106 protein-coding genes, 2 tRNA genes, 2 pseudogenes and 1 other annotated feature (2 of these 111 cut by a window edge) are annotated in these 115,343 nt (G+C 55.8%); of the genes and pseudogenes, 45 read left to right on the forward strand and 65 right to left on the reverse strand.

Annotation, left to right across the window (positions count from 1 at the left end; all coding sequences use genetic code 11):
* The 14 genes and pseudogenes from NB069_RS12510 to pspA form a co-directional block, all read right to left on the reverse strand.
* Positions 1–729, reverse strand: partial view of an ABC transporter ATP-binding protein gene (locus tag NB069_RS12510; RefSeq protein ID WP_250583991.1) — the 5' portion only. 354 nt of this gene lie to the left of the window's left edge; the window shows 729 of its 1,083 coding nt (coding positions 1–729); its start codon is at positions 727–729; the stop codon falls past the left edge of the window.
* Positions 730–731: 2 nt separating this feature from the next.
* Positions 732–1,409, reverse strand: a complete 678-nt coding sequence (pgmB, locus tag NB069_RS12515; protein ID WP_250583993.1) for a beta-phosphoglucomutase — start codon at positions 1,407–1,409, stop codon at positions 732–734.
* A complete protein-coding gene (locus tag NB069_RS12520; RefSeq protein WP_250583995.1) occupies positions 1,399–3,678 on the reverse strand; it encodes a glycoside hydrolase family 65 protein in 2,280 nt (759 codons plus the stop codon). Before NB069_RS12520 ends, pgmB begins: the two co-directional genes overlap by 11 nt.
* Entirely contained in the window at positions 3,672–4,730 is a 1,059-nt protein-coding gene (locus tag NB069_RS12525; RefSeq protein ID WP_250589512.1) for a Gfo/Idh/MocA family protein, read from the reverse strand. Before NB069_RS12525 ends, NB069_RS12520 begins: the two co-directional genes overlap by 7 nt.
* 11 nt (positions 4,731–4,741) lie before the next feature.
* Positions 4,742–5,530, reverse strand: coding sequence for a sugar phosphate isomerase/epimerase family protein (locus NB069_RS12530; protein WP_250583997.1), 789 nt, complete (start codon positions 5,528–5,530; stop codon positions 4,742–4,744).
* A 17-nt stretch (positions 5,531–5,547) separates the two neighbouring features.
* Positions 5,548–6,600 carry a zinc-dependent alcohol dehydrogenase gene (locus NB069_RS12535; RefSeq protein ID WP_250583999.1) on the reverse strand — a complete coding sequence of 351 codons (1,053 nt, stop codon included), beginning with the start codon at positions 6,598–6,600 and terminating at the stop codon, positions 5,548–5,550.
* 28 nt (positions 6,601–6,628) lie between these two features.
* Positions 6,629–7,471 (reverse strand): carbohydrate ABC transporter permease, encoded by an 843-nt coding sequence (locus NB069_RS12540; RefSeq protein ID WP_250584001.1) that lies wholly within the window; start codon positions 7,469–7,471, stop codon positions 6,629–6,631.
* Positions 7,458–8,339, reverse strand: coding sequence for a carbohydrate ABC transporter permease (locus NB069_RS12545; protein WP_250584003.1), 882 nt, complete (start codon positions 8,337–8,339; stop codon positions 7,458–7,460). The genes NB069_RS12540 and NB069_RS12545 overlap by 14 nt, the downstream gene beginning before the upstream one ends.
* 19 nt (positions 8,340–8,358) lie before the next feature.
* Positions 8,359–9,651 (reverse strand): annotated as a pseudogene (locus tag NB069_RS12550) (ABC transporter substrate-binding protein).
* Positions 9,652–9,666: 15 nt separating this feature from the next.
* On the reverse strand, positions 9,667–11,364 hold the full coding sequence (locus NB069_RS12555) for a sugar phosphorylase (RefSeq protein ID WP_284677016.1): 1,698 nt from the start codon (positions 11,362–11,364) through the stop codon (positions 9,667–9,669).
* A gap of 188 nt (positions 11,365–11,552) precedes the next feature.
* Positions 11,553–11,774, reverse strand: coding sequence for a phage shock protein PspD (gene pspD, locus NB069_RS12560; protein ID WP_250584005.1), 222 nt, complete (start codon positions 11,772–11,774; stop codon positions 11,553–11,555).
* Positions 11,775–11,788: 14 nt separating this feature from the next.
* Entirely contained in the window at positions 11,789–12,145 is a 357-nt protein-coding gene (gene pspC, locus NB069_RS12565) for an envelope stress response membrane protein PspC (RefSeq protein WP_250584007.1), read from the reverse strand.
* Positions 12,145–12,369, reverse strand: coding sequence for an envelope stress response membrane protein PspB (gene pspB, locus NB069_RS12570; RefSeq protein WP_250584009.1), 225 nt, complete (start codon positions 12,367–12,369; stop codon positions 12,145–12,147). Before pspB ends, pspC begins: the two co-directional genes overlap by 1 nt.
* Positions 12,370–12,420: 51 nt before the next feature.
* Complete coding sequence (pspA, locus tag NB069_RS12575; protein ID WP_250584011.1) at positions 12,421–13,089, reverse strand: phage shock protein PspA; 669 nt, start codon at positions 13,087–13,089, stop codon at positions 12,421–12,423.
* Positions 13,090–13,255: 166 nt separating this feature from the next.
* Between pspA and pspF the strand changes: the two genes are divergently transcribed.
* From pspF to pdeR, 10 genes are all read left to right on the forward strand, one after another.
* Positions 13,256–14,233 (forward strand): phage shock protein operon transcriptional activator, encoded by a 978-nt coding sequence (pspF, locus tag NB069_RS12580; RefSeq protein WP_250584013.1) that lies wholly within the window; start codon positions 13,256–13,258, stop codon positions 14,231–14,233.
* 88 nt (positions 14,234–14,321) lie between these two features.
* A complete protein-coding gene (sapA, locus tag NB069_RS12585) occupies positions 14,322–15,962 on the forward strand; it encodes an ABC transporter substrate-binding protein SapA (protein ID WP_250584015.1) in 1,641 nt (546 codons plus the stop codon).
* Positions 15,959–16,924 carry a putrescine export ABC transporter permease SapB gene (gene sapB, locus NB069_RS12590; RefSeq protein WP_250584017.1) on the forward strand — a complete coding sequence of 322 codons (966 nt, stop codon included), beginning with the start codon at positions 15,959–15,961 and terminating at the stop codon, positions 16,922–16,924. Before sapA ends, sapB begins: the two co-directional genes overlap by 4 nt.
* Positions 16,911–17,801: a putrescine export ABC transporter permease SapC gene (gene sapC, locus NB069_RS12595; RefSeq protein WP_250584019.1), complete on the forward strand. Its 891-nt coding sequence runs from the start codon at positions 16,911–16,913 to the stop codon at positions 17,799–17,801. Before sapB ends, sapC begins: the two co-directional genes overlap by 14 nt.
* Positions 17,801–18,793: a putrescine export ABC transporter ATP-binding protein SapD gene (gene sapD, locus NB069_RS12600; protein ID WP_250584021.1), complete on the forward strand. Its 993-nt coding sequence runs from the start codon at positions 17,801–17,803 to the stop codon at positions 18,791–18,793. The genes sapC and sapD overlap by 1 nt, the downstream gene beginning before the upstream one ends.
* A 1-nt stretch (position 18,794) precedes the next feature.
* Complete coding sequence (gene sapF / locus NB069_RS12605) at positions 18,795–19,601, forward strand: putrescine export ABC transporter ATP-binding protein SapF (RefSeq protein WP_138369197.1); 807 nt, start codon at positions 18,795–18,797, stop codon at positions 19,599–19,601.
* 124 nt (positions 19,602–19,725) lie between these two features.
* On the forward strand, positions 19,726–20,514 hold the full coding sequence (fabI, locus tag NB069_RS12610) for an enoyl-ACP reductase FabI (protein ID WP_039031868.1): 789 nt from the start codon (positions 19,726–19,728) through the stop codon (positions 20,512–20,514).
* Between the two features lie 160 nt (positions 20,515–20,674).
* The gene (locus NB069_RS12615) at positions 20,675–21,667 is read left to right on the forward strand and encodes a CMD domain-containing protein (protein WP_250584023.1); all 993 of its coding nucleotides are present in this window, start codon (positions 20,675–20,677) and stop codon (positions 21,665–21,667) included.
* An 89-nt stretch (positions 21,668–21,756) separates the two neighbouring features.
* Entirely contained in the window at positions 21,757–23,691 is a 1,935-nt protein-coding gene (locus NB069_RS12620; RefSeq protein ID WP_250584025.1) for an exoribonuclease II, read from the forward strand.
* Positions 23,692–24,013: 322 nt separating this feature from the next.
* Positions 24,014–26,005, forward strand: a complete 1,992-nt coding sequence (gene pdeR / locus NB069_RS12625) for a cyclic di-GMP phosphodiesterase (RefSeq protein ID WP_250584027.1) — start codon at positions 24,014–24,016, stop codon at positions 26,003–26,005.
* Here the strand turns inward: pdeR and NB069_RS12630 are convergent.
* Positions 26,002–26,871 (reverse strand): crotonase/enoyl-CoA hydratase family protein, encoded by an 870-nt coding sequence (locus NB069_RS12630; protein ID WP_250584029.1) that lies wholly within the window; start codon positions 26,869–26,871, stop codon positions 26,002–26,004. The genes pdeR and NB069_RS12630 overlap by 4 nt on opposite strands.
* Before the next feature lie 192 nt (positions 26,872–27,063).
* Between NB069_RS12630 and yciZ the strand changes: the two genes are divergently transcribed.
* The 3 genes from yciZ to osmB all read left to right on the forward strand — a co-directional run bounded on the left by yciZ (position 27,064) and on the right by osmB (position 28,550).
* Positions 27,064–27,246, forward strand: a complete 183-nt coding sequence (gene yciZ, locus NB069_RS12635) for a protein YciZ/DeoL (RefSeq protein ID WP_250584030.1) — start codon at positions 27,064–27,066, stop codon at positions 27,244–27,246.
* Between the two features lie 67 nt (positions 27,247–27,313).
* Positions 27,314–28,069 (forward strand): DNA-binding transcriptional regulator YciT, encoded by a 756-nt coding sequence (yciT, locus tag NB069_RS12640; RefSeq protein ID WP_250584032.1) that lies wholly within the window; start codon positions 27,314–27,316, stop codon positions 28,067–28,069.
* Positions 28,070–28,331: 262 nt separating this feature from the next.
* Complete coding sequence (osmB, locus tag NB069_RS12645; RefSeq protein ID WP_250584034.1) at positions 28,332–28,550, forward strand: osmotically-inducible lipoprotein OsmB; 219 nt, start codon at positions 28,332–28,334, stop codon at positions 28,548–28,550.
* A gap of 112 nt (positions 28,551–28,662) precedes the next feature.
* Here the strand turns inward: osmB and yciH are convergent, their stop codons facing one another.
* The 5 genes from yciH to pgpB form a co-directional block, all read right to left on the reverse strand.
* Positions 28,663–28,989, reverse strand: coding sequence for a stress response translation initiation inhibitor YciH (gene yciH / locus NB069_RS12650; protein ID WP_039031861.1), 327 nt, complete (start codon positions 28,987–28,989; stop codon positions 28,663–28,665).
* Positions 28,989–29,726: an orotidine-5'-phosphate decarboxylase gene (pyrF, locus tag NB069_RS12655; protein ID WP_250584036.1), complete on the reverse strand. Its 738-nt coding sequence runs from the start codon at positions 29,724–29,726 to the stop codon at positions 28,989–28,991. The genes yciH and pyrF overlap by 1 nt, the downstream gene beginning before the upstream one ends.
* A 182-nt stretch (positions 29,727–29,908) precedes the next feature.
* Positions 29,909–31,078 (reverse strand): lipopolysaccharide assembly protein LapB, encoded by a 1,170-nt coding sequence (gene lapB, locus NB069_RS12660; protein WP_250584038.1) that lies wholly within the window; start codon positions 31,076–31,078, stop codon positions 29,909–29,911.
* Between the two features lie 6 nt (positions 31,079–31,084).
* The gene (locus NB069_RS12665) at positions 31,085–31,393 is read right to left on the reverse strand and encodes a LapA family protein (protein WP_250584040.1); all 309 of its coding nucleotides are present in this window, start codon (positions 31,391–31,393) and stop codon (positions 31,085–31,087) included.
* A gap of 151 nt (positions 31,394–31,544) precedes the next feature.
* Positions 31,545–32,309, reverse strand: a complete 765-nt coding sequence (gene pgpB / locus NB069_RS12670) for a phosphatidylglycerophosphatase B (RefSeq protein WP_250584042.1) — start codon at positions 32,307–32,309, stop codon at positions 31,545–31,547.
* A 197-nt stretch (positions 32,310–32,506) separates the two neighbouring features.
* Between pgpB and ribA the strand changes: the two genes are divergently transcribed.
* On the forward strand, positions 32,507–33,097 hold the full coding sequence (ribA, locus tag NB069_RS12675; RefSeq protein WP_250584044.1) for a GTP cyclohydrolase II: 591 nt from the start codon (positions 32,507–32,509) through the stop codon (positions 33,095–33,097).
* 44 nt (positions 33,098–33,141) lie between these two features.
* Here ribA and acnA read toward each other — a convergent pair whose 3' ends face one another.
* The 5 genes from acnA to topA all read right to left on the reverse strand — a co-directional run bounded on the left by acnA (position 33,142) and on the right by topA (position 40,602).
* Positions 33,142–35,817 (reverse strand): aconitate hydratase AcnA, encoded by a 2,676-nt coding sequence (gene acnA / locus NB069_RS12680; protein ID WP_250584046.1) that lies wholly within the window; start codon positions 35,815–35,817, stop codon positions 33,142–33,144.
* 154 nt (positions 35,818–35,971) lie between these two features.
* Positions 35,972–36,073: a small membrane protein YmiC gene (gene ymiC / locus NB069_RS12685; protein WP_250584048.1), complete on the reverse strand. Its 102-nt coding sequence runs from the start codon at positions 36,071–36,073 to the stop codon at positions 35,972–35,974.
* A 297-nt stretch (positions 36,074–36,370) separates the two neighbouring features.
* Positions 36,371–36,511, reverse strand: coding sequence for a YmiA family putative membrane protein (locus tag NB069_RS12690; protein ID WP_250584050.1), 141 nt, complete (start codon positions 36,509–36,511; stop codon positions 36,371–36,373).
* Between the two features lie 335 nt (positions 36,512–36,846).
* The gene (gene cysB, locus NB069_RS12695) at positions 36,847–37,821 is read right to left on the reverse strand and encodes an HTH-type transcriptional regulator CysB (protein WP_032611190.1); all 975 of its coding nucleotides are present in this window, start codon (positions 37,819–37,821) and stop codon (positions 36,847–36,849) included.
* A 186-nt stretch (positions 37,822–38,007) separates the two neighbouring features.
* On the reverse strand, positions 38,008–40,602 hold the full coding sequence (topA, locus tag NB069_RS12700; RefSeq protein ID WP_250584053.1) for a type I DNA topoisomerase: 2,595 nt from the start codon (positions 40,600–40,602) through the stop codon (positions 38,008–38,010).
* A 396-nt stretch (positions 40,603–40,998) separates the two neighbouring features.
* Here topA and NB069_RS12705 point away from each other — a divergent pair, with 396 nt between their 5' ends.
* Positions 40,999–41,250, forward strand: a complete 252-nt coding sequence (locus tag NB069_RS12705; protein WP_039031853.1) for a YciN family protein — start codon at positions 40,999–41,001, stop codon at positions 41,248–41,250.
* Positions 41,251–41,285: 35 nt separating this feature from the next.
* On the opposite strand, the gene sohB is transcribed toward NB069_RS12705, so the two are convergent.
* Complete coding sequence (sohB, locus tag NB069_RS12710) at positions 41,286–42,332, reverse strand: protease SohB (protein WP_250584055.1); 1,047 nt, start codon at positions 42,330–42,332, stop codon at positions 41,286–41,288.
* Positions 42,333–42,581: 249 nt separating this feature from the next.
* Here sohB and NB069_RS12715 point away from each other — a divergent pair, with 249 nt between their 5' ends.
* Positions 42,582–43,343 (forward strand): YciK family oxidoreductase, encoded by a 762-nt coding sequence (locus NB069_RS12715; protein WP_250584056.1) that lies wholly within the window; start codon positions 42,582–42,584, stop codon positions 43,341–43,343.
* On the forward strand, positions 43,340–43,930 hold the full coding sequence (gene cobO, locus NB069_RS12720) for a cob(I)yrinic acid a,c-diamide adenosyltransferase (RefSeq protein WP_250584058.1): 591 nt from the start codon (positions 43,340–43,342) through the stop codon (positions 43,928–43,930). The genes NB069_RS12715 and cobO overlap by 4 nt, the downstream gene beginning before the upstream one ends.
* Positions 43,931–43,962: 32 nt before the next feature.
* Here cobO and rluB read toward each other — a convergent pair whose 3' ends face one another.
* From rluB to rnm, 5 genes are all read right to left on the reverse strand, one after another.
* Positions 43,963–44,838: a 23S rRNA pseudouridine(2605) synthase RluB gene (gene rluB, locus NB069_RS12725; RefSeq protein ID WP_039030662.1), complete on the reverse strand. Its 876-nt coding sequence runs from the start codon at positions 44,836–44,838 to the stop codon at positions 43,963–43,965.
* Positions 44,839–45,094: 256 nt separating this feature from the next.
* On the reverse strand, positions 45,095–45,586 hold the full coding sequence (locus tag NB069_RS12730) for an Hcp family type VI secretion system effector (RefSeq protein WP_250584060.1): 492 nt from the start codon (positions 45,584–45,586) through the stop codon (positions 45,095–45,097).
* A 242-nt stretch (positions 45,587–45,828) separates the two neighbouring features.
* Positions 45,829–46,353 carry a DUF2778 domain-containing protein gene (locus NB069_RS12735; protein ID WP_250584062.1) on the reverse strand — a complete coding sequence of 175 codons (525 nt, stop codon included), beginning with the start codon at positions 46,351–46,353 and terminating at the stop codon, positions 45,829–45,831.
* 193 nt (positions 46,354–46,546) lie between these two features.
* Positions 46,547–47,167, reverse strand: coding sequence for an L-threonylcarbamoyladenylate synthase (locus NB069_RS12740; RefSeq protein WP_250584063.1), 621 nt, complete (start codon positions 47,165–47,167; stop codon positions 46,547–46,549).
* Positions 47,164–48,060, reverse strand: coding sequence for an RNase RNM (rnm, locus tag NB069_RS12745; RefSeq protein WP_434543586.1), 897 nt, complete (start codon positions 48,058–48,060; stop codon positions 47,164–47,166). Before rnm ends, NB069_RS12740 begins: the two co-directional genes overlap by 4 nt.
* Before the next feature lie 144 nt (positions 48,061–48,204).
* Positions 48,205–48,299, forward strand: a sequence feature (Trp leader region).
* A 24-nt stretch (positions 48,300–48,323) separates the two neighbouring features.
* On the opposite strand from rnm, the gene NB069_RS12750 reads away from it, so the two are divergent.
* From NB069_RS12750 to NB069_RS12785, 8 genes are all read left to right on the forward strand, one after another.
* Positions 48,324–49,886 carry an anthranilate synthase component 1 gene (locus NB069_RS12750; RefSeq protein ID WP_250584068.1) on the forward strand — a complete coding sequence of 521 codons (1,563 nt, stop codon included), beginning with the start codon at positions 48,324–48,326 and terminating at the stop codon, positions 49,884–49,886.
* The gene (trpD, locus tag NB069_RS12755) at positions 49,886–51,481 is read left to right on the forward strand and encodes a bifunctional anthranilate synthase glutamate amidotransferase component TrpG/anthranilate phosphoribosyltransferase TrpD (protein ID WP_250584070.1); all 1,596 of its coding nucleotides are present in this window, start codon (positions 49,886–49,888) and stop codon (positions 51,479–51,481) included. The genes NB069_RS12750 and trpD overlap by 1 nt, the downstream gene beginning before the upstream one ends.
* Positions 51,482–51,484: 3 nt before the next feature.
* Positions 51,485–52,843, forward strand: coding sequence for a bifunctional indole-3-glycerol-phosphate synthase TrpC/phosphoribosylanthranilate isomerase TrpF (trpCF, locus tag NB069_RS12760; protein ID WP_250584072.1), 1,359 nt, complete (start codon positions 51,485–51,487; stop codon positions 52,841–52,843).
* A gap of 10 nt (positions 52,844–52,853) precedes the next feature.
* Positions 52,854–54,047: a tryptophan synthase subunit beta gene (gene trpB / locus NB069_RS12765; RefSeq protein ID WP_250584074.1), complete on the forward strand. Its 1,194-nt coding sequence runs from the start codon at positions 52,854–52,856 to the stop codon at positions 54,045–54,047.
* The gene (gene trpA, locus NB069_RS12770) at positions 54,047–54,856 is read left to right on the forward strand and encodes a tryptophan synthase subunit alpha (RefSeq protein WP_250584075.1); all 810 of its coding nucleotides are present in this window, start codon (positions 54,047–54,049) and stop codon (positions 54,854–54,856) included. The genes trpB and trpA overlap by 1 nt, the downstream gene beginning before the upstream one ends.
* A 156-nt stretch (positions 54,857–55,012) precedes the next feature.
* Positions 55,013–56,224, forward strand: coding sequence for a selenium metabolism membrane protein YedE/FdhT (gene yedE, locus NB069_RS12775; protein WP_250584078.1), 1,212 nt, complete (start codon positions 55,013–55,015; stop codon positions 56,222–56,224).
* Positions 56,221–56,454 (forward strand): sulfurtransferase-like selenium metabolism protein YedF, encoded by a 234-nt coding sequence (gene yedF / locus NB069_RS12780; protein WP_250584080.1) that lies wholly within the window; start codon positions 56,221–56,223, stop codon positions 56,452–56,454. The genes yedE and yedF overlap by 4 nt, the downstream gene beginning before the upstream one ends.
* 101 nt (positions 56,455–56,555) lie before the next feature.
* The gene (locus NB069_RS12785) at positions 56,556–56,828 is read left to right on the forward strand and encodes a DUF883 family protein (RefSeq protein ID WP_250584082.1); all 273 of its coding nucleotides are present in this window, start codon (positions 56,556–56,558) and stop codon (positions 56,826–56,828) included.
* A 27-nt stretch (positions 56,829–56,855) separates the two neighbouring features.
* Here NB069_RS12785 and ompW read toward each other — a convergent pair whose 3' ends face one another.
* The gene (gene ompW, locus NB069_RS12790; RefSeq protein WP_250584084.1) at positions 56,856–57,488 is read right to left on the reverse strand and encodes an outer membrane protein OmpW; all 633 of its coding nucleotides are present in this window, start codon (positions 57,486–57,488) and stop codon (positions 56,856–56,858) included.
* Positions 57,489–57,707: 219 nt separating this feature from the next.
* On the opposite strand from ompW, the pseudogene NB069_RS12795 reads away from it, so the two are divergent.
* From NB069_RS12795 to yciA, 4 genes and pseudogenes are all read left to right on the forward strand, one after another.
* A pseudogene (locus tag NB069_RS12795) lies at positions 57,708–57,800 on the forward strand (YkgJ family cysteine cluster protein); the annotation flags it as partial.
* 25 nt (positions 57,801–57,825) lie between these two features.
* On the forward strand, positions 57,826–58,569 hold the full coding sequence (locus tag NB069_RS12800) for a YciC family protein (RefSeq protein WP_250584086.1): 744 nt from the start codon (positions 57,826–57,828) through the stop codon (positions 58,567–58,569).
* A 55-nt stretch (positions 58,570–58,624) separates the two neighbouring features.
* Complete coding sequence (locus NB069_RS12805; protein WP_250584088.1) at positions 58,625–59,164, forward strand: septation protein A; 540 nt, start codon at positions 58,625–58,627, stop codon at positions 59,162–59,164.
* Between the two features lie 55 nt (positions 59,165–59,219).
* Complete coding sequence (yciA, locus tag NB069_RS12810) at positions 59,220–59,615, forward strand: acyl-CoA thioester hydrolase YciA (protein WP_250584090.1); 396 nt, start codon at positions 59,220–59,222, stop codon at positions 59,613–59,615.
* 30 nt (positions 59,616–59,645) lie between these two features.
* Here yciA and tonB read toward each other — a convergent pair whose 3' ends face one another.
* Positions 59,646–60,383 (reverse strand): TonB system transport protein TonB, encoded by a 738-nt coding sequence (gene tonB / locus NB069_RS12815; RefSeq protein WP_250589514.1) that lies wholly within the window; start codon positions 60,381–60,383, stop codon positions 59,646–59,648.
* Between the two features lie 221 nt (positions 60,384–60,604).
* Here tonB and NB069_RS12820 point away from each other — a divergent pair, with 221 nt between their 5' ends.
* On the forward strand, positions 60,605–60,901 hold the full coding sequence (locus tag NB069_RS12820) for a YciI family protein (protein ID WP_032611245.1): 297 nt from the start codon (positions 60,605–60,607) through the stop codon (positions 60,899–60,901).
* Between the two features lie 36 nt (positions 60,902–60,937).
* Here NB069_RS12820 and leuE read toward each other — a convergent pair whose 3' ends face one another.
* Positions 60,938–61,573 carry a leucine efflux protein LeuE gene (gene leuE, locus NB069_RS12825; RefSeq protein ID WP_250584093.1) on the reverse strand — a complete coding sequence of 212 codons (636 nt, stop codon included), beginning with the start codon at positions 61,571–61,573 and terminating at the stop codon, positions 60,938–60,940.
* 70 nt (positions 61,574–61,643) lie between these two features.
* Positions 61,644–61,817, reverse strand: a complete 174-nt coding sequence (locus NB069_RS12830; RefSeq protein WP_098946243.1) for a YciY family protein — start codon at positions 61,815–61,817, stop codon at positions 61,644–61,646.
* 142 nt (positions 61,818–61,959) lie between these two features.
* Here NB069_RS12830 and cls point away from each other — a divergent pair, with 142 nt between their 5' ends.
* Together cls and NB069_RS12840 are read left to right on the forward strand one after the other, a co-directional pair.
* Positions 61,960–63,420, forward strand: coding sequence for a cardiolipin synthase (cls, locus tag NB069_RS12835; RefSeq protein WP_250584094.1), 1,461 nt, complete (start codon positions 61,960–61,962; stop codon positions 63,418–63,420).
* Between the two features lie 33 nt (positions 63,421–63,453).
* Positions 63,454–63,783, forward strand: coding sequence for an HI1450 family dsDNA-mimic protein (locus tag NB069_RS12840; RefSeq protein WP_032611249.1), 330 nt, complete (start codon positions 63,454–63,456; stop codon positions 63,781–63,783).
* A 43-nt stretch (positions 63,784–63,826) separates the two neighbouring features.
* Here NB069_RS12840 and oppF read toward each other — a convergent pair whose 3' ends face one another.
* The 6 genes from oppF to NB069_RS12870 form a co-directional block, all read right to left on the reverse strand.
* Positions 63,827–64,831 (reverse strand): murein tripeptide/oligopeptide ABC transporter ATP-binding protein OppF, encoded by a 1,005-nt coding sequence (gene oppF / locus NB069_RS12845; RefSeq protein WP_250584096.1) that lies wholly within the window; start codon positions 64,829–64,831, stop codon positions 63,827–63,829.
* Positions 64,828–65,841, reverse strand: coding sequence for an ABC transporter ATP-binding protein (locus NB069_RS12850; protein ID WP_250584099.1), 1,014 nt, complete (start codon positions 65,839–65,841; stop codon positions 64,828–64,830). Before NB069_RS12850 ends, oppF begins: the two co-directional genes overlap by 4 nt.
* Positions 65,842–65,852: 11 nt before the next feature.
* Positions 65,853–66,761: an oligopeptide ABC transporter permease OppC gene (gene oppC, locus NB069_RS12855; RefSeq protein WP_039030680.1), complete on the reverse strand. Its 909-nt coding sequence runs from the start codon at positions 66,759–66,761 to the stop codon at positions 65,853–65,855.
* A 14-nt stretch (positions 66,762–66,775) separates the two neighbouring features.
* The gene (oppB, locus tag NB069_RS12860; protein ID WP_039030681.1) at positions 66,776–67,696 is read right to left on the reverse strand and encodes an oligopeptide ABC transporter permease OppB; all 921 of its coding nucleotides are present in this window, start codon (positions 67,694–67,696) and stop codon (positions 66,776–66,778) included.
* A gap of 85 nt (positions 67,697–67,781) precedes the next feature.
* Positions 67,782–69,413: an oligopeptide ABC transporter substrate-binding protein OppA gene (oppA, locus tag NB069_RS12865; protein ID WP_250584101.1), complete on the reverse strand. Its 1,632-nt coding sequence runs from the start codon at positions 69,411–69,413 to the stop codon at positions 67,782–67,784.
* Positions 69,414–70,187: 774 nt separating this feature from the next.
* Entirely contained in the window at positions 70,188–70,835 is a 648-nt protein-coding gene (locus tag NB069_RS12870; RefSeq protein WP_250584102.1) for a YchE family NAAT transporter, read from the reverse strand.
* A gap of 476 nt (positions 70,836–71,311) precedes the next feature.
* Here NB069_RS12870 and adhE point away from each other — a divergent pair, with 476 nt between their 5' ends.
* Complete coding sequence (gene adhE / locus NB069_RS12875; RefSeq protein ID WP_250584104.1) at positions 71,312–73,987, forward strand: bifunctional acetaldehyde-CoA/alcohol dehydrogenase; 2,676 nt, start codon at positions 71,312–71,314, stop codon at positions 73,985–73,987.
* Between the two features lie 67 nt (positions 73,988–74,054).
* Here the strand turns inward: adhE and tdk are convergent, their stop codons facing one another.
* Positions 74,055–74,669 (reverse strand): thymidine kinase, encoded by a 615-nt coding sequence (gene tdk / locus NB069_RS12880; RefSeq protein WP_250584106.1) that lies wholly within the window; start codon positions 74,667–74,669, stop codon positions 74,055–74,057.
* A 549-nt stretch (positions 74,670–75,218) separates the two neighbouring features.
* Between tdk and hns the strand changes: the two genes are divergently transcribed.
* Positions 75,219–75,632, forward strand: a complete 414-nt coding sequence (gene hns, locus NB069_RS12885; RefSeq protein ID WP_250584108.1) for a histone-like nucleoid-structuring protein H-NS — start codon at positions 75,219–75,221, stop codon at positions 75,630–75,632.
* 204 nt (positions 75,633–75,836) lie between these two features.
* On the opposite strand, the gene galU is transcribed toward hns, so the two are convergent.
* From galU to rssA, 3 genes are all read right to left on the reverse strand, one after another.
* Entirely contained in the window at positions 75,837–76,745 is a 909-nt protein-coding gene (gene galU, locus NB069_RS12890; RefSeq protein WP_250584110.1) for a UTP--glucose-1-phosphate uridylyltransferase GalU, read from the reverse strand.
* 201 nt (positions 76,746–76,946) lie between these two features.
* A complete protein-coding gene (rssB, locus tag NB069_RS12895) occupies positions 76,947–77,960 on the reverse strand; it encodes a two-component system response regulator RssB (RefSeq protein WP_250584112.1) in 1,014 nt (337 codons plus the stop codon).
* A gap of 92 nt (positions 77,961–78,052) precedes the next feature.
* On the reverse strand, positions 78,053–78,952 hold the full coding sequence (gene rssA / locus NB069_RS12900; RefSeq protein WP_250584114.1) for a patatin-like phospholipase RssA: 900 nt from the start codon (positions 78,950–78,952) through the stop codon (positions 78,053–78,055).
* A gap of 114 nt (positions 78,953–79,066) precedes the next feature.
* Between rssA and NB069_RS12905 the strand changes: the two genes are divergently transcribed.
* The 4 genes from NB069_RS12905 to NB069_RS12920 all read left to right on the forward strand — a co-directional run bounded on the left by NB069_RS12905 (position 79,067) and on the right by NB069_RS12920 (position 80,775).
* Positions 79,067–79,525, forward strand: coding sequence for a YchJ family protein (locus tag NB069_RS12905; RefSeq protein ID WP_250584116.1), 459 nt, complete (start codon positions 79,067–79,069; stop codon positions 79,523–79,525).
* A 46-nt stretch (positions 79,526–79,571) separates the two neighbouring features.
* Complete coding sequence (gene purU, locus NB069_RS12910; RefSeq protein WP_032611289.1) at positions 79,572–80,414, forward strand: formyltetrahydrofolate deformylase; 843 nt, start codon at positions 79,572–79,574, stop codon at positions 80,412–80,414.
* A gap of 156 nt (positions 80,415–80,570) precedes the next feature.
* Positions 80,571–80,655, forward strand: a tRNA-Tyr gene (locus NB069_RS12915).
* A gap of 35 nt (positions 80,656–80,690) precedes the next feature.
* Positions 80,691–80,775: transfer RNA gene (locus NB069_RS12920), tRNA-Tyr, on the forward strand.
* 167 nt (positions 80,776–80,942) lie between these two features.
* Here NB069_RS12920 and NB069_RS12925 read toward each other — a convergent pair.
* Positions 80,943–81,386, reverse strand: coding sequence for an Lrp/AsnC family transcriptional regulator (locus NB069_RS12925; RefSeq protein ID WP_250584119.1), 444 nt, complete (start codon positions 81,384–81,386; stop codon positions 80,943–80,945).
* 107 nt (positions 81,387–81,493) lie between these two features.
* Here NB069_RS12925 and NB069_RS12930 point away from each other — a divergent pair, with 107 nt between their 5' ends.
* On the forward strand, positions 81,494–82,390 hold the full coding sequence (locus NB069_RS12930) for a DMT family transporter (RefSeq protein ID WP_250584121.1): 897 nt from the start codon (positions 81,494–81,496) through the stop codon (positions 82,388–82,390).
* Here the strand turns inward: NB069_RS12930 and narI are convergent.
* From narI to NB069_RS12955, 5 genes are all read right to left on the reverse strand, one after another.
* The gene (narI, locus tag NB069_RS12935; RefSeq protein ID WP_250584123.1) at positions 82,387–83,064 is read right to left on the reverse strand and encodes a respiratory nitrate reductase subunit gamma; all 678 of its coding nucleotides are present in this window, start codon (positions 83,062–83,064) and stop codon (positions 82,387–82,389) included. The two genes, NB069_RS12930 and narI, sit on opposite strands and share 4 nt — an antisense overlap.
* Positions 83,064–83,774, reverse strand: a complete 711-nt coding sequence (gene narJ, locus NB069_RS12940; protein WP_250584125.1) for a nitrate reductase molybdenum cofactor assembly chaperone — start codon at positions 83,772–83,774, stop codon at positions 83,064–83,066. Before narJ ends, narI begins: the two co-directional genes overlap by 1 nt.
* Positions 83,771–85,306 (reverse strand): nitrate reductase subunit beta, encoded by a 1,536-nt coding sequence (gene narH, locus NB069_RS12945; protein WP_250584127.1) that lies wholly within the window; start codon positions 85,304–85,306, stop codon positions 83,771–83,773. The genes narJ and narH overlap by 4 nt, the downstream gene beginning before the upstream one ends.
* Positions 85,303–89,046, reverse strand: a complete 3,744-nt coding sequence (locus NB069_RS12950; protein ID WP_250584129.1) for a nitrate reductase subunit alpha — start codon at positions 89,044–89,046, stop codon at positions 85,303–85,305. Before NB069_RS12950 ends, narH begins: the two co-directional genes overlap by 4 nt.
* Positions 89,047–89,428: 382 nt before the next feature.
* On the reverse strand, positions 89,429–90,823 hold the full coding sequence (locus tag NB069_RS12955; protein WP_250584131.1) for a NarK family nitrate/nitrite MFS transporter: 1,395 nt from the start codon (positions 90,821–90,823) through the stop codon (positions 89,429–89,431).
* A 309-nt stretch (positions 90,824–91,132) separates the two neighbouring features.
* Here NB069_RS12955 and narX point away from each other — a divergent pair, with 309 nt between their 5' ends.
* Together narX and narL are read left to right on the forward strand one after the other, a co-directional pair.
* Entirely contained in the window at positions 91,133–92,929 is a 1,797-nt protein-coding gene (narX, locus tag NB069_RS12960; RefSeq protein ID WP_250584133.1) for a nitrate/nitrite two-component system sensor histidine kinase NarX, read from the forward strand.
* Positions 92,922–93,572 carry a two-component system response regulator NarL gene (narL, locus tag NB069_RS12965; protein ID WP_039030700.1) on the forward strand — a complete coding sequence of 217 codons (651 nt, stop codon included), beginning with the start codon at positions 92,922–92,924 and terminating at the stop codon, positions 93,570–93,572. The genes narX and narL overlap by 8 nt, the downstream gene beginning before the upstream one ends.
* Before the next feature lie 2 nt (positions 93,573–93,574).
* Here narL and NB069_RS12970 read toward each other — a convergent pair whose 3' ends face one another.
* From NB069_RS12970 to nasR, 7 genes are all read right to left on the reverse strand, one after another.
* On the reverse strand, positions 93,575–94,960 hold the full coding sequence (locus NB069_RS12970) for a YchO/YchP family invasin (protein WP_250584135.1): 1,386 nt from the start codon (positions 94,958–94,960) through the stop codon (positions 93,575–93,577).
* 185 nt (positions 94,961–95,145) lie between these two features.
* On the reverse strand, positions 95,146–97,656 hold the full coding sequence (locus tag NB069_RS12975) for a nitrate reductase (RefSeq protein WP_250584137.1): 2,511 nt from the start codon (positions 97,654–97,656) through the stop codon (positions 95,146–95,148).
* The gene (gene nirB / locus NB069_RS12980) at positions 97,653–101,633 is read right to left on the reverse strand and encodes a nitrite reductase large subunit NirB (RefSeq protein WP_250584139.1); all 3,981 of its coding nucleotides are present in this window, start codon (positions 101,631–101,633) and stop codon (positions 97,653–97,655) included. Before nirB ends, NB069_RS12975 begins: the two co-directional genes overlap by 4 nt.
* Positions 101,634–101,644: 11 nt before the next feature.
* Positions 101,645–102,433, reverse strand: a complete 789-nt coding sequence (locus NB069_RS12985; protein WP_250584141.1) for an ABC transporter ATP-binding protein — start codon at positions 102,431–102,433, stop codon at positions 101,645–101,647.
* Between the two features lie 10 nt (positions 102,434–102,443).
* Complete coding sequence (gene ntrB / locus NB069_RS12990) at positions 102,444–103,322, reverse strand: nitrate ABC transporter permease (RefSeq protein ID WP_250584143.1); 879 nt, start codon at positions 103,320–103,322, stop codon at positions 102,444–102,446.
* A gap of 1 nt (position 103,323) precedes the next feature.
* Positions 103,324–104,571, reverse strand: a complete 1,248-nt coding sequence (locus NB069_RS12995) for a CmpA/NrtA family ABC transporter substrate-binding protein (protein ID WP_250584145.1) — start codon at positions 104,569–104,571, stop codon at positions 103,324–103,326.
* 228 nt (positions 104,572–104,799) lie between these two features.
* A complete protein-coding gene (gene nasR, locus NB069_RS13000; RefSeq protein WP_250584147.1) occupies positions 104,800–105,966 on the reverse strand; it encodes a nitrate regulatory protein NasR in 1,167 nt (388 codons plus the stop codon).
* A 73-nt stretch (positions 105,967–106,039) separates the two neighbouring features.
* On the opposite strand from nasR, the gene ychN reads away from it, so the two are divergent.
* From ychN to NB069_RS13015, 3 genes are all read left to right on the forward strand, one after another.
* Complete coding sequence (gene ychN / locus NB069_RS13005) at positions 106,040–106,393, forward strand: DsrE/F sulfur relay family protein YchN (protein ID WP_250584149.1); 354 nt, start codon at positions 106,040–106,042, stop codon at positions 106,391–106,393.
* A gap of 107 nt (positions 106,394–106,500) precedes the next feature.
* Positions 106,501–108,285, forward strand: a complete 1,785-nt coding sequence (locus NB069_RS13010; RefSeq protein WP_250584151.1) for a methyl-accepting chemotaxis protein — start codon at positions 106,501–106,503, stop codon at positions 108,283–108,285.
* A 212-nt stretch (positions 108,286–108,497) separates the two neighbouring features.
* Entirely contained in the window at positions 108,498–108,740 is a 243-nt protein-coding gene (locus tag NB069_RS13015; RefSeq protein ID WP_039030709.1) for a DUF1883 domain-containing protein, read from the forward strand.
* A gap of 31 nt (positions 108,741–108,771) precedes the next feature.
* On the opposite strand, the gene NB069_RS13020 is transcribed toward NB069_RS13015, so the two are convergent.
* Complete coding sequence (locus NB069_RS13020) at positions 108,772–109,467, reverse strand: gamma-glutamylcyclotransferase (protein WP_250584153.1); 696 nt, start codon at positions 109,465–109,467, stop codon at positions 108,772–108,774.
* Positions 109,468–109,659: 192 nt separating this feature from the next.
* Positions 109,660–109,890, reverse strand: a complete 231-nt coding sequence (gene chaB, locus NB069_RS13025) for a putative cation transport regulator ChaB (protein WP_250584155.1) — start codon at positions 109,888–109,890, stop codon at positions 109,660–109,662.
* Positions 109,891–110,158: 268 nt separating this feature from the next.
* Here chaB and chaA point away from each other — a divergent pair, with 268 nt between their 5' ends.
* Entirely contained in the window at positions 110,159–111,259 is a 1,101-nt protein-coding gene (gene chaA, locus NB069_RS13030; RefSeq protein WP_250584157.1) for a sodium-potassium/proton antiporter ChaA, read from the forward strand.
* A gap of 140 nt (positions 111,260–111,399) precedes the next feature.
* Here chaA and kdsA read toward each other — a convergent pair whose 3' ends face one another.
* The 5 genes in view from kdsA to prfA are tightly spaced (at most 36 nt apart) and all read right to left on the reverse strand, a layout consistent with a single transcriptional unit that may run on beyond the window.
* Positions 111,400–112,254, reverse strand: coding sequence for a 3-deoxy-8-phosphooctulonate synthase (kdsA, locus tag NB069_RS13035; RefSeq protein WP_250584159.1), 855 nt, complete (start codon positions 112,252–112,254; stop codon positions 111,400–111,402).
* A gap of 36 nt (positions 112,255–112,290) precedes the next feature.
* Entirely contained in the window at positions 112,291–113,100 is an 810-nt protein-coding gene (gene sirB1, locus NB069_RS13040; protein WP_250584161.1) for an invasion regulator SirB1, read from the reverse strand.
* A gap of 3 nt (positions 113,101–113,103) precedes the next feature.
* Positions 113,104–113,496: an invasion regulator SirB2 gene (gene sirB2, locus NB069_RS13045; RefSeq protein ID WP_250584163.1), complete on the reverse strand. Its 393-nt coding sequence runs from the start codon at positions 113,494–113,496 to the stop codon at positions 113,104–113,106.
* Complete coding sequence (gene prmC / locus NB069_RS13050) at positions 113,489–114,322, reverse strand: peptide chain release factor N(5)-glutamine methyltransferase (RefSeq protein ID WP_250584165.1); 834 nt, start codon at positions 114,320–114,322, stop codon at positions 113,489–113,491. Before prmC ends, sirB2 begins: the two co-directional genes overlap by 8 nt.
* Positions 114,322–115,343, reverse strand: partial view of a peptide chain release factor 1 gene (prfA, locus tag NB069_RS13055; RefSeq protein WP_250584167.1) — the 3' portion only. 61 nt of this gene lie beyond the right edge of the window; 1,022 of the gene's 1,083 nt are visible here — the last part of the coding sequence; its start codon lies beyond the right edge, outside the window — the gene reads right to left on this strand; it ends in the stop codon at positions 114,322–114,324. The genes prmC and prfA overlap by 1 nt, the downstream gene beginning before the upstream one ends.

Raw genomic sequence — 115,343 nt, forward strand, 5'->3', positions numbered from 1 at the left:
AATGAAATTCATCGCCGGAGAACCAATGAAGCCCGCCACAAACATATTTGCCGGCTCGTTATACACCTGTTTTGGCGCCCCTACCTGCTGGATGATGCCGTCTTTTAGGATCACAATCCGGGTCGCCATGGTCATGGCTTCTGTCTGATCGTGGGTGACGTAGATCATCGTGGTGTTAAGCTTCTGGTGCAGCTTGCTGATTTCAGCGCGCATCTGCACCCGAAGCTTGGCATCAAGATTCGAGAGCGGTTCATCCATCAGGAATACCCCAGCTTCACGTACAATCGCCCTGCCTAATGCTACGCGCTGACGCTGGCCGCCGGATAAGGCGCCCGGTTTGCGCTTGAGATAGTCACGCAGGCCCAGAATTTGCGCCGCCCAGTTAACCCGATCTTCGATGATCGCTGGGGCAATTTTTTGCATCTTCAGGCCAAACGCCATATTGTCGTAGACCGTCATATGCGGATAGAGCGCATAGTTCTGGAATACCATGGCGATATCCCGTGATTTGGCCGGGACATCATTCATGCAGACACCGTCAATCACCAGTTCACCGGCACTGATCTCTTCCAGCCCGGCGATCATGCGCAGGGTCGTCGATTTTCCGCATCCGGAGGGACCGACGAAGACAATGAACTCTTTGTCCTCTATCTCGAGGTTGAAATCCTTCACCACGTGGACATGGTTATCATAGATTTTCTGAATATGTTTCAGAGACAGTTGCGCCATTGTTAGTTCCTTATCAATACCGTCCGGGAAGACCAGAAATCGGTCAGACATTTCCAGGTGAGTTCCCGCGTTGAACGAAGTTGTAGCCCCGCATGGTCAAGCCCGGGCCCTATGCCTACCGACAACATCCCCGCAGCGTTGATTGCCTCGACGCCAGCCGCGGCATCTTCAATACCGATCGCCTCCTGAGGACGAACGTTCAGCCCCGCGCAGGCCGCCAGGAAGATCTCCGGGTCCGGTTTGGAACAGGCAATGCGGGAAGCATCGGCGCAAAAATCAAATGCCTGTCGTATTCCCAGCGCGTGCAGGATCCCCGGGGCATTTAGGGAGACGGAGGCCAGCCCAATCCTGACGTTTGCCGCGCGGATCTCGGTCAACAACTCGCGGATACCCGGCAGCAGGGATTCCTGGTTCAGTGAGGCAAGCGACCGGACATAGAGATCGTTTTTTCGACTCGCCAGCGCCAGGCGCTGTTCGTGATTAAACATTTCCTCTTTTCCACCGTGGCGTAGGATCCGCACCAGAGAGTCCATGCGGCTTATCCCCTTGAGCTCTTCGTTGAAGATCTCGTCGATGGTGATGCCTGCCTCCTGCGCCACAGCATGCCAGGCCAGAAAATGAAGATGTGCGGTATCAGTGATCACGCCATCAAGATCGAAAACAACAGCCTTAAGCCTCATGCTGACCCTCCGTGGTAGCGGTCCCAAAACTGGGCGTGATAAAATTCTTACAGGACCATACCTGCCGTCCCGACGCGATAAGGGTTTTCCCCCACAGGGTCAACGTGACGGGTGCCGTTGTGTCAATCGTTAAGAGATCGTTCTCTAAGGTGACGCGCAGGGTTGCGTTTCGCCAGCGCAGCGGGAAAGTAAGCCTGCGCCAGTGGGCAGGCAGTTTTGGCGCAAGGTGCAATTCACCTTCCACCATCTGCAGGCCGGCAAAACCCTGAATAACCCCGGACCAGATTGCCCCTGTCGCGGCAGCATGGATACCTTCATCACTGCTATGCGGATCGTCACCCAGGTCAATAGCGATGCCGTCGCGCCAGAAGGCGTAAGCCCGCTCCGTATCGCCACAACGTGCAAAAACGATCCCGTGAATGGCTTTGCTCAGGGAAGAGTCGTGGATAGTACGCGGCTCGTAGAACGCCAGATTGGCGACGCACTGCTCCATCGTAAACCGTTCCGGTAACAGATAGTTGAGCATCACCACATCTGCCTGCTTCAGGATCTGCATCTCGTTCACTTCTGCGCGTGAGTAGTCCAGCAGAATGGTCTGTTTACCCGCTTTTGCTTTATAGCGACTCAGGTCGATCGCCGGTTTCTCCATGAAGGTGTCATCCTGAGGCAGCACCCCCTCAGCATTTGCCTCCGGCAACCATAAGCGCGTCAGGAATGTGGTGGCGTTTTCCATAAAACGCTCATCCTTATGCCCGAACTGCGCCATGAACTGGTGCGCGCTCGCGACATTGTACCAGGCCAGATAGTTGGTATAGGCGTTGTTATTGACGTGCTCCGTATATTCATCCGGGCCAATCACGTCATGGATTTCCAGGCGCCCGTTAACGTCCGTGGCGCGCGCCATCCAGAAGGATGCCGTTTCTATCAGCAGCGTCAGACCTTCGTTGCGCATAAAGGCATCGTCGTGTGTCGCCTGCCAGTAAGCCACAACGGCCCAGGCGATATCCGCCACGATGTGGTGCTCAGCCAGGGCGGAGGCCACCTTCTGACGCGTACCGGTACGGATGTTGATCGCCGCGAATTCTGGCGTCTCTTCCTGGCCGCTTGCCGCACTTTCCCATGGGAACAGCGCCCCCGTCCAGCCGTTACGACGGGCCTTTTCCCGCGCCCCAGGCAGGTTTAACCAGCGATAGCGCAGCAGATTACGGGCCGTCTGCGGCCGGGTGAAAAGATGGAAAGGCAGCAGGAATATTTCGGTATCCCAGAAGACGTGCCCTTTATATCCTTCCCCGGTGAGCCCTTTGGCCGCGATACTGCTTCGCTCGTCATGGGCAGGTGTCATGGCGGTCAGATGCCAGACGGCATAGTCCAGCGCTATCTGATCTTTATCTTCCGCCGAAGCGACCTCCACCCGACTGTCGCGCCAGACCTTCTCCCAGGCGCAGGCAGTACGCGCAAGTAATGCGGCGTATCCCTGCTCTGCACAGGTTTGAAGTTCGGCCAGGGCATTGTGGGCGTAGGTTTCCGTAGTCATCCCTCGGTCGCGTCGATGACTCACCCACACGAGTTTTTCCAGCGTGACCCTTTCCCCCTGCGAGGCAGTCAGCGTATGGTGAACGGAGAGGCGACGATTTTTGGCGGTAAAGCAACTTTCGCTATCCGTGGAGAGACGACAACAGGCAGAGATCACCACCTCCGCGGCACGATCCTGGGTTTCATACACGCCCTGCAGGTAGTGCCGATCAAAAACCCTGACCGAAACTTCGTCCAGATGCTGCCTGCCGCTATTAGTCTGGGTCGCATCGATACCGGTTTTTAAAACAATCTGTGACGATGCATCCAGCGGTGTAATCGAAAGCTGCATCGCCACCAACGGCAACGCGTCCAGCGACACAAAACGACGGCTTTCCAGACGATAGCGCTTCCCTTCGGCGGAGCGCCATACCACGCGGCGACACAGCTCGCCGTTGGAAAAAGCCAGTTCACGATGCCAGCTCAGGATCTCCCCTGACAGCAGGGATAAATTTTCGCCATCCAGCTCAACATCAATACCGGTAATATCCGGAAGATTGACCAGCTCGCTGGCCTCGTTACGCCCAGCGCGATGATAAAGGCCCGCAAGATACATGCCCCGGGTTTGTTGGGTATAATCCTCTTCATGCGCGGCGCGAATGCCAATATAGCCATTACCGCAGGCCATGATGGAGCCGTATTTATTCAGGCTGTGTGGGCAAAATGCCGGATCGGTTAATACAGACAGGTTCAGCATAACGTCACGCTTACCCCTTTTTCCGCTGATTCATAGAGCGCGGCCACTAATTGTTGGATCACCAGTCCCTGCTCAGCATCGGCGATCATCACCGGCTCCCCCATCACATGGCGAACAAAGGACTCCATGCTGCGTAAATGCCGCTGGTCGTCAGCCTCTTCTCGCTGCGTAAGGGTGGATAAAATACCGGCTTCGTCATTGTAGATATGCGCCGGAAACAGCGTGGCACCTGCTTTTTCTCCGCAGAACGAAACGTTCATAATGGACTGCTCGCGTATATTGAGCGCAAACGAGGTGTCCAGGCGCAGTATGCCGCCATTGCAAAATTCGATCGTGCCGAACAGGGCATCTTCGACGGTATATTGCTCAGGATCCCACTCACCGAACTGGCCGCAATTTTTACGGGTTCCCAATTTTTGAAAGCTGTATGCCGTCACCCGTTTTACAGCCGGGAAGCCCAGGACATACATCGCGGCATCAAGCATATGGATGCCGATATCGATGAGCGGCCCTCCGCCCTGCAGCGATTTGTTGGTAAATACGCCCCATCCAGGCACCCCGCAGCGGCGCAACGCCTGCGCCGTGGTGAAGTAGATTTCACCGAATGTTCCGTTCAGCACGGCTTCACGCAGCAGTTGCGTATCGAGCGCGAAACGGTGGTGAAAATCATATGCCAGCACTTTTCCCGCCTTGCGAGCCGCGACGCGCATCATATCGGCCTGTTGCGGCGTCATGGCGGGCGGTTTTTCACACATGACATGGCAGCCGGCCTCCAGCGCCGCCGTGACATGTTCAAAATGAAAGCGGTTAGGTGAACAAACACTCACCACATCGGGTCTGACCGCCTGCAGCATCTCGTGCGCGTCCTGCCACGCCGAGGGGATCGCATGTCGTTGTGCAAACGCCTGAGCGTGTTCGAGGCGGCTGTCCATCACAGCCACCATTTGAACATCACTTCGCGTAGCGTAATACGAGGCATGCACTTTGTCCGCCACCTGCCCGGCACCGATGATGGCGACACGCAGCGGCGAAGGTGTTGAGGCACTCATCACGCTCGTCATCCTTAGCATTCACGCAAATAAGTGAGTGAATCCCGATAAGCCTGCGCAGGATCGTCGGCACGAACGCGGCATTCATAGACCACATATCCCTGATAATTGTCAGCGCGAAGCTGATCGAACAGGATAGAAAAATCCAGGCTACCGCTACCCGGCTGATAGCGATGGTTATCCGCGATATGCACATGCCCGAGCAGATCGCGATTCCGGTGCAGCGCATCCGTTATCGAATCTTCTTCAATGTTCATATGATAGAAATCGCCGATGATCTGCACATGCCTGAGAGCGTTCTCTTCGATATAACGACGCGCATCTGCTAGGGTATTGATCATATGGTCCTGATAGCGGTTCAGCGGCTCCAGATAAACGGTAGTCCCGGTGCGCGCGGCCACCTCATCCAGCCAGCGCAGCGAGGCGCTCACCGCTTTGCGGTCGCCGTTGAGGCTGCGTGGTGAGGTCATTGGCGGCAGGCGGAAGGTAAACATCCCCCAGGCGGCAGGCACGATAATGCCCTTTCCACCCACTTCAGCGAGCGCGACGAGAATACGTTCAATCTGCTTCAGCCCGTTCAGGCGACGCTCTTCAATAAAGTCACCAATCCAGCCATCGTACCCGCCGCATGCGGTGGTAACGGGTAAGCCGGTGGCTTTAATAGCGGTTTTTACCTCATCGAGATTGTCTACCAGCAGTTTGCCGTCAATCTCATAACCATCAAACCCCATACTCTTGATGTACTGGAATTTTTCAAGAATATCGGTCGGAAAAAAGGCTTGATTTTGCGTTGCGATTTTCATTGGTTGCTCTCCTTAGCTCAGAAAGTGACGCCCATTTTGATGCTCAGCTCCGGGTGGCGATCGACATATTGCATATAGCTTTCGGCACTGGTTAAGAACGTTACCACCGGGTCGATCAGATCCTCGCAGTTGAGGTAGCCATTCATCAGCAGTTCCCAGCAGGTCTCTTCGATACGCTTGCGGTTCCAGCGTGGATAATCCGGATTGGGTTCGCTGCAGGCGCGGGAGAAGACAATCTTCGCGTTGTTGAAGTGTGCTTCCCGTCCGAGATTGAAACCTTCAGCAAAGGGTTTAGCGAAGGCGACATAGGAGATGGTTCCGCCGTAGGCCAGCCCACGCAGCGCAGACTGCAGCGCATCGGCAAAACCGCTGGTTTCGATAATCACGTCGGCACCCTGTTTACCGGTTAATTTTTTGATCTCCATGCCAACATCGTTATCCATCGGGTTCAGGCAATAATCCGCTCCGTGACGTCGAGCGATATCACAGCGGTGCGAGATAGGATCGACCCCAATGACTACCGAAGCCCCGGCTTTTTTCGCCAGTTGGACGGCAATCTGACCGATCGCGCCCAGACCTACCACCACCACGTAATCCCCTACGCGTACGTTGGCATCCCGAACACCACTCATGGCGAACTGCGCCGGGTCATAGCAGACGGCGTTTTTCCACGAGGCGCCCTCAGGCATTTTGCGCAGTTTGTAGTTATTGACGGCATTGACGATCACCGTCTCCTGTAGCGGCCCGTAGCAGCAGACGCTGTCGCCGATTCGGTAGTCCGTGACATCAGCGCCGCATTCGACAATTTCGCCCACGATCATATTGCCCAACTGGAACTTACCGAATTCGATTCCGCGCGCCGTCCCTTCCTCACGCGGGGTAAACATCTGCCACTCCGCGTTAAACTCTTCATCGATAAAGGGGCTCGCCGCGCGAAAATCCACCACTTCGGTGCCGTGTTTCGGCGCACCATACCGGACGCGAATTTTTACTTCGTTTACGGCAACCGGACGATCTTCGTACTCCACCAGCGCCGCCACGCGAGGCGCTGTTGCAACTAACTTCTTCATGACAAACTCCTTGTTAAAATCGGCCGCCTTAGCCCTTAACGCCACCGGCGGTCAAACCACTTTTAATAAAACGTTCAGACAACGCATACATGATCACCACTGGCAGTGCTGTCACCAGCGATGCCGCCATCATGCGACCCCAGATATAATCCGGCGTACTGAAGAGCGTGTTCAGCCCCACCGGCAAGGTGAAGTTGCTGGCGCTGGAGAGGAAAATGGAGGCAAACAGGTAATCGTTCCACGCCACCATGAAGCAGTAGACAAAGACCGAGACCAGGCCGGAAATGGCCAGCGGCACGGTGATATGGAAGATGATTTGCAAGCGGTTGAGGCCGTCCATCATCGCGGCTTCTTCTATCTCATCCGGGATGGTGTCGAAATAGCTGCGCAGCATGAATACCGCGGTTGGCAACGTCTGGGTCACCATCGTGATGATGAGCGCCAGTTCAGTGTCATAAATGCCTAATGCTGTGATAATTTTGAACAGTGGCACAACCAACAAAATTCCCGAGAACATGTAGACGGTATAAAAGCTCGCGTTGATGGTTTCCCGGCCTTTGAAACGCAGTTTGGACAGGGCATACGCGCCAAGCGTGCCGAGGAAAACGGCGATAATCGACGAGGTGAACGACACCACCATGCTGTTACGGAAGTAATCCACAAACGGGAAGATCAGCGGATTAAAGATGTCGACGTAATGCTGCAGCGTCCATGCCTGCGGCAGAATGGTTGGGTGCAGCGATATCGCCTCCTTCGCACTCTTGAATGACGTCATCAGCATCACGAAGAACGGGAACAGCGTGATAATTAAAAACACCGCCAGTCCCAGATAAAAACCAATACGGCCCAGTACGCGTTTATTTGTTGCCATTGAGGTTTACCCTTTTTCTGGTCAGCAGAATGACGGCAAAGATGATCACGAACAGCACCACAGAAATAGCGGCGGCTTTCCCCAGGTCGTTGAATGCAAAAGCGGTTTTGTAGAGATAAACGCCCAGAATATCGACCTTAGTAGTCAGCAGATACACATCCGCAAACATGTAGAACATCCAGATGGTTCGCAGGGTGATAACCGTTGCCAGCACCGGCATAATCGCGGGCAGCGTGACGATGCGAAACCGCTGCCAGGCGTTGGCCCCGTCCATTTCCGCCGCTTCGTACAACGACTTATCAATGGTCTGCAAAATCGCCAGGAACGAGATAAACGCGTATGGGAAGTAGCGCCAGATGGCGAACAGCACTACCAGGACAAAACTACTTCCAGGATTGTCGAACCATAGCGGGGCCTGGTCATAAAGATGCAGCAGATCCACGCCCAGATAGTTCACAATGCCGTAGCCGTTGTTGAACATGTATTTCCAGGCAAACACCAGCGAGATCGACGGCGTCACGTAGGAGAGGATCACCAGTGAACGCGCCGTTTTTCGCAGGCGAAACTCCCGGTTAAAGAAGATGGCAACGGCCAGCCCTAATCCGGTACTGCCCATTACCACCAGCGCCGTATACCAGAAGGTCATCCATAAGGAGTGCCAGAAGGCCGGGTCACTCAGGATCCGGATGTAGTTATCCAGCCCGACAAACACGGCGCTCACCCGTGGGTTTAATGGCAAGCGTAAGAAACTGATTTCGATGTTGGAAATCATCGGCCAGGCCACCAGGCCCCCCAGCAATATCAGGCTGGGGGCCAACAGCAGCATGGCGAAAGGCATATCTGAACGACCAGAAAACAACGTCTTCATAATTCCCTTCCGCGCGCGCCTATCGGTTTGAAATCAGGTCAGTCAGTCGTTTCTGGCTGTTGCTTAACGTTGCCCCAGGGTCTTGCTGACCCACCGTCACGTTATGCACCATAGAACTGATAATGCCCGAACCCGTTATATCTCCCATGCGGGTGAAGTTTTTGTCGCCCACGGAGCCAAAGACCTGGATATTCGGGAACTGCGAGATCAGCTCATAAGGCAACTGACCAAAGGCTTTAATCACCTCGTTGTTTTTCCAGGTTTCTGTGCCAACCACCCTCTTATTTACCGGCAGCGCTGCGCCAGGTGACATCATGACCCAGTCCGATGCGTTCTGAGCCTGCTCCATCCAGATAACAAATTTCTCTGCCGCTTTGGTCTCCTCTTCGGCCTGGCCAGTGGTGATGGTCAGCGACGTCACCATGCCGTAGACGGCAGAAGATTTTTCAGTTGGCACGACAAATCCCAGGTTGGCAGGGTTTCCGTCTTTATAGACCGCAGGAAGGATATAGGTGGAGTAAACGGCCATCGGTGCAGAGCCGTTCATAAAGGCATCTTTGATCTCCATAACATCGTTCGAACCCGGCATGGTCGTGGCCGCCAGCCGTTTATAGAATGTCAGCGCGTTGGCCATTTCCGGCGTATCGATTTCAACATTACCCTAGGCATCAAACACGTTTGCACCGCCCGAAAGGGCAAACTGTGAGAACGCTTGCTCCGTCATTACGCTTTCCGCGGTGGGCAGAGCGATGCCGTAATGTTTTTTGGCCGGATCGTTAAGCGTCTGGCTGGCTTTCAGCAGTTGCTCCCAGTTTTGCGGCTCCTTAATGCCCGCAGCCGCAAGGACATCTTTGTGATACCAGACGCCGGACAGCCAGGCGCTGATGGGCACCCCCGTCCATGCTGCGCCGTCTTCGGTACGAACGACGCGCAGAATGCCGTCGTAGAAGGTGTTTTCGCCCACGGCTTTAATGGCTTCGCCAATCGCCACGCGATCCAGCAACTGCTCCTTGTCCATGACCTTGGCGTAATCATGGCTGACTTCAATCACTTCCGGCAGCGCGCCGGTGCGGGCCAGTGTAATCACCTTGGTGTTGTAAGCGTCCTCCTCTACCGGGACCTGCTTCACCCTGATGGTGGGATTTTCTTTTTCGAATTTCTCAATCAGTTTCGTGATAACCGCCTGACGCTCCTGTTCCACCGACGAGTGCATGAACTCGATGGTGACTGCAGTTTTCTTGTCATCCTTGCAGCCTGACAACAGGGCGCACGAAACCAGTGCTGATACCAGCACAATCCTGGGCATTTTCATTTTTAAGGTCCTTTTTTAGTTTTCTTTAATCCACATGACCTGCCATGGATTAAGGGTCAGAGTTGTACCATTAATATCATTTCCGGTGATCAACTCCTTACCGGTTTGAATGGCTGACTTAATGTTTTGATATTGGCTACTAAAGTTAAATAAAGCAGTAACCCGCTCGCCATTCTCCGCAATGCGAATAATTTTAAGCACCTGCTCACCTGACATTTCAAAAATTGCCTCGCTGTTGGGGTGGAATGCTTTCTCAGCCCGACGCACCGCGATTAGCTCACTTAACGCATGATAAATTTTGTGTCGCAACGTTTTATTGTCAGCAAGTTCCTGCTCTATTTCCTCAGAAAAATACTTCTTACGGTTAATCGCGCGGTTATATCCAAGACGTGTAACCCCGTCATAATCATTACGCGAACCAAGAATACTCTGAATATATATCGCCGGCACGCCCGGGAAGCTTAACAATACGGCATGCGCCAGAATAAACCTGACCACGCGCTCATTCTCGTCACATGCCTTCGTGCTTAATGCATCGAGATAGGTCACGTTTATTTCATACGGGCTGCACGTGCCATCAGGATTATTTTTCCAGTTTACCAGGGCGCCTTCGTTCTGTAGCTTCTCTACCGGGGAGATGATTTCCGTCTCAGGTAAAATGCCGCGCAAAGGATTGAGGCCAATGCCGTCATGCGAAGCCAGAAAATTGAACCAGGTGGTTTTCCGCGAAGGCAGCTTCAGCGACGCTGCCCACTGACAGAGAGCCTGAACATTTTGACAATGAATTGCATTCAGCACGAGCGGAGGCAACGAGAACTGATAAACCATCTGCGCTTCATTTTCGCCATCGCCAAAGTAGGAAATATTATCTTTATGCGGAACATTCGTCTCGGTGATGAGCACTGTCCCCGGCGCTACTGCATCAGTAATGGCGCGGAAAAGCTGAATAAGCTGGTGGGTTTGCTCAAGGTGAATACAGCTTGTCCCGGGGATTTTCCACATAAACCCGACGGCATCCAGGCGAACGTAACTTGCCCCTTCAACAAGGTAATGAAGCAGTACGTCCACCATCGCGATCAACACCTCAGGAGAGGCGAAATTGAGATCGATTTGGTCCTCACTGAAGGTGGTCCACAGATGCCGTGTGCTGCCATCTTTAAGAGTGAAAGGCGTCAGCAGCGGCAATGCCCTGGGTCGCGTCACTGCCGATAAATCAGTGTCAGGCTCAACGGAAATAAAAAAGTCTTCATAGCCAGCGACCTGGTTAATATAATTTTCAAACCATTGACTCCGGGCGGACATATGGTTGCAGACAAAATCAAACATTAAATTAGTTGCCTGCTTTAATTCAGAAATGTCTTGCCACGCCCCGGTTTCAGGCGCGACTTCATGATAATCAATAACCGAAAATCCGTCATCAGAAGACCACGGATAAAAAGGTAAAAGATGAACATGAGAGAAAGTCCGTGAAAGCCACTCGTTATAAAAGCGCGTGAAAACGGGCAGCGCTTTCTCCCCTGTGGCAGAAAACTGATCGGCATAGGTAATCAGGACAACGTCTTTTTCATCCCAGACTGCTTTACGTTTTTCAGTTATAACAGAGCCAGCCCTGTCCATTTTCTCGAAAAGCATCTTAAAATGCGCTTCAGAAAACGATTCCCCGTAAACCAACTTGATTAAATTCTTAATTTTTGCGTTCACATTATTTTCCATGGTAGCGGTCCCACGAAGTGGCAATCTACTCCCATGAAAAATGTCTGTCAACGGACCCGGATGCATAACAGGCGGTTTGCAAACCAGCTCAACGCATTAATGTGAACTGTCGCAAATAAAGGAGGAAAAAAATCTGGAGGGGTTACAAGTCCTCTCCGGATAAAGGAAAGGACTCATTCATGGGAATATCAGGATAAGTAACGGCGGGATACGCGGTTGGCCAGCTTCTTCAGCATCGGCTCCAGCGCCATCGCAAGCAGCATGCGGACAGGCTTACGGGCGACCGATTTAATCGCCCAGCCCGCGACGCCCGCCGGGCCGTAACGCAGTGCGGTCAAGAGTACCAGCTTCCCTGCGATTTTAATGCCCGGCTTAACGCGCTGCCCGGCCTGTTGCCAGCGTTGGTTCATATCAGGTCTCTCAGTTAAAGCTGACGAAAACGGCTTCGCAGCGTAAAGGTATCCGAGGTGACGTACCGCTCCATCTCGCGCAGGCGCTTTTCACCTGCCGACAGTTCGGCGTCCACCGCATCCAGTAATTCACTGCTGGTGGGGGCATTTTCATCGTTCAACGCGCTGTCCGGCATCGGGTCCAGCACGAAGGATAAAATGATATAGGCCACCAGGGTAATAAAGGCCAGGCCGAAGAAAATGGACAGCACCGTCACCACACGAACCAGTTTCACCGGCACGTCGAGATAATGCGCCAGCCCGGCACAGACGCCGCGGACCATCCCCTGCTGGGGAATACGCCACAACTTTTTGTTCAGGTTCAGAGCCATTAGCGATCCCTCCAGTTCGGATGTTCCGCATCCAGAATCGCTTCCAGCGCCTGAATACGGTCGCGCATTTTATTAGCGTCCTGAGTTAATTGCGCCAGGCGCTGGTGTTCGCTTTGCGACAGCTCTCCCCGGGAAGAACGGTTACTGTAGTGCAGCCATAACCAGATCGGCAGAACAAACAGCACGAAAATGGTCAACGGAATGGCAAGAAAAAGCGCGCTCATGTCTACTCCTTGTCTTATGAGTGGCGGCGCCAGCAGGCGCCGCAGTCGTTATTATTGATTGTCTTGTTTCACTCTGGCCTTCAGCGCGGCCAGCTGCTCGCTGATTTCGTCATCCGCTTTCAGATCGGCAAACTGCTGATCCAGCGTTTTCTGTTTGCCGAAGCTGTGGCTTTCCGCTTCGGCTTCCATCTGATCGATACGGCGTTCAAATGACTCGAAGCGGGCCATGGCTTCGTCAATCTTGCCGCTGTCGAGCTGACGGCGCACGTCGCGTGACGAGTTAGCGGCCTGATGGCGCAACGTCAGGGCCTGCTGACGGGCGCGGGTTTCGCTCAGCTTGTTCTCCAGCTCAGCAATCTCTTTTTTCATGCGGGTGAGCGTTTCATCCACCAGGGTCACTTCCTGCTCCAGGGTGGCAACGATGTCGGTCAGCTTCTGTTTTTCAATCAGCGCAGAGCGGGCCAGATCGTCTTTATCTTTACGCAGCGCCAGCTCCGCTTTTTCCTGCCATTCAGCCTGCTGTGCAGTCGCCTGTTCAATACGGCGGGTGAGCTGTTTCTTTTCGGCCAGCGCACGGGCAGAGGTGGAGCGCACTTCCACCAGCGTATCTTCCATCTCCTGGATCATCAGACGAACCAGCTTCTGCGGATCTTCTGCCTTTTCCAGCAGCGAGTTGATGTTGGCGTTCACGATGTCGGCAAAACGAGAAAAAATACCCATAATTGAATCCTCATATTTATGTTATCGGGCTAAGCCCTGCTGTTTAGCTAATACAATTCCCGTGCCAGTTTTTTATCTTATTGATTTTACGCAAGGTGATTGCTTTTTCACCCATTCAGGCCTACTCTCGCCTGGTGAATTACACCAATAAGGGGTTAATTTCATCATGGCTGAATTTAAAGATACGTTACTGGGGGAAGCCAACAGCTTTCTCGAAGTGCTGGAGCAGGTATCCAGGCTGGCGCCGCTCAATAAGCCAGTGCTGATAATTGGCGAGCGCGGTACGGGTAAAGAGCTGATTGCCAACCGCCTGCATTATCTGTCCGGGCGCTGGGATGGGCCGTTTATCTCCCTGAACTGCGCCGCACTTAACGAAAACCTGCTCGATACCGAACTGTTTGGCCATGAAGCGGGAGCCTTTACCGGAGCCCAGCGTCGCCATCCCGGTCGTTTTGAACGCGCCGATGGGGGGACGCTGTTCCTGGATGAGCTGGCCACCGCGCCGATGCTGGTACAGGAAAAACTGCTGCGCGTTATTGAATATGGTGAACTCGAGCGCGTGGGCGGCAGCCAGCCGTTACAGGTCAACGTGCGTCTGGTGTGCGCGACCAACGCCAACCTGCCTGAGATGGTCGAGCAGGACAGATTCCGTGCCGACCTGCTGGACAGGCTGGCGTTTGACGTCGTCAACCTGCCGCCGCTGCGGGAGCGGCGCAGCGACATCATGCTGCTGGCAGGGCAGTTTGCCATTCAGATGTGCCGCGAACTGGGGCTGCCGCTGTTTCCCGGCTTCAGCCAGCACGCCCGCGAAACGCTGCTGGACTACCGCTGGCCGGGCAACATCCGTGAGCTGAAAAACGTGGTCGAACGCTCCGTCTACCGCCACGGCAGCAGCGAAACGGAGCTGGATGAGATTATTATCGATCCCTTTCATCGCCCCGCGCAGCCCGCCGTCAGTACAGCCGGTACGACCGGCGCGCCTGCCCTGCCGCTCGATTTGCGCCAGTTTCAGCATGAGCAGGAAAAGCAGTTGCTGGAAAAGAGCCTGCACGAAGCGAAATTTAATCAGAAACGGGCGGCTGAACTGCTGGGTCTGACCTACCATCAGCTAAGGGCATTGCTCAAAAAGCATCAGATGCGCTGACATATTCAGCACTTATCCGCAGACATTTTTACGAAGCAGGTGTAAGTGCGATACACTTTGCAGATCGTCACTAAAAACCTTAAAAATTATGCGTCTGGTTTTCTCGTCCCTGATTGCGCTCGGTCTGCTCAGTAGCCAGGCTTTTGCCGCGCCTGAGCTGCCGGAGCGTGCGGATATTCGCGACAGCGGCTTCGTCTACTGCGTAAGTGGGCAGGTCAACACCTTCAACCCGCAAAAAGCGAGCAGCGGCCTGATCGTCGACACCCTCGCCGCCCAGCTCTATGACCGCCTGCTGGATGTGGATCCCTATACCTATCGTCTGGTGCCGGAGCTGGCGGAGAGCTGGGAAGTGCTGGACAGCGGTGCTACGTACCGTTTCCGCCTGCGCGATGACGTCAGCTTTCAGACCACGCCGTGGTTTAAGCCCACCCGCAAACTCAATGCGGATGATGTGGTTTTCACCTTCCAGCGCATTTTTAACCGCAACCACCCGTGGCACTACGTTAATGGCGGCAACTTCCCCTACTTCGACAGCCTGCAGTTTGCCGACACGGTGAAGAACGTACGCAAACTGGATAACCGCACGGTGGAGTTCACCCTTGCACGCCCGGATGCCTCCTTCCTGTGGCATCTGGCGACGCACTACGCCTCGGTGATGTCCTCCGAGTATGCTACCCAGCTGACCCTGCAGGATAAAATGGAGCTGATGGACCGCCAGCCGGTAGGCACCGGACCGTTCCAGGTGGAGGAGTACCGGGCCGGGCAGTACGTGCGTCTTGCGCGCCATGAGAAATTCTGGCGCGGCACGCCGCTGATGCCGCAGGTGGTGGTGGATTTAGGCTCCGGCGGAACCGGACGCCTGTCGAAACTGCTCACCGGCGAGTGTGACGTTCTGGCATGGCCTGCCGCCAGCCAGCTGACCATCCTGCGCGACGATCCGCGCCTGCGTCTGACGCTGCGCCCGGGCATGAATATCGCTTACCTGGCCTTTAACACCAACAAGCCGCCGCTGAACAATCCGGCAGTCCGCCATGCCCTGGCGCTGGCAATCAATAACCAGCGTCTGATGCAGTCCATTTATTACGGTACCGCAGAAACTGCCGCCTCAATCTTGCCGCGCGCCTCGTGGGCCTACGATAGCGAGGCTAAAATTACCGAATACAACCCGGATAAATCCCGCGAACAGCTTAAGGCGCTGGGGGCAGAAAACCTCACCCTGCAGCTGTGGGTGCCCACCAGCTCCCAGGCCTGGAACCCCAGCCCGCTGAAAACCGCCGAGCTGCTGCAGGCTGACCTGGCACAGGTAGGCGTCAACGTGGTGATTATCCCGGTAGAAGGCCGTTTTCAGGAGGCGCGCCTGATGGACATGAACCATGATTTAACCCTCACAGGCTGGGCGACAGACAGTAACGACCCGGACAGCTTCTTCCGTCCGCTGCTGAGCTGCGCGGCAATTGATTCCCAGACCAACTATGCCCACTGGTGCAACCGCGAGTTTGACGACATCCTGCGTAAAGCGCTCTCGACCCAGCAGCTGGCGGCGCGTATTGACGCCTACGATCAAGCGCAGATTATTCTCGCCAAAGAGCTGCCGGTGTTACCGCTGGCCTCCTCCCTGCGTCTTCAGGCATACCGGTACGATATTAAAGGCCTGGTGCTCAGCCCGTTTGGTAACGCGTCGTTCGCTGGCGTTTCCCGCGTGAATCAAGAAGAGGTGAAAAAACCGTGATTATTTTTACCTTACGACGGCTTCTGTTGCTGCTGATCACCCTCCTCTTCCTGACCTTTGTTGGTTTCAGTCTGAGCTACTTCACCCCTCATGCCCCACTGCAGGGTGCCTCGCTGTGGAATGCATGGTGGTTCTGGTTTGAAGGGGTGCTGCACTGGGACTTTGGCGTCTCCAGCATTAACGGTCAGCCCATCGCCGAGCAGCTAAAAGAGGTGTTCCCCGCCACCATGGAGCTGTGCATTCTGGCCTTCGGCTTTGCGCTGGTTGTAGGTATCCCGCTGGGGATGCTCGCCGGGATCACCCGTAACAAGTGGCAGGACAAGGTGATCAGCGCGTTCGCCCTGCTCGGGTTTTCGGTTCCCGTCTTCTGGCTGGCGCTGCTGCTGACCCTCTTTTTCTCGCTGACGCTGGGCTGGCTGCCGGTGTCAGGACGTTTTGACCTTTTATACGCGGTGAAAACCGTTACCGGATTCGCCATTATTGACGCCTGGCTCTCAGATTCGGTCTGGCGGCATGAGATGATCATCAGCGCCGTGCGCCACATGGTGCTGCCGGTGCTGGCGCTGGCCGTGGCGCCGACCACGGAGGTGATCCGTCTGATGCGCATCAGCACCAGCGAAGTCTTTGATCAAAACTACGTCAAGGCTGCCGCCACGCGCGGATTGTCGCGGCTGACCATTTTACGTCGCCACGTGCTGCATAATGCCCTGCCGCCGGTGATCCCGCGTCTTGGTCTGCAGTTCTCGACCATGCTGACCCTGGCGATGATCACCGAGATGGTCTTCAGCTGGCCCGGTCTCGGTCGCTGGCTGATTAACGCCATTCGCCAGCAGGACTATGCCGCGATCTCCGCCGGCGTAATGGTGATTGGCGCACTGGTGATCATCGTTAACGTGATATCCGATATTCTGGGCGCTATGGCTAACCCGCTGAAACATAAGGAATGGTATGCCTTACGATAGCGTATACAGTGAAAAGCGCACGCCCGGTGCGTTGCGCACCGTGTGGCGTAACTTCTATGGCGACACCGCGGCGATGATCGGCCTGTACGGCTGCGGCGGCCTTGCGCTGCTGTGCCTTCTGGGCTCCTGGTTTGCGCCCTACGGCATCGACCAGCAGTTCCTTGGCTATCAGCTGCTGCCGCCGTCCTGGTCGCGCTACGGCGAAGTCTCCTTCTTCCTCGGCACCGACGATCTCGGGCGCGATGTATTGAGCCGTCTGTTAAGCGGTGCAGCACCGACCGTGGGCGGGGCTTTTGTGGTCACGCTGGCCGCCACGCTGTGTGGGCTGGTGTTAGGCATTGTTGCCGGCGCCACGCACGGCCTGCGATCGGCGGTGACAAACCATATTCTTGATACGCTGCTGTCGATCCCGTCGCTGCTGCTGGCGATTATCGTGGTGGCCTTTGCTGGCCCGCACCTGACCCACGCCATGTTTGCGGTGTGGCTGGCGCTGCTGCCGCGCATGGTGCGTTCGGTCTACAGCCTGGTGCATGATGAGCTGGAAAAAGAGTATGTTGTGGCCGCCCGCCTCGATGGCGCCACTACTTTGAATATTCTGTGGTTCGCGGTACTGCCCAATATCGCCTCCGGGATGGTGACGGAAATTACCCGCGCCCTGTCGATGGCAATCCTCGATATTGCCGCGCTCGGTTTTCTCGATCTCGGCGCGCAACTGCCCTCTCCGGAATGGGGCGCGATGCTGGGCGACGCGCTGGAACTGATCTACGTGGCCCCCTGGACGGTAATGCTGCCGGGCGCCGCAATTATGATTAGCGTATTACTGGTGAACCTGCTTGGCGACGGGATCCGCCGTGCCATTGTGGCGGGGGTGGAATAATGCCATTACTGGATATTCGCAATCTGACGATTGAAATTAAAACCGGCGAAGGCTGGGTCAAAGCGGTCGATCGCGTCAGCATCACCCTGAGCGAAGGCGAGATCCGCGGGCTGGTGGGTGAATCGGGCTCTGGCAAAAGCCTGATTGCGAAAGCGATCTGCGGCGTGGCCAAAGACAACTGGCGCGTTACTGCCGACCGCATGCGTTTCGATGACATCGACCTGCTACGCCTTTCCGTTCGCGAGCGGCGTAAGCTGGTGGGCCACAACGTGTCGATGATTTTTCAGGAGCCGCAATCCTGTCTCGATCCGTCGGAACGGGTCGGCAAACAGCTGATGCAGAACATCCCTGGCTGGACCTATAAAGGCCGCTGGTGGCAGCGGTTTGGCTGGCGTAAACGCCGGGCCATCGAGCTGTTGCACCGGGTGGGGATCAAGGATCACAAAGACGCCATGCGCAGCTTCCCGTATGAGCTGACCGACGGTGAGTGTCAGAAAGTAATGATCGCCATTGCCCTGGCCAACCAGCCGCGCCTGCTGATTGCTGACGAACCAACCAACGCCATGGAGCCCACCACGCAGGCGCAAATTTTCCGCCTGCTCACCCGGCTTAATCAGAACAATAACACCACCATTTTGCTGATCAGCCATGACCTGCAGATGCTGAGTAAATGGGCGGATAAGATTGACGTGATGTACTGCGGACAGACCGTAGAGACCGCAGGCAGCGAAGACCTGATCACCACGCCGCATCACCCTTATACCCAGGCGCTGATCCGTGCCATTCCTGATTTTGGCAGCCCGATGCCGCACAAGAGCCGGCTGAATACCCTGCCGGGGGCGATTCCGCTGCTGGAACATCTGCCCATTGGCTGTCGTCTGGGGCCTCGCTGTCCCTATGCCCAGCGTAAATGCATCGAAACCCCACGCCTGACCGGGGCGAGGAACCATCTGTATGCCTGCCATTTCCCGCTGAACATGGAGAGAGAGTGACATGGTCGAAACCCTGCTGGAAGTGCGCAATCTGAGTAAGACCTTTCGCTATCGCACCGGCTTATTCCACCGCCAGACCGTCGAGGCCGTAAAGCCGCTGAGCTTTACCCTGCGCGAAAAGCAGACCCTGGCGATCATCGGTGAGAACGGCTCCGGAAAATCGACGCTGGCAAAAATGCTGGCCGGGATGATCGAGCCCTCCGATGGCGAGGTCCTGATTGACGACCATTTGCTCAAGTTTGGCGACTACTCGTTCCGCAGCCAACGGATCAGAATGATTTTTCAGGATCCGTCGACGTCGCTAAATCCGCGCCAGCGTATCTCACAGATCCTCGATTTTCCGCTCCGCCTGAATACCGACCTTGAGCCGGAGGCGCGGCGTAAGCAGATTATTGAAACCCTGCGAATGGTTGGGCTGCTGCCGGATCACGTGAGCTATTATCCGCATATGCTGGCACCAGGGCAGAAGCAGCGTCTGGGCCTTGCCCGGGCACTGATCCTGCGCCCAAAAGTGATCATCGCCGACGAAGCGCTGGCCTCGCTGGATATGTCGATGCGTTCACAGTTAATCAATCTGATGCTGGAGTTGCAGGAAAAACAGGGTATCTCATATATCTACGTGACCCAGCATCTGGGGATGATGAAGCACATCAGCGATCAGGTGCTGGTGATGCATGAAGGCTCAGTGGTGGAGCGCGGCAGTACCGCGTCGGTGCTGGCCGCACCGCTTCACGATCTGACCAAACGTTTGATTGCCGGCCATTTTGGCGAAGCCTTGACCGCTGATGCCTGGCGAAAAGATCGCTGACCTGCCCCGTATGGAGTGGTCGGATTAACACTGCACGCGACACATGCTATTATCGCCGCGTTTTAACGACGGTTGTCCCATCAGATGACAACCGCCACAACAATGAATATAAGGATTAAGAGCTATGGGTTTTCTTTCCGGTAAGCGTATTCTGGTCACTGGCGTTGCCAGCAAACTGTCCATCGCATACGGCATCGCACAGGCTATGCATCGCGAAGGCGCTGAGCTGGCATTCACCTACCAGAACGACAAGCTGAAAGGCCGCGTAGAAGAGTTTGCCGCGCAGCTGGGTTCCAGCATTGTTCTGGAATGCGACGTTGCTCAAGATGAAAGCATCGATGGCATGTTCGCTGAGCTGGCAAAAACCTGGCCGAAATTTGACGGTTTCGTTCACTCCATCGGCTTTGCACCGGGCGACCAGCTGGACGGTGACTACGTGAATGCCGTCACCCGTGAAGGCTTCAAAATCGCACACGACATCAGCTCCTACAGCTTTGTCGCGATGGCAAAATCCTGCCGCTCCATGCTGAACCCAGGCGCTGCCCTGCTGACCCTGTCCTACCTGGGTGCTGAGCGCGCAATCCCTAACTACAACGTAATGGGTCTGGCTAAAGCGTCTCTGGAAGCAAACGTACGCTACATGGCGAACGCAATGGGTCCTGAAGGCGTGCGCGTGAACGGTATCTCTGCGGGTCCAATCCGTACTCTGGCGGCTTCCGGCATCAAAGATTTCCGTAAAATGCTGGCACACTGCGAAGCGGTAACCCCAATTCGTCGCACCGTGACCATCGAAGACGTGGGTAACTCCGCGGCATTCCTGTGCTCTGACCTCTCTGCTGGCATCTCCGGTGAAGTGGTTCACGTTGACGGCGGTTTCAACATCGCTGCAATGAACGAGCTGGAAATTAAATAAGTTCGTTACCTTCCCGCTCCGGCGGGAAGGTTTGCCGCCCCGCCCACCCCGCTTTTCCCGCGTTATTCCGTTCCGCTATTTGTTATCACCTAACAATATTTTTCCGCTTATCCTCCTTACGCCAGGATATTGATCGCTATTTTGAGATCAAGGAACGCACATGGAACAACGCCGTATTTCTGGCAAAGGCCACTGGTATCATGAGACCCAGTCCAGTAGCAGCCCGACGGAAGTCCTGCCTTTGGTTCCCGAAGCCGCACAGGTCGCGGATCGTTTTTTGCTGAACCTCACTTTACCCGCAACGTTGCTGGCAGCCTGTGAGCGCTGGTTAACCCCGGCACGGGCGCTGTGCGACCTCTTTTTCCCGCGTTCTGTGGCAGTTACCCGGCTGCGCACGTTAAGCGCGTATGACCGTTTCAGCACCGCCCTGACGGTGGCGCAGGTCTGCGGCGTGCAGCGTCTGTGTAACCACTACGCTGCCCTCCTCGCCCCGCTCCCCGGCCCTGACTCCTCCCGTGAAAGCAATCGCCGCCTCGCCCAGATCACCCAGTATGCCCGCCAGCTTGCCTGCTCGCCGGACGTGATCGACAGCAAAGCGCAGCAGGGTCTGGATGACGTGGGCCTGACGGTATATGACATTGTGACCATTAACCAGATTATTGGTTTTGTCGGCTTTCAGGCGCGAGTCGTGGCGGTCTTCCAGGCTCTGCTCGGCCACCCTGTCCGCTGGCTGCCGGGACACCCTATTCAGCCCCACGCCCTGCCCGATGATAACGATTTGAACTCCTGGCAACCCGCTGTACCGGGCGTCGAGCGATGTCAGGCCAGCCCACAACAGCTGGCATCGCTTGAACGCTGGCAGAACGAGCCGCTACTGCAGCACCTTACGCCAGTGCTGTGCCATGAACCGGCAATCCTCGATCAAACCGGTGAAATTCTCATCAGTGGTATTCATGCTGAATATAAAGACGATGAGGTGATAATGCGGGCCGCAGAGCAGCTGGCGCGTTCACCGGATCGGTTCAGCGCCGCGCAATTTACCCCGCTGACAAATGACGGGCAGCAGCAGGTTCAGGCCATCAACCTGCTTACCTGGAGCGCTTTTTGCGGCTGGCTGAACCGTCTGAAAATCGCCGTTGGCAGAGGCGAATAACCACACTAATGACCCAAAGAGCGCTTGCTGTAACAGTGAGATTCGCGTAAAACTGTCAGCCGCTCATATGGCTACGAAAATAGATCACTATGCTCCAGGACAACCCGCTGCTAGCGCAGCTTAAACAGCAACTGCATTCCCAGACGCCGCGTGCAGAAGGGGTCGTAAAAGCCACGGAAAAAGGCTTTGGCTTCCTTGAAGTCGATGCGCAGAAAAGTTACTTCATTCCGCCTCCGCAGATGAAGAAGGTGATGCACGGCGATCGTATTACGGCCGTGATCCATAGCGAAAAGGATCGTGAATCCGCCGAGCCTGAAGAATTAATTGAACCCTTCCTGACCCGTTTTGTGGGTAAGGTGTTGAGAAAAGACGATCGTCTGTCCATCGTTCCGGACCATCCCCTGCTGAAAGACGCTATCCCTTGCCGCGCTGAGCGTGGCGTGACCCATGATTTCAAAGAGGGTGACTGGGCCGTGGCAGAAATGCGCCGTCATCCTCTGAAGGGCGATCGCGGTTTCTATGCTGAACTGACCCAGTTTATTACCTTCGGCGACGACCATTTCGTGCCATGGTGGGTCACTCTTGCACGCCATAACCTGGAAAAAGAGGCGCCTGAAGGTGCCGCGACGGATATGCTGGACGAAGGTCTTGAGCGTCGCGATCTGACCGCCCTGAATTTTGTCACTATCGACAGCGCCAGCACCGAAGATATGGACGATGCGCTGTATGTCGAAGAGCAGGCTGACGGCAAACTGCTGTTAACGGTGGCGATTGCCGATCCTACTGCCTGGATCGCCGAAGGTACCCCGCTGGATAAAGCGGCCAAAATCCGTGCCTTTACCAACTATCTGCCGGGCTTCAACATCCCGATGCTGCCGCGCGAGCTGTCTGATAATTTATGCTCGCTGCGCGCTAACGAAGTGCGTCCGGTTCTGGCCTGCCGCATGACCATCGCCGCCGACGGCACGATTGAAGAAAATATTGAATTCTTTGCCGCGCTTATCGAGTCGAAAGCCAAGCTGGTCTACGACGAGGTGTCGGACTGGCTGGAAAATAGCGGCACCTGGCAGCCAGAAAATGAGGCCATCGCCGACCAGATCCGTCTGCTGCATCGCGTATGCCTGAGCCGCAGTGAATGGCGTCAGACCCATGCACTGGTATTTAAGGATCGCCCTGACTATCGCTTTATTCTCGGTGAGAAAGGCGAAGTGCTGAATATCGTTGCCGAGCCACGTCGCATTGCTAACCGTATCGTTGAAGAGTCAATGATTGCGGCCAACATCTGTGCGGCCCGCGTCCTGCGCGACAAGCTTGGATTTGGCATCTATAACGTGCACACCGGTTTCGATCCTGCCAACAGCGAAGCTCTGGCGGCCCTGCTGAAAACCCACGACGTGCATGTGGATCCGCAGGAAGTCCTGACCCTGAACGGTTTCTGCAAGCTGCGCCGGGAACTGGATGCGCAGCCGTCTGGTTTCCTCGACAGCCGCATTCGCCGTTTCCAGTCTTTCGCTGAGATCAGCACGGAACCTGGCCCGCACTTTGGTCTGGGTCTGGAAGCCTACGCCACCTGGACGTCACCGATCCGTAAGTACGGCGACATGGTCAACCACCGTCTGCTAAAAGCGATCGTCAAAGGCGAAACCATTGCCCGCCCGCAGGACGACGCCACGGTGCAGATGGCCGAGCGCCGTCGCCTGAACCGCATGGCAGAACGTGATGTCGGCGACTGGCTGTATGCCCGCTTCCTGAAAGACAAAGCCGGGACAGACACCCGTTTTGCAGCTGAGATCATCGATATCAGCCGTGGCGGCATGCGCGTGCGTCTGGTGGATAATGGCGCCGTGGCCTTCATTCCAGCACCGTTCCTTCACGCCGTGCGTGACGAGCTGGTCTGCAGCCAGGAAAACGGCACCGTGCAGATCAAAGGCGAAGTGGCGTATAAAGTGACCGAAGTTATCGACGTGACTATCGCTGAAGTACGTATGGAAACGCGCAGCGTCATCGCCCGCCCTGCTGTCTGATTGTTGTCTGCTTAAAGGTCGGTTCATCTCTCGTGGGTGAACCGACTTTTTATTTTTGAACTCACCTCAAATTCATCATTTTTCCTTACCTGTTTCCCCCACAAATTTCTAAAAGCGATCACACTTATTAACGTCAGCGTGCTTGACGTCGTAGGCTGTGACCGGAATATTCATTCGTCAGTATCCTTTTTCGCTATTCTCGTTCTAATATAAGAATACTGGGAAAAAACAATAAGTTTAGCTCGGGATTACCGCCAGGTAATCGCGATAAAACCGACTGAAAATGCACGATGTGTGCAATTAAGTGCGCCTGGGAGAGAGCATGATTGACGATCTGGAGCAAAATTTGCTGTTTCGTTACATGGGCACCCACAGTCCCTGGTGGCGACTGACGGCGGACAGTAATGCGCTCCATCTTGCGGCCAGCGAAAGCGCTGATACCACTCAGGTTGTGGCGCTGACTGACGATCAGGCCGACAGCATTCGCCAGATGACGGTCATCACCTCCAGCATCACTATGACGCTCTCCCTGTACGGTACTGATGTGCCGGTGCATCTTGTGGGCCGTAAAATCACCAAAAAAGAGTGGGCCGGCACCGCCTCCGCGTGGAATGACACGCCCTCCGTCGCCCGGGATCTGGCCCAGGGATTATCTTTTGCCGAACAGGTTGTGTCTGAGGCCAACTCGGTCATCGTTATTCTCGATCGGCACGGCAACATTCAACGCTTTAACCGTCTGAGCGAAGAATATACCGGCATGAAAGAGCACGAAGTCATCGGCCAGAACGTCTTTAAACTGTTTATGAGCCGCAGCGAGGCCGCCGCCTCCCGGCGCAATATCAGCGGTTTTTTTCGTGACGGCAGTTCCTATGAGGTAGAGCGCTGGATCAAAACCCGCAAAGGGCAGCGTTTATTTCTGTTTCGTAATAAATTTGTGCACAGCGGCAGCGGGAAAAATGAAATTTTCCTTATCTGTTCAGGTACGGATATCACTGAAGAGCGCCGCGCACAGGAACGCCTCCGGGTGCTCGCTAACACCGACACCATTACCGGTCTGCCTAACCGTAACGCCATTCACGACATGATCAGCGAAGCCATCGACACGCGTGGCGATGGCCAGGTGGGCGTGGTTTACCTCGATCTCGATAATTTCAAAAAAGTGAATGACGCCTACGGGCATATGTTTGGCGACCAGCTTCTGCAGGCAGTAGCGCTGGCGATCCTCAGCTGCCTGGAGGATGGTCAGGTGCTGGCGCGTCTCGGCGGCGATGAGTTTATCGTGCTGGCAACCGGTACGTCACAGGGTGCGCTCGAAGCCATGGCCTCGCGGATCCTCACCCGGCTGCGTCAGCCGTTCCGGATTGGCTTAATTGAGGTCTATACCGGCTGTTCGCTGGGTATTTCACTGGCTCCTCAGCACGGCACCGATCGCGAAAGCGTGATCCGTAATGCCGATACCGCGATGTATACCGCAAAAGAGAACGGCCGCGGTACGTTCTGCGTATTTTCGCCGGAGATGAATCAGCGCGTCTTTGAATATTTGTGGCTGGACACCAACCTGCGCAAAGCGCTGGATAACGATCAACTGGTGATCCACTACCAGCCCAAAATTACCTGGCGCGGCGAAGTAAGAACGCTTGAAGCGCTGGTGCGCTGGCAGTCGCCGGAGCGCGGGCTGATCCCGCCGCTGGAGTTTATCTCCTATGCCGAGGAGTCCGGGCTTATCGTTCCGCTGGGACGCTGGGTAATGCTCGATGTGGTCCGCCAGGTTGCCAAATGGCGCGATAAGGGGATTAACCTGCGCGTGGCGGTTAACGTCTCGGCCCGCCAGCTGGCGGATCAGACTATTTTCAGCGATCTGAAACAGGCGCTGAAGGATCTGAATTTTGAGTACTGCCCTATCGATGTCGAACTGACCGAAAGTTGCCTGATTGAAAACGAAGAGCTGGCGCTGTCGGTGATCCAGCAGTTCAGCAAATTGGGGGCGCAGATCCACCTTGATGATTTCGGGACGGGTTATTCCTCCCTGTCGCAACTGGCCCGTTTTCCCATTGATGCCATTAAGCTCGACCAGGCGTTTGTGCGGGATATCCATAAGCAATCGGTTTCACAGTCGCTGGTGCGCGCAATTGTCGCGGTCGCTCAGGCGCTGAATTTGCAGGTGATTGCTGAAGGGGTGGAGAGCGCGAAAGAAGACGCCTTTCTGACCAAGAATGGCGTCAACGAACGACAGGGTTTTCTGTTTGCCAGGCCCATGCCCGCTGTCGCATTCGAGCGATGGTTTAAACGTTATCAGTCACGCAATGCGCGTTAACTGGCTTTACGCAGGCCGGATGCTGTATGGCGATCCTGCAGCAGAACCAGCCGCTGCATGTAAGCGATGTCCTTGGGTTGCAGGCAGAACGCCGCTTCCACCCAATCTTCCGTGATATCCATCAGCTCGCTGCGCGGCAGCTGTAAAACGCGCTGACGGGCACGCAGCATCGCTCTGACGCCGTTCAATTTAGGTTGTAAGGTGTCGATGAAGGTTCGCGTCGCTACGTAGCCCTGGCCAGGTTCAAACAGCACGTCCACCAGCCCATGTTGCTCGTGCCATTCCGCCGTGTGCGACTCTCCTTTATAGATAAGCTCCTCCGCCAGCTTCATGCCTGAACGACGCGCGACCAGCGAGTAACCTCCCATGCCGGGGAAGAGATTAAAGGCGATCTCAGGGAAACCTAAGCGTGCATCCCGCTGCGCCAGTAAAAAGTGGTGCGCCAGTGCGGCCTCAAAGCCTCCGCCCAGGGCGCTGCCCTCCACCATCGACAGGGTGATCGCCCCGGTATCAAAGCCCCGGGACGCGGCGTGGACACAGTCCACACAGGCGCGGGCATAAGCCCGAAGCGCTTCCCGACGACCATTCTCGATGCAATCGACAAAAAAGCGTAAATCGCCACCGGTGTTGTACATATCAGGTACCAGCGAACCGGTCACCCAGAAATCCACCTCATAACCGGACTGGCGGACCAGCCACGACAGGTTCATGATCTCCTCTATCAGAGCGTGATTGAAGCAGGGGCGCGGCTGAGCCCGTAACATCATCCACAGGGTTCGTCTCTCTTCCTCGTAATAACCGGCGAGCTGGGTGAATCGTGCAGAATCAGTGAACAGTTTACAGGTAGCCTGATTGATAATTGTCATAGTCCAATTCCTCATAGAAAAAAGCGCCTTGCGCGCAGAATTAGACTAATCCACTACCAAAGTCATACGTATAAAGAAGCATCAAATTATCACTACCATTAATGTACTTTCGTTAGCACACTTTTTCCCTTCTCTTTTGTCTTCAATTTCTGCATCATTGAATTTATTCACTTTTGATTTAGGGATGAGATTATGTCTGATATCGATGCACTGAAAGTGGCGCAACGTATTGATACTGTGCTGGATATTCTGGTAGCAGGCGATGTGAACTCTGCTCTTCGTAATCTCGAGATATTAAAATCAGAATTACTGACTCTGGCAGGTGAGCAGAAAGAACCCGCAGCAGCACAGCCGAAATCCCCGTGGGAAGTTTAACGATCGCTTTGCCTTCCGTGTGTATGTCAGTTTCAACTAACGGCCATGCCGTTTTAATATGGATGCTATGAATTCCCGACAACAAATAATATTACAGATGGTGATCGACACAGGTCGAGTCAGCGTCGTTGATTTGGCCAAAGCGACCGGCGTGTCTGAGGTCACCATTCGCCAGGATCTCAATCTTCTGGAAAAAATGAGTTACCTTCGTCGCGCCCACGGCTATGCCGTCCCACTGGACAGCGAAGATGTTGAGACGCGGATGATGAACAATTACGCGCTGAAACGCGAGCTGGCGGAGTTTGCCGCTTCTCTGGTCAATAATGGCGAAACGGTGTTTATCGAAAACGGCAGCTGTAACGCCCTGCTCGCCCGTACGCTGGCCGAACAAAAAGAGGACGTCACCATCGTGACGGTGAGCAGCTATATTGCTCATCTTCTTAAGGAGACGCGCAGCGAGGTTATTTTACTGGGCGGTATCTACCAGAAAAAAAGCGAAAGTATGGTTGGCCCCCTTACGCGTCAGTATGTTCAGCAGGTCCATTTCAGCAAGGCCTTTATTGGCATCGACGGCTGGCAGCCTGATACCGGTTTTACCGGCCGGGACATGATGCGCTCTGATGTGGTGAATGCGGTGCTGGAAAAAGGCGGCGAGGTGATTGTCCTTACCGACAGCTCAAAATTCGGTGCGGTTCACCCCTATACAATGGGCCCGGTCTCCCGCTTCAATCGGGTTATTACCGACGAAGGCATCAAAGAGGCACACAGCACTAAACTGCAACAGGATGGCCTGGTCGTCGACATCGTCAAAAAACCTGCCTGAAGCCGTTTCAACGCCCGAGAATTCGGGCGTCATTCTCCCGCCCTTCGCTCTGAGACTATTCCGACCATTCCTTTAAGACTATTTACCTGTTGGATCAGTCATAAAGACGTAAAATTAATGTTAGCGATGTAACAGGAAGTGACTATCACCTGCGTGATTTCGTAACGCCTGCGCGAACAGTTTCATGGAAAACTGGCTTAAAGGTTTTACACTTATTTAAGTAGAGTTCTTTCCATGGATCACTATTTCAGGAGAATGAGTTATGTCTATTAACAGCAAAAAATTATCCGCTGCTATGCTGGCTGTCACGCTGGCTTTGTCACTGAGCGCCTGCTCTAACTGGAGCAAACAGAGCCGTAATACCGCGATTGGTGCCGGCGCTGGCGCCATCGGTGGTTCAGTGTTAACCGATGGTAGCGCACTGGGTACCCTGGGTGGTGCCGCGGTGGGTGGGATTATCGGTCACGAGGTAAGTAAATAACTTACCGGTTGCCACTGCAGTTATTTGATAATGCCCCGTTGTTTTGGCTTTATCTGAATATAAGAATATTAAGCCACGGCTAAGGCCGTGGCTTATTCGTTTCTGCAGCGGATTAACCGCCCGCTAATTTAACTTTCATCCCTTTGGCTTCCAGCAGGGATTTAATCAGATCCCGCTTGTCGCCCTGAATCTCTATTACGCCATCCTTCACCGACCCGCCGCACCCGCATTTTTTCTTCAGTTCAGCGGCAATTTGCGCCAGGGTTGCATCGTCGGCATCAATTCCTGTCACCAGACACACGCCCTTCCCTTTCCGCCCGCTGGTCTGACGTTGAATCCGCACAATGCCATCGCCTTTAGGCCGCTCTGCAACTTCTTTTGGCTCATCGATGCGACCGGTGTCCGTTGAGTAGACCAGACGACTGTTTGTATCGCGCATTACGCCCCCTTATGAAGTGATGCGTTGATAGCTTTCAGGGTTTGCGCCGGATCCGCTGACTGTGTCACCGGTCGGCCAATGACCATATAGTCTACACCGGCTGCCAGCGCCTGTTCCGGCGTCATAATGCGTCGCTGATCCCCTGCATCGCTCCCGGCAGGACGGATACCCGGTGTCACCAGCTTAAATTCCTGGCCGATAGCGCTTTTGAAGCGGACCGCTTCCTGGGCGGAACAGACGACGCCATCCAGACCACAATTATGCGTCAAACGTGCCAGGCGTTCGGCGTGCTCTGCAGGTGACAACGTAATGCCAAGATCCAACAGGTCACCGGCTTCCATACTGGTAAGCACGGTGACAGCAATCAGCAACGGAGCGTCTTTCCCGAAAGGAAGCAGGGCTTCGCGGGCCGCAGTCATCATGCGCGCGCCACCGGAAGCATGGACGTTAACCATCCAGACGCCCAGCTCGGCCGCAGCAGCGACCGCATGGGCGGTAGTATTCGGAATATCGTGGAATTTCAGGTCAAGAAAGACATCAAAACCGCGCTGGTGCATGTCGCGAACGATTTGCGGACCAAAAAGCGTGAACATCTCTTTACCGATTTTCAGGCGACAGTCGCGCGGGTCAATACGATCAACGAACGCTAAGGCATTGTCGCGATTATTGTAATCCAGAGCGACAACAACAGGAGATTCAGTAACTGCGCGGGAAATAGATGAAGCTACAGACGTCATGACCGGACCTTCTCGTCGATGGGCGCCGCATCGGCGCGGGAATGATAAACGGCGTGCATTCTACCTGCGCATCACGAAAATTAACAGGTTACATTTTCATTCCTGCCAGACCACAGCGCGCACGTACCAGCCGGGGAACCCTCAATTAGTATGTTGTAACTAATATCAGGTTTTTTTAAAAATTACTGCCCATCGAGGCCGCGAATGGGCTTAATGGTGGACCAGGCACGGCAGGACGGACAGTGCCAGTACAGCGTATAGGCCGTAAAACCACACTTCTGGCAGCGATAGCGTGGCTTGCTGCGCACCTGTTCGCCAACCATGTCGCGCAGTACCATCAGGCTCTCTTTGGCGCGCCCCTCTTCCGCATCATTAAGGTGGTAATCCATCAGCTTGTGGAAGACGCGCATGGTCGGATGGCGCTGCAGCTGCCGGGTAATATAGACCTGTGCCGTGTCGCTGCCTTCATGCTCCTGAACCACATCCGCCAGCATCAGTTCAGCAGTGGCACCGGTGTTTTCTTCCACGCAGCGGCGCAGGAACGCTACCCACTCTTCGGCCATACCCAGCTGCTGATAGCAGGTTTGCAGCATCTCCAGGGTTTCGCTGACCAGCTCTTTATCCTGATCGATAACCCGCAGAAGGCTCTCCACGGCTTTCTGATATTCCCCTTTCGCCATGTAGACGCGTCCCATCATGATGGAGACGCGCGCGCTGCTGCGATCGGCTGTAGCGCCTTTTCGCAGCAGCGCCATCGCCTTGTCCATATCTTCGTTGCCCATCTGCTGCAGGGCCAGTTCACAGTAGAAATGGGCAATTTCAACGCGCTGTTTGTCTTTACCGAGTTTCACCAGACGTTCAGCAACGTCAATGGCTTTCTGCCATTCGCTGGTTGCCTGATAAATCTGCAGCAGCTGCTGCAGGGCGCTGATACGAAAATCGGTTTCATCTACCAGCTGTTTGAACATCTCTTCGGCGCGATCGTACAACCCGGCGGCCATATAGTCGCGGCCAAGCTGCTGCACGGCCAGCAGACGCTGCTCGTAGGTTAATGAGGCGCTTTCCATTAAGGTCTGGTGGATACGAATGGCACGGTCAACTTCGCCACGGGAGCGGAACAGATTACCGAGAGTAAGGTGGGCCTCAACGGTCCCGGTATCTTCTTTCAGCATGTCGAGGAACAGGTCGACGGCTTTATCCTGTTGATTGCTCAGGAGGAAGTTAACCCCGGCGACGTAATCGCGTGAAAGGCGGTTCGCTTCATCCTGTTTTGTTTGTTGCGCACTTCTGCGGCCCATATACCAGCCATAGGCTGCGGCTACAGGCAAAAGCAGAAACAACAACTCCAGCATCTTAGATTATTCCTTCGCTACCGGCACACCTGAACTTACCGGAACGTCGGTCGGAGGCGCAATTTGGTTTTCAAGACGTTTGATTTTACGTTCGGCACGGGCAAGCGACACCCGAACTTTAAGCCAGAACAGACCGCAAATCAGCCAGCCGATCGCAAATCCTGCGGCAAACAGTACCGCCAGGAGGCTGGAAATCCGATATTCGCCTTGCGCCAGCAGATAATTAAACGTTACCTGTTGATCGTTTTGCGCACCCAATGTGACGGAAATGACAAAAATCGCCAACACCAGTAAGAAAATGAGTAAATATTTCACATTACTTCCCGTTATGTGGTTTGAGCGAATAAAGAGTGTTCAACATAGCGTAACCAGCCTTATAAACTACCATTTTCAGGACGAGCGCGAAACGGAAAAAGCGTCGCGCCACGTTCAGATCTGCGGCTAAATATGAGAATTTCAACCTCAGTCAGCTTTCTTGCTCTCTGTCAGCAATTTCCCGCTTCTCTTCTGCCGGAGGTGTGAGCGGGCCACAGAATCGCTGGGCAAGCCAGGTAGCACAGGTGATGAGTAGCCAGGAGATCAGGGTAGCCACCACCAGATCCCGCGGCCAGTGCATGCCAAGCAGCAAGCGGCTTCCCATTACGCCCGTAGCCCAGACCAGCAGTATGATGATGGTTAGCGTACGCCGACGCGGCCACAGTAAACCCACGCCCAGCAGTGCCCAGCTTGCAGCAAACATGGTATGCCCGGACGGGAAGGCAAAACCGGTCTCTTTCTGCCAGTGTTTACGTAAAAAAGTGGGAATAGTCTGTTCTTCAGCAAGCTGTTCTTTCACCAGCTCACCGCGCGCTTTACGCTTTAAATTGTAGAAGTCGTTGACCGGGACATGGTGCGTTTTTTCCAGCCAGACCACAAACGGACGCGGCTCCTGCACCCGATCCTTAACCCAGGATTTAACTCCCTGACCAAGAATAATGACCCCTGCCAGAATGGCAAAGAGCATAACGGCGGCTCGCAGACGAAAACGCAGGCACCACAAAAACCAGCCGCACAGGAGCGTGTGGGTGATAATTCCCCAGGGTTGGGTGACCGTTTCGGTTACCCAGAACAGCGCTTTCAACCATCCGCTGTTTGCGCCTGGCTGCCACTGCCAGCCCGATATCCATAAAGCCACAGGCATAATAAGCAATATCCCTGCGCCAACCGCCGTGCGGCGGGCTATTGAAAGCATGACGTCTCCTTTTTTCGATAAGCCTCACAATCATAACCGAAAAATTACAGCTGCGTAAAAATGTCGGATTGTGCGTTTAACGTTCGTTAAGCCGGGCGCGATTAGGTGAACCCGCGCAGCTTGTGGCAAAATAAGACAATACCGACAGCCGAACAGGCGACAGACACCAGGCGTGTCAGCATTTTCTGGAGAATCACATGCAGCTTAAACGTGTGGCAGAAGCCAATCTGCCAACCCCATGGGGCGATTTCCTGATGGTGGGCTTTGAAGAACTGGCAACCGGGCAGGATCACGTTGCGTTAGTGTTCGGCGATACGTCCGGGCAGACGCCGGTCCTGGCCCGCGTTCATTCCGAGTGTCTTACGGGTGATGCCCTGTTTAGTCTCCGCTGTGATTGTGGTTTTCAACTTGAAGCGGCGCTGTCCCATATTGCAGAAGAAGGCCGGGGCATCCTGCTTTACCACCGTCAGGAGGGCCGTAATATCGGTCTGCTGAATAAGATCCGCGCATATGCGCTGCAGGATCAGGGCTACGACACCGTTGAAGCTAACCACCAGCTGGGCTTTGCTGCCGACGAGCGCGATTTCACCCTGTGCGCGGATATGTTCAAGCTGCTGGGCGTGGATGAAGTGCGCCTGCTGACCAACAACCCGCGTAAGGTTGAGATCCTGACCGAAGCCGGGATCAACATCGTAGAACGTGTACCGCTGATTGTGGGCCGCAATCCGAAAAACGCACACTATCTGGATACCAAAGCGGCGAAGCTTGGGCATCTGCTTAACAAATAACAATAACAGCCCGGCAGCAGGATGCCTGCCGGGCTGATTTCTTTTTAAGTCAGCATATTACGAATGACATAGTGCAAAATGCCGTCGTTCTGGTAGTAAGTCAGCTCCGTCGCGGTATCAATACGGCAGCGGCAGTTAACAACTTCGGTCTGCCCGTCGGCTCGCGTCAGTTTGACCGGTACCGTCGCACCAGGCGTCAGATTTTGCAGGTCCGCAATATCAATCCGCTCCTCACCTGTCAGCCCCAGCGTTTTACGCGATGCTCCCTGCGGAAACTCCAGCGGTAAAATCCCCATACCAATCAGGTTTGAACGGTGGATGCGCTCGAACGACTCGGCGATCACCACCCGGACCCCGAGGAGTCGTGGCCCTTTTGCCGCCCAGTCGCGGCTTGAGCCAGAGCCGTACTCTTTTCCGGCTATCACCGCCAGCGGAGTGCCTTCCTGCTGATACTTCATTGCCGCATCATAGATGGAGATCACTTCTGTTCCAGGCAGATGGCGGGTCATGCCGCCTTCCACGCCCGGCACCATCTCGTTGCGAATACGGATGTTGGCGAAGGTGCCGCGCATCATTACCTCGTGATTCCCGCGACGCGAACCGTAGGAGTTGAAGTCACGACGCTCCACGCCACGGCTCTGGAGATAACGCCCTGCCGGGCTATCGGCCTTAATACTGCCCGCCGGGGAGATATGATCGGTGGTCACCGAGTCGCCAAGGATCGCCAGCACGCGCGCGCCGTGGATATCTTCCAGCGGTTTGGGCTGGGCCAGCATGTCATCAAAGAAAGGTGACAGGCGGATATAGGTAGAATCATCCTGCCAGCTGTAGGTGTCTGACCGCGCTACCTCAATGGTTTTCCACTCCGGCGTGCCTTCAAACACTTCGGCATACTCTTTGCGGAACATGTCGGTTGAGACTTTTTCAACCGCAAGGGCAATCTCCTGCGCAGACGGCCAGATATCCTTCAGATAAACCGGATCCCCCTTACGATCGTGCCCCAGCGGATCGGTTGCCAGATTGATATTCATATTGCCCGCCAGAGCATACGCTACCACCAGCGGCGGTGAGGCCAGCCAGTTGGTTTTGACCAGCGGGTGAATACGTCCTTCAAAGTTACGGTTGCCCGACAGCACCGCCCCGACCGTGAGATCGCCCTGCTTGATTGCCGTCTCGATAGGATCCGGCAGCGGCCCGGAGTTACCAATGCAGGTCGTACAACCGTAGCCCACCAGGTTAAAGCCCAGCTCGTCCAGATACGGCGTCAGTCGTGCCTGCGCCAGATAATCGGAGACGACTTTAGAGCCGGGTGCCAGCGAGGCTTTGACCCACGGCTGGCGTTTCAGGCCTAACGTAACGGCTTTTTTCGCCAGCAGCCCGGCCGCCATCAGCACGCTGGGGTTCGAGGTGTTGGTGCAGGAGGTGATGGCCGCAATGACGACTGCGCCGTCCGGGAGCTGGTACTGGTGACCATTCATCACGTAATCAATAGGGCGCCTGTCTTTCTGGGCGGTATTCACTTCCAGTTCATTGCTGGCGGCAAAGGCTTTCGGCACATCTGCCAGCGCCACGCGGTCCTGCGGACGTTTAGGCCCGGCGAGGCTGGCTTCAACTTCGCCCATGTCCAGCGCCAGCGTGCTGGTAAACACCGGTTCATCGCCCGGATTTCGCCACATTCCCTGCGCTTTGGCATAGGCCTCTACCAGCGCGACCTGCTCGCTGCTGCGCCCGCTCAGGCGCATGTATTCCAGCGTCACGCCGTCAATCGGGAAGAAACCGCAGGTGGCACCGTACTCGGGTGCCATGTTGGCGATAGTGGCCCGGTCAGCCAGCGGCAGCGAATCGAGCCCGTCGCCGTAGAATTCGACAAATTTCCCCACTACGCCGTGCTTACGCAGCATCTGGGTGACGGTGAGCACCAGGTCGGTGGCGGTGATCCCCTCGCTGAGCTTGCCGGTCAATTTGAAGCCGACCACGTCCGGGATCAGCATGGAGACCGGCTGGCCAAGCATTGCCGCTTCGGCTTCGATCCCCCCTACCCCCCAGCCTAATACGCCGAGGCCGTTGATCATGGTGGTGTGTGAGTCAGTCCCGACCAGCGTGTCCGGATAGGCTACCCACTCTTTATCCTGTAATTCACTCCACACCGCTTTGCCAAGATACTCCAGGTTGACCTGGTGGCAGATGCCGGTGCCGGGTGGAACGACGCTGAAACGGCTGAATGCCTGCTGGCCCCATTTCAGGAACACATAGCGCTCGTGGTTACGCTCCATCTCCAGGCGAACGTTCTCTTCAAATGCATCATCGTCGCCAAAATGGTCGACGGTAACCGAGTGGTCGATAACCAGATCAACCGGAGAAAGCGGGTTGACTTTGGCGGTATCGCCGCCAAGGCGCTTAACCGCCTCACGCATCGCGGCCAGATCGACCACCGCCGGAACGCCGGTGAAATCCTGCATCAGAACCCTGGCGGGACGATAAGCTATCTCCCGGTCGGCATGGGCACTCTGCAACCATCCGGCAAGGGCATGAATATCTTCAGCCGTAACAGAGACTTCATCCTGCCAGCGCAGGAGATTTTCCAGTAACACTTTAAGCGACTTGGGTAAACGCGCAATATCCCCAAGTTCCTTTGCGGCCAGCGGCAGGCTGTAGTAGTGATAGGTTTTGTTCTCAGCCTGCAATGTGTCCTTACTGGCTTCGCGTAGGGTTAACGACATAAGCTCCTCCTTAATTACCGGGATTGCGATACCCTGACTTTGATCAGGGCCGTAATTAAAGATAACACATCGTCACCGTAACGATTTGATAACAACTCAAATAGACAAATTCAGCGAGAAACAAAAAGCCCCGCCGGAGCGAGGCTTTCATCCTTCAGTGTAGGGTGAGCCAGATGAGCTGGCACCAGAAGAGGATCGAGAGGGAAAACGCGGCCATCCAGGACCAGTATTTAGCTTCGGATATATTATTCATCATTGCGACACCACTCTTTATTTATTCATTTGCGCTGAGGTTGCCTCAGTTCGGTATTGCTGATGTGTATTTATTAAAGAGTACAAAAGTACATCGGATTATTATCGCGCTACGCTGATAATAAGAATTATTGTTTTTTAGGTTCGTCTTCTGCGAACAAATCAATGAAGGCTTGCTGCTGCGCGGACAGCTTCCAGGACGCGGGGACATTCGCTGTTTCGTCATGACGGACTTTGCAACGCGTGTCACGTTTCTGACATACAGGCTTTACTGCTTCACTACGCCCCTGAATCGCCATACTTAACCCCAGAATTTCCAGATCAGAAAGGCCACCACTACCCAAAACAGGGTGGAACCGAGAAACACCGCCAGCCAGGCTTTACGCTTAAGTCCTGGATCCCTTTGCGGCTCGTGGCGTCCTGGCGGCATCGCTAACCTCATGCAATCGATTTCGCTTATCATTTGGATACCAAACAATTGGTATAAGTAATCGTGGTTGAGATAAATCCTAAAGAAACTTTAGTCGAAAATCCAGCGAATTTACGAATCCTGTCGCGTCAAATATTTAATCTTTTGAGCGGAAATATATAAATGAAACGTGAAGTTTGCGTAGCGGTTAATTATTTTCTATTTTTGTCTGCTTTGTACGACTGTTTCAGCAAAAGAACGCCGTAACCTTATGGTTATTGAGGCAAGAAAAGAAAGCTGGAGGGGGTTTTAATTCAGAACAACAGGCGAGAACGGTATCTTTCCCGAGGGAAAGATACCGAAGGTTATTATTTTTCCGGCAGCTTGATATCTTTAAACATCGCTTCGATATCTTCATTGGAACGTAGCGCTACCGCAGTATCAACCACGTCACGGGTCAGATGCGGTGCGAATCGTTGAATAAAATCATACATATAGCTGCGCAGGAAAGTGCTGCGACGGAAACCAATTTTGGTGGTGCTGTGGCCGAACACGCCCTGGGTGTCCAGACGCACTAAATCAGGATCGGCGACAGGATCCACTGCCATGCTGGCGATAACCCCTACCCCCAGGCCAAGACGCACATAGGTTTTGATGACGTCGGCGTCAGTGGCGGTGAAGACAATCCTGGGAGTCAGGCCTGCACGATTGAAGGCGGTATCCAGTTCCGAACGGCCCGTAAAACCAAAGGTGTAAGTCACCAGCGGATACTGCGCCAGCTCTTCGATGGATACGGAGGTTTTTGCCGCTAACGGATGCTCCGGCGTCACCACTATCGAGCGGTTCCAGTGATAGCAAGGCAGCATCACCAGATCGTCATACAGATGCAGCGCTTCGGTGGCGATGGCGAAATCCGCATTGCCTTTGGATACCGCCTCGGCAATTTGCGTCGGTGAGCCCTGGTGCATATGCAAGGACACGCGAGGATAGCGCTCGATAAACCCTTTGATGACGCCTGGCAGCGCGTATCGCGCCTGAGTGTGAGTGGTGGCGATATACAACGAGCCTTTATCAGGCCAGGTGTGCTCCCCGGCAACGGATTTAATGGCATCGACCTTGGACAGCACTTCCCGGGCGATACGAATAATCTCCTGCCCCGCAGGCGTAACCTGAGTAAGGTGTTTACCACTGCGGGCAAAAATCTGGATCCCCAGCTCATCTTCCAGCATACGAACCTGCTTACTGATGCCGGGCTGCGAAGTATAGAGACCTTCTGCGGTCGAGGAGACGTTAAGGTTGTGGTTGACCACCTCAACGATATAGCGAAGCTGCTGTAGTTTCATGCCAGACCATCCGATTTAGCGCACACGGGCAATCGCTTAAGACGATTTGATAATAAGAAAAGGGTTAACTATAACCACTATATCATTTATATCTTTGCTGTATAGCCCGTAACAAAAAATAATAAACGGACAATAAAAAAGGGCCGGAATCCCGGCCCTTTAAGGGTAACTTACCGTAAATAAAGGTTATTTTTTACCTTCAACCCATTTACCGTCAACATAAAATGCTGACCAACCCGTCGCTTTACCGTCTTTTTCAGCAGCAACGTACTGTTGCTTAGTTTTACGGCTAAAACGCACCACGGTTTTATTACCTTCTGGATCCTGCTGAGGGGCATCGGCCAGATAGCGCAGCTTTTCAGCCAGGCGATCGCGGAAGCGGTAAAGCTCTTCGACCAGCGGCGCACGCGTTTCACGAGATTTCGGGAAAGTGTTCGCCGCCAGGAAGACGCCCGCAGCGCCGTCACGCAGAACAAAGTAGGCATCGGACTTTTCACACGGCAGCTCAGGCAGCGGAACCGGATCTTCCTTCGGCGGTGCTACTTCACCATTTCGCAGGATCTTACGCGTGTTTTTGCAGTCGTCGTTGGTGCAGGCCATGTACTTACCAAAACGCCCCATCTTCAGGTGCATTTCAGAACCACACTTCTCACACTCTACAATCGGACCGTCATAGCCCTTGATGCGGAACTCGCCCTCTTCGATCTCATACCCGTCACAGGTCGGGTTGTTACCACAGACGTGCAGCTTACGTTTCGGATCAATCAGGTAGCTGTCCATCGCCGTGCCGCACTTGGCGCAGCGACGTTTAGCGCGCAATGCGTTGGTTTCCGCATCGTCGCCTTCCAGCACGTTCAGCACTTCATTTTCCGGCACCAGGTTGATAGTGGTTTTGCAGCGCTCTTTTGGCGATAACGCATAGCCTGAGCAACCAAGGAACACACCGGTGGTGGCGGTACGAATCCCCATCTTACGGCCGCAGGTCGGACAGTCGATGCTGGTCAGCACCATCTGGTTCGGCTGCATGCCACCCTCTTCAGGGTCTTTTTCCGCTTTGTCCAGTTGCTTAGTGAAGTCGCTGAAGAAGCTGTCCAGCACCTTCTTCCACTCGGCTTCGTGGTTAGCCACCTGGTCAAGGCTGTTTTCCATCTGCGCGGTGAAGTCGTAGTTCATCAAATCGCGGAAGTTATCTTCCAGACGATCGGTGACGATTTCTCCCATTTTCTCAGCATAGAAACGGCGGTTTTCTGTCCGCACATAGCCGCGGTCCTGAATGGTCGAAATGATCGAGGCATAGGTAGACGGACGGCCGATACCGCGTTTTTCCAGCTCTTTCACCAGCGAGGCTTCGCTGAAGCGTGCCGGCGGCTTGGTGAAGTGCTGTGCCGGCGTCAGTTCAACCAGGGTGAGTTCATCCCCGGTATTGACCGCTGGCAGGGTTTTATCTTCATCACCCTTACGCAGCGCAGGCATCACTTTGGTCCAGCCGTCGAAACGCAGGATACGCCCGCGTGCTTTCAGGCGGAAATCACCGGCACCCACGGTCAATGTGGTGGAGTCGTACTGCGCAGGCGTCATCTGACAGGCAACAAACTGGCGCCAGATCAGCTGATAGAGTTTCTGCGCGTCGGCTTCCATATCCTTCAGGGATTCCGCCAGCACAGAGACGTCGGAAGGGCGAATAGCTTCGTGCGCTTCCTGTGAGTTCTCTTTGCTGTTGTACTGATTCGCGCTCTCCGGCAGGTATTTCTTGCCAAAGTTATCGCCAATATAACCACGCACCATGTTTACCGCGTCCTGGCTCAGGTTGGTTGAGTCAGTACGCATATAAGTGATGTAACCCGCTTCATACAGACGCTGAGCCATCATCATGGTTTTTTTCACGCCATAACCCAGACGGGTGCTGGCCGCCTGCTGCAGCGTGGAGGTGATGAAAGGCGCGCCAGGCTTGCTGCTGGTCGGCTTGTCTTCACGATCCAGTACCTGGTAACGGGCTTTTTCCAGCATCGCCACCGCGGCCATCGTCTGATCGCGGTTTTCAGGACGGAACGGCTTATCGTTCTGATGGGACACTTCCAGGGGCAGCGTATCGCCACCAGGCGTCGTTACGCTGGCGTCAATTTCCCAGAATTCTTCCGGCACGAACGCTTTGATTTCGCGTTCACGTTCAACCACCAGACGCACGGCAACAGACTGCACGCGGCCAGCAGAAAGACCACGCGCAATCTTTTTCCACAGCAGTGGAGAAACCATATACCCCACGACGCGGTCCATAAAGCGGCGTGCCTGTTGGGCATTAACGCGGTCGATATTCAGCTCGCCCGGCTTCTCAAACGCCTGGCGGATCGCGTTTTTGGTAATTTCGTTAAACACCACGCGGCTATAGCGTGTGTCATCGCCCCCGATCACTTCCCGCAGGTGCCATGCAATGGCCTCCCCTTCGCGGTCAAGGTCGGTTGCGAGATAGATGTGGTCGGCTTTATCCGCCAGCTGTTTCAGCTCGGAGACGACTTTCTCTTTACCCGGCAGTACTTCGTACTGTGCCTGCCAGTTATCCCATGGATTCACTCCCATGCGATTTACGAGCGCACTACGTTCATCCTTTTTAGGCTTTTTGGCCCCTTTGGTGGAGGTAGAGTCGGCGCTCTTCCTGGCTGAGCCACTGGTCGGCAAATCGCGGATATGACCGACGCTGGACTTAACCACGTAGTCACTACCCAGATACTTATTGATCGTTTTGGCTTTTGCCGGGGACTCAACGATAACGAGAGCTTTACCCATATTCACCTTTACCTAATTTGTTTCTTCCAGGAATACGTCGCGTGAGTTCACCTTCCCCTGGCGACGAGACATTTATATAGCGACGCCATCAGTGGATATCAACCCCATCTGCCATTCAGTCATAAAATCGACATCACATAAGCAGTTGAGTTGACGCGATTTTCCTCGCTTCAGTGTGACCGCACGACGAGATTTAGGTCGAATGTCAAGCAAATCTGTTGCCAGAATGACGAAAGCGCACACTCTACCTGATAAAATCCGTTACGCAACTTTATTAGCATGCAAAAGCAAATCGCGCCAGCGCTGTCCGTCTTGCCCGCCATGCGCAAAAATGGGGAAAATTTGCTCCCGGGACCGCTGCGGCGTAGACTAATAACACTGTTTAAGGAGTGGATAATGCAGCAAACTACCCAACCAATCGACCGCGTAACCTTGCTTGCAGAAGCAAATAAACTCATTCGTGAACATGACGACACCATGGCTGGGATTGAAGCCACAGGCGTTGAGCAGCGCAACGGTGTGCTGGTGTTTAGCGGTGAGTACTTCCTGGACGAGCAGGGTTTGCCGACCCCGCGCAGTACGGCGGTATTTAACATGTTCAAATACCTGGCCCATGTGCTCTCAGAAAAGTATCACCTGGTTGATTGATGCAAAAACGCGAGGCAAATGCCTCGCGTTTTTATTCAGAGCAGCGGCTTTTGCCCGCGCTGCAACCAACGTAGCAGCAGGCGATCTGCACTCTCTGCCGCGCTGTTGGTAAAGCGATCCATCAACTTTTTACGGCGCATATAGCGCACGCCCACCAGCTCGCGGCCTTCCATCAGGGATATCAGCAGATCGTCGCTGGTGCCCACCTGATCCACCAGCCCCTTTTCCAGCGCCTGGGTACCGTACCAGTGCTCGCCAGTGGCCACCTGGTCGATATCCAGGGAAGGTCGCATCTCTTTCACAAACCCTTTAAACAGCTGATGGGTTTCATTGAGATCTTCACGAAACTTCTGCCGTCCTTCTTCTGTATTTTCACCCAGCAGAGTCAGCGTGCGTTTGTACTGGCCTGCCGTATGAAGCTCTACATCAATGTCTTTATTTTTGAGAAAACGATTAAAGTTCGGGATCTGCGCTACCACGCCAATCGAACCAATAATAGAGAAAGGGGCTGCGACAATTTTGTCGGCCACGCATGCCATCATGTACCCCCCGCTGGCGGCGACTTTATCCACCGCGACCGTCAGCGGGATCTGCTTATCGCGCAGACGTTGCAGCTGAGAGGAGGCCAGTCCATAACCGTGCACTACCCCACCCGGACTTTCAAGACGCAGCACAACCTGATCTTCTGCTCTCGCCACGGCCAGTACGGCCGTCACTTCTTCACGCAGGGATGACACTTCATGGGCATCCATGCTGCCTTTGAAGTCCAGAACATAGACCCGCGGTTTCGGCACATCAGGGCGATGCTCCTGTTTTGCTTTCTGCTTTGCCGCTTTCGCTTCAAGCTTGTGCTTTTTCTTCTGTGCTTTGTGCCACAGCTTTTGCTGATGTGCATCAAGCAGCGCCACTGACATCTCTTCTTTCATCTCAGTGTACTGCTCGCTTAAGCGAGTAATACGCAACTCGCCGCGCTGGCGTTTGCGCTGGGTAAGGTTAACAATCAGAACGGCGATCACCGCAATGGCAATCACCACCGTCGCAATTTTGGCCAGAAATAATCCGTACTCAGAAAGTAATTCCACGCGTCCACCTTGGTTTAACCACTTGTTTTCTCACCCAGTGTACAACAGCCTTCACCAGGCGTCTCTCACCTGACGATACCCTTGCGAGCCGTCTTCAGAAATGTTTATTTGTGGATGAAATATTTGCAAATTGTTAATTTTACAGCGAACTCTCCGGTAGACTGATTGTAATCAGCCGCGCTTTCGGGCATAAAGCCGAAAAGAGACCGCACAGCATGGGCCGCGCCAACGCGCGCCAGAGGAGTGACCTTGCACTATCAACCTAAAAAAGATCTTCTGAATAACCGTATTATTCTGGTCACGGGGGCCAGCGATGGCATTGGCCGCGAGGCGGCATTGACCTATGCCCGCCATGGTGCGCGCCTTATCCTGCTGGGCCGTAATGAAGATAAACTGCGCGATGTCGCCCGGACCATCGCCAGTGAAGGCGGTGTCCCCACCCGCGAATACATCCTCGATCTTTTAACCTGCACCCCGGAAAGCTGCCGGGAGCTTGCGGAGCGTATCGCCGCTGAGTATCCGCGTCTGGACGGCGTGCTTCACAATGCGGGCCTGCTCGGCGAAGTCCGCCCAATGGATGAGCAAGATCCGGCGATCTGGCAGCAGGTCATGCAGGTAAACGTAAACAGCACTTTCTTCCTTACCCAGGCGCTCCTTCCTTTATTACTGCAGTCCGATTCCGGCTCCCTGGTATTTACCTCGTCAAGCGTGGGACGCCAGGGCCGGGCGAACTGGGGCGCTTATGCCGCCTCGAAATTTGCCACCGAAGGGATGATGCAGGTGCTGGCTGAGGAGTATCAGAGCCGCCATCTGCGCGTGAACTGCATCAACCCCGGCGGGACGCGCACCAGCATGCGCGCCAGCGCGTTTCCGAGCGAAGATCCGCTGAAACTGAAAACCCCTGCCGATATCATGCCGCTCTATCTGTGGCTGATGGGCGACGACAGCCGCCGAAAAACCGGCATGACCTTCGATGCCCAACCCGGCCGTAAACCAGGAATATCGCAATGAATGATGAACGTCACCAGCAGCGCCAGCAGCGCCTGAAAGATCAGGTCGATGCCCGCGTTGCCGCAGCGCAGGATGAACGCGGGATCATTATCGTCTTTACCGGCAACGGCAAAGGTAAAACCACCGCGGCTTTTGGCTCGGCAACGCGCGCCGTCGGTCACGGGCTAAAGGTGGGCGTCATTCAGTTCATTAAAGGTGAGTGGCCAAACGGCGAACGTAATCTTCTGGAACCGCATGGAGTAGAGTTTCAGGTCATGGCGACCGGCTTTACCTGGGATACGCAGAACCGCGAAACGGACACCGCGGCCTGCCTGGCCGTGTGGGAACATGCGAAGCGTATGCTGGCGGACCCGGCCCTGAACATGGTTCTGCTGGATGAGATCACTTATATGGTGGCCTACGACTATTTACCGTTGCAGGAGGTGGTTGAGGCGCTAAATAGCCGGCCATCACACCAGACGGTCATTATCACCGGGCGGGGTTGTCATCGCGATATTATGGAGATGGCGGATACGGTCAGCGAGTTACGACCGGTGAAGCATGCCTTTGATGCCGGCGTTAAAGCGCAAATCGGCATCGACTACTAACAAAAAACCCGGCGATGCCGGGTTTTTTATTTTTAACCGTTGTTGTTACGGCTGCCAGAGCGGCGATTGCTGCTGACCTGGCTATGGCGTTTAACCGCCCGGCGGATCTGGTTCGCTTTCATGCGACGACGATCTTTCTCCACCGCCACTTTGGAGGTGGTTTCCGGCGTCAGTTCAACCAGCTCACGCAGATAGTTGGTCTGGGTTAAATCCAGCTCCGTATAGCCGCCACGAGGCAGGCCTTTCGGCAGAAGGATGTCACCATAACGCACGCGGATCAGGCGGCTAACCTGCACGCCAACGGCTTCCCACAGACGACGCACCTCGCGGTTACGGCCTTCTGTCAGGGTGACGTTGTACCACTGGTTGATGCCTTCGCCACCGGTGAACTTAATAGTTTTAAAGGCTGCAGGGCCATCTTCAAGCTGCACGCCGCGGGACAGTTCACGGATCTTATTGTCGTCAACTTCACCGAACACGCGGACCGCGTATTCACGTTCGACTTCACGGCTTGGGTGCATCAGACGGTTTGCCAGTTCACCATCGGTAGTGAACAGCAGCAGACCGCAGGTGTTGACGTCCAGACGACCTACCGCGATCCAGCGCGCACCGCGCAGTTTTGGCAGGCGGTCAAACACGGTTGGACGCCCTTCTGGATCGTTGCGGGTGCAGAGTTCGCCTTCCGGCTTGTAGTAAGCCAGCACGCGGCAAATCTGCTCAGCAGACTCTTTTACGGAGATCAGGTGGCCGTCGATACGGATCTTCAGGCCAGGTACGATGTCCACACGGTCACCCAGGGTGGCGATTTTACCGTCCACGCTGACGCGACCTGCTGCGATAATGGTTTCGATTTCACGGCGTGAGCCGTGGCCGGCGCGGGCCAGCACTTTCTGTAATTTCTCGCTCATTGAGCTTCCTTCAGGTGTCGCCTTCACAGGCGTCTGGGATACTTTCAAAACAAAGAGTTAAGCTCAATATGGTCTTAACTCAATGATCGGTAACGCTTTCACATCACACATAATGGCAGAGAATACGTCTCGCCCAGTGATTCATGGCCGCACATAGTACATGAATTTTAGACTAAATGATTCAACAAGTTTTGCGCGGCGCTATTCTTGCTCTGATTAGCTGAAGTCAGTCCAACGAGCGGACTGTCAGATTTTTTCAGGCTGTCGGGCGCTCATTCCAGGCATCAGTAAACTGGATGTTACCGTCTACAATGCGCCAGGTGATTTTTTCATATTGAATACTGACACTTTCGACATGATTCATCTTATCGTTGCCCGCAAGCTTAACGTTCGGCACACTGCAGTTGACGCCGGTAATCTTTACGTTTTCCATCAACACTGTGTAATAGCAGACTTCTTGCCCTGCATCGTTAATGTGATAAAACTTAATCTCTGCACTTTTCAACGTCTGCCCTGTAGATGCTGCTTTATAAAGGTAGGGCGTGGAGCTATCCACTTCCTTTTCAATCATCATGGAGGAGTGCTGGCGTGTACCGGTGATTTTACCGTTTGCACTGTCTACAGGCAGGTTAATTCCATGACTTAACCCGATTATCTCAATACTTCCTTCACGATCCTGAACGTCCACAGATCCTTTAATATCTGCGCCGCCGTCGTCTTTCAGCCACATATATGGAGGGATAGGCATATTATTTATTCCTTAATTTTTTGATTAGCTTCATTGTTAAAATATATGTAGGTATTGCTATGAACAGCATTATAGCTGAATCTATATCGGTAAAAGCATCATACATAGAATCTGCGTCTTCATCTCTATAGAAAAACAACGCCCATCTTGTTGCAAAACCCTCATTAATATATAACTCTGAGAATGGAAGAATGCGACCTATACAGATCAACAAAAAAATGAAATAAATAAACCTACCTATTTTAGGCGCAATTTTTTTTATAATAGCCACCACCGACCACCTCCACCCATCCTCGCGCCATTAATGAATGCATACAAGGAACCTGCATGGGTGATGTACTCAAAAGCGCATTGCGGATCATCGCGAAATCAGAATTATTGGCGATAGTTATGCATCCCTTTGAAACTGTTCCAGGATGCAATCTGAAGTTGCCGCGTTTAACACCTTCAATCCAGGTATCATCGTCGATTCCCCAATCGTCGCGCCATAAGGCAAACCAGTCCGATTTACCGAAGGCGCGTCGACCAAAAAATCTATTGGCCTCATCGCGTGTTTCCGTTATCTTTTGAGAAAGATAGTTACCTTCTTTTCGATCAACAATCCAGTATTTTCCGGGTGGGATGGGGCCTAGTTTTGCAACAGCAGCACAGCTCATATTATTTCGGTAAGCCCCGTAGCCTGAGTGAGCCATAAATACCCCCACTCCGTACAGATTGAAAGGCACATAATCCGCCCCATTCAAAATGAGTGTTCCTCGCAACGCCATAGAATGGCCCTCTGTCTATAAATATGTGTTCGTTTATCCTACACTTACATATTAAGACAAAATGAGATGATTCCGGCAAAAGAATAGCTTTCAGATAATAATAAGATTTTAATAACTAAAAAAAATCAAAGCGTTAATATCAGGGCCATTGTATTTGCTAATAAGATGGCCCCGCAGGACAGGAATTACACTATTACAAGAAAGGCTTAACGTCACCGACCCCTTCACGCAGCACAACCGGTGCATCTTCCGTTAGATCGATCACCGTAGTCGGTTGCTGACCGAGATAGCCGCCGTGAATAATCAAATCGACCTGCTTCTCGAGGCGGTCTTTGATCTCATCCGGATCGGATTCGGTAAAGTCGCTACCCGGCAGCATCAGCGAGGTGGAAAGCATCGGCTCTCCGAGTGTTTCGAGCAGCGCCTGGGCAATCGGGTTAGAGGGCACACGCATCCCGATGGTTTTGCGTTTTTCCTGCAGCAGGCGGCGCGGCACCTCTTTCGTCCCCTTAAGGATGAAGGTGTAGTTGCCCGGGGTGTTGTTTTTGATCAACCGAAACGCGACGTTATCCACGTAGGAGTAGGTCGACAACTCGGAAAGATCGCGACACATCAGGGTAAAGTTATGCCCGTTAGGAAGGTGGCGGATCCGGCAGATACGCTCCATCGCGCTTTTGTCTTCGATTTGACAGCCCAGCGCGTAACCCGAATCGGTTGGATAGACGATAACCCCGCCCTTACGCACGATCTCCACGGCCTGATTAATCAAACGCGGCTGCGGATTGTCAGGATGGATATAAAAAAATTGGCTCATACTACCCTCTCTTCAATTGGCGTTGGCTGCTCCCAGAGTTGCCACACCGGCTCGACGCCGGCAGGTAACCAGAGCTTGCGTCCCAGCTCTATCCAGGGACAAGGCTGATGAAAATCAGAGCCCTGGGAGGCAAGGAGTCCATACTGGCGGGCATATTCAGCCAGCTGACTGCGCTCGTTGGGTGCCTGCTGACACTGGGCGACTTCCATCGCATCTCCGCCATGTTCGGCAAAGTAAGCCAGCAGACGTTTCAGCCATTTGGCGGAGAGGTTATACCGCCCCGGATGGGCCAGTACCGCCTTACCGCCAGAATGATGAATGACATCAATAGCTTGTTCTATTGTACACCACTGGGGAGGAACGTATCCGGTTTTCCCGCGGGCGAGGTATTTTTTAAAGACATCGGCAATGTTATTTGCCTTCCCGGCCTCGACCAGAAAACGGGCAAAGTGGGCACGGGTCACCGCCCCGCCTTTCGCCAGCCGCAGGGCCCCTTCCCACGCGCCGGGGATGTGGGCTTTCTCCAGGCGTTCGGCGATCAACTCTGCCCGTAGCACCCGCCGCGTCTTTTGTTGGTCCAGAAACGCGCGCATAGCCGGGTTATCAATATCAATGTTCAACCCGACAATGTGAATCTCATGATTTTCCCAGACGGTGGAGATTTCCACGCCGGTTATCAGGGTCAGGGGCAATTCGCTGCGGGCAATTTCCGCCCGCGCAGCGGCAATGGCCTCGGTGGTATCGTGATCGGTAATAGCCAGCGTGCCCACGCGCATCTCATGGGCGCGATGGACCAGTTCTTCAGGCGTAAGCAGGCCGTCAGAGGCCTGAGTGTGGCTGTGTAAATCATAAATCACTGCATAATTCGTGTCGCTCAAAGCGGCTCCCGTCACTGCTCGTCAATATCTGCGCCGCCATAATAACGGCATGTGGTGAAATTCTGAAATCGGGGGGTTGACAATAAGCCATCGAACTAGTTAACTAGTACGCAAGTTCACTCAACGAGGTATCTGAAAATGACCGCACATTTCACTCTGCATAGCTGGTGGCGCACCTCCTGATTGTCGGGCAGTGTCGTACGTCTGCGTCATGCATACAGATACCTGGCCCGCCACTGAGCGGGCTTTTTTATGAACAGAATAAAGAGAACAACATAATGCAAACAGCCAAACCGAACCTCGAACTGCTGACCCGCGAGGCGGCCTATCGCCACAACCCCACAGCCCTGTTCCATCAGGTTTGCGGCGCGCGTCCTGCCACCCTGCTGCTGGAGTCCGCGGATATCGACAGTAAAGACGATCTGAAAAGTCTGCTGCTGGTCGACAGCGCCCTGCGCATTACCGCTCTGGGCGATACCGTTACCCTGCAGGCACTTTCAGAGAACGGTGCGGCCCTGCTGTCGCTGCTGGATGATGTCCTGCCTGCGGGCATTGAGAATGAACATCGTCCTGACCAGCGCATCCTGCACTTCCCGCCGGTCAGCCAGCTGCTGGATGAGGATGCCCGTCTCTGCTCTCTGTCAGTCTTCGATGCCTTCCGCCTGCTGCAAAACCTGGTGAATGTGCCGGAAAGCGAGCGCGAAGCGATGTTCTTTGGTGGCCTGTTTGCCTATGATCTGGTGGCTGGTTTTGAAGATCTCCCCGAGCTGGAGCAGGGAAACCGCTGCCCGGACTACTGCTTCTATCTGGCGGAAACCTTACTGGTGATCGACCACCAGAAAAAATACACCCGGATTCAGGCCAGCCTGTTCACGCCGTTACTGGCAGAAAAGCAGCGTCTGGAGCAGCGCATTGCCCAGCTGCAGGCGCAGATGGATGAAGCCCCCCCAGCGCTGCCGGTGCAGCGCGTGGAGCAGATGCGTTGCGACGTCAGCCAGACCGATGATGAGTACGGTGTTGTAGTTCGCCAGATGCAAAAAGCGATTCGCGCCGGCGAGATTTTCCAGGTGGTGCCGTCCCGTCGCTTCTCCCTGCCCTGCCCCTCCCCGCTGGCGGCCTATGACGTGCTGAAGAAGAGCAACCCCAGCCCGTACATGTTCTTTATGCAGGATAACGATTTTACGCTGTTCGGCGCCTCGCCGGAGAGCTCCCTGAAGTACGATGCCACCAGCCGTCAGATTGAAATCTATCCCATTGCCGGTACCCGCCCGCGCGGTCGCCGTGCCGACGGTTCGCTGGATCGCGATCTCGACAGCCGCATTGAGCTGGAGATGCGTACCGACCAGAAAGAGATGTCCGAACACCTGATGCTGGTTGACCTGGCCCGTAACGACCTGGCGCGCATCTGCACGCCGGGCAGCCGCTACGTGGCTGATTTGACCAAAGTGGACCGTTACTCCTTCGTGATGCATCTGGTTTCCCGCGTAGTGGGCGAGCTGCGTCAGGATCTGGACGTGCTGCACGCCTACCGGGCCTGCATGAACATGGGCACCCTGAGCGGTGCGCCGAAAGTTCGCGCCATGCAGTTGATTGCTCAGGCTGAAGGCCGTCGCCGCGGGAGCTACGGCGGCGCGGTAGGCTACTTCACGGCCCACGGCGATCTGGATACCTGCATCGTGATCCGCTCCGCCTACGTCGAAGAAGGAATTGCGACCGTCCAGGCGGGCGCGGGCATCGTTCTTGACTCTGTACCGCAGTCTGAAGCTGACGAAACCCGTAACAAGGCCCGCGCGGTACTGCGCGCCATTGCGACTGCCCATCACGCACAGGAGATTTTCTGATGGCTGACATTCTGCTGCTCGATAATATCGACTCATTTACCTATAACCTGGCGGATCAGCTGCGTGCTAACGGCCACAACGTGGTGATTTACCGTAACCATGTTCCGGCTCAGACCTTAATCGACCGTCTGGCCACCATGCAAAACCCGGTGCTGATGCTCTCCCCGGGCCCGGGCGCGCCAAGTGAAGCGGGCTGTATGCCAGAGCTGTTGACCCGTCTGCGCGGTAAACTGCCGATCATCGGCATCTGTCTGGGGCATCAGGCCATCGTTGAGGCCTACGGCGGTTACGTCGGCCAGGCGGGAGAGATCCTGCACGGAAAAGCCTCCAGCATTGAACATGACGGCCAGGCGATGTTTGCCGGGCTGATGAACCCGCTCCCGGTGGCGCGCTATCACTCTCTGGTGGGCAGCAATATCCCGGCGGGGCTGACCATTAACGCCCATTACAATGGGATGGTCATGGCCGTGCGTCACGACGCAGACCGGGTGTGCGGCATGCAGTTCCATCCGGAATCCATTCTGACCTCCCAGGGCGCGCGCCTGCTGGAGCAAACCCTTAACTGGGCGCTGCAGAAACTGGAGCAGACTAACAGCCTGCAACCCATCCTGGAAAAACTCTACCAGGCACAGACCCTGAGCCAGCAGGAGAGCCACCAGCTGTTCTCCGCCGTCGTACGCGGCGAGCTCAAGCCCGAGCAGCTGGCTGCCGCGCTGGTGAGCATGAAAGTGCGGGGTGAGCAACCGCAGGAGATTGCCGGTGCGGCCACGGCCCTGCTGGAAAACGCCGCCCCGTTCCCGCGCCCGGACTATCTGTTTGCCGATATCGTCGGAACCGGCGGTGACGGCAGCAACAGCATCAACATCTCCACCGCCAGCGCCTTTGTCGCTGCGGCCTGCGGGTTGAAGGTGGCGAAGCACGGTAACCGCAGCGTCTCCAGCCGTTCCGGCTCGTCGGATCTGCTGGCCGCCTTCGGGATCAATCTGGATATGAACGCGGAGAAATCCCGCGACGCGCTGGATGAACTGGGCGTCTGCTTCCTCTTCGCGCCGAAATATCACACCGGATTCCGCCATGCGATGCCGGTTCGTCAGCAGCTGAAAACCCGCACGCTGTTTAACGTGCTCGGGCCGCTGATTAACCCGGCACACCCTCCCCTGGCGCTGATCGGCGTTTACAGCCCGGAACTGGTGCTGCCGATTGCCGAAACCCTGCGTGTGCTGGGTTATCAGCGTGCGGCGGTGGTGCACAGCGGCGGGATGGATGAAGTCTCCCTCCATGCACCGACCCTGGTCGCCGAACTGAACAGCGGTGAGATCAAAAGCTACCAGCTTGAAGCGGCAGATTTTGGCTTAACGCCATATCATCAGGAACAACTGGCTGGGGGCACCCCGGAAGAAAACCGTGACATTCTGACGCGCCTGTTACAAGGTAAAGGTGAGCCAGCGCATGAGGCCGCTGTTGCCGCCAACGTCGCCATGCTGATGCGTCTGCACGGCGAAGAAGATCTCCAGCTCAACGCGCAAAAAGTGATTGATGTGTTGCGCTCTGGCGCAGCCTACGACCGGGTTACCGCACTAGCGGCAAGAGGATAAACAATGCAGACCGTATTAGCGAAAATCGTTGCCGATAAGGCCATCTGGGTTGAAGCGCGGAAACAGCAGCAGCCGCTCGCCAGTTTCCAGAATGACGTGGTACCGAGCAGCCGTCGTTTTTATGATGCCCTGCAGGGTGCGCGCACCGCATTTATCCTGGAGTGCAAAAAGGCCTCGCCGTCAAAAGGGGTGATCCGCGATGATTTCGACCCGGCGAAGATTGCCGCCATCTACAAGCACCACGCTTCGGCGATTTCGGTGCTGACCGATGAGAAGTATTTCCAGGGCAGTTTTGATTTTCTGCCTGTCGTCAGCGGCATCGCGCCGCAGCCGATTTTGTGCAAAGACTTTATTATCGATCCGTATCAGATCTGGCTGGCACGTTTTTATCAGGCCGATGCCTGCCTGCTGATGCTCTCGGTGCTGGATGACGAGCAGTATCGCCAGCTTGCTGCGGTGGCGCACAGCCTGAAAATGGGCGTGCTGACCGAGGTAAGCAACGAGGAGGAGCTGGAGCGTGCCATCGCTCTCGAAGCCAAAGTCGTCGGCATCAACAACCGCGACCTGCGGGATCTCTCCATCGACCTGAACCGCACCCGCCAGCTGGCGCCGCGTCTGGGCGCAGGCGTGACGGTCATCAGCGAGTCCGGCATCAACAATTATGCCCAGGTCCGCGAGCTGAGCCACTTCGCCAACGGCTTCCTGATTGGGTCGGCGATGATGGAGCAGGAGGATCTCAGCGCAGCGGTACGTCGCGTGTTGCTGGGTGAGAACAAGGTCTGCGGCCTGACGCGCCCGCAGGATGCCGCCGCGGCTTATGAAGCAGGCGCCATTTACGGCGGGCTGATCTTTGTTGATGCCTCCCCGCGAAACGTTACCAACGCGCAGGCGCGGGAGGTGATCGCCGCGGCGCCGTTACAGTACGTGGGCGTATTCCGTAATGCCGCCATTGAAAAGGTGGCTGAGGTGGCAGAGCAACTCTCTCTCACCGCCGTTCAGCTACACGGCAGCGAAGATCAGAGTTATATCGATGCCCTGCGTCAGACGCTGAAACCGCAGGTGCAAATCTGGAAAGCCCTGAGCGTGGCCGACACCCTGCCGCCGCGCACGCTCAACCATGTTGATAAATATGTTCTGGATAACGGCCAGGGCGGAACCGGACAGCGTTTCGACTGGTCGCTGCTCAGCGGCGAGAAGCTGGATAACGTCCTGCTCGCCGGCGGTTTAAGCCCGGACAACTGCGTCGAAGCCGCCAGAGCAGGCTGCGCAGGTCTCGATTTTAATTCAGGCGTTGAGTCGCAGCCGGGCATAAAAGATGCCAGCAAACTGGCTTCGGTGTTCAAAACGCTGCGTGCATATTAAGGAAGAGAAGATGACCACATTATTAAATCCCTATTTTGGTGAGTTCGGCGGCATGTATGTGCCGCAGATCCTGATGCCCGCCCTGCGCCAGCTGGAAGAGGCGTTTGTGAGTGCTCAGAAAGATCCACTCTTCCAGGCTGAGTTTACTGACCTGCTGAAAAACTACGCCGGTCGTCCGACGGCCCTGACTAAATGCCGTAACCTGACGGCGGGCACCAACACCACGCTGTATTTGAAGCGTGAAGATCTGCTTCATGGCGGCGCGCATAAAACCAACCAGGTATTAGGCCAGGCATTGCTGGCAAAACGGATGGGTAAAACCGAAATCATCGCCGAAACCGGTGCCGGGCAGCATGGCGTGGCGTCGGCCTTGGCCAGCGCCCTGCTCGGCCTGAAATGCCGTATCTACATGGGCGCTAAAGACGTTGAGCGTCAGTCGCCGAACGTCTTCCGTATGCGTCTGATGGGTGCGGAAGTGATCCCGGTACACAGCGGCTCGGCCACCCTGAAAGATGCCTGCAACGAAGCGCTGCGCGACTGGTCTGGTAACTATGAAAACGCCCACTATATGCTGGGCACCGCTGCGGGCCCGCACCCGTTCCCGACCATCGTGCGTGAATTCCAGCGCATGATCGGGGAAGAGACCAAAGCGCAGATCCTCGAAAAAGAGGGGCGCCTGCCGGATGCGGTGATCGCCTGCGTCGGCGGTGGCTCTAACGCCATCGGCATGTTTGCCGACTTTATCGACGACACTAACGTAGGGCTGATTGGCGTTGAACCTGCCGGTCACGGCATCGAAACCGGCGAACACGGTGCGCCGCTGAAGCACGGTCGCGTGGGGATCTACTTCGGTATGAAAGCACCGATGATGCAAACCGACGAAGGCCAGATCGAAGAGTCGTACTCTATCTCTGCCGGGCTCGACTTCCCGTCAGTAGGGCCGCAGCACGCGTATCTCAACAGTATCGGTCGCGCCGAATACGTCTCTATTACCGATGACGAGGCCCTGGAAGCGTTTAAAACCCTGTGCCGCAAGGAGGGGATCATCCCGGCGCTGGAGTCCTCCCACGCCCTGGCCCATGCCCTGAAAATGATCAAAGACAACCCGGAAAAAGAGCAGTTGCTGGTGGTAAACCTTTCCGGTCGCGGTGATAAAGACATCTTCACCGTTCACGATATTCTGAAAGCACGAGGGGAAATCTGATGGAACGTTACGATCACGTGTTTGCTGAACTTAAAGCCCGCAAGGAAGGCGCATTTGTTCCCTTCGTGACGCTGGGCGACCCCTCTCCAGAGCAGTCGTTAAAGATTATCGACGCCCTGATTGAAGCAGGTGCCGACGCGCTGGAGCTGGGCATTCCCTTCTCCGATCCGCTGGCCGACGGCCCGACCATCCAGAGTGCGACCCTGCGCGCCTTTGCGGCAGGCGTAACACCAGGCCAGTGCTTCGAGATGCTGGCGACCATTCGTCAGAAATATCCGGCTATTCCGATTGGCCTGCTGATGTACGCTAACCTGGTCTTCAACCGTGGGATCGACGAGTTTTACGCCGAATGCGCCCGCGTGGGGGTGGATTCGGTGCTGGTTGCCGACGTGCCGGTTGAGGAGTCTGCGCCGTTCCGCCAGGCCGCGATGCGTCATAACGTCGCGCCGATCTTTATCTGTCCGCCTAACGCCGACGACGATCTTCTGCGCCAGATCGCGTCCCACGGTCGCGGCTACACCTACCTGCTGTCGCGGGCAGGCGTGACGGGCGCGGAAAACAAAGCCGCCCTGCCGCTGCATCATCTTGTTGAAAAGCTGACGGAATACAACGCCGCGCCGCCGCTACAGGGCTTTGGTATTTCGGCGCCTGAGCAGGTTTCTGCCGCGCTGGGTGCCGGGGCTGCGGGCGCGATTTCCGGTTCAGCCATCGTCAAAATTATCGAGAACAATGTCGATAAGCCTGAGCAGATGTTGAGCGAGCTTAAATCCTTCGTCAGTGCCATGAAAGCGGCCACCCGTCCGCAATAATAAAATCGCCGTCTGGTTTTGCCAGACGGCCTCCCGCATAAATTGATCCCTTCGAGCTTTAACGCATTTAACACTTTCCAAAATACTATCCACGCGTATTATCCCCCCGTCTTATAAAACTTCCTCCTTAATCCTTCTGAGTTCAGAGGTTTAACTATGTCATGGCACGACTTTAAGCAGACTTATTTAATTAAGTTCTGGTCACCTGTTCCTGCGGTCATCGCTGCGGGTATCCTCTCCACCTACTATTTCGGCATCACCGGCACGTTCTGGGCGGTCACCGGCGAATTTACCCGCTGGGGCGGACAACTGCTGCAGCTGGCAGGCGTTCACACCGAAGAGTGGGGTTACTACAAACTGATCCACCTTGAAGGCACTCCCCTTACCCGCATCGACGGCATGATGATCATCGGCATGTTCGGCGGCTGTTTTGCGGCGGCGCTGTGGGCAAACAACGTCAAATTGCGCCTGCCGCACAGCCGGATCCGTATCGTCCAGGCAATTATCGGCGGCATCATCGCCGGGTTTGGCGCCCGTCTGGCGATGGGCTGCAACCTGGCCGCCTTCTTCACCGGGATCCCACAGTTCTCCCTGCACGCCTGGTTCTTTGCACTGGCCACCGCCGTGGGCTCGTACTTTGGCGCCCGTTTTACCCTGCTGCCCCTGTTCCGTATCCCCATCAAAATGCAGAAGGTGAGCGCCGCATCGCCGTTAACCCAGAAACCGGATCAGGCGCGCCGTCGTTTTCGCCTCGGCATGCTGGTCTTCTTCGGCATGCTTGCCTGGGCGCTCTGCACCGCCCTCGACCAGCCTAAGCTCGGGCTGGCGATGCTTTTTGGCGTCGGTTTTGGCCTGCTGATTGAACGGGCGCAAATCTGCTTTACCTCAGCGTTTCGCGACATGTGGATCACCGGCCGTACCATGATGGCGAAGGCGATTATCGCCGGGATGGCGGTGAGCGCCATCGGGATCTTCAGCTATGTCCAGCTGGGCGTTGAGCCAAAGATCATGTGGGCAGGTCCGAATGCCGTCATTGGCGGGCTGCTGTTTGGCTTCGGGATTGTGCTGGCAGGTGGGTGTGAAACCGGCTGGATGTATCGCGCGGTCGAAGGCCAGGTGCACTACTGGTGGGTCGGTCTGGGTAACGTTATGGGTTCCACCCTGCTGGCGTATTACTGGGATGATTTATCGCCCGCGCTGGCGACAAGCTGGGATAAAGTGAACCTTATCAACACATTTGGTCCACTGGGTGGACTGCTGGTGACCTACATTTTGCTGCTGGTCGCCTTTTTACTGGTGCTGGCGCAGGAGAAGCGCTTCTTCCGTCGCGCTGCCATGAAAACTGAGATCCGCGAGGAGGCCGCATGAAAGAGATCGTACCCGACTATCGCCTTGATATGCTGGGTGAACCCTGCCCTTACCCGGCGGTCGCCACCCTTGAAGCGATGCCGCAGCTGAAAAAGGGCGAGATCCTGGAGGTGGTAAGCGACTGTCCGCAATCCATCAATAATATCCCGCTGGATGCGAGAAACCATGGCTATACCGTGCTGGATATTCAGCAGGATGGGCCGACCATCCGCTATCTGATCCAGAAGTAATATCAGGGTGGTGGCAGGCCACCTTTTGAGTATTAATCCCATTTTCTTCAGCATCTCTCCACGGAGTCTATGCTTTACATTGACTACAAAAGGAGAACGTTATGTCAGACCACAATCTTGATAATGATGCACAATATGCTGGTGAGAAGGCGAAGAACAAGCTGGATGAATTCGCTGGCGCTGCGCAGCAGCAGTTCGGCGAAGCCGTTGATTCACCAAAACATCAGTTGAAGGGTGCCGGGCGCAAATATGCTGCACAGGCAAGTGACGTTGTAACAGATGTTACTGACGCGGTGAAAAATAATCCTCTTACCGGCCTGATTGCCGCAGGTGCGGTGGGTATTGTTCTCGGCCTGCTGTTAGGTCGTAAGTAAAAAAAGGCCCTGCGGGGCCTTCTTTTTTCAGAAGCGGTATCCCGCCGAAAACATAAATACCCATGGATCCAGACGAGTACTGATACTTTGCTGTTCCCCACCGGCTTTGAAACGGACATCGGTATCAATGTCCATGTACCAGACCGAAGCGTTGATTAACCAGTCGCGATTAATCAGATAGTCCAGCCCCACCTGTCCCGCCATGCCCCAGGAATCCTTCAGACTCAGATCAGACAGGCCCGCCGCTTTACCGGTATCGTTAAACTTCTCATCAAAGAAGGTGGTGTAGTTGACCCCGGCACCGATATAGGGGCGCACCTTGCTCCCGGCATCACCGAAATACCACTGGGCCATCAGAGTGGGCGGCAGATGGTGAACCGTGGCGATATCCCCGGTTGGCCCCGTACCTACCTTATGGCGAAACGGCGTGGCCGCCAGCAGTTCAACGCCTACGTTGTCGGTCGCCATCCAGGTGAACGTCATCCCGGCCTGGGTATTGTTATTAACGTTAAAACCGCCTAAACCCAGAACATTCTCCGAGCCTTCCGTAGGACGTACCGTGGCAGTCCCCAGGCGGAAGAAAAACTCGCCCGCTTCGTGGGCAACGGCACCGCCGGAAACTGTGCTCAGGATCAATGCTGCGAGTGCTGCTTTTTTCATATCCATTCCCTCGTTATGGTTTACTGGCGACGGGAATATACCTACAAATGATTAATAGTGATCTAACCAAGATCACATCGAATTCAGAGATTTAACATTCATTGATCTAAATTAATATTTTGAGTCGTTGGCAAAAATTGCCAGGAGGGGTCTGGATCAATTTTGTCTTTTCGGGCAAACAGAGCCCAGCGGGGTAACCTTCGCGCAAAATGGAAGCAGGGATTACGGGCGCTTTACAAAGATATGCTTTTCCATACAAGGCTTGATACTGCCACCGTGCGGTTATCCAGGGTACAATTGCCCGCTAATTAACACCTGCAATACTCAAGGAGAGTGCATGTCTATCACGGCGAAGTCTGTCTACCGTGACACGGGGAATTTTTTCCGCAATCAGTTCGTTACCTTTTTACTGATCGCCTTGTTGTGCGCATTTATCACGGTGGTACTTGGTCATGCCTTTTCGCCGAGTGAGGAGCAGATTGCCAGCCTGAGCGAAGGCGATCAGATCGCCAGCAGCGTCGGGCTGTTTGAGATGGTGCAGAACATGACGCCGGAGCAGCAGCAGATCCTGTTGCGGGCATCGGCGGCCACCACCTTTTCAGGCTTGATTGGTAACGCCATTCTGGCCGGCGGCGTGCTGCTGATGATCCAGCTGGTGTCGGCCGGGCAGCGCGTCAGCGCACTGCGGGCCATTGGAGCCAGTGCGCCGCTGCTGCCAAAGCTGTTTATCCTGATCTTTTTAACCACCATGCTGGTGCAATTAGGGATTATGCTGGTCGTGGTGCCGGGCGTGCTGCTGGCCATTGTGCTCGCCTTCGCGCCCGTGATGGTGGTGCAGGACCGCATGGGCATTTTTGTCGCCATGCGTAGCAGCATGCGCCTGGCATGGTCTAATATGCGTCTGGTTGCCCCGGCGGTAATGAGCTGGTTGCTGGCTAAAACCCTGCTGCTGCTGTTTGCACCCAATCTTGCCGTTCTGACGCCTAACGTTGGTGCTGTAGTGGCGAATACCCTGAGCAACCTGATCTCCGCAGTCTTGCTCGTCTATTTGTTCCGCCTGTATACGTTAATTCGCCAGTAATTTTTCTGATGGCCTGGCATCACGCGCAGGCCGTCGCTGATGATGGAATCGAAGAATGAAGCAGTTTCTTGATTTTTTACCCCTTGTCGTCTTTTTTGCTTTCTACAAGCTGTATGACATTTACGCAGCAACGACTGCCCTGATCGTCGCCACCGCGGTGGTGCTGATTTACAGCTGGGTTCGCTACCGTAAGGTTGAAAAAATGGCCCTGATCACCTTTGTGCTGGTGGCCTTCTTTGGCGGGCTGACCGTCTTTTTCCACAACGATGAGTTCATCAAATGGAAAGTGACCGTCATCTACGTGCTGTTTGCCGGTGCGCTGCTGTTCAGCCAGTGGGTCATGAAAAAGCCGCTTATTCAGCGCATGCTGGGTAAAGAGCTGGCGCTGCCGCAAACGGTCTGGTCGCGCCTGAATATCGCCTGGGCGGTGTTCTTTATTCTCTGCGGCCTGGCGAATATCTACATCGCCTTCTGGCTGCCGCAGAATATTTGGGTGAATTTCAAGGTGTTTGGTCTGACCGCACTGACACTGATTTTCACCCTGCTGAGCGGCATCTATATTTACCGCCATATGCCGCAAGACGATAAGAACTGATTTTTTGGCCAGCGCAACGCACGCGCTGGCCACGTCGTTATAAGCTGAGAAAAGAATGACTACACAAGACGCCCCTCAGGGTGAACTGGTTTTACGCACACTTGCAATGCCCGCCGACACCAATGCGAACGGCGATATTTTTGGCGGCTGGCTGATGTCGCAGATGGATATGGGCGGGGCCATTCTCGCTAAAGAGATTGCGCACGGCCGCGTGGTGACGGTCCGGGTCGACGGGATGACCTTTTTACGTCCTGTTGCCGTAGGAGATGTGGTCTGCTGTTACGCGCGTTGCGTGAAGCGTGGAAATACGTCGGTATCAATCAATATCGAGGTGTGGGTGAAGAAAGTCTCTTCAGAACCTATCGGCCAGCGGTATAAAGCCACCGAAGCGCTGTTTATTTATGTGGCGGTGGATAGCGAAGGTAAACCTCGCCCGTTACCTCAGGTATAAAAAAAGCCTCCCAATCGGGAGGCTTTTTTATTATTCCATCTGTGCCCCGCCGTTGAGGCGGAATACAATATTCACGATCAGCCCGCTGCCCGGCTTACCGGCTTCATAACGCCATTTACGCATGGCGGTTTTCACTTCCCGCTCAAACATATTCGACGGCTGTGCGGACAGAATCTGGACATTATCCACTCGTCCATCGGCGGTGACGTCAAATTTCACCCGAACACGTCCTTCAATGCGTAATGCCTGCGCACGTGCCGGGTATTGCGGCTGGTTACGGCTCAACGCACGTGGACCTGCCGGAGCCGCAGCAACCGGCTTCGCGGTGGCCGGCGTGGAGTTCATGACCGGACGAGCCGGGGCCGTGCGCTCAACCGGCTGGGTGGTGCGGGGCTCAACCGGGCGCTCTTGGCGCTTCGGACGCTCTTCCACTTTCTTCACGGGTTTTGGTTTCGGCTTCGGCTTCGGTTTTGGCTTGGGCTCCGGCTTATGGATCACCACAGGCGCTTCTTTTGGCGGTTCAGGAACGATTTCAGGTTCCGGTTCCGGCTCGGGTTCGGGCTCTGCAACAGGTTCCGGTGGTGGCGCGACCTGCACGGGCTCCAGCTCCGCAGGCGTTACCATGGTCACAGAAATCGGCTGCGCGGGCGCTGGCATTTCAATAACCTGATGTACCGATGTGTAAAGCAGACCCGCCACGACGGCTCCGTGAATTCCGACGGACAACAGCGTCGGCCAGGGAAAGCGGCGAGGTAAATCAAGGGTCATTGAAGTCATAATCGTTTCAGTTAAAAAGCCAGGTCTCGATTTTAAATGCAAATAGCAATCATATTCAATAAGCCAGTTAAACTTCGACCGAATTAACCGTTCAGCTGACGAAAAAAGGCACGTTTTCAAAAGGGTTTTAACAATACCGATATCTTTGCATTGCAGTCCCCTGCACTTTCACTTAACGTAATTCACACTTTTATCGGTTAAGGAGCTCCGCTGTGCTTTACGTGATTTTTGCTGCAGATGTTGCTGATTCTCTGGAAAAACGCCTCTCCGTGCGCCCTGCCCATCTGGCGCGCTTACAACTGCTGCATGACGAAGGCAGATTACTGACCGCAGGCCCAATGCCTGCCGTAGACAGCAACGATCCGGGTGCGGCAGGATTTACCGGCTCGACGGTGATTGCCGAGTTTGAATCTCTCGAAGCGGCGCAGGCCTGGGCGCAGGACGACCCCTATGTGGCGGCAGGCGTCTATGATAACGTCGTGGTGAAGCCGTTTAAAAAAGTTTTCTAGGATAAAAAAAGGCTCCGTAAAAGGAGCCTTTTCCTGTCAGTTCAGCGAGGCCAGTCGCGCCGCAAAACCCACGAAGAGTAAACCAATCAACCCGTTCCCCAGCTTCGCCAGTTTCTTTTTGGTTTTCAGGTAGCGCGTAACAAACGCCCCGGAGAAGATCAGGAAGCTCATGTAGACAAAACTGATGATTTCCAGCGTGACCGCGAGGATCATAAACGCCACGCCGGTGTGTTTAGCCTGAACATCAATAAACTGCACAAAGAACGAGACATAAAACAGGATCGCCTTCGGGTTGGTCATACTCAGCACCAGCGAGCGCTTCATGATAGTTTTGGCCGGCTCAAGACCGCCAGCTTCACCCGGCTGTTTATGCCTCATCACTGACCAGAGCATCTTGCCCCCCAGCCATAACAGATAAAATGCCCCAAGATAGCGAACGATATTAAAAAGCATAGGGGTGGTCTGGATCAGTGCTGCGACTCCTGCCCAGGCCAGAAACATCAGCACCGCGTCCCCGATAAATACGCCGCTCGCGGCCAGATAGCCCTTCTTCACGCCGTGACCGATACCGGTTTTTAAAACGAATAAGGTATTGGGCCCGGGCACCAGCACGATGAAAATAGCCCCGACAACATAGGTCCAGAAATTGAGTACACCCAAATCCGCAAACACTTCATCCTCCTTTTTGAAATAGCGAATAATAAAAAAACATCGGGCACCTCTGAGGGTGCCCTTGAATCATTCAGTAATCCTGAACGGCGAACAGCAACGCATTGCGATGACGGTTCATACTGCATTTTCTGATGGCGTGGATACGCATATTACGGCGGGATTGTGCTTCCAGCCAACGCGCTTTGCGACGACCTGTCTGTCGCAACATGCGCCAGCGCCCTACTTCTGTTCTACTGCGCTTCATGTTTACAACTCTTCACAAAACAGAGCGACCATTATAGTCCGTTGCCTGCGGCAGACCAGCGCTTTTATCTGGCGTTTTTATTTGCCAGAAAAATCCTGACGCGTAAACTCATAACAATACGCTTTCAAAAGGATTTTTTATTATGACAACCTTCTACACCGTGGTGAGTTGGCTGCTCATTCTGGGATACTGGCTGTTAATCGCAGGGGTGACGTTACGCATCCTGATGAAACGCAGAGCCGTTCCCTCTGCCATGGCATGGCTGTTGATTATTTTTATCCTGCCGCTGGTCGGCATTATTGCGTATTTATCCTTCGGCGAGCTTCACCTCGGCAAACGTCGGGCCGAACGCGCCCGGGCGATGTGGCCTTCGACCGCGAAATGGCTGAACGACCTCAAATCCTGCAAACATATCTTTGCCGAAGAGAACAGTGACGTCGCCGCGTCTTTATTTAAGCTCTGCGAACGGCGCCAGGGCATCGCCGGGGTGAAAGGCAATCAGCTGCAATTAATGACCACCTCTGATGACGTGATGAACGCGCTGATCCGCGATATCCAGCTGGCACGCCATAACATCGAGATGGTGTTCTATATCTGGCAACCGGGCGGCATGGCCGATCAGGTAGCCGAATCTTTGATGGCTGCCGCCCGGCGCGGTATTCATTGCCGCCTCATGCTTGACTCTGCCGGGAGCGTGACCTTTTTCCGTAGCAACTGGGCATCGATGATGCGCAATGCGGGTGTGGAAGTGGTCGAAGCCTTAAAGGTCAATCTGATGCGTGTGTTTCTGCGCAGGATGGACCTGCGTCAGCACCGCAAAATGGTGCTGATTGACAACTACATAGCCTATACCGGCAGCATGAATATGGTCGATCCGCGCTTCTTTAAACAGGATGCCGGAGTGGGCCAGTGGATCGATCTGATGGCGCGCATGGAGGGCCCGGTTGCCACCGCGATGGGGATTGTCTACTCCTGCGACTGGGAAATCGAAACCGGCAAACGTATTCTGCCGCCACCGCCGGATGCTAACATCATGCCGTTTGAGCAGGCCAGCGGGCATACTATCCACACCATTGCGTCTGGCCCGGGCTTCCCGGAAGATCTGATCCATCAGGCGCTGTTGACTGCAGCCTATTCCGCCCGTGAATACCTGATCATGACCACCCCTTATTTCGTGCCGAGTGACGATCTGCTGCACGCTATCTGCACCGCTGCCCAGCGTGGCGTCGATGTGAGTATCATCCTGCCGCGCAAGAATGATTCCGTGCTGGTCGGCTGGGCCAGCCGGGCGTTTTTCAGCGAACTGCTGGCGGCGGGGGTGAAGATTTACCAGTTCGAAGGTGGGCTGTTGCACACCAAGAGCGTGCTGGTGGATGGTGAGCTCAGCCTGGTGGGGACGGTGAACCTGGATATGCGCAGCCTGTGGCTCAACTTTGAGATCACACTCGTGATCGACGATGCGGGTTTTGGCGGCGATTTGGCCGCGGTACAGGACGACTATATCTCACGCTCGCGCCTGCTGGACGCCCGGCTGTGGATGAAAAGACCGCTGTGGCAGCGAATTACCGAACGACTGTTTTACTTCTTTAGTCCGTTGCTGTAAAACGTGCCAAACGATGTTAAACAGGTAGTCATCATGGAAATGGATCTGAACAATCGCCTGACCGAAGACGAAACGCTCGAGCAGGCCTACGATATCTTTCTGGAACTGGCCGTCGATAATCTCGATCCGGCTGATGTCATTCTCTTCAATCTGCAGTTTGAAGAGCGTGGCGGCGCCGAGCTGTTCGACCCGTCTGAAGACTGGGCTGAACATGTCGATTACGACCTGAACCCGGACTTCTTCGCCGAGGTGGTGATTGGCCTGGCGGACACCGACGGCGGTGAGATCAACGATATTTTTGCCCGCGTACTGCTGTGTCGCGAGAAAGACCACAAGCTGTGCCACATACTCTGGCGTGAATAAAAAAAGGCTGCGAATGCAGCCTTTTTTATTACCTGTCATCTGCTCAGAGCGGATCGACCTTCAGGCAGGAGACCGCATGGCGGAAGCTGCCTTCCAGCACCGGACGCGTTTTGGCGCACTCCGGCCCGGCAATCGGGCAGCGGGTACGGAATACGCAGCCTGACGGCGGATTGATCGGCGACGGCAGCTCCCCTTCCAGAAGCTGAATCGTTTTATTCTGCTCAAGGTCAGGATCCGGCACCGGCACCGCAGACATCAGCGCTTTGGTGTAAGGGTGTAACGGGTTGTGATACACCTCATCATAGGTGCCCAACTCAACCGCATGGCCAAGATACATCACCAGGACGCGATCGGAGATGTGTTTGACCACCGCCAGGTCGTGAGCGATGAAGATCAGCGACAGGCCCATCTCACGCTGCAGCTTTTGCAGCAGGTTAACCACCTGCGCCTGGATGGACACGTCCAGGGCGGAGACCGGTTCGTCACAGATAATCAGTTTCGGCTCGAGGATCAGCGCGCGGGCAATACCGATACGCTGGCACTGCCCGCCAGAGAACTCGTGCGGGTAGCGGTTGATGAGGTTTGGCAGCAGGCCAACTTTCATCATCATCGCCTTAACACGGTCACGCACTTCCGTACGCGGCATCTTCGGATGATAGGTCCGCAGCGGCTCGGCGATAATCTCCCCGATGGTCATACGCGGGTTCAGTGACGCCAGGGGATCCTGGAAAATCATCTGGATGTCGCTACGCACGTCGCGCCACTCTTCCTGTTTCATCCCCAGCAGATCTTTACCCAGCCAGGCCACCTTGCCGTCGGTGGCTTTAACCAGGCCGATAATGGCACGGGCGAAAGTGGATTTACCACAGCCTGACTCCCCCACCACGCCGAGGGTTTCCCCTTCGTACAGACGCAGGGTTACGCCGTCCACCGCTTTCAGGGTTTTGGCCGGTTGCCAGAACCACTGCTTGCCATCCTTGATGTCGAAATGCACCTTCAGATCGGCGATTTCGAGCAGAACATTTCTTTTTTCGTCGGTCGCGTTCATACCAGCTCCTCGTACGGCTTAAAGCAGGCGCGCAGACGGCCTGGGGCAAACTCTTCCAGCGGCGGAGCGCTGTTACAGATCTCCATCGCGTGCGGACAGCGCGGCTGGAACGGACAGCCCTTCGGCAGACGCAGCAGGTTTGGCGGGTTTCCAGGGATAGTCAGCAGCGACTCGCCTTCCGCATCGAGACGCGGTACCGCATTCAGCAGGCCGATAGAATAAGGATGCGCCGGATGGTAGAACACATCGCGCGCTTTACCGTATTCCATAGTACGACCGGCATACATCACCAGTACCTTGTCGCAGATCCCGGCTACAACGCCGAGATCGTGAGTGATCATGATGATGGCGGTATTAAACTCACGCTTCAGCTCGTTCAGCAGGGTCATGATCTGCGCCTGCACGGTCACGTCCAGGGCAGTGGTCGGCTCATCGGCAATCAGCAGTTTTGGCCGACACAGCAGCGCCATCGCGATCATGACGCGCTGGCGCATGCCGCCGGAAAACTCATGCGGGAACATGCGCATACGCTTACGCGCTTCCGGCATTTTTACCGCATCCAGCATCTTCACCGACTCTTCAAACGCTTCGGCTTTGCCCAACCCTTTATGCAGCATCAGGACTTCCATCAGCTGCTCGCCCACACGCATGTACGGGTTCAGGGAGGTCATGGGATCCTGGAAAATCATCGAGATTTGCTCGGCACGCAGCTTATTCAGCTCATTTTCCGGCAGGTTGAGGATCTGTTTGCCGTTAAAGAGCGCAGACCCGCCGATAACACCGTTTTGCGCCAGCAGGCCCATCAGCGCGAACGCCGTCTGGGATTTACCGGAGCCGGATTCACCCACGATACCCAGGGTTTCGCCAGCCCGCAGGCTGAAGTTAAGATCGTTGACTGCGGTCACGTCGCCATCAGGCGTTTTGAAGGTGACGCGCAGATCTTTCACATCCAGCAGAAGGTTACTCTGCTGATGCGCTTGTGGGGCAGATGCCGTTTCAATAATAGTCATGGCGGCACTCCTTAACGGTCTTTCGGATCGAGGGCATCACGCAGGCCATCGCCGATAAAGTTGAAACAAAACAGTGTTACCACCAGGAATCCCGCCGGGAACAGCAGCAGCCAGGGTGAAACTTCCATAGAGTTGGCGCCATCACTTAACAGTGCGCCCCAGCTGCTCAGCGGCTCCTGGGTACCCAGGCCGAGGAAGCTCAGGAAAGATTCAAACAGGATCATGCTCGGCACCAGCAGGGAGGCATACACCACCACCACACCCAATACGTTCGGCACGATGTGGCGAACAACGATATTGCCGGTAGACACCCCACCGACCTGCGCCGCTTCGATAAACTCTTTGCGCTTCAGGCTGAGGGTCTGGCCGCGCACGATACGCGCCATATCGAGCCAGGAAACCATGCCGATAGCCACGAAGATCAGCAGGATGTTCTGACCGAAGAAGGTCACCAGCAGGATGACAAAGAACATAAACGGGAAGGAGTTCAGGATCTCCAGAATACGCATCATCACCGAATCGACTTTGCCGCCGAGATAGCCGGACAGCGATCCGTATAAGGTCCCCAGAATTACCGCAACGAAGGCCGCTGCGATCCCAACCATCAACGAAATACGTCCCCCAATGGCCACACGTACCAGCAGGTCGCGTCCGGAGGAGTCGGTGCCGAAGTAGTGACCCGATTCGGTATCCGGCGCGCTGGACATCATGCCCCAGTCGGTATCGAAGTAGGTAAACTGCGACAGCATCGGCGCCAGCGTCACAAACAGGGCGATAATGACCAGCACAATGAGACTGGCAACCGCAGCTCGGTTGTGCATAAAGCGACGGCGGGCATCCTGCCAGAGACTACGCCCCTCCACTTCCAGTTTCTCACTGAAGTTTTCCAGCGCCTCGCTGTTTTTCTTACTTAACATCATGGCGAGCTCCAGTGTCAGTAGCGAATTTTCGGATCGATAACGGCATACAGCACATCGACGATCGCGTTAAAGAAGATGGTGAGCGCGCCAACGAGAATGGTCAGACTCAATACCAGAGAGTAGTCGCGGTTAAGGGCGCCGTTAACGAACAGCTGGCCAATACCCGGCAGACCATAGATGGTTTCGATAACCATCGACCCCGTGATGATCCCGACAAACGCAGGGCCCAGGTACGAGAGTACCGGCAGCAGCGCGGGCTTTAACGCGTGACGGAAGATGATACGGCGCATCGGCAGCCCTTTCGCACGGGCGGTGCGGATGAAGTTGGAGTGCAGCACTTCAATCATCGAACCACGGGTAATACGCGAAATACTGGCGATATAGGCAAGAGACAACGCCACCATCGGCAGGATCATGTACTGCAGCGCCCCGCCATTCCAGCCGCCGCCGGGCAGCCATTTGAGGGTAATAGCAAATATCATGACCAGTAAGGGTGCGACGACAAAGCTCGGTATGACCACACCGGTCATTGCCACCCCCATGACGGCGTAATCCCATTTGGTATTTTGATTAAGCGCGGCAATAACGCCCGCCGTCACGCCAAGAATAACGGCCAGTAAAAATGCCGCGGCGCCTAATTTTGCCGAAACGGGGAAGCTCGAAGCCACCAGGTCGTTTACGGAATAATCTTTGTATTTAAACGACGGACCAAAATCACCGTGGGCCAGCTGTTTCAGATAGTTGAAATACTGGGTGGAGATAGGATCGTTTAAATGATATTTCGCTTCGATATTCGCCATTACTTCTGGCGGCAGCGTACGTTCACCGGTGAAGGGGCTTCCCGGCGCGAGACGCATCATAAAGAAGGAGATCGTTATAAGAATAAATAGCGTTGGGATCGCTTCAAGACAGCGACGTAGGATAAATTTCAACATTGCCCGTACCTTCTGGCGTGTGCCTATATAGTATTACGATGAGTAGACACCGTGGGGCAGGCATCGCCCGCCCCACTCATTGCCATTAATGCTTGATAATATACAAGTTTTTAACGTAGATATTATCCATCGGGTCTTTCCCGGTATATCCACCTACCCACGGTTTAACCAGACGGGCGTTCACATAGTAGTAAACCGGCACGATCGCAGAGTCTTTATCGAGCTGCTGTTCGGCTTTCGCATACAGGTCAGCACGCTGCGCATCGTCAGTGGCTTTCAGGGTATCGCCGATCAGCTTGTCGAACTCAGCACTCTTATAGTGTGCGGTGTTGTTCGAGCTGTCGCTCAGCATGGTGTTCAGGAAGGAGGTCGGTTCGTTATAGTCCGCACACCAGCCTGCACGCGCCACGTCAAAGGTGCCCTGATGACGGCTGTCCAGGAAGGTTTTCCACTCCTGGTTTTCCAGCTTCACGTTGGCACCGAGGTTTTTCTTCCAGATGGAAGAGACGGCGATAGCCAGTTTTTTATGCAGATCGGAGGTGTTATACAGCAGGCTAAAGGTCAAGGGTTTCTCAGCGGTATAACCGGCTTCGGCCAGCAGTTTCTTCGCTTCTGCATTTCGCTGTTCCTGGGTCATTTTGAACCATTCTGGCTCGGTCAGCTTCGCACCATCGGTATAAGGCGGGGTGTAGCTGTAGGCCGGCAGGTCGCCCTGGTTCTTCACTTTGTTGACGATGATATCGCGATCCAGGGCCAGCTTCAGGGCGGTACGAACGCGAACGTCAGTGAATGGCGCTTTCTGGTTGTTAATTTCGTAGTAATAGGTGCAGAGGTACGGGTCAACGTGTACTTCAGCTGGGATCTCTTTTTTCAGCTTCTGGAACAGTTCAATCGGCATGTTGTTATAGGTCATGTCGATTTCGCCGCTGCGGTAGCGGTTAACGTCAGTCACTTCAGACGAGATTGGCAGGTAGGTAACCTGATTGATAACGGTTTTCGCGTTATCCCAGTAGTTGGTATTACGCTCGAGGTCGATACGTTCGTTAACAACCCAGGCTTTCAGCTTATATGCACCGTTGGTAACGATATTGGCAGGCTGAGTCCACTTCTCGCCAAATTTCTCAACCGCGGCTTTCGGAACCGGGGATACGGACGGGTGAACCAGCAGCTTGTAGAAATACGGGACCGGCTCGCTCAGGGTCACTTCGAAGGTATTGTCATCGATCGCTTTTACGCCGAGGTCGGTAACCGGTTTTTTGCCGGCGATGATGTCATCGATATTGGCGATGTGGCCATACTGCAGATAGCTTGCATACGGCGAGGCGGTGTTTGGATCCGCCAGGCGCTGCCAGCTATAAACGAAATCTTGGGCGGTAACCGGGGAACCATCGGACCACTTAGCGTCTTTACGCAGGTGGAAGGTCCAGACTTTACCGTCTTTGTTTTCCCATTTTTCAGCAACACCCGCAACCGGGTGGCCGTTAACGTCAGAGACCAGCAGACCTTCGAACAGATCGCGGTTAACGTTAGACTCCGGTACACCTTCAATTTTGTGCGGGTCCAGAGACTGAACTTCAGCCCCGTTGTTACGAACCAGCGTTTGCTTCTCCGCCAGTTGAACCCCAGCAGGTACGTCAGCAGCCATTGCAACGTTGCCTGCGATTAGCGCAGATAAAATTCCCGCAGCTACCAGACTTTTTTTTGTGATGATGGACATTGTGTTGATACTCCACTCTTTATAATTACTGGTTTTTTACCAGCCTGTTTAATTCCCCTTTTTGGGGTTCCCTGACAACGTAGGAGTTTATGCTGCCGTCAGGCGTTTTTTTACTTCTTGCTATCACCGACTTTACTATTACTGGCGGCTCGTCTGGCCGCCTTGCGTCGATTTGTCACACGCCTCCCCTGTCGAGGCGTGTATTAATTCTTATAGGTCAGAACCGTTAATGAAAAAGATTCTCATCTAAAGGAATTACACTAAAATGGAATGGCCGGAAAGTACCAAATGGCTTACTTAGGTGCCAATACATTTTGCAAATTTGTTAACCAATTCTCTTTTACGAAAGTTACCCTGACGTTGTGGGCTACCCTGCCGCGCATCAAAAACGGAAAAAGTTACCGCTATTCAATGGGATGTTGAAAGTGTTGTCGATGACGGCCTGGCGTTGCCAGAGATCTGGTGTTATTTGTACAAAAAATTAACAACTGTCTATTATTTAGCACATTCATCTAAATCATTCAGCAAATTACTAATATCATCTCAGTTATCTTGCAGCAAGCCCCAGAGTATCGTGTGAGTAAAATAACAGACATATTGCGCGGAATGTGACCAGTGCAGGAGGGTGATGGATGGCAAGCCATTGAAAACTAAACAAACAAAATTATTAATAAAATTTATTATAGTTAAAGCGATTTTCAACTTTCATTATATGATTTGCTGATAATGACAAAAAAAACGGAGCCACAGGCTCCGCTCTTTCGCATGAAATGGTTAACTTAATAAACCCGGGAAAATTGATTTCAGACCGGTAACAATAAATTCAATCCCCAACGCCATCAGCAGCAGCCCCATAATACGGGTGATAACGTTAATACCCGTCTGTCCCAGCAGGCGCACCAGCCACGGCGCAATACGGAATACACCCCAGCAGCAGAACGCAAACAGCGCGATGGCCACCGAGAAGCCAAGCAAATGCATCAGATTGTGGTAGCGCGTCCCCCATACAATGGTCGAGCTGATCGCCCCCGGTCCCGCCATTAACGGCAGGGCCAGCGGTACCACGCCGATGCTTTCGCGGATGGCGGTTTCTGATTTTTCCTGCTTGTTTTGTTTGTCCTCACCCAGTTTACCGCTGATCATTGACATCGCAATTGTCACCACGAGGATCCCGCCGGCAATTCTGAACGAATCAATGGAGATGCCAAAAATCTGCAATATTGAATCGCCAAGATAGAGCGACGTCAGCAGGATGATTGCCACCGACAAATTTGCCGTCAGGTTTGTTTTATTCCTGGCCACGGCGGTCTGATAGCTGGTCATACTGATGAAGACCGGGATGATGCCCACCGGGTTCACCAGCGCGAACAGACCAATGAAGAACTTAAAATAGGTTGGAAAATCAAAGAGCGATAGGCTCACTGTTAGCTCCGCTGATAAGCAAATCGTAATATAAAATGTGGCAACCACAATAACCGCGCAGAAGATACGCCTTTTGCGCGTGGACTTCATCCCAATAATGCTAAATATGGTGGTACTACACTGTAAAATATTTGTGTACTTTATGCCTTCTTATGGTTCAATTAGTTTTGCAATTATTTAACATCTGATGAAATGCCCTAAAATACCCCTGCTGAAAGGTATCAGCTTATGGATAAATTGATACAGATCATATTTTCGGTACTCAGAAGTGAGTAATCTTGATTACGCCACCAGGGAGATTCAGAGTCTGAGCCCAGGCTACTGATAGGAGGCTCTTTTAGTAAATCAGGGGAACGATGAAAACGTTAACACCTTGTTTTTACGTAAGTTAAGCAAGTGGCAATGACGCTGACTATACTGATTTGTTGTCGGGCAGCTGATTTACTAAAAGAGTTTAACATTATCAGGAGAGCATTATGGCTGTTACTAATGTCGCTGAACTTAACGCACTTGTAGAGCGCGTAAAAAAAGCCCAGCGTGAATATGCCAATTTCACCCAAGAACAGGTTGATAAAATCTTCCGCGCCGCCGCTCTGGCTGCTGCAGATGCTCGAATCCCTCTCGCTAAAATGGCCGTTGCCGAATCCGGTATGGGTATTATCGAAGATAAAGTGATCAAAAACCACTTTGCTTCTGAGTATATCTACAACGCCTATAAAGATGAGAAGACTTGCGGCATTCTGTCTGAAGATGACACCTTCGGTACCATTACCATCGCTGAGCCAATCGGCATCATCTGCGGTATCGTTCCAACAACCAACCCAACTTCTACCGCTATCTTCAAATCGCTTATCAGCCTGAAGACGCGTAATGCGATCATTTTCTCTCCACACCCACGTGCTAAAGACGCCACCAACAAAGCGGCAGATATCGTTCTGCAAGCGGCGATTGCTGCAGGTGCACCAAAAGATCTGATCGGCTGGATCGATCAGCCTTCTGTGGAGCTGTCTAACGCCCTGATGCATCACCCGGACATCAACCTGATCCTTGCGACCGGTGGCCCAGGCATGGTTAAAGCCGCTTATAGCTCCGGTAAACCAGCAATCGGCGTAGGTGCGGGTAACACACCTGTTGTTATCGACGAAACCGCCGATATCAAACGTGCTGTCGCTTCTGTACTGATGTCTAAAACCTTCGATAACGGCGTAATCTGTGCTTCTGAGCAGTCCGTTGTTGTGGTTGACTCCGTATATGATGCCGTTCGCGAACGTTTCGCCAGCCACGGCGGCTACCTGCTGCAGGGCAAAGAGCTGAAAGCTGTTCAGGACATCATCCTGAAAAATGGCGCACTGAACGCTGCCATCGTCGGTCAGCCAGCGTACAAAATCGCTGAACTGGCAGGTTTCACCGTTCCAGCCAGCACCAAGATCCTGATTGGCGAAGTGAAAATCGTTGACGAAAGCGAGCCGTTTGCGCACGAAAAACTGTCTCCAACGCTGGCAATGTACCGCGCGAAAGATTTTGAAGACGCGGTCGTTAAAGCTGAGAAACTGGTTGCAATGGGCGGTATCGGTCATACCTCCTGCCTGTACACCGACCAGGACAACCAGCCAGAACGTGTTGCTCACTTTGGTCAGATGATGAAGACTGCCCGTATCCTGATTAACACCCCTGCTTCCCAGGGTGGTATCGGTGACCTGTACAACTTCAAACTCGCGCCTTCCCTGACTCTGGGTTGTGGTTCATGGGGTGGTAACTCCATCTCTGAGAACGTTGGGCCTAAGCACCTGATCAACAAGAAAACCGTTGCTAAGCGAGCTGAAAACATGTTGTGGCATAAACTTCCGAAATCTATCTACTTCCGCCGTGGCTCCCTGCCAATCGCGCTGGATGAAGTGATTACTGATGGCCACAAACGTGCGCTCATCGTGACTGACCGCTTCCTGTTCAACAACGGCTACGCAGACCAGATCACCTCTGTTCTGAAAGCAGCTGGCGTGGAAACTGAAGTGTTCTTCGAAGTTGAAGCTGACCCAACCCTGTCCGTTGTGCGTAAAGGCGCAGAGCTGGCAAACTCCTTCAAACCAGACGTGATTATCGCGCTGGGCGGCGGCTCCCCAATGGACGCAGCCAAAATTATGTGGGTAATGTACGAGCACCCGGAAACGCACTTCGAAGAGCTGGCACTGCGCTTTATGGATATCCGTAAGCGTATCTACAAGTTCCCGAAAATGGGCGTGAAAGCGAAAATGATCGCCGTCACCACCACTTCCGGTACCGGTTCTGAAGTTACTCCGTTTGCCGTAGTAACCGACGATGCAACCGGTCAGAAATACCCACTGGCAGACTACGCCCTGACCCCGGATATGGCGATTGTTGATGCCAACCTGGTTATGGAGATGCCGAAATCACTGTGTGCATTCGGTGGTCTGGATGCGGTAACTCACGCCCTGGAAGCTTATGTTTCTGTACTGGCGTCCGAGTTCTCCGACGGTCAGGCTCTGCAGGCACTGAAACTGCTGAAAGAGAACCTGCCAGCATCTTATAACGAAGGCTCTAAAAACCCGGTTGCCCGTGAGCGTGTGCACAGTGCTGCCACCATCGCCGGTATCGCGTTTGCTAACGCCTTCCTGGGCGTGTGCCACTCCATGGCGCACAAGCTGGGTTCACAGTTCCACATTCCTCACGGTCTGGCGAACGCCCTGCTGATTTCTAACGTTATCCGCTATAACGCGAACGATAACCCAACTAAGCAGACTGCATTCAGCCAGTACGACCGTCCACAGGCTCGCCGTCGCTACGCAGAAATCGCTGACCACCTGGGCCTGAGCGCACCTGGTGACCGCACTGCAGCGAAGATCGAGAAGCTGCTGGCATGGCTGGAAAGCCTGAAAGCTGAACTGGGCATTCCTAAGTCAATTCGTGAAGCAGGCGTTCAGGAAGCTGACTTCCTGGCACACGTTGACAAGCTGTCTGAAGATGCATTCGATGACCAGTGTACTGGTGCGAACCCGCGCTACCCACTGATTGCCGAGCTGAAACAGATCCTGCTGGATACCTACTACGGCCGTGAGTACTCTGAAGGTGTGGTTGCTGCGCCTGCAGTAGAAGCACTGGTAAAAGCGGATAAGAAAGCGAAGAAAAGCGCTTAATTAAACGCTCAATAAAAAACCCGCTCCGGCGGGTTTTTTTATGTCTGTTATACAGTGAAAAGAAGAATCAGCGACGACAGGCGTCCTGGATTGCTGTCAGAGAGCCGGTGACCAGCGCCTCTTTATAATGCTTGCGGCATACGGATACATAGCGTTCATTGCCGCCAATGACCACCTGCTCGCCTTCCGCATAGGGTTTACCCGCCTGGTCAAGACGCAGCACCATACTTGCTTTACGCCCGCAGAAGCAGATGGTTTTCAGTTCCACCAGTTTGTCAGACCAGGCTAACAAATACTGGCTACCGATAAATAGCTCACCGCGAAAATCAGTACGCAGGCCATAACAGAGCACCGGAATATCCAGCTCATCAACGACTTCGGAAAGCTCATGAACCTGCTGACGCGTTAAAAACTGGCTTTCATCTACCAGCACGCAGTGTACCGCCTGAACGGCAGATTCTGCTCGAATTTCATCCAGCAGATTGGTTTGTGGGTTAAATAGCCTGGCGGGAGAAGAAAGGCCAATTCGCGAGCTGACCTTCCCGGTGCCAAAACGGTCATCGATTTCAGCGGTGTAAACCACCGTCCGCATCCCACGCTCCTGGTAATTGTAGGAGGATTGCAGTAATGCGGTCGACTTACCTGCGTTCATTGCTGAATAGTAGAAATACAGTTGTGCCATTGGCCATTAAACCCTAATCAATGTGTATTATTACCGATGCGCGATTGTACCATATTTTGTCCGGTCTTCCCTGCCCTGAGGCGGTTTACGCGGGCGCCAGCGGGTTTTGTTCTTCACCAGGATATAGGATAAATGATGATGGATCATGCGAAAAAGACGAAATACGCTGGCTTTATATTCGTGCTAAGCTCTGGAAAAACCTGTTATTTTAATGACTACACAGGGCCAAAATGGATTAAGAAATAATTAACCATTCCCGTGGGTAACCGTGTTTTCAGTACTAATACGAAAGGTTGATATTTATCCTTAGCAACAATAAACCCTGACAAAATTACAGACAAAAAAAGAGTTCACCGTCAGGTTTACAACGCATCATTTGATAACGGGGGCCCCTTTTGCCCTACCAAATTTAAGTTGGCTTAATTAATAATAGTGTCGAATATTGGGTATTTTTTGAATTCCTTACATTATGACCTATTGCATATATCAATTTATGCCTCTATTATTACTTCAACAAACCCCCCACATTATAAGTTTGAGATTACTACAATGAGCGAAGCACTTAAAATTCTGAACAACATCCGTACTCTCCGTGCCCAGGCGAGAGAATGTACTCTGGAAACGCTTGAAGAAATGCTGGAGAAATTAGAAGTCGTTGTTAACGAGCGTCGCGAAGAAGAAAATGCCGCTGCTGCTGAAATCGAAGAACGTACGCGTAAACTGCAGCAATATCGTGAAATGCTGATCGCCGATGGTATTGATCCAAACGAATTGCTGAACAGCATGGCTGCCGCTAAAACCGGTACTAAAGCTAAACGCGCTGCGCGTCCGGCTAAATATAGCTACATCGATGAGAACGGCGAATCTAAAACCTGGACCGGCCAGGGTCGTACTCCAGCTGTTATCAAGAAAGCTATGGATGAACAAGGTAAACAACTGGACGACTTCCTGATTAAGGAATAAGTCAGTAAATTATCCGAAAAATCCCGCTTAATGCGGGATTTTTTATGCCTCTATTTTATACAGTGTGACATCCTGTTACATGCTGTCATAACGATTAAGCCTGTTTATACTCGTGCCCCTGCTAAGACGCGGCTTAAAAAGGTCATAAAAAAACCGGTGTAGCCTGGCTAACACCGGTTTTTTGCTTAGCGCGTCAACGCCGTATTAGTTTTTAATGCCCAGCGTGTCTTTCAGCCAGCCTTTAAATTCCTCACCCAGAGACTGGTGACGGATACCATATTCAACGAATGCCTGCATGTAACCGAGTTTATTACCGCAGTCATGGCTTTTACCTTTCATATGGTAAGCTTCAACGGTCTCTTTTTCGATCAGCATGTCGATGGCATCGGTCAGCTGGATTTCATCACCGGCACCAGGAGGCGTCTTAGCCAGCAGCGGCCAAATCTCTGCGCTCAGGACATAACGCCCTACTACAGCGAGATTAGACGGCGCTACGTCGGCTTTTGGCTTCTCAACGACGCCAACCATTGGCACGCTGTCACCCGGGTTCATGGCAACGCCTTTGCAGTCTACAACGCCATAGGCGGTAACGTCTTCAACTGGCTCAACCATGATCTGGCTGCTGCCCGTTTCGTCGAAGCGCTTAATCATTTCTGCCAGGTTATCCTGGGAGAGATCGGATTCAAACTCATCGAGAATAACGTCAGGTAAAATAACCGCTACCGGCTCGTTGCCGACTACCGGGTGAGCACACAGTACGGCATGGCCCAGACCTTTTGCCAGCCCCTGACGGACCTGCATAATAGTGACATGCGGCGGGCAAATAGACTGAACTTCCTGCAGAAGCTGACGCTTAACACGTTTTTCCAGCATGGCTTCAAGTTCAAAACTGGTATCGAAATGGTTTTCGATAGAGTTTTTGGATGAATGCGTTACCAGCACAATTTCAGTAATGCCTGCGGCAATACATTCGTTGACCACATACTGGATTAATGGCTTATCAACGAGTGGCAGCATCTCTTTTGGAATTGCCTTCGTTGCCGGCAGCATCCTGGTTCCCAACCCGGCAACCGGGATAACGGCCTTTGTCACTTTCGAATTTACGGCAGCCATTGAAACTCTCCTGAACTGTTCATGTTTTGAACTTTAGTCTGCATTAATAACGCGTTCAGTATATCAGCCTGTGGATGAAGTCCGGGTCTGAAAAGGACGCGCTACCGCTTAATTAGGATAAATACGAATGAAAACAGGCACCGATAGTAGCATTGCCCGTAAAACGACGGTAAAGCTATCTACCGTTTAAATTTCAACTGACTATTCTGTGGACAACATTAAGCGCAACCGTCCGCCTGAACCCCAAATTTGGCATTGCCATGAGGGGCAGCGGTGGCTTATTTGATTGAGATAAGTATTTCCTAAGGTTCCTAACGGAACGCCGTTACTGACCTGAATATGATGCTCACCCGTATTAAGCGTGGCATTAAGTCCGGCGGAAACCAGAATCAAATTTTTCAGGCCGCTGTGGTAATAACCGACCAGTAAAGGAAATTGTCCAGGCAGACTGGCTTGTCGCAGCAACTGGTTAACCTGTTTCAAAAGGCTACCTAACTCAGGCAGGCGCTGACCCTGATGAGAAAGTTGTTCCTGGAGTAAACCATTAAATAATGCACGCAATAATAACGCCGCCAGCACGCCATTATCCCCTGCCCGGGTAACATCCAGACAATAAAACGCCAGATCGTTATCGGACAACGGTGCGATATCCAGGACCAGACCCGGTTGATCCGCAGCCATCAGCTGGCGGTAATTCACTTTGCACCCGGAAAACGTCTGTTGCACTGGTGGCTGAAGTTCCTGTAACAGTTTTGCCGCTGCAGAAGGGTTATTTACCAGCGCATCCCAGTCCTGAAAAAGTCGTTCCTCTTCTTCAACACGCGAATTGAACATATTGGGATAGAGGCAAGCAAGTACGGTTTCACGTAACCGGTTCAGGTCTTTTACCGGCTTAAGCAGGACGTCCTGTACACCCAGACGTAAAGCTTTTGCGATATCAGCCATATTTTCCGTCGCGGAAATGACCAGAATCGGAATCTGGTCACCGGCATTACGTAAATGCTCCACCAGCTTCAGGCCATTCATTCGCGGCATGGCAATGTCGCAAATCATCAAATCGGGCTTGAGGCCCGCCATTTTTTCCAGAGCGTCGATTCCATCACCTGCAAGCGCGGTCGTCGCGCCCAGCGATGATAGCCATGAATCCAGTAAGGAACGGAAAACAGGCTCGTCTTCAACTATCAGAATTTGTTTCCCGGCTAATGGCTGTGTCATGGTCTCTCCTGGCGCTGACAATAGTTAAATAGTGGCATGCTATCGGTACTATCGCCTGTCAGATTTTGCTGAAGTAATCAAAAAAAGCGTGCTCAGGCTGTTGCCCGCACTAAAGGTAATAATTCATCCATTTTCTTTTCTACCGCCTGCGCGCCTGCGGTTATGGCCGCCTCTGCGCGATGAAAATCCAGCGTTGAAATTTGTGGACAAAAAGGTTGGATCAATATATCCGGCGGGTCACCCGCCATTCGGTTGCGCTTCAGGCGGTTTTCCAGCACCTGAATTGACGTTGTCATGATTTCCATGGCGGTAGGCGCAGCGACCAGTTTACGGGTGGTTCGCGTGAATCGTCCTCGCAGGCGTTTATGCCAGGCGAGATCTTCTGGCGCGGGCTCATCCGACTGGGTATTAACCGGCATAAGATCCTGCTGCATCAGGTGGGCATCATGCTGGAGGTCTACTGCAATCACGATATCGGCCCCCATTGCGCGGGTCAGTGAAATGGGCACCGGATTAACAACGCCGCCGTCAACCAGCCAGTAACCGTTATGCGGAACAGGGGCCATCAGGCCAGGCATACTGCAGGAGGCACGTACGGCAAGGTGGATATCGCCTTCGGTGAACCAGATCTCTCTGCCGGTGCTGAGGTTAGTCGCCACCGCGCCGAAAGGCATCTGACAGCTGGAGAATTCGGTCAGGGGCATGACCTCGCGAAAACGGTTAAAGACGCGTTCACCACGTAATAACCCGCCACGTTGCCAGGAGAGATCCATCAGGCGCAGGACATCCCAGTAGCTAAAGGAACGTACCCAGGTTTCCAGTTCGGGGAGTTTGCCACACGAGTAGGCGGCCCCCACCAGCGAACCTATTGAACAGCCTGCAACAATATCAATTTCGATACCCAAACGTTGTAAGGCGTTGATCACACCAATATGCGACCAGCCTCGGGCTGCACCTGAGCCCAACGCCAGTCCAATTTTTACTTTTCTCATTAGCCCTGTTTAGCGTCCCCTGGATTCCTGCATAGCGTCATTGCAAACGCTCAGTTAACATAGTGCCACCCTGGCGTTGTAAGCCATTCATATTTTATTTTCAGGAAAAGAACCGTGTCTCAACTCTGCCCCTGCGGTAGCGCTCTCGATTATAGCCTATGTTGCCAGCGATATCTTACTGGTGAACAGGTTGCACCCGACCCGGCATCACTTATGCGCTCCCGATATGCCGCTTTTGTGACGCGGGACGCAGACTACCTGATCAAAACCTGGCATCCATCCTGCCATGCTACTGATTTTCGTCAGGAGATCGAGGCCGGATTTGCAAATACGCAGTGGCTCGGCCTGACGCAGTACGAAAAAGCAGCGGGCCGGGATGAAAACGAGGGGTTCGTCAGTTTTGTAGCGCGCTTTACCGAACAAGGTAGAGCAGGCGCCATCATCGAACGCTCCCGTTTCTTAAAGGAAGGCGGACAGTGGTACTATGTTGACGGTACGCGTCCGCAGTTCGGTCGTAATGACCCCTGTCCCTGTGGTTCAGGTAAAAAATTTAAAAAGTGTTGCGGGCAATAAGGCCTGACGACACCAATTCAGCAAACACTTAAAGGATTTTCCGGCAATGCAATCAACACAACGTAAAGTGCTGCGCACCATTTGTCCCGACCAGAAAGGGCTGATCGCCCGAATTACCAATATTTGTTACAAACATGAACTGAATATCGTGCAGAACAACGAGTTTGTTGATCACCGTACCGGCCGCTTCTTTATGCGTACCGAGCTGGAAGGGATTTTCAATGACGCCACGCTGCTTGCCGATCTGGACGGCGCCCTGCCGGAAGGTTCGGTGCGCGAACTGACGCCTGCCGGGCGTCGTCGTGTGGTGATTCTGGTCACCAAAGAGGCGCACTGTCTGGGCGACCTGCTGATGAAAGCCAACTATGGCGGCCTGGACGTGGAAATCGCCGCTGTCATTGGTAACCACGAGACGCTGCGTACTCTGGTTGAGCGTTTTGATATTCCGTTTGAGCTGGTCAGCCATGAAGGTCATACCCGCGAAGAGCATGACAATCTCATGGCCCAGGCCATCGAAGCACATAATCCGGATTACGTGGTGCTGGCGAAATACATGCGCGTTCTGACGCCGTCATTCGTTGCCCGTTTCCCGAACAAGATTATTAATATTCACCACTCGTTCCTGCCGGCGTTTATTGGTGCGCGTCCTTATCATCAGGCGTACGAGCGCGGCGTGAAAATCATCGGTGCAACGGCCCACTACGTGAATGACAATCTGGATGAAGGTCCTATCATCATGCAGGACGTAATCCATGTCGATCATACCTACACGGCGGAAGATATGATGCGTGCCGGCCGCGACGTCGAAAAAAATGTGCTAAGCCGCGCGCTGTATCAGGTGCTGGCCCAGCGCGTCTTTGTGTACGGTAACAGAACGATTATTCTTTAATCCTTTATAAAATGAATTGATTAGCTTTGCGGCTTTATGCATAAAAATCAGGCAAACGATTCAATTTAGCAAAGGAAGTCTTTACAGGGGCGCGTCATTTGATATGATGCGCCCCGCTTCCCGCAAGGAAGCAGGCCAGTAAAAGCATTACCCCGTGGTGGGGTTCCCGAGCGGCCAAAGGGAGCAGACTGTAAATCTGCCGTCATCGACTTCGAAGGTTCGAATCCTTCCCCCACCACCATCTCTCAGCTTTACCTCAAAATTTGAATTACCCCTGGTGGGGTTCCCGAGCGGCCAAAGGGAGCAGACTGTAAATCTGCCGTCATCGACTTCGAAGGTTCGAATCCTTCCCCCACCACCATCACTTCCGAATCGCTTTAAATCCCTTAATTCACAAATAAGCCAATATTCTTTCGATTTCGTGCACCTGTTTTCCCCGGTGGCGCTGCGCTTACCGGGGCTACAAAACTGGATCGTAGGCCGGGTAAGGCAAAGCCGCCACCCGGCATGATAACCGCGCCGTGTCCGCTACACCGGAGGCAGCCGACGCGACACCGGTGAACGCTTCACAATCGACGTGTTGCACTGCGCATGTTGTGCCAGCCCATCCAGCAACGTATCCAGATGCTCAATCGAACGCACCACCAGCCTGATGACAAAACAGTCCTCGCCGGTCACTTTGTCGCTCTCAATACATTCGGGCATCTGCTGGATGTATTTATCCACCTTCTGCAATAACCCCGGTAACGGACGCACGCGAACCAGCGCCTGCAGCGTATACCCCAGCGCAGCCAGGTTTACCCGGGCGCTATAGCCCTGAATAATGCCCCGCTCCTCGAGCCTTTTTAAACGCTCCGCCGTACTGGGTGACGTAAGCCCAACCCGGGCACTCAACACCTTCAGCGACATTCGCGCGTCCTCAACCAGGCAGCGCAGAATATGGCGGTCGATATCATCAATTATGTAATCCATAGCATTTACCTAATTTATAAAAGCAGATCCTGACTCTTACCTTAATTCAGCCCTGTTAAACCGGACACGGTTTTTTAACAATAGAGACATTAATCAGGAGGTATATGATGCGTGACATTCAAAAAGGCGTCTGGCAGATGAGCCTGGCGATGCTGATATCCGGCTCTATCGGCGCGTTTGTTTTGCTTTCCGGTTTACCGGTCACTGGTGTGGTGTTCTGGCGCTGTCTGATTGGCGCCCTCGCCCTGTTTCTCTTTATTCGTTTCAGTAAACGCCCTTTTAGCCCGCTAACCCGGGTCACGCTCGGGCTGGCCGTTCTCGGCGGCGTGGCGCTGGTCATTAACTGGCTGCTGCTGTTTGCCGCGTTCGATCGTATCTCCATTGGGCTGTCTACGGTGGTGTACAACACCCAGCCCTTTATGCTGGTGTTGATGGGTATGCTGATGGGCGAACGGGTGAGCCTGGTAAAATGGGGCTGGCTGTTCCTTGCCTTTGGCGGTGTGGTTATCCTGCTCTCCAGCGAGCTGACCGGCGGGCACAGCACGCAATGGCTGACGGGGATCGGCCTGGCGCTGGGTGCCGCCTTCTTTTATGCCCTCACCGCCATTATCACCCGTAAATTAAAGACCATCGCACCCCAGCACATCGCGTTTATTCAGGTCTTAACCGGCGTAGTGATGCTGCTGCCGCTGGCCAGTATGCCGGTCTTCTCCAGCGATTTTCCGTGGGCGATTTTACTGACGCTGGGCATCGTGCACACCGGGGTGATGTATCAACTGCTCTACAGCGCCATTCAGAAGCTGCCTACCCCGATTATCGGATCGCTGTCGTTTATCTATCCGGTAGTCGCGCTTGTCGTCGACAACCTGGTATTTGGTCACGCGCTTAACCTTACTCAACTGGCGGCCGGAGCGCTGATTCTGTTTGCCGCGGCGGGTAATAACCTCGGCTGGGGCGAAAAAAAACCCCGCCAATGCGGGGTTGAGATGAAAGCGGCGGATTAGCGACGGGCGCGGACAATCTGGTATTTGCGCGTCATGTACTCCACCGGCGCGCTCCAGATATGCACCAGACGGGAGAACGGGAACAGCAGGAACAGCGTCATCCCCAGCACCAGGTGTACGCGGAACACAAACGCCACGCCGTCCAGATGCTCAGACGCCCCGCCGTGGAAGGTGACCACGGACTGGGCCCACCCTACCAGCTTCAGCATTTCGCTGCCGTCCATATGCTGCGCCGAGAACGGAATGGTCAGCAGACCCAGCGCACACTGCACCATCAGCAGGGAGAGGATCAGAATATCCGCTCCGGTGGTGGTGGCCCGCACGCGCGGGCTGAACAGGCGACGCTTCAGCAGCAGCAGGCCACCCACCAGGGTCATCACGCCGCAGGCGCCGCCCGCAATCATCGCCATCTTCTGCTTCACGTCCATCGGCAGGAAAGATTCATACATCCAGTGCGGGGTCAGCATTCCAAGGAAGTGACCGGCAAAGATGCCCAGAATACCGAAGTGGAACAGGTTTGAGGCCATGTTCATCCCTTTACGATCCAGCATCTGGCTGGAGCCGGCACGCCAGGTGTACTGGCCGTAGTCGTAACGCAGCCAGCTGCCAATCAGGAAGACCGAACCCGCGATATAGGGATAGATATCGAAGAAGAACATATTCAGGAAGTGCATTATTGCTGTCCTCCGGTAGAGATATTCAAATATTGCGGGGCCACGGCACCGGCAAAACGACGCTGGTGAGCGGCAATTTCCGACTCACCGCAGCTCTGGTCAGCAAAGAACTTCACCTGCTCCTCTTCCCAGACCGCATCCAGCGCCTGTGGGGTATCGTCGCGCGCTTCATCGGCGATTTTTTCCGCCACTTTTTCACTGTCAACCACAGCGTTTGCCAACTTCACCAGCAGATCGAACAGCACCGCATAGCGGCTTTCACGCTGTTGTAAGCGCGCGCTCAGTAACGCCAGAATCGGGGCGATATCCTGCAGGCCGCCCAGCGCCTCCTCCTTCGGCAACTGCGCCAGATATTCCAGGTACAGCGGCAGGTGATCCGGCAGCTCGCGGCTGTCGAGATGCAGGCCGTGCTGCTCGTACTGGGACATCAGATCCACCATCGCCTGGCCCCGGTCACGGGATTCACCGTGAACGTGTTCGAACAGCAGCAGCGACGTGGCGCGGCCGCGATCGAACAGCTGGCTGTAGTCAGACTGCACGTCCAGCAGATCCCGGGAAAGCAGATCGCGGAGGAAAACGCCCAGGGTCTGGGCATCCTCTTTATCCAGGTTTTCCGATGACGCGAGTGCATCGAAGAGTTCCTGTTGATGCTGCACCAGCGCAGCATCCGGGTACTCGAGCAGACGCGAAACAATGACGAGTTCAATCATTGGTGCGGCTCCGTTTTGCTGGTCACATCCATCGCGTCAATGCGACGGCTGTTGAACAGGTTGAATTTGTTGTCTGAACCGTGGCAACCGTCGCCGAAGGTAAAGCCACAGCCGCTTTTTTCCGGGAAGGCTTCACGGGCCAGCTCACGGTGGCTGCTCGGCACCACGAAACGATCTTCGTAGTTAGCAATCGCCAGATAGCGGTACATCTCCTGGGCCTGGGCTTCGCTTAAGCCCACCTCTTCCAGCGCGCGGGTATCGATGACGCCGTCAACGGTTTCCGCACGTTTGAAGTGGCGCATCGCCAGCATACGTTTCAGGGCCAGCAGTACCGGCTGGGTGTCACCCGCGGTGAGCAGGTTAGCCAGATACTGAACCGGGATACGCAGGCTTTCGACATCCGGCAGAATGCCGTTGCTGCCCAGCTCGCCCGCATCCGCAGCAGACTGGATGGGTGACAGAGGCGGCACGTACCAGACCATCGGCAGGGTGCGGTATTCCGGGTGAAGCGGCAGGGCCAGCTTCCAGTCCATCGCCATTTTGTACACCGGCGACTGCTGCGCCGCGTCGATCACGCTCTGCGGAATGCCATCTTTCAGCGCCTGGGCAATCACTTTCGGATCGTTCGGATCGAGGAACACGTCCAGCTGGCGCTGGTAGAGATCTTTCTCGTTCTCGGTGCTTGCCGCGTTTTCAATGGCATCTGCGTCGTACAGCAGCACGCCGAGGTAACGGATACGGCCTACGCAGCTTTCAGAGCAGACGGTTGGCATCCCGGCTTCGATACGCGGATAACAGAAGATGCACTTCTCAGACTTGCCGCTCTTCCAGTTGAAGTAGATTTTTTTGTACGGGCAGCCGGTGATACACATACGCCAGCCGCGGCACTTATCCTGGTCGATCAGCACGATGCCGTCTTCTTCACGCTTGTAGATAGCACCGCTCGGGCAGGTGGCGACACATGCCGGGTTAAGGCAGTGCTCGCACAGGCGCGGCAGATACATCATGAAGGTGTTTTCGAACTGGCCGTACATCGCCTTCTGCATGTTCTCGAAGTTCTGGTCTTTGGCGCGCTTTTCGAACTCGCCGCCCAGAATCTCTTCCCAGTTGGGTCCGCTGGTGATCTTGTCCAACCGCTTCCCGGTGATCAACGAGCGTGGACGGGCGATCGGCTGGTGTTTACCTTCCGGGGCGTTATGCAGGTTCTGGTAATCGTAATCAAACGGCTCGTAGTAGTCGTCGATGCCCGGCAGATGCGGGTTAGCGAAGATTTTACCCAGCAGCATTGCCCGGTTACCCATGCGCGGCACCAGCTTGCCGTTGATTTTACGGATCCAGCCGCCCTTCCATTTCTCCTGGTTTTCCCAGTCGTTCGGGAAGCCGACGCCCGGCTTGCTTTCCACGTTGTTGAACCAGGCGTACTCCATCCCTTCCCGGCTGGTCCAGACGTTTTTACAGGTGACTGAGCAGGTATGACAGCCGATGCATTTATCCAGATTCAGCACCATGCCGACTTGTGAACGAATTTTCATTTTACGCTCTCCTGTACCTGGTCATTACCTTCACCGTCTAACCAGTTAATGTTCTTCATCTTACGTACCACCACGAACTCATCGCGGTTCGATCCTACGGTGCCGTAGTAGTTAAAGCCGTAGGCCAGCTGCGCATAGCCGCCGATCATATGGGTAGGTTTCGGCGTAATACGGGTCACGGAGTTATGAATACCGCCGCGCTGTTCCGTTATCTCAGAACCCGGCAGGTTCACGATACGTTCCTGCGCGTGGTACATCATGGTCATCCCGGCCGGCACACGCTGGCTCACTACCGCACGGGCGGTCAGGGCACCGTTGCTGTTAAACACTTCGATCCAGTCGTTATCTTCGATACCCAGATCTTTGGCGTCCGCTTCACTCATCCAGACAATCGGGCCACCGCGTGACAGGGTCAGCATCAGCAGGTTGTCGCTGTAGGTAGAGTGGATACCCCACTTCTGGTGCGGCGTGAGGAAGTTCAGCGCCTTCTCCGGGTTACCGTTGGATTTCGCACCCATCACGGCTTTCACGGAGCGGGTGTCAATCGGCGGACGGTAGACCAGCAGGCTCTCACCGAAGTCACGCATCCACTGATGATCCTGATACAGGGACTGACGACCGGACAGCGTACGCCATGGGATCAGCTCGTGAACGTTGGTGTAACCGGCGTTGTAGGAGACATGCTCATCTTCCAGACCAGACCAGGTCGGGCTGGAGATAATTTTGCGCGGCTGAGCCTGGATGTCGCGGAAACGGATCTTCTCGTCTTCCTTGTTCAGCGCCAGATGGGTATGGTCGCGACCGGTAAACTCACTCAGCGCCGCCCAGGCCTTCACCGACACCTGACCGTTGGTTTCCGGGGCCAGGGTGAGGATCATCTCCGCTGCATCAATCGCCGTGTTCAGCATTGGCTGACCTTTGGCCGGGCCGTCCGCTTTGGTGTAGTTGAGCTTGCGCAGCAGATCCATTTCGCTCTGGGTGTTCCAGGCGATGCCCTTGCCGCCGTTACCGATTTTCTCCATCAGCGGGCCGATAGAGGTAAAGCGCTCGTACGTCGCCGGGTAATCACGTTCCACCGGAATAATGTGCGGAGCCGTTACGCCCGGGATCAGGTCGCACTCGCCCTTTTTCCAGTCCTTCACGTCCAGCGGCTGCGCCAGTTCGGCGGCAGAGTCGTGCTGGATTGGCAGCGTGACCACGTCGGTCTCTTTACCCAGATGCCCTACGCAGACTTCGGAGAATTTCTTCGCGATGTCCTTGTAGATATCCCAGTCGCTTTTGGATTCCCACGCCGGATCGACGGCGGCAGACAGCGGATGAATAAACGGATGCATATCCGAGGTATTCATGTCGTCTTTTTCATACCAGGTGGCGGTTGGCAGGACAATATCGGAGTACAGGCAGGTGCTGGAGAGACGGAAGTCCAGGGTCACCACCAGATCCAGCTTGCCGTCCAGGCCGTTGTCTTGCCACTCCACCTCTTCCGGCTTCACGCCGCCCTGCTTGCCGAGATCTTTCCCCTGGATACCGTTTTCGGTGCCAAGCAGGTATTTCAGCATGTACTCGTGGCCTTTACCGGACGAGCCCAGCAGGTTGGAGCGCCAGATAAACAGGTTGCGCGGATGGTTTTTCCCGTTTTCCGGCTGTTCAGCGGCGAAACGGATAGACCCCTCTTTCAGGGACTTGACGGTGTAGTCCACTGGCGTCATGCCAGCTTTTTTCGCCTCTTCCGCAATGCGCAGCGGGTTGGTGCCCAGCTGCGGCGCAGACGGCAGCCAGCCCATACGTTCAGCGCGAACGTTGAAGTCAATCAGGTGGCCGGTATAGCGGGATTTATCCGCCATCGGCGACAGCAGCTCCTGGGCGGTAACCGTTTCGTAGCGCCACTGGCTTGAGTGGTTATAGAAGTAGGAGGTGCTGTTCATGTGACGCGCCGGACGCTGCCAGTCAAGGGCAAACGCCAGCGGCTGCCAGCCGGTCTGTGGACGCAGTTTTTCCTGGCCGACGTAGTGTGCCCAGCCGCCGCCGCTCTGACCGACACAGCCGCAGAAGATCAGCATGTTGATCAAACCGCGATAGTTCATATCGAGGTGATACCAGTGGTTCAGACCGGCACCGACGATAATCATCGAACGCCCGTGAGTCTTATCGGCGTTATCGGCAAATTCCCGGGCGGTACGGATGATGTGCGCCCGCGGTACGCCGGTGATCTGTTCTGCCCAGGCCGGAGTATAGGCTTTTACCTCGTCGTAGCTGGTGGCGCAGTTTTCGTCGCCAAGACCACGCTCCAGACCGTAGTTGGCCAGGGTCAGGTCATAAACGGTGGTCACCAGCGCGTTAGAGCCATCGGCCAGTTGCAGGCGTTTCACCGGCAGTTTGTGCATCAGGACGTTTTGCAGCTCAACCTTGTTGAAGTGTTCAGACCCTTCGCCGCCAAAGTACGGGAAGCCGACATCGGCAATCTCGTCCTGGCTGCCCAGAATGCTGAGGCGCAGTTCGGTCTCTTCACCCGTTGTGCCGTTACGCTGCTCGAGGTTCCATTTGCCCTTCTCACCCCAGCGGAAACCGATAGAGCCGTTTGGCGCCACCAGCTCGCCGCTGCTGTTACAGGCAACGGTTTTCCACTCCGGGTTATTTTCCTGGCCCAGCGCATCCACCAGATCGGCGGCACGCAGCATACGGCCTGCGGCGTAGTAACCGTCGCGCTCTTCCAGCATCACCAGCATTGGCATGTCGGTGTACTTGCGCACGTAGTCGGTGAAGTACTGGCTTGGTTTGTCGAGGTGGAACTCACGCAGCATGACGTGGCCCATCGCCAGCGCCATCGCCGCATCGGTACCTTGTTTTGGTGCCAGCCACAGGTCGCACAGTTTGGCGATTTCGGCGTAGTCCGGCGTCACGGCAACGGTTTTTGTGCCTTTGTAACGCACTTCGGTAAAGAAGTGGGCATCCGGGGTACGGGTCTGCGGAACGTTGGAGCCCCAGGCAATGATGTAGCTGGAGTTATACCAGTCTGCGGATTCCGGTACGTCGGTCTGTTCACCCCAGGTCTGCGGAGAGGCAGGCGGCAGGTCACAGTACCAGTCGTAGAAGCTCAGGCAGGTACCGCCGATCAGGGACAGATAGCGGGCGCCCGAGGCATAGGAAACCATCGACATCGCCGGGATCGGTGAGAAGCCAGCCACACGGTCCGGGCCGTAGGTTTTCACGGTGTAGACGTTGGAGGCAGCGATCAGTTCGTTCACTTCCTGCCAGGAGGAGCGCACAAAGCCACCGCGACCGCGGGCCTGTTTGAAGCTCTTCGCTTTGTCGGCGTCTTCGATAATAGAGGCCCAGGCCAGCACCGGATCGCTGTGCTGCGCTTTCGCTTCGCGCCACATCTTCATCAGGCGTTTACGCATCAGCGGATATTTCAGGCGGTTAGCGCTGTACAGGTACCAGGAGTAGCTGGCGCCACGTGGGCAGCCGCGCGGTTCGTGGTTTGGCATATCCGGGCGGGTGCGTGGGTAGTCGGTCTGCTGCATTTCCCAGGTCACGAGACCATTTTTAACGAAAATCTTCCAGCTGCAGGAGCCGGTGCAGTTTACGCCGTGGGTAGAACGCACCACTTTGTCATGTTGCCAACGCTGACGGTAACCGTCTTCCCAGTCCCGGTTAGTCTCCAGAACCTGGCCGTGCCCATCGGCAAAAGTTTCACCCTTCTGTTTGAAGTAGCGAAACCGGTCCAAAAATTTGCTCATCGGGTATCTCCTGTATGGAGCCTGTGGCTCTCTAAATCGACATTGCTGATTTGCTGCGAAGGTAACGCTATGAAAGATGGCGGGAATTGATAACGATCAAGAGGAGCCGGGGATGTTAAGGGGGGTAAATTTTGCACTACCACTAAAGCGGTACAAATTTTATTAAATTATGTTTCTGTTTTATAAGGTTATTTTAAAATTATCGTACAAAACAATCCAGGCCATTTCACCCCGGTGGTATTAAGGGGTAGGCCATCCTGTTTAGCGATGGCGATCGCAGCGGCTGCAGGCTGACGGCGTTTGAACCTTTAAGTATGTTGTAACTAAAAATAACGTAAAAAAAGCGCGGCACCAGGCCGCGCTAACGGATAATCAAACTGACTTACTTTTTATTAGAATTCCGTCCGTATACCAGCCAGGTGACAAACACGCAGGCGATATAGAAAATCAGGAACACCTTCATGGCGCCTGCCGGTGAGCCGGTCAGGTCCAGCGAGATACCAAAGGCTTTCGGGATGAAGAACCCGCCAATCGCGCCGATGGCTGAAATAAAGCCCAGTGCGGCGGCGGTGTCGGTGGCCGCTTCACGCATTGCCTGCTCCTCGGTTCCGCCCTGCGCTTTAACGCGATCCATCGTCAGTTTACGGAAGATCACTGAAATCATCTGGAAGGTAGAGGCGCTACCCAGCCCGGCGGTCAGGAACAGCACCATAAACACCGCGAAGAAGGCCCCGAAGTTGCCGCCCACGCCGTTAACCGGCAGGGTCATGAACAGCAGCGCACAGAAGACAGCCATCACCACAAAGTTTACCAGCGTGACGCGGGTGCCGCCCAGACGGTCGGAGATCATCCCGCCGGTAGAACGTGCCAGCGCGCCAATAAACGGACCGAAGAAGGCATAGTGCAGGATCTGCACATCCGGGAACTGGGTCTTCGACAGCATGGCAAACCCGGCAGAGAAGCCGATGAATGAGCCGAACGTGGCCAGATAGAGCAGCGCCATGATCCACAGGTGGGCACGCTTAAGCACCGGCAGCTGTTCACTGAGGGAGGCTTTCGAGGCGGCCAGATCGTTCATACCAAACCATGCCGCCAGGGTGAAGATCACCAGGAACGGCACCCAGATCCATGCGGCGTTCTGCAGGAAGAGGTACGAGCCATCGGCCTGCTCAACGCCTGCGCCGCCAAATGCGGCAAAGATCCCGACCGAGATCGCCAAGGGTGCAATCAGCTGCATTACGCTGACGCCCATGTTGCCCAGGCCGCCGTTGATCCCCAGCGCCCCGCCCTGCTTTTGCTTAGGGAAGAAGAAGCTGATATTCGCCATGCTGGAGGCAAAGTTTGCACCCGCGAAGCCACACAGCAGAGAGATAATCACGAAGACGCTGAACGGCGTAGAGGTATCCTGTACCGCAAAGCCCAGCCAGACGCACGGGATGATCATGATCCCGGTACTGAACGCGGTCCAGCGGCGACCACCGAACAGCGGCACCATAAAAGCGTAAGGGACACGCAGCAGCGCACCGGAGAGCGCAGGCAGTGCGGTTAACATAAACAGCTGGTCGGTGGTAAACGTAAAGCCCACTTTTGGCAGGTTGACGGCGACAGCGCTGAACAACATCCAGACGCAGAATGCCAGCAGCAGGCAGGGAACGGAAATCCACAGATTACGACTGGCGACACGTTGACCACGCTGTTGCCAGAACGCCGGATCTTCCGGACGCCACTCGGTAATGACTGCGCCAGAATCCCTTTCGGGGGTAGTTGAGTGACTCATAGACACCTCTGATTCTCAAAAGATGCTGCAAAGATCAGGGTTTTAAGCGGGCGGGAAGTTGATATAAATCAACGGGAAGGCGGGCAAATTTTCGGCCCTGAATTCGCCATCCTCCAAAGTGAGTAGCGTTTTTCGGTAAAAAAGGTGTGGTTTTTCACGGTACTGCTACCCCCGACGATGCCCCTCCTCCCATTCACCTCTTCTATGGCAATTAGTGGGTAATCCTTTTGGGGTATGGGTATACTCCAGGGGTTGCCTGAGAATAGAGCCCTTGCCGAGTCCAGGCATTGTCAGGAGCCAGACTGCCCTATGTTTAAACGCTGCTTTTCACCCTTAACGCTGGTTAACCAACTGGTGCTGATTGTCATGCTGTCTACCGCCATCGGTGTGACAGGGATGGCGATCTCCGGCTGGCTGGTGCAGGGCGTTCAGGGCAGCGCCCATGCCATTAACAAGGCCGGTTCGCTGCGCATGCAGAGCTACCGCCTGCTGGCGGCGATCCCGCTGGAAGATAAAGATCGGGCACTGCTCGACGAAATGGAAGCCACGGCGTTCAGCCCTGAGCTGGAGACCGCCGCGCGTCGGGATAATCAGCAGGCCCAGCTGAAGGCTCTGCAGACTTACTGGCATACCCAGCTGATGCCCGGGCTGCGGCAGGCGCGTAACCCGGATGCGGTAGCTACGGACGTATCGGGTTTTGTTAGCCGTCTGGATAATCTGGTTTCGGCCTTCGACCACAGCACCGAGCTGCGTATTGCGCGGGTGGTATTGATGCAGCAGCTGATGGCAGTATTTATGGGCCTGCTGCTGGTGTTCACCATCCTCTGGCTGCGCGCCCGGCTGCTGCACCCCTGGCGCCAGCTGCTGGCGATGGCCCGCGCCGTGACCCAGCGTGATTTTACCCAGCGCGCGCACATTACCGGGCGCAACGAGATGGCGATGCTCGGCGAGGCGCTGAACACCATGTCCGGCGAACTGGCAGAAAGTTACGCGGTACTTGAGCAGCGGGTACAGGAAAAAACCGCCGGGCTGGAGCAGAAAAACGAGATCCTCTCCTTCCTCTGGCAGGCCAACCGCCGCCTGCACTCCCAGGTGCCGCTGTGCGAACGTCTGTCGCCGGTGCTCAACGGATTGCAGAATCTGACCCTGCTGCACGATATTGAATTACGCGTGTATGACCTGGAAGATGAAGATAACCATCAGGAATTTACCTGTCAGTCCGATGCCAGCTGCGATGAAATTGGCTGTCGCCTGTGCCCGCGCGGCCTGCCGCCCCTGACCACCAGCGGCACCACCCTGAAATGGCGCCTGGCGGATAACCTGACCCAGTACGGTATCTTACTGGCGACGCTCCCGGCCGGACGCCATCTCAGCCACGATCAGCAGCAGCTGGTGGATACGCTGGTAGAGCAACTGACCGCGACCCTGGCCCTCGACCGTCATCAGGAAAAACAGCAGCAGCTGATCGTGATGGAAGAGCGCGCCACCATCGCCCGGGAGCTGCACGACTCTATCGCCCAGTCGCTCTCCTGCATGAAGATGCAGGTCAGCTGTCTGCAGATGCAGGACGCGGAACTGCCGGAGAGCCACAAACAGCTGCTGAGCCAGATCCGCAACGAGCTGAACACCTCCTGGGTGCAGCTGCGCGAGCTGCTGACCACCTTCCGCCTGCAGCTGACGGAGCCCGGGCTGCGTCCGGCGCTGGAAGCCAGCTGCCAGGAGTTCAGCGCCCGGCTCGGCTTTACCGTCTCGCTGGACTACCAGCTGCCGCCGCGTTTTGTGCCGTCGCATCAGGCCATTCATCTGCTGCAGATTGCCCGGGAAGCGTTAAGCAACGCGCTGAAACACGCCGGGGCTACGGCGGTCTCGCTTACCGTGAGCCAGCACGGCAACCAGGTCAGACTGGTGGTCCGAGACAACGGCTGTGGCATTCCGGAGAACGCCGAAAGAAGTAACCATTATGGTCTGATTATTATGCGTGACCGCGCACAAAGCCTGCGTGGAGATTGTCAGGTCCGCCCCGGCGAATCTGGCGGAACAGACGTCATCGTCACTTTTATTCCCGAAAAGCCTCTTTTCACTGCTCAAGGAGAACATCATGTCTAATCAGGAGCCCGCTACAATCCTGTTGATCGACGACCATCCGATGCTGCGCACCGGTGTTAAACAACTTATCAGCATGGCGTCGGATATTACCGTCGTGGGCGAAGCCAGCAACGGGGAACAAGGTATTGAACTGGCCGAGGCCCTCGATCCTGATTTGATCCTGCTCGACCTGAACATGCCCGGCATGAACGGCCTCGAAACCCTGGATAAGCTGCGTGAAAAATCTCTCTCCGGGCGCGTGGTGGTTTTCAGCGTCTCCAATCATGAAGAGGACGTGGTCACCGCCCTGAAACGCGGTGCCGACGGCTATCTGCTGAAGGATATGGAGCCAGAAGAGTTGCTCAAATCGCTGCAACAGGCGGCAGCCGGTGACATGGTGCTGAGCGAAGCGTTAACCCCGGTGCTGGCCGCCAGCCTGCGCGCCAACCGCGCCACCTCCGACCGTGACGTCAGCCAGTTGACCCCGCGTGAGCGCGATATCCTGAAGCTGATTGCCCAGGGGCTGCCGAACAAGATGATCGCCCGCCGTCTGGACATCACCGAAAGTACGGTCAAAGTACACGTGAAACATATGCTGAAGAAAATGAAGCTGAAGTCACGCGTGGAAGCGGCGGTCTGGGTGCATCAGGAGCGCATTTTCTGAGGTTACTCGTCCGGCAGCAGCGTCCAGCGCGGATCGTCCTCTGGCAGCGCCAGTAGCGGCTGCGTCAGGGCAAGCGTGATCTCATTGGAGGAGACACGCTGCCCCGCCTCATCTTCCACTACCACCGACAGCCGCCAGCGGTTGCTCGCCCCCTCGCTGTTATCCCATGCCGGCAGGATAATGCTCCAGCCCTCGGTGTCACTGGCGTTCGCCGGTGAGGTGAGACTCAGGGCCTGAACATCCCCCTGCCAGTGCAGCGAATGCACGCCGTGACGGCTGCGAATGTCCAGTTTCAGCATCACCGTTTCTCCCGGCTTAAGATCCCAGGGCGGCGTCGCCAGCCACACCGAGAGGGTTTTACGCTGGCGGAACTCCAGCACCGGCAGGTTCTGGCGTTCAGGCGGATCGTAGCGGCTGCCACGCAGGGAGCGGCTTTCGGCCACTTCGCCAGCGGAGAGCTGTTTTTTAAGCGGCACCCCGAAGCGGTAGTTGAGCTTCAGGCCGAGGTTGTTCTGGCTCACCCCGCTCTCCCCCTGCTTATGTCCAGCGGAAAATGTCACCAGCGGCACCGGGGTATAATCCAGCCCAAGGTTTACCGCCAGCGGGTTATGGTATCCGGTGCCGGTCTGGAACAGATCCACGCTGTCGCCAAAATATTGTTCAAAGCTGACGCTGGTGTTGAGGTGATGCCAGAACGGCAGCCAGGCTTTGGCGGTGACATCATATCCGCGCGCCATGCGCTGCTCCTGCACCTCAGAGCTGTCACGCCAGCTGGCAAACGGCTGATAGTAGTTAGCCGACAGGCGCAGGTATTCCCCCCAGGCTTCGGCGCCCAGCCCGGCGCGCTGGAGATTCTCATCGAGCAGGTTGTCGTAAAAGGTGTTGTAACCAAGCAGCCATTTGCCCGCCACCCAGCGCTGGCCGATGCCCGCATTGCTGACCAGGCCGTCCTCCTGCTGGGTCAGGCCAAGCTGGCTCCAGGTGAGGTAGCGGTTATTGTCCTGCCAGGGGATGAACCAGCTGCCTTTGCTCCCGGTGAAGCGCCCCTCGTCGTTGACCAGCAGATCGACGCTGGCATTGCCCCACGGCGAAAGCCACGACTCAATGTGCTGATTGACCTCCTGGCTGACGGCCTCCCGCACCTGCCCCAGGGCAAACTGCCGGGCCTGCTCCTCGGTGGTCAGGCCGTTGTCGGTCATGCTGGCTTCACCGAACGCTTTCGCCATCTCCGCCAGATGCTTCTCCCCTTCTCCCGTCGGCGTCGCCATGCCTAAGTCCGGCAGGCTGTCGCCATTGTTGTCGAACGGGTTTTGCGCCTGATGGATGAAGGAATTCGGGGCAGCGTGAACGGCTCCGGCGTAACAGAGGAGGAGGAACAGCGAACGCATGCGGGGAGATACAACTATCACCGTCGTGAAAGGTAGCCTGTGTAGTCAGAAACAGAGTTAATACCTTAACGTGATTGAGGAAAAATGACAGCGCTGTGGGAAATTTCAGGAATATCCTGAAGTTTTATTGCCGGGTGGCGCTGCGCTTACCCGGCCTACGCGGGTAAGCGCAGCGCATCAGGCGATCAGGCCCGCACGGAAAGCATCCCCTTCAGCTCCGGCACGCAGGAGCCGCAGTTGGTGCCGCAGCGTAACGTTGCCCCCAGCGCCGCGGCGGAGTCGCATCCTTCGGCAATCGCCTCACGAATGGCGTTTTCGCCCACGCTAAAACAGCTGCAGATAATGCGCCCCTGCTCCACGCGCTCGCCGGGATTCTGTCCGTTCAGCAGGGCGTGACGCTCCGCCAGTTCTACCGGCGCGGTGTGAAATGCCGCCTCGATAACGTTATGCGCCAGCCCCGGCAGATGAGTGCCTTGCCAGAAGCCGAGCATAAGTTCCCCCTGATGCCAGGCAAGCAGACTGCTGCGCTCGCCGGTCCGGGCGATTTGCAGCTGCCAGCCCTGCCCGCTGCAGTGCGCTAACAGCCAGTCCCACAGCGGCTTATCCCCGGCCAGGGTCAGGCGTGATACCCCGGTCGCCGCCTTGCGCCACCAGCAGACAAACCCCGGCAACGTCAGCGCGGCCCGGCTGTAAAGCTCCCCCTGCCAGGCGGGCTGCCACGGCATCAGCCGCACTGCCGTCTGCTTGCTCTCCGGCTGACCGGAATGGGGATCGCAGCGCCCTTCCACCACTGCATTGACCTTACCCTGGCGGGAAAAGCAGCTGTTCCAGTGCATCGGAACGAACAGTTGCCCGGCGGGCTGGCCGTCGTTGATCCGCGCCCGGGCCACCATCAACCCGCGCGGGGCGCTGATCCGCGCCAGCTGTCCCTCCTGCATTCCCAGCCGGGCGGCATCCTGCGGCGAGATATCCACCGTCGGCTCATCGCTGTGCTGCATCAGGCGCGGCACGTAGCCGGTGCGGGTCATGGTGTGCCACTGATCGCGAATGCGTCCGCTGTTGAGGGTAAAGGGATAGAGCACACTCCCGGTGGCGCCGTGGCGCTGCGGGATAACGGGGATCAAGCGCCCACGCGTGAAGACCTCGCGGTTGACGGGCCACTGCCAGGGCGTCAGCCCGTCCCACGCGTCGCGGGTCAGCTGCGCCAGCGCCGCAAGGTTCAGCATCCGCTCGCCCTGATTCTCAAACGCCGTCAGGGCAGCGTGTTCGGTGAAGATGGCGTGGGGATGGTCCCAGGCGAACGCCGCGCCATGGCCCAGCCGCTCAGCGATGCGGGCGATGATCCACCAGTCGGGTTTTGCTTCGCCAGGTGCTGGCAGAAAGGCGCGCTGGCGGGAGATGCGGCGTTCGGAGTTGGTCACCGTACCCTCTTTTTCGCCCCAGCCCAGCGCCGGGAAGCGGATGTGGGCGAAGCGGCTGGTGTCAGTGTCGCGCATCACCTCCGAGACCATCACCAGCGGACAGGCGGCCAGGGCCTGACACACCGCATGGCTGTCCGGCAGGGAGACCGCCGGGTTGGTCCCCATGATCCACACCGCCTTCACTTCGCCACGGGCAATGGCTTCAAACAGCTCCACCGCCATCAGCCCCGGGGTCTGCGCCAGCCGCTCGGTTCCCCAGAAACGGGCCACGCGGCTCAGATCGTCCGGGATGAAGTTCATGTGCGCCGCCAACTGGTTCGCCAGCCCGCCGACCTCGCGCCCGCCCATCGCATTGGGCTGACCGGTCAGCGAAAACGGCCCGCAGCCCTCGCGGCCAATTTTACCGCTCGCCAGATGGACGTTGATTATGGCATTGCACTTGTCGCTGCCGCTGGTGGACTGGTTGATCCCCATGGTGTAGAGCGTCACCGCCCGCGGGGCGGCGGTAAACCAGCTGTAGAACGTTGCAACGTCGTCCGGCGGCAGGCCGCAAAAATTGGCCACCCGCTCAGGCGGCCAGTCACCGGCCTGGGCAGGATCAATGGCGTTGAGCAGGCCGACAAACAGCCCCGCATCGCTACCCGGCGTCAGGGCCAGATGCAGGTCGGCGATATCGCAGGTCGCGGTGCGGCGCGGGTCGATCACCACCACCTTCAGCGCCGGATTAGCGGCGCGCGCCTGCACCAGCCGCTGATAGAGCACCGGATGGGTCCAGGCGGCATTTGAACCCACCAGCACCACCAGATCGGTTTTTTCGACGTCCTCATAGCTGCACGGCACCACGTCTTCGCCGAAGGCCCGCTTGTAGCCCACCACCGCCGAGGACATGCACAGCCGGGAGTTGGTGTCGATATTGGCCGCGCCGATAAAGCCCTTCATCAGCTTGTTGGCAGCGTAGTAATCCTCCGTCAGCAGCTGGCCCGAGGCATAAAAGGCCACCGCCTGCGGCCCGTATTTGTCGATAATGTCCCGCAGCCGCTCTCCCGCGAGATCCAGCGCCTGCTCCCAGCTCACCGGCTGGTCGTTCACCTCCGGTTGCAGCAGGCGGCCCGCCAGGCCGGTGGTCTCCCCGAGCGATGAGCCTTTCACACACAGGCGGCCAAAGTTGGCCGGGTGGCTGTCGTCGCCGCGCACGCTTACCTCGCCGTTTTCAACCCGGGCGATCACCCCGCAGCCCACGCCACAGTAAGGACAGGTCGTCTGGGTTTCCGTCATGACGCCTCCGCACGCATCACTAATTCTTCGCTGCCTACCAGCACCCGGTCACCGTCAATTTTCACCGGCCAGGCGCGCACCGCCACTTCACCGGTGTCGAGCAGGCGGCCGTCCCGCAGGCGGATCCGGGTTTTATACAGCGGAGAGATCACCACCGGCTCTCCCCCGGCATCCCCGAGAATGCCCCGCGACAAGACGCTGGCGCTGCCGCCCGGCTCCCTGTCTTCCAGGGCATAAATCGATTTGCCGAAGCGGAAAAGCGCAATGGGCTGCGTACCCAGACGGGCACCGATTCCCGCCTGCTCCGGGATCTCCTCCAGGGTGCAGATATCCTGCCAGCGTCTGGATGGCGCAGGGGCGGCATCCAGGGTGCGGAACTGCGCCAGACGGCCCGGATCCTGGAGTGTGGTCTGCCATTCGCACTGATAGGTATCCACCACCCGCTGCATCTCCAGCTCCAGCTCGGCGGCAATGCCGAGGCTGTCGTCGACGATCACCTCCCGCAGGTACGCCAGCCCCCCCTCAAGGTTATCCATCCAGGTGCTGGTGCGCTGCAGGCGATCCGCGGTGCGGATGTAGAACATCAGGAAACGGTCAACGTAGCGCAACAGCGTGGCGTCATCGAGATCGCTGGCAAAGAGATCCGCGTGGCGCGGCTTCATGCCGCCGTTGCCGCAGAGATAGAGGTTCCAGCCCTTGTCGGTGGCAATGACCCCCACGTCCTTGCTCTGGGCTTCGGCACACTCGCGGGTGCAGCCCGACACCGCCATCTTGATTTTGTGCGGCGCGCGCAGTCCCTTGTAGCGGTTCTCCAGGGTCACCGCCAGCCCGGTGGAGTCCTGCACCCCGTAGCGACACCAGGTGGAGCCGACGCAGGATTTCACCGTACGCAGGGATTTCCCGTAGGCGTGGCCGGTCTCAAACCCGGCGTCAATCAACAGCTGCCAGATCTCCGGCAGCTGTTCCAGCCGGGCGCCAAACAGGTCGATACGCTGCCCGCCGGTAATTTTGCTGTACAGCTGATAGCGTTTGGCGATCTGGCCGATGGCGATCAGCCCGTCGGCGGTGACTTCGCCAGCGGCCATACGCGGTACAATGGAGTAGGTGCCGTCTTTCTGGATGTTGGCAAAGTAGCGGTCGTTGGTGTCCTGCAGCGGCAGGTGGGCCGGTTTCAGCAGGTACTCATTCCAGCAGGAGGCCAGCACCGATCCCACCAGCGGCTTGCAGATCTCACACCCGTGCCCCTGACCGTAGCGGCTAATCAGCTGGTCAAAGGTATGGATGCGGTTGACGCGCACCAGGTGGTAGATCTCCTGGCGCGAATACGCGAAGTGCTCGCAGATGTCCTTTTTCACCTCAACGCCCTGGGCCGCCAGCTGGAACTCCATCACCTGTTTCACCAGCGCGCTGCAGCCGCCGCAGCCGGTGGCCGCTTTGGTGCACTGCTTCACCGCCCCAATGTCGGTCGCACCGTTGCTCACCGCCTGGCAGATATCGCCTTTGCTGACGTTGTGACAGGAGCAGATCTGCGCGCTTTCCGGCAGGGCCGCCACGCCCAGCGCTTTCGGGGCGCTGCCAGCCACGGCGGGCAGGATCAGGGTTTCAGGATCCTTGGGCAGCTTGATGTCGTTAAGCATCATCTGCACCAGGGTGGCGTATTCGCTGGCATCCCCCACCAGCACGCCGCCGAGCAGGGTTTTGTTATCGGCGCTGACCACGATCTTCTTGTAGATCTGCTGCGGGCCGTGGGTCCACTGGTAGCTCTGGGATCCCGCCGTGCGGCCATGGGCATCGCCAAACGAGGCCACGTCCACGCCCAGCAGCTTCAGTTTGGTGCTCATATCTGCGCCCATAAAGGCGTTCTCTTCTCCCGCCAGCGCGGCAGAGGCCACGCGCGCCATCTGGTAGCCAGGGGCCACCAGGCCGTAGATTTTGCCCTCCCAGAGGGCGCATTCGCCAATGGCGAACACATCCGCATCCGAAGTGCGGCACTGGTTGTCGATGGCGATCCCGCCGCGCTCCCCAAGGTCCAGACCGCATTCGCGGGCCAGGGCATCCTGCGGGCGGATCCCGGCGGAGAAGACCACCATGTCTGTGGCCAGTTCGCTGCCGTCGGCGAAGCGCAGGACCATTCCGCTGTCGGTTTCGGCGATCTCCGTTGTCGCCTTGCTGGTATGCACCCCCACGCCGAGGGCTTCGATTTTACGTCGCAGCATGGCAGCCCCGTCGTTATCGAGCTGCACCGCCATCAGGTTGGGGGCAAACTCCACCACGTGGGTCTCCAGCCCAAGCTGTTTCAGGGCGTTGGCCGCCTCCAGCCCCAGCAGCCCGCCGCCGATCACCACGCCGGTGCGCGAACCTCTGGCGCAGGCGGCGATGTTATCCAGATCGTCAAGGGTGCGGTAAACAAAGCAGCCCGGCAGGTCGCGCCCCGGCACCGGGGGCACGAACGGGTATGACCCGGTGGCGAGCACCAGCTTGTCCCAGTGGGTTTCATGCCCGGCGGCCGTGCGGATCACCCGGGCGTCGCGATCGATAGCCACCACCTGTTGGGAGAGGCGCAGTTCAATGCCGTTATCGGCAAAGAAATCCCCGGCGACCATCGACAGCGAGTCGGCGCTGCGCCCGGCAAAGTATTCGGAAAGATGGACGCGATCGTAGGCGGCATAGCGCTCTTCACCGAAGACCACGATCTGATACTGCTGATGCAAACCGCGGTTGACGCAGTCTTCAAGAAAATGGTGGCCGACCATACCGTGTCCAACCACAACCAGAGTAGGTTTTGTCATAGCGTTCTGCCCTGCAACCTGCGGCTGCGTAGTGAATCGATCGAACAGCCAGTCCGCCTGGGCGGGTTCTGACGTTGCCAGTAAATCGGTAAGGGTGGCCGCGCTGCGACACTCCCCCATCAGCAGCACGCCTGCCAGCGTGCCGTTGCGAACCAGTAAGCGGCGGTAGTGGCGGGTCAGCGGATCCCAGCTGCTCCACACCGCGTCATCGGGTTGCGCGCTCACCTCTCCGGCGCTGAACAGCTCAATGCCGGTGACCTTCAGGCGCATGCCGCTTTGCGTCGGGGTAAATGGGGTGACGCGCTCGCCCGCGAGACGGGCGGCGAGGATCTCCGCCTGAGCCAGACAGGGCGCCACCAGCCCCCAGGTCTGCCCGTCGATTTCGCAGCACTCGCCGATAGCGCTGATGCCCTCCAGCGCGGTGCGCATCTGGTTATCCACCCGGATCCCGCGTCCGCACGGCACATTGCTTGCCTTCGCCAGCTGGATGTTGGGCGTGACGCCCGTTGCCAGCACCACCCGCGTGGCGGCCAGAGTGCGTCCGCTGGTGAGGGTGACGCTGTCGGGGGTTATCTGCGCAATACCGGCGTTCAGCTCACAGCCGATACCCCGCGCCGAGAGCGCCTCCTCCAGCAGCAGCCCGGCGTGCTGATCCAGCTGCTGTTCCATCAGCCACGGGCCGCGATGCACTAACGTGACGTTGTCACACTGAAGGCGTAACGCCGCTGCCGCCTCCACGCCCAGTACGCCGCCGCCCAGGATCACTGCCGGGCCGGGCGTCGCCAGAATGGCGTTCACGTCATCCAGGGTGCGGAAGGTAAACACGTGGGGCAATTCGCTTCCGGGTATCGGCGGCACAAACGGCTGGGATCCGGTGGCGAAGACCAGCTCATCCCACCCCAGGAGGCGCTTATCGGTGCGCAACATCCGCGCCGCGGACTCCAGGCCCAGCACCCGTTCGCCGCACAGCACCCTGACGCCCCGCGCCTGATACCAGGCATCATCATGAAGCTGGGTGGCCGCCGCGGCTTTCTCGCCCCCGAGCACAGGGGAGAGCAGGATGCGGTTATAGGCGGGCACCCGTTCGTCGCCGATGACGGTGATGTCGAAGCGCCCGGGGGCGCGGTCGGTCAACGACTCAATCAGCCGCGTTGCCGCCAGTCCGTTTCCAATAATGACCAGGCGCATGGTGGTGCTCCTCAGGCCGCTTTCGGCTGTTTTTCGTAGAGGAAGTGCAGGATCTGCTGGCGCATATGGTGATAGCGGCTGTCTTCCGCCAACTGCACCCGGTTACGCGGACGCGGCAGATCGACGCGCAGGATCTCACCCACCGTCGCCGCCGGGCCGTTGGTCATCATCAGCACCCGATCCGAAAGCAAAACGGCCTCGTCCACGTCGTGGGTGATCAGCACGATGGTGGTATTCAGCTCCTGCTGGATGTGCATCACCGAATCCTGAAGATGGGCGCGGGTCAGGGCGTCGAGGGCGCCGAACGGCTCATCCATCAGCAGCACTTTTGGCTTCATCGCCAGGGCGCGGGCGATGCCCACCCGCTGCTTCATGCCGCCGGAGATCTCCCCCGGGCGCTTGTGAATGGCGTGCCCCATCTGCACCCGCTCGAGGTTATGTTCGATCCACTCCCGGCGTTCGGCTTTGTTCATGCTGCGACGGAACACCTGATCCACCGCCAGCGCCACGTTGTCGAAGCAGGTCAGCCACGGCAGCAGGGAGTGGTTCTGGAACACCACCGCCCGCTCCGGCCCCGGCCCGGCGATCTCGCGGTTATCGCAGAGAAGCCCGCCTTCGGTCGGCAGAGTGATGCCGGCGATCAGGTTCAGCAGGGTGGATTTGCCGCAGCCGGAGTGCCCGATCAGGCTGATGGTCTCCCCTTCGTGAATATCAAAAGAGACGTTCTGCAGTGCCAGAAACTCGCCGCTGGCGGTGGAAAAACGCTGGCTGACGGCCTGGACCTGAATAAGAGGTTTCATCGTGTGCTCCTTATTTTTCCTGCCAGCTGAAACGACGGGCAATCAGCATCAGCCCCTGCTCCAGCAGCAAACCCACCACGCCGATAATGACGATGGCGATGAGAATGTTTTCAACGTTGAGGTTGTTCCACTCGTTCCAGATCCAGAACCCGATGCCTAAGCCCCCGGTGAGCATCTCGGCGGCGACAATCACCAGCCAGGCGATACCGATGGAGAGCCGCACCCCGGTCAGCACCGCGGGCAGCACCGCCGGGAAGAGAATGCGGCGCATCACCGTCCACTCAGAGAGCTGCAGCACCCGGGCCACATTAAGGTAATCCTCCGGGATGCGGCGCACCCCTTCGGCGGTGTTGATGACCATCGGCCAGATCGAGCAGATAAAAATGGTCCAGCTGGAGGCGGGCTCCGCCTTCTGGAACAGCAGCAGGCCGATGGGCAGCCAGGCCAGGGGGCTGACCGGGCGCAGCAGGGCGATCAGCGGGGTGAACATGCGGGACATAAAGGTGAAGCGGCCAATCATAAAGCCCAGCGGAATGCCCACCATCGCCGCCAGGCCAAAGCCGATGGCCACGCGCTGCAGCGAGGCCAGCACGTTCCAGCCCACCCCCATGTCATTCGGGCCGTCGCGGTAGAAGGGATCGGCAAACAGCGTCAGGGCCGAGTCGAGGGTGCTGAGCGGCGTCGGGAACCCTTTGCTGTTGATGGCCGCCAGCTGCCAGGCAATCACCAGCAGCCCCAGGCCGAGCAGCGCCGGGATTAGGCGCTGAAGCAGATCGTTGATCCGGCGGGCAAACGCCGGGGTGCGACGGCGCACCTGCACCGGCGGGAGAGCAATCACTTCACCGCTGACCGGCTCGGCGGGTACGGCTTTGGTGTTAACGTTTTTCATATCAGGCCCCTGTACGGTGAATAGCGAAACTGTTGGCGTACCCCTCTGGATCGGTGCCGTTCCAGACGGTACCGTCCATCAGGATGCTGCTGCGCAGCGGCGAGGACGGCGCGCGAATGCCCCCTACTGCCGTGGCGGCGTCCTGCCAGACGTCGGTGCGGTTGATGCGCTGCGCGATGGCGGCGTAGTCCGGGTCGGTTTTCAGCAGTCCCCAGCGGCGGAACTGGGTCAGGAACCACATCCCGTCGGAGTGCCACGGGTAGCTCACTGCTCCGTCCTCAAAGAAGCGAATCGGGTTGGCATCCTGCCAGCGGTTGCCGATCCCGCTGTCGTACTCGCCCAGCATGCGGCCGGTGAGGTACTGCTCTTTGGTGTTGAGCCAGGCGCGACGGGCCAGCAGTTGGGCGGTTTCCTCTTTGTTCTGCGGCGAGGCGTCGATCCAGCGCTGGGCCTCCATCATTGCGCTCACCAGCGCCCGGGCGGTGTTCGGATACTGCTCCACCCACTCGCTGCGGGTGCCGAGCACTTTTTCGGGATGTTCCGGCCAGATGGACTGGGACGTGGCGGCGGTAAAGCCGATGCGATCGTTAATGGCGCGGGCGTTCCACGGCTCGCCGACGCAAAAGCCGACCATGTTGCCGATGCGCATGTTCATCACCATCTGCGGCGGCGGCACTACCACGGTGCGCACGTCGTCAAACGGGTTGATCCCCGCGCTCGCCAGCCAGTAGTAGAGCCACATGGCGTGGGTGCCGGTAGGAAAGGTATGGGCGAAGGTGTAAGTGCCTGGCGCCTGCCGGGCGATAAGCGTTTTCAGCCCCTCAACGTCGCGCACGCCCTGCTCTGCCAGATCGCTCGACAGGGTGATCGCCTGCCCGTTGCGGTTGAGGGTCATCAGGTTGGCCATCGGTTTGACTTTCCCGGCGATCCCCAGCTCCAGACCGTACAGCAGGCCATAGAGAATATGCGCGGCGTCCAGCTCTCCGGCGACCAGTTTGTCGCGAACCGCCGCCCAGCTGGCCTCTTTCGTCGGCACCAGGGTGAAGCCGTATTTTTTATCGAACCCTTTATATGCCGCGATCGCCAGCGGCGCGCAGTCGGTCAGCGGAATAAAGCCGACGCGCACGGTATCGAGTTCCGGTTTATCGGAGCCTGCGGCCCACGCAGCCTGCATCACGCCCGGCAATATAAGCGCCCCGCCAGCCAGCGCGCTGGCCTGTAAAAAACGTCGTCTTGTCCATTCCACCATGCTCACTCCCGAAAAAATGGCAAAAAAAAGCGCCCGGCAGTGCCGGAGCACTGCAGGACGCCTTTATCCTTAATCACGACACGCCGCCGTTGGCGCGTCGTTAAAATTGTTATGTTGAGTAATGCAAGGGTAATGCCAGGTTTTAACTGGTTAAAATAGGGGCCTTTTCAGCCAGCAGGCTGAGGGGACGCACCTCAACCATGCAGACGTTGCCCAGCCGGAGTGCAATCACTGCTGCCACAGGGCTTTCACCGTCAGCAGTGCGCGGGCGATATCCACCATCCGCTGGTTTTTATCCATCGCCATCTTGCGCAGCTGGCACCAGGCCTGCTCCTCGCTCATCTGCTGATGGGTCATCAGCACGCTTTTGGCCTTCTCGATGACTTTGCGCTCCTCCAGGGTGTCGCGCATTGAGGCCAGCTGGCGGGAGAGCTGTTCGATCTCCTGCGCCTGCTGGCGCACCAGCGGTAGCAAGGGTTTCTGTGGGTAGAGGGCCAGCGGCTCATCCGTTTGCGGCTCTGCGGGCAGGGCGTCATCGGCCCGGCTAATCAGCGTCTCCACCGCCAGCATCAGGTCGGCGATCTGCATCTCTTCAAGGGTACGCAGCTGCTCCAGACGTTCGGTTTGCAGCGAAAACCAGTGCAGGGCCAGCACGCCCTGATCCGCTGCGGGTTGCCGGGTACAGGCCTGCCGCCGGAGCTGTTCAACTTCAGCCCCCGGCACGCTGAGGGTGAAATGGTCATGCAGGCTGGCAGGCGTGAGAGAGAGGAAGATCTCGAAACAGGTTTGCTGCCCGTCGATTCTATCCACCAGCGTCTGGCGCATTTCATCGCTGAAATAGCCCTGGGTAAAGCCAATCGCCCCCAGCGCCCGCTCCTGCCCCACCAGCTCTTTCCCCTGCATCAGGCTGTAGAGCGCGACAAATCTGCCCGCGATTTGCGGATCGTCAATGCTGTCATTGAGTTGCGGCACAATACTGAGCAGGTTACGCAGCATGCGGCCGTAGCGCTCCATCGCCGTTGTGGCCGGCAGCGCGCAATCCGCAATCGCCTCACGCAGGGCAGGAAGTTGCTCCAGGCTTTGCAGGGCGTTAGCCACGCGCTCGCACAGGGCACCGCTGGCCATAAGCGGCGTGCCAAGGGCCTGCTGCAACGCCTGCAAATTTTCGTCCACCAGCGCACGGCTGGCTTTACACTCCAGAGCATACAGCGCCCCCTGAGAGCAGAGCCAGATGTTGGAGGCCCCGCGCTCGCACTGTAGCATGTGGGCAAGATGGCTGATCCGGCTCACAAGCGTCCCCAGCTGCGCCAGTTTGCACAGCTGCGCTTTACGCAGCAGCCTGGCCTGCTGGAACCATTCTGTGGCGCCGGGTGGACGGGCCGTATTTATCGTCATGCTTACTCTCCCGGATCGATAGCTGCCGAAGAGAGAAGCAATTTTCATGCCTTTTCATTGTTCAGGAGTCAACATGCAGAAGATTGTGATTGTCGCCAACGGCGCGGCCTATGGCAGCGAATCGCTGTTTAACAGCCTGCGACTGGCCATTGCCTTACGCGAGCAGGAGAGCGACCTCGATCTGCGCCTGTTTTTAATGTCCGATGCGGTCACCGCCGGGCTGCGCGGCCAGAAGCCTGCGGAGGGCTACAACATTCAGCAGATGCTGGAGATCCTGACGGCGCAAAACGTGCCGGTGAAGCTGTGCAAAACCTGCGCCGATGGCCGCGGCATCAGCGCCCTGCCGCTGATTGAGGGGGTAGAGATTGGTACCCTGGTGGAGCTGGCGCAGTGGACGTTATCCGCGGATAAACTATTAACATTTTAATAATACTTTAACTGAAATATTTTTTTCTTATGAGCGCGGTTCCAGCATCAAGTTTACCTGCCCGTTGCCGATAGGCTTTTTACAACAACACAGCAGGTATTACATTTATGTTCAGGTCAATTCGCGCTCGTATTATTGCGGCGACGGTCGGATGTCTGATCGCCGCGCTTCTATTGAACACCGTCATTAACTTCCAGGTCACGCGTCAGGACAATCAACAGTCGCAACGCTCAATGCTCGCCAGTACCAGCGCCAGCCACAGCATGGCGATTGCCGACTGGGTCAGCAGCAAGACGACGGTCATCAACTCCCTGCAAAACGTTGCCCTGAGCGACGATCCGGTACCGATGTTTAAACAGCTGGCCCAGGCTGGCGGGTTTATTAACGTCTATGTCGGCTACGCCAGCAAAACCGCGAAGTTCTCCAATCCCGACGGCGTGCCCGCCGACTACGATCCGACGGTGCGCCCGTGGTATCAGCAGGCCGTGAAAGAAGATCGCGCCATTGTCACCGCGCCCTATGTCGATACCGGTACCAAAAAGCTGGTGGTGACCTTCGCCGTGCCGGTGAAAGAGAACGGCGAATTAAAAGCCGTGCTGGCGGGCGACGTGGCGATGGACAGCGTGATCGCCAACGTTCGCGGCATTCATCCGACCCCGGCCAGTAGCGGTCTGCTGGTGGACAGCGATGGCGCGGTCATTGCCGCCAGCGATCCTGAGCTGACCCTGAAGCCCTTCAGGGATGTCATCAGCGGCGTCGATCTGGCAGCGCTGAAAAACGGCAACAGCGCTAACGGGGAGTACAACGGCGTGGCGAAAATCTTCTCTGCGACCCCGATTGCCGGCACCCAGTGGCAGCTGATTGTGGCGCTCGACAGCGATGATGCCACCTCGGGTATGCGCACCCTGCTGAAAGCCTCCTCCCTGTCGCTGGTGGTCCTCGTGCTGCTCAGCGCCGTGGTGGTGCACTTTGTGATTGCCCGTCTGCTGAAACGCCTGTCGGAGATCCGCGATGCGATGCATGCCATTGCTAACGGCACCAACGATCTCTCCCAGCGCCTGCCGGAGAAAGGTGACGATGAGGTGGCGCAGATCGCCCATGCGTTCAACGCCTTCAGCGATAAGCTGTCGGTGGTAATGGTGCAGCTGCGCGACGCCAGCGCCTCGGTGAAAAACGCCGCCCAGGAGATTGCCGCCGGTAACCAGGATCTCTCTGGCCGTACCGAGCGGGCCGCCTCCAGCCTGCGAGAAACCGCCAGCGCCGTGGAGCAGATCACCGCCTCCGTCGCCCAGTCCACCGAATCCGCCGCCGTGGCGAACGAGCAGGCTAGCAAAGCCGCCGAGGCCGCGACGCGCGGCGGCAGCGTGGTGTCCCAGGCAATCTCCACCATGCAGTCCATCGAGGCCGCCTCGACCAAAATTGGCGACATCACCAGCGTGATTGACGGCATTGCCTTCCAGACCAACATCCTGGCGCTGAACGCCTCGGTCGAAGCGGCGCGAGCGGGTGAACAGGGTCGTGGCTTTGCGGTCGTGGCGGGAGAAGTGCGTAACCTGGCCAGCCGCAGCGCCCAGGCGGCAAAAGAGATCAAGAGCCTGATAGACTCCACTACCGACAGCGTGGCCACCGGTTCGCGCTATGTGCATCTCGCCGGCCAGAGCATGGATGAGATTGTCACCAGCATCGGCAGCATGTCGGGGATCATGCGGGAGATCACCGTCGCCACCAGCGAGCAGATGAAAGGCATTCAGGAGATTAACCGCGCGGTGCTCAATCTGGACAGCATGGTGCAGCAGAACGCCGAGCTGGTGGTGGAGTCAGCCGCCGCGGCCAGCGCCCTGCAGGGTCAGGCAGGCGACCTCGCTGAGACCGCAGGCCATTTCCGCATTTAATGTCAGAACGCTGCCTGAAAGCCGCGTAAAGCGACGTCAGCTGAACCCTTTCAGGCATATTGTCATTTTTGTTTAAGGTTTATGCCATTTTTTGATCAAAATCAGCACTCCTGCTCTTCCCCTTTGGTGTTATGCCATGAGTGAATTGTGAACAACATCACGCTCAGGATTGGCGGCAAGGAGCGCGTCGTTTTCAGATACGGGGTAAAAAAATGGCACTGGTAAAAGCAAGTCTGAAGTTGTTTGGCGGGGATACGGTAGTGGTTCGCTGCTCAGAGCGCTGTCATATTCATCTGATGAGTAATAAAGCACCACGTAAAACGCAGGCGGATATTTTAAGCGTGCAGGACAGAGACAACGCCTGGCTCACGGTGCCCTACACCGGGACCTGGGAGGTGCTCATCGACAGCCATAGCCAGTCTCTTGAGCACTCCATCAGCTACGTCGCAGCATAAAAAGTTCGCCCGGTTGCCACCGGGCGTTTTTTCAGGCAAAGCTCGCATTCAGCGGGCTATCGGGCTGGGCGCCGTCAAGTAACGCCCGCACCCGCGACACCAGCTCATTAAGACAATCATCCTGCATACCCAGACGCGTCAACTCCTGGTCGAGGGAGAAGAGGTACTGGGCGTTGGTGCCAAGCGGGCCGCTGGCCGCGGCAATCAGCGGGGCGATCACCTGGGCGCGGGTATCGGCTTCAAACAGCGGATGGCGCGGATCCATAATGAACACCAGCGCATTGACGGTACGCCCGTCATCGAGTTCCAGCTTGCACCAGCTTGGCATATAGCAGCCGGTGATCATCTCGCGCTTCCACAGCAGCGCCAGCTCCTCTTCCAGGCTCGCATCCGGCAGGCGATAGGCCACGCCCGTGGTGCGTCCGCCCTCTTTCAGTGCAAGCATGCGCCCTGGCTGGCAGGCGCTGCCGCGTCCGGCGGTCAGGCGCAGACAGAAGGCGCGATGCCAGCCCGGCAGCGTCCCGGTTGCCGATTCGACAAACTCCAGCGCCGGGTTCCACATCAGGGAGCCATAGCCGAACAGCCATACCGGACCGTTGTCCGGACGGCAGGCAAGGGTTGCGGCCAGCGACGCCGCTCGCTGCTCGGCTGACCACAGAAGCGACTCTTCAATCGCACCAAAGGCCGTTTTACAGTCGGCCTTCATCAGAAAATCACGCGTTAACATATTGCACCTCCGCCACTGCCTGCTTCCCTGCACTCACTTTATGAACCTTCCAGGTCCTTTTACTGCTCAATTAGAAAGCAGTACGGTGACGATATGCAATAAACTCGCCGGGTGCAACAGAGCAGCGCTTTGACAGCCTTAAAAGTCAAAGGGCACAGTGCAAACTATTAAACACAGCTCACTCAGTAAGGGCTATTTCTTCTTGTGCCACTTATCGTCCTCGCCCTTTTCATAATCATGCTTTACCGCCGCCCAGGCCACCTTGTGGGCAGTCTCTTCGCGGCTGTCATCCCCCCGACGGTCCTCTTTGTCTTTGTACTGATCCCAGGCGCTGTTAAAGGCTTCTTTATAGATATCCTGGGCGTGGGCAGGCAGCACGTTCTTAACGTTATCCGGTAAATCACTTTTCGCTTTATATGGCATGGCAAACCCCTCTTTTTGATTAATTATTAAGTGTGGTCGACAATGCGGGAGGCTGCCAGTCCAAATGACATTCGGATAGCTTTATGACCTAATTGACTGTTATTAAGGATATATTTAACAAAAACTTAATGTTATGGGAATCTCAGATTAAAATGACCTGATACCGTAAAATTAAGTAAAAGATAAACGGCAATCAAGCGCAATCTGTTAATTTAACGTGCTCTTTTTCTGTCTACAATTATAAGCACCTGCAACTCTGGAGATATACATGACAACAGCACACGAGACGGTGAAAACCCGTCATAAGGAGACGTCTCTCATTTTCCCGGTGCTGGCCCTGGCCGTACTGCTCTTCTGGGGAAGCAGTCAGTCGTTGCCAGTGGTCATCGGTATTAATTTGCTTGCCCTGGTGGGTATTCTGAGCAGCGCCTTTAGCGTTGTCCGTCATGCCGACGTGTTGGCCCACCGCCTGGGCGAACCCTATGGTTCCCTGATTTTAAGTCTTTCCGTCGTTATCCTTGAAGTGAGCCTTATTTCCGCCCTGATGGCGACGGGAGACGCCGCGCCAACGCTGATGCGCGATACGCTCTATTCCATCATTATGATCGTCACCGGCGGGCTGGTCGGCTTCTCGCTGCTGCTGGGCGGGCGTAAATTTGCCACGCAGTATCTGAACCTGTTTGGCATTAAGCAGTATCTGATCGCTCTCTTCCCGCTGGCGATTATTGTGCTGGTGTTTCCGATGGCGTTGCCGGGGGCCAATTTTACTACCGGTCAGGCTTTGCTCGTGGCGCTGATTTCCGCGGCCATGTACGGCGTGTTTTTGCTTATCCAGACCAAAACGCACCAGAGTCTGTTCGTGTATGAGCACGAAGATGAGAGCGACGACGATGACCCGCATCACGGCAAGCCGTCCGCGCACAGCAGCCTGTGGCACACCGTCTGGCTGGTTGTCCATCTGATTGCGGTTATTGCGGTGACCAAAATGAATGCGAACCCGCTGGAAACCCTGCTGACCGAGATGAACGCGCCGGTGGCCTTTACCGGTTTCCTGGTGGCGCTGCTGATCCTCTCCCCGGAAGGGCTGGGGGCGTTGCGTGCGGTGCTGAACAATCAGGTGCAGCGTGCCATGAACCTGTTCTTTGGTTCGGTACTGGCGACCATCTCTCTTACCGTGCCGGTCGTGACGCTGATTGCTTTCTTCACCGGTAACGAGCTGCAGTTCAGCCTCGGCGCACCCGAGATGATTGTGATGGTGGCCTCGCTGCTGCTGTGCCAGATTTCGTTTTCCACCGGACGCACCAATGTGCTCAACGGTGCGGCGCACATGGCGCTGTTTGCGGCATATTTGATGACGATATTTGCGTGACGCGGCATTGCCGGGCATTGCACGGTGCGGCCTGATGCCCTCACCCCGCCCCTCTCCCACAGGGAGAGGGAGCACACACAAAAAAAGGCAACTTGCGTTGCCTTTTTGCTTTTATTTCGCGTTTTTTTTCATTGATCGAATTAGTTCGACGTATCCAGCTCGTCAAAGCTCTTAACCAGATCGTCAATCGCTTTAATTTGCTTCAGGAACGGTTCCAGCTTATCCAGCGGCAGCGCGGATGGGCCGTCGCACTTGGCGTTGGCTGGATCCGGGTGCGCTTCAATGAACAGGCCCGCCAGACCGGTCGCCATACCGGCGCGAGCCAGTTCGGTAACCTGAGCACGACGGCCGCCGGAGGCTGCACCAAACGGGTCGCGGCACTGCAGGGCGTGGGTAACGTCGAAGATCACCGGGGACTGGTTGGAGACGTTCTTCATCACGCTGAAGCCCAGCATGTCGACCACCAGGTTGTCGTAACCGAAGTTAGCGCCACGGTCGCACAGAATAACCTGGTCGTTACCACCTTCGATAAACTTATCGACGATATTCCCCATCTGGCCTGGGCTTACGAACTGCGGTTTTTTCACGTTGATGACAGCGCCGGTCTTCGCCATCGCTTCAACCAGATCGGTCTGGCGGGCGAGGAACGCTGGCAGCTGGATCACGTCCACAACGTCAGCCACGGGCTGCGCCTGGCTTGCTTCGTGGACGTCGGTGATCACTTTTACGCCAAAGGTCTGCTTCAGCTCCTGGAAAATCTTCATCCCCTCTTCCAGGCCCGGGCCACGGTAAGAGCGAATAGAGGAGCGGTTGGCTTTGTCAAAAGAGGCTTTGAACACGTACGGAATGCCCAGCTTCTGGGTCACGGTCACGTAATGTTCGCAGATACGCATCGCGAGGTCGCGGGATTCCAGAACGTTCATGCCGCCGAACAGCACGAACGGCAGGTCGTTCGCCACGTTGATATCGCCAATGCTAACCACTTTTTGTTTCATAGGATCGCCTTATTCAGGGGTGAATCGGAATTAAGATTAATGCAGTGTAATCTGTTTGTGCGCGATGGAATTAATCTGCGCGCGGATCATTTCGCTGATCGGATCTTCCGGACACTGCTCAACAAAATAACTCAAATCATTGAGCGCAACGTGGTCGCACTCAAGCTGGACGTAGATCAGACCGCGGTCGCGGATTTCGTACGGATCTTCCGGATTAAACTGCAGCAGCACTTCACTGGCACGCAACGCCAGCTCCATCTGCCGCTCTTCCATCAGCGCCGACTTCAGGGTGTCCAGCAGCTTGCGAATCACTTCGGCGTTATCCGCTTCGTCCAGATCTTCGTTGTACAGCTCCGCCATCGGACTGATGTTGCCTTTCAGCCAGACATCCAGCGTGTGGTCGTCGAGGGTCTCGCCATTGAACGGGTTGATTAACCACATTTCACCGTCAAGCCACTCGGCGCGCAGCAGCATCTGCGTCGGGAAGATGACCGGCACCAGCGGGATATCCAGGCGGTGGGCCACCCATAATAAAATCGCCCCCAGGGAGACGGCGCTGCCCTGACGGTTTTTCAGTACCTGATCGAGCCACAGCGCGTCGGAGAGCCGATACACGCCGCGCGTATCGCAAAAGCCCCACTCGCCATAAAACAGCTCAATCAGTTTTTCCAGTTGCCAGTCCTGAGGGCGCGCCTGATTAATCTCTTCACGCGCCAGACTCACCAGCTTCTCCAGCTCGTCGTAGACATACTGCGAAATGAAATCATCGCGGATCATCTCTGATACCTCAATCATCCCATCGCACAGCGGCACTTTATTAAATTCGAAATCGGCCAAGGACCTCATGACTTACCCCAGTATCGGTATTCTTGTGGTGGCGAGTTTAATGATGATGTACAGCACCACCAGCCCCAGCAGAAAGGCAATAAACCCCACCTGCTGGCTGCGCGGACGATGACGTCCCAGCGCAATAAAACCCAAAACGATGTAGATGATAACGCCAAACAGCTTTTCAGTCAGCCATGACCCTTCATCCGTAAACGGCAGATAGCCGGTCACCCACATCAGGCCCGCCCCGGACAGAAACAGCACGGTGTCGATACAGTGCGGTAGCACCCGCACCCAGCGCGCGTTGATAAGGGCGTTATTGCTGTACCGCCACCAGTAACGTAGCGCAAAAAAACTGACGGTCAGGGTGACTGCCGCCAGATGCAGGGTGATGAGTACAGAAAAGCTATTCATGCCATTTGCCCAGGGTCAGGCGCTCATTACCGCCATAGTCACGGCAGGTTTCAACCTGCGTGAAACCGGCCTGACGGAAAAGATTGCGCACCGGTTCGCCCTGCGTCCAGCCGTGCTCCAGCAGCAACCAGCCGCCGCTGACCAGATGTTGACGAGCCTGGAGGATGATATGGCTGAGATCCGCCAGGCCGTGATCCGCCGCAACCAGCGCGCTGCGCGGTTCAAAACGCACGTCGCCTTCGCCGAGATGCGGGTCGCACTCATCAATATAGGGCGGATTACTGACGATCGTCTCAAACTGCTGGTCGCCAAGCGCGCTAAACCAGCTGCTCTGCTGCACCGTGACGTTCTTCAGCCCCAGGCGCTCAAGGTTTCGCTGCGCCAGCGCCACCGCGTCGGGCATTACGTCCACCGCCGTCACCTGGCAGTCCGGACGCTCGCTGGCCAGCGCCAGAGCGATGGCTCCGGTGCCGGTGCCTAAATCCAGAATACGCCCCGGCGTGGCGGGCAATCTCGCCAGCGCCTGCTCCACCAGACATTCGGTATCGGGACGGGGGATCAGAGTGGCGGCAGAGACATACAGCGGCAGCGACCAGAACTCACGCTCGCCCACCAGGTGGGCCACCGGCTCGCCGGTTTTACGTCGGGCCAGAAGAGCATCAAGCTCTGCTTGCTGATCGGCGGTGAGCCTGGTTTCACCAAAGGCGAGAAGATAGGTGCGTGCTTTGCCGGTCACGTGCTCCAGCAGGATCTCCGCATCGCGACGGGGACTTTCGCCGCCCGCCAGGGTACGTATCGCCTGCTGTAACCAGTGCTGAAAATCCATTAATCCTGCTCTGCCAGCGCCGCCAGCTGATCGGCCTGGTACTCCTGCACGATAGGCTCGATCAGCGAATCCAGTTTGCCTTCCATGGTCTCATCCAGACGGTAGAGGGTCAGGTTGATGCGGTGATCGGTCACGCGGCCCTGCGGGAAGTTATAGGTGCGGTTGCGATCGCTGCGATCGCCGCTGCCCAGCAGGTTACGACGGGTGGAGGCTTCTGCCTGCTGGCGTTTTGCCATCTCTGCGGCATGAATACGGGCACCCAGCACCGACAGCGCTTTGGCTTTGTTTTTATGCTGGGAACGTTCATCCTGACACTCCACCACAATGCCGGTTGGCAGGTGGGTAATACGGATCGCGGAGTCGGTGGTGTTAACGTGCTGACCGCCCGCGCCCGAGGAGCGGAAGGTATCGATACGCAGATCGGCCGGGTTGATATCCGGCAATTCGGCTTCCGGCAGCTCGGGCATGACCGCCACGGTGCAGGCGGAGGTATGGATACGGCCCTGTGATTCGGTGGCCGGTACGCGCTGAACGCGATGACCGCCGGACTCAAACTTCAGGCGTCCGTACACCCCATCGCCGCTGATTTTGGCGATCACTTCTTTATAGCCGCCATGTTCGCCTTCGTTGGCGCTCATGATCTCCACGCGCCAGCGACGCGACTCGGCGTAGCGGCTGTACATGCGGAACAGGTCCCCGGCAAACAGGGCGGCTTCATCCCCGCCGGTCCCGGCGCGGACTTCGACAAAGGCGTTGCGCTCATCGTCCGGATCTTTAGGCAGAAGCAGCACCTGAAGCTGCTGCTCCATCTCTTCAGAGCGGGCTTTGGCTTCCTGTAACTCTTCCTGCGCCATCTCGCGCATTTCCGGGTCGTCGAGCATCATCTGCGCGGTTTCGATATCTTCCTGAACCTGTTGCCATTCGGTAAAGCAGCGCGACACGTCACTTAGTTGTGCATATTCACGCGACAGGGCGCGGAAACGTTCCTGGTCGGCAATGGTGGAGGCATCGCCGAGCAACG

It is taken from the genome of Leclercia adecarboxylata (assembly GCF_023639785.1).
GTDB lineage: Bacteria > Pseudomonadota > Gammaproteobacteria > Enterobacterales > Enterobacteriaceae > Enterobacter > Enterobacter adecarboxylatus_D.

Bases quoted from the DNA above. Each gene is read 5' to 3' on its own strand.
- hns (WP_250584108.1), top strand. From the start codon at position 75,219: ATGAGCGAAGCACTTAAAATTCTGAACAACATCCGTACTCTCCGTGCC.
- NB069_RS12705 (WP_039031853.1), top strand. From the start codon at position 40,999: ATGCAGCAAACTACCCAACCAATCGACCGCGTAACCTTGCTTGCAGAA.
- NB069_RS12615 (WP_250584023.1), top strand. From the start codon at position 20,675: ATGGAACAACGCCGTATTTCTGGCAAAGGCCACTGGTATCATGAGACC.
- oppB (WP_039030681.1), bottom strand. From the start codon at position 67,696: ATGTTGAAATTTATCCTACGTCGCTGTCTTGAAGCGATCCCAACGCTA.
- sapF (WP_138369197.1), top strand. From the start codon at position 18,795: ATGGTCGAAACCCTGCTGGAAGTGCGCAATCTGAGTAAGACCTTTCGC.
- rssA (WP_250584114.1), bottom strand. From the start codon at position 78,952: ATGAGAAAAGTAAAAATTGGACTGGCGTTGGGCTCAGGTGCAGCCCGA.
- NB069_RS12950 (WP_250584129.1), bottom strand. From the start codon at position 89,046: ATGAGCAAATTTTTGGACCGGTTTCGCTACTTCAAACAGAAGGGTGAA.
- adhE (WP_250584104.1), top strand. From the start codon at position 71,312: ATGGCTGTTACTAATGTCGCTGAACTTAACGCACTTGTAGAGCGCGTA.
- ribA (WP_250584044.1), top strand. From the start codon at position 32,507: ATGCAGCTTAAACGTGTGGCAGAAGCCAATCTGCCAACCCCATGGGGC.
- NB069_RS12555 (WP_284677016.1), bottom strand. From the start codon at position 11,364: ATGGAAAATAATGTGAACGCAAAAATTAAGAATTTAATCAAGTTGGTT.
- trpA (WP_250584075.1), top strand. From the start codon at position 54,047: ATGGAACGTTACGATCACGTGTTTGCTGAACTTAAAGCCCGCAAGGAA.
- ymiC (WP_250584048.1), bottom strand. From the start codon at position 36,073: ATGATGAATAATATATCCGAAGCTAAATACTGGTCCTGGATGGCCGCG.
- pspA (WP_250584011.1), bottom strand. From the start codon at position 13,089: ATGGGTATTTTTTCTCGTTTTGCCGACATCGTGAACGCCAACATCAAC.
- yciA (WP_250584090.1), top strand. From the start codon at position 59,220: ATGACTACACAAGACGCCCCTCAGGGTGAACTGGTTTTACGCACACTT.
- NB069_RS13010 (WP_250584151.1), top strand. From the start codon at position 106,501: ATGTTCAGGTCAATTCGCGCTCGTATTATTGCGGCGACGGTCGGATGT.
- NB069_RS12800 (WP_250584086.1), top strand. From the start codon at position 57,826: ATGTCTATCACGGCGAAGTCTGTCTACCGTGACACGGGGAATTTTTTC.
- sirB2 (WP_250584163.1), bottom strand. From the start codon at position 113,496: ATGAATAGCTTTTCTGTACTCATCACCCTGCATCTGGCGGCAGTCACC.
- NB069_RS12730 (WP_250584060.1), bottom strand. From the start codon at position 45,586: ATGCCTATCCCTCCATATATGTGGCTGAAAGACGACGGCGGCGCAGAT.
- NB069_RS12930 (WP_250584121.1), top strand. From the start codon at position 81,494: ATGCGTGACATTCAAAAAGGCGTCTGGCAGATGAGCCTGGCGATGCTG.
- NB069_RS13020 (WP_250584153.1), bottom strand. From the start codon at position 109,467: ATGTTAACGCGTGATTTTCTGATGAAGGCCGACTGTAAAACGGCCTTT.
- NB069_RS12975 (WP_250584137.1), bottom strand. From the start codon at position 97,656: ATGACGGAAACCCAGACGACCTGTCCTTACTGTGGCGTGGGCTGCGGG.
- cobO (WP_250584058.1), top strand. From the start codon at position 43,340: ATGAATGATGAACGTCACCAGCAGCGCCAGCAGCGCCTGAAAGATCAG.
- ompW (WP_250584084.1), bottom strand. From the start codon at position 57,488: ATGAAAAAAGCAGCACTCGCAGCATTGATCCTGAGCACAGTTTCCGGC.
- yedE (WP_250584078.1), top strand. From the start codon at position 55,013: ATGTCATGGCACGACTTTAAGCAGACTTATTTAATTAAGTTCTGGTCA.
- narL (WP_039030700.1), top strand. From the start codon at position 92,922: ATGTCTAATCAGGAGCCCGCTACAATCCTGTTGATCGACGACCATCCG.
- NB069_RS12925 (WP_250584119.1), bottom strand. From the start codon at position 81,386: ATGGATTACATAATTGATGATATCGACCGCCATATTCTGCGCTGCCTG.
- NB069_RS12690 (WP_250584050.1), bottom strand. From the start codon at position 36,511: ATGAGGTTAGCGATGCCGCCAGGACGCCACGAGCCGCAAAGGGATCCA.
- NB069_RS12535 (WP_250583999.1), bottom strand. From the start codon at position 6,600: ATGAAGAAGTTAGTTGCAACAGCGCCTCGCGTGGCGGCGCTGGTGGAG.
- NB069_RS12735 (WP_250584062.1), bottom strand. From the start codon at position 46,353: ATGGCGTTGCGAGGAACACTCATTTTGAATGGGGCGGATTATGTGCCT.
- ntrB (WP_250584143.1), bottom strand. From the start codon at position 103,322: ATGAAAAACGTTAACACCAAAGCCGTACCCGCCGAGCCGGTCAGCGGT.
- NB069_RS12740 (WP_250584063.1), bottom strand. From the start codon at position 47,167: ATGAGCCAATTTTTTTATATCCATCCTGACAATCCGCAGCCGCGTTTG.
- tdk (WP_250584106.1), bottom strand. From the start codon at position 74,669: ATGGCACAACTGTATTTCTACTATTCAGCAATGAACGCAGGTAAGTCG.
- narI (WP_250584123.1), bottom strand. From the start codon at position 83,064: ATGCACTTCCTGAATATGTTCTTCTTCGATATCTATCCCTATATCGCG.
- rssB (WP_250584112.1), bottom strand. From the start codon at position 77,960: ATGACACAGCCATTAGCCGGGAAACAAATTCTGATAGTTGAAGACGAG.
- pgmB (WP_250583993.1), bottom strand. From the start codon at position 1,409: ATGAGGCTTAAGGCTGTTGTTTTCGATCTTGATGGCGTGATCACTGAT.
- pspB (WP_250584009.1), bottom strand. From the start codon at position 12,369: ATGAGCGCGCTTTTTCTTGCCATTCCGTTGACCATTTTCGTGCTGTTT.
- NB069_RS12530 (WP_250583997.1), bottom strand. From the start codon at position 5,530: ATGAAAATCGCAACGCAAAATCAAGCCTTTTTTCCGACCGATATTCTT.
- oppA (WP_250584101.1), bottom strand. From the start codon at position 69,413: ATGTCCATCATCACAAAAAAAAGTCTGGTAGCTGCGGGAATTTTATCT.
- chaB (WP_250584155.1), bottom strand. From the start codon at position 109,890: ATGCCATATAAAGCGAAAAGTGATTTACCGGATAACGTTAAGAACGTG.
- NB069_RS12630 (WP_250584029.1), bottom strand. From the start codon at position 26,871: ATGACAATTATCAATCAGGCTACCTGTAAACTGTTCACTGATTCTGCA.
- NB069_RS12995 (WP_250584145.1), bottom strand. From the start codon at position 104,571: ATGGTGGAATGGACAAGACGACGTTTTTTACAGGCCAGCGCGCTGGCT.
- NB069_RS13015 (WP_039030709.1), top strand. From the start codon at position 108,498: ATGGCACTGGTAAAAGCAAGTCTGAAGTTGTTTGGCGGGGATACGGTA.
- kdsA (WP_250584159.1), bottom strand. From the start codon at position 112,254: ATGAAACAAAAAGTGGTTAGCATTGGCGATATCAACGTGGCGAACGAC.
- prmC (WP_250584165.1), bottom strand. From the start codon at position 114,322: ATGGATTTTCAGCACTGGTTACAGCAGGCGATACGTACCCTGGCGGGC.
- sapA (WP_250584015.1), top strand. From the start codon at position 14,322: ATGCGTCTGGTTTTCTCGTCCCTGATTGCGCTCGGTCTGCTCAGTAGC.
- lapB (WP_250584038.1), bottom strand. From the start codon at position 31,078: ATGCTGGAGTTGTTGTTTCTGCTTTTGCCTGTAGCCGCAGCCTATGGC.
- yciZ (WP_250584030.1), top strand. From the start codon at position 27,064: ATGTCTGATATCGATGCACTGAAAGTGGCGCAACGTATTGATACTGTG.
- oppF (WP_250584096.1), bottom strand. From the start codon at position 64,831: ATGAACGCGACCGACGAAAAAAGAAATGTTCTGCTCGAAATCGCCGAT.
- yedF (WP_250584080.1), top strand. From the start codon at position 56,221: ATGAAAGAGATCGTACCCGACTATCGCCTTGATATGCTGGGTGAACCC.
- narH (WP_250584127.1), bottom strand. From the start codon at position 85,306: ATGAAAATTCGTTCACAAGTCGGCATGGTGCTGAATCTGGATAAATGC.
- cls (WP_250584094.1), top strand. From the start codon at position 61,960: ATGACAACCTTCTACACCGTGGTGAGTTGGCTGCTCATTCTGGGATAC.
- trpCF (WP_250584072.1), top strand. From the start codon at position 51,485: ATGCAGACCGTATTAGCGAAAATCGTTGCCGATAAGGCCATCTGGGTT.
- NB069_RS12840 (WP_032611249.1), top strand. From the start codon at position 63,454: ATGGAAATGGATCTGAACAATCGCCTGACCGAAGACGAAACGCTCGAG.
- galU (WP_250584110.1), bottom strand. From the start codon at position 76,745: ATGGCTGCCGTAAATTCGAAAGTGACAAAGGCCGTTATCCCGGTTGCC.
- NB069_RS12545 (WP_250584003.1), bottom strand. From the start codon at position 8,339: ATGAAGACGTTGTTTTCTGGTCGTTCAGATATGCCTTTCGCCATGCTG.
- chaA (WP_250584157.1), top strand. From the start codon at position 110,159: ATGACAACAGCACACGAGACGGTGAAAACCCGTCATAAGGAGACGTCT.
- NB069_RS12830 (WP_098946243.1), bottom strand. From the start codon at position 61,817: ATGAAGCGCAGTAGAACAGAAGTAGGGCGCTGGCGCATGTTGCGACAG.
- NB069_RS12620 (WP_250584025.1), top strand. From the start codon at position 21,757: ATGCTCCAGGACAACCCGCTGCTAGCGCAGCTTAAACAGCAACTGCAT.
- narJ (WP_250584125.1), bottom strand. From the start codon at position 83,774: ATGATTGAACTCGTCATTGTTTCGCGTCTGCTCGAGTACCCGGATGCT.
- NB069_RS12850 (WP_250584099.1), bottom strand. From the start codon at position 65,841: ATGACTATTATTGAAACGGCATCTGCCCCACAAGCGCATCAGCAGAGT.
- NB069_RS12540 (WP_250584001.1), bottom strand. From the start codon at position 7,471: ATGGCAACAAATAAACGCGTACTGGGCCGTATTGGTTTTTATCTGGGA.
- sapD (WP_250584021.1), top strand. From the start codon at position 17,801: ATGCCATTACTGGATATTCGCAATCTGACGATTGAAATTAAAACCGGC.
- NB069_RS12955 (WP_250584131.1), bottom strand. From the start codon at position 90,823: ATGAGTCACTCAACTACCCCCGAAAGGGATTCTGGCGCAGTCATTACC.
- sapC (WP_250584019.1), top strand. From the start codon at position 16,911: ATGCCTTACGATAGCGTATACAGTGAAAAGCGCACGCCCGGTGCGTTG.
- NB069_RS12985 (WP_250584141.1), bottom strand. From the start codon at position 102,433: ATGAAACCTCTTATTCAGGTCCAGGCCGTCAGCCAGCGTTTTTCCACC.
- pspC (WP_250584007.1), bottom strand. From the start codon at position 12,145: ATGGCTCTGAACCTGAACAAAAAGTTGTGGCGTATTCCCCAGCAGGGG.
- osmB (WP_250584034.1), top strand. From the start codon at position 28,332: ATGTCTATTAACAGCAAAAAATTATCCGCTGCTATGCTGGCTGTCACG.
- rluB (WP_039030662.1), bottom strand. From the start codon at position 44,838: ATGAGCGAGAAATTACAGAAAGTGCTGGCCCGCGCCGGCCACGGCTCA.
- fabI (WP_039031868.1), top strand. From the start codon at position 19,726: ATGGGTTTTCTTTCCGGTAAGCGTATTCTGGTCACTGGCGTTGCCAGC.
- acnA (WP_250584046.1), bottom strand. From the start codon at position 35,817: ATGTCGTTAACCCTACGCGAAGCCAGTAAGGACACATTGCAGGCTGAG.
- NB069_RS12785 (WP_250584082.1), top strand. From the start codon at position 56,556: ATGTCAGACCACAATCTTGATAATGATGCACAATATGCTGGTGAGAAG.
- nirB (WP_250584139.1), bottom strand. From the start codon at position 101,633: ATGCGCCTGGTCATTATTGGAAACGGACTGGCGGCAACGCGGCTGATT.
- pspF (WP_250584013.1), top strand. From the start codon at position 13,256: ATGGCTGAATTTAAAGATACGTTACTGGGGGAAGCCAACAGCTTTCTC.
- pdeR (WP_250584027.1), top strand. From the start codon at position 24,014: ATGATTGACGATCTGGAGCAAAATTTGCTGTTTCGTTACATGGGCACC.
- NB069_RS12750 (WP_250584068.1), top strand. From the start codon at position 48,324: ATGCAAACAGCCAAACCGAACCTCGAACTGCTGACCCGCGAGGCGGCC.
- ychN (WP_250584149.1), top strand. From the start codon at position 106,040: ATGCAGAAGATTGTGATTGTCGCCAACGGCGCGGCCTATGGCAGCGAA.
- purU (WP_032611289.1), top strand. From the start codon at position 79,572: ATGCAATCAACACAACGTAAAGTGCTGCGCACCATTTGTCCCGACCAG.
- pspD (WP_250584005.1), bottom strand. From the start codon at position 11,774: ATGAACCAACGCTGGCAACAGGCCGGGCAGCGCGTTAAGCCGGGCATT.
- sirB1 (WP_250584161.1), bottom strand. From the start codon at position 113,100: ATGAGGTCCTTGGCCGATTTCGAATTTAATAAAGTGCCGCTGTGCGAT.
- yciT (WP_250584032.1), top strand. From the start codon at position 27,314: ATGAATTCCCGACAACAAATAATATTACAGATGGTGATCGACACAGGT.
- oppC (WP_039030680.1), bottom strand. From the start codon at position 66,761: ATGATGTTAAGTAAGAAAAACAGCGAGGCGCTGGAAAACTTCAGTGAG.
- tonB (WP_250589514.1), bottom strand. From the start codon at position 60,383: ATGACCCTTGATTTACCTCGCCGCTTTCCCTGGCCGACGCTGTTGTCC.
- pgpB (WP_250584042.1), bottom strand. From the start codon at position 32,309: ATGCTTTCAATAGCCCGCCGCACGGCGGTTGGCGCAGGGATATTGCTT.
- NB069_RS12970 (WP_250584135.1), bottom strand. From the start codon at position 94,960: ATGCGTTCGCTGTTCCTCCTCCTCTGTTACGCCGGAGCCGTTCACGCT.
- NB069_RS12520 (WP_250583995.1), bottom strand. From the start codon at position 3,678: ATGCTGAACCTGTCTGTATTAACCGATCCGGCATTTTGCCCACACAGC.
- yciH (WP_039031861.1), bottom strand. From the start codon at position 28,989: ATGCGCGATACAAACAGTCGTCTGGTCTACTCAACGGACACCGGTCGC.
- nasR (WP_250584147.1), bottom strand. From the start codon at position 105,966: ATGACGATAAATACGGCCCGTCCACCCGGCGCCACAGAATGGTTCCAG.
- cysB (WP_032611190.1), bottom strand. From the start codon at position 37,821: ATGAAACTACAGCAGCTTCGCTATATCGTTGAGGTGGTCAACCACAAC.
- trpB (WP_250584074.1), top strand. From the start codon at position 52,854: ATGACCACATTATTAAATCCCTATTTTGGTGAGTTCGGCGGCATGTAT.
- trpD (WP_250584070.1), top strand. From the start codon at position 49,886: ATGGCTGACATTCTGCTGCTCGATAATATCGACTCATTTACCTATAAC.
- pyrF (WP_250584036.1), bottom strand. From the start codon at position 29,726: ATGACGTCTGTAGCTTCATCTATTTCCCGCGCAGTTACTGAATCTCCT.
- NB069_RS12805 (WP_250584088.1), top strand. From the start codon at position 58,625: ATGAAGCAGTTTCTTGATTTTTTACCCCTTGTCGTCTTTTTTGCTTTC.
- narX (WP_250584133.1), top strand. From the start codon at position 91,133: ATGTTTAAACGCTGCTTTTCACCCTTAACGCTGGTTAACCAACTGGTG.
- topA (WP_250584053.1), bottom strand. From the start codon at position 40,602: ATGGGTAAAGCTCTCGTTATCGTTGAGTCCCCGGCAAAAGCCAAAACG.